Origin of the sequence: Actinomyces sp. SKVG-SVH-4(1), assembly GCF_048514265.1 — a bacterium.
Taxonomy (GTDB): domain Bacteria; phylum Actinomycetota; class Actinomycetes; order Actinomycetales; family Actinomycetaceae; genus Actinomyces; species Actinomyces oris.
Genome location: NZ_JBGEVE010000001.1, coordinates 310763 through 426105, shown reverse-complemented (window position 1 = coordinate 426105; position 115343 = coordinate 310763). Strand labels below are relative to the sequence as shown.

86 protein-coding genes (2 of these 86 running past the window's edge) are annotated in these 115343 nt (G+C 69.6%); 29 read left to right on the top strand and 57 right to left on the bottom strand.

The genetic code is table 11. From position 1 onward, the window contains the following. The 24 genes from dnaE to dinB form a co-directional block, all read right to left on the bottom strand. A protein-coding gene (dnaE, locus tag AB7V09_RS01665; protein ID WP_419142730.1) for a DNA polymerase III subunit alpha crosses the window boundary here: on the bottom strand, window positions 1–2174 show its 5' portion. 1420 nt of this gene lie to the left of the window's left edge; only the first 2174 of its 3594 coding nucleotides appear in the window; the start codon lies at window positions 2172–2174; the stop codon falls past the left edge of the window. A gap of 176 nt (window positions 2175–2350) precedes the next feature. Continuing rightward, window positions 2351–3319 (bottom strand): ketopantoate reductase family protein, encoded by a 969-nt coding sequence (locus AB7V09_RS01660; protein ID WP_419142729.1) that lies wholly within the window; start codon window positions 3317–3319, stop codon window positions 2351–2353. Between the two features lie 66 nt (window positions 3320–3385). Further along, complete coding sequence (locus AB7V09_RS01655; RefSeq protein ID WP_419142779.1) at window positions 3386–3988, bottom strand: GNAT family N-acetyltransferase; 603 nt, start codon at window positions 3986–3988, stop codon at window positions 3386–3388. 57 nt (window positions 3989–4045) lie between these two features. Further along, window positions 4046–4966 (bottom strand): RluA family pseudouridine synthase, encoded by a 921-nt coding sequence (locus tag AB7V09_RS01650; RefSeq protein ID WP_419142728.1) that lies wholly within the window; start codon window positions 4964–4966, stop codon window positions 4046–4048. Then, the gene (gene lspA, locus AB7V09_RS01645) at window positions 4963–5772 is read right to left on the bottom strand and encodes a signal peptidase II (protein ID WP_419142727.1); all 810 of its coding nucleotides are present in this window, start codon (window positions 5770–5772) and stop codon (window positions 4963–4965) included. The genes AB7V09_RS01650 and lspA overlap by 4 nt, the downstream gene beginning before the upstream one ends. A 245-nt stretch (window positions 5773–6017) precedes the next feature. Beyond that, window positions 6018–6626, bottom strand: coding sequence for a DivIVA domain-containing protein (locus tag AB7V09_RS01640; protein ID WP_003786267.1), 609 nt, complete (start codon window positions 6624–6626; stop codon window positions 6018–6020). 165 nt (window positions 6627–6791) lie between these two features. Then, window positions 6792–7088: a YggT family protein gene (locus AB7V09_RS01635; RefSeq protein ID WP_009405529.1), complete on the bottom strand. Its 297-nt coding sequence runs from the start codon at window positions 7086–7088 to the stop codon at window positions 6792–6794. A gap of 12 nt (window positions 7089–7100) precedes the next feature. Continuing rightward, window positions 7101–7565 (bottom strand): cell division protein SepF, encoded by a 465-nt coding sequence (locus AB7V09_RS01630; RefSeq protein WP_003786271.1) that lies wholly within the window; start codon window positions 7563–7565, stop codon window positions 7101–7103. A gap of 151 nt (window positions 7566–7716) precedes the next feature. After that, window positions 7717–8532, bottom strand: a complete 816-nt coding sequence (locus AB7V09_RS01625) for a polyphenol oxidase family protein (protein WP_314158224.1) — start codon at window positions 8530–8532, stop codon at window positions 7717–7719. 29 nt (window positions 8533–8561) lie between these two features. Then, window positions 8562–9935 carry a cell division protein FtsZ gene (ftsZ, locus tag AB7V09_RS01620; protein ID WP_178388634.1) on the bottom strand — a complete coding sequence of 458 codons (1374 nt, stop codon included), beginning with the start codon at window positions 9933–9935 and terminating at the stop codon, window positions 8562–8564. Between the two features lie 267 nt (window positions 9936–10202). Next, window positions 10203–11441: an FtsQ-type POTRA domain-containing protein gene (locus tag AB7V09_RS01615; RefSeq protein ID WP_419142726.1), complete on the bottom strand. Its 1239-nt coding sequence runs from the start codon at window positions 11439–11441 to the stop codon at window positions 10203–10205. Next, a complete protein-coding gene (gene murC / locus AB7V09_RS01610) occupies window positions 11438–13012 on the bottom strand; it encodes a UDP-N-acetylmuramate--L-alanine ligase (RefSeq protein ID WP_419142725.1) in 1575 nt (524 codons plus the stop codon). The genes AB7V09_RS01615 and murC overlap by 4 nt, the downstream gene beginning before the upstream one ends. Further along, complete coding sequence (gene murG / locus AB7V09_RS01605) at window positions 13009–14268, bottom strand: undecaprenyldiphospho-muramoylpentapeptide beta-N-acetylglucosaminyltransferase (RefSeq protein ID WP_419142724.1); 1260 nt, start codon at window positions 14266–14268, stop codon at window positions 13009–13011. Before murG ends, murC begins: the two co-directional genes overlap by 4 nt. Further along, window positions 14252–15781 (bottom strand): FtsW/RodA/SpoVE family cell cycle protein, encoded by a 1530-nt coding sequence (locus tag AB7V09_RS01600; protein ID WP_419142723.1) that lies wholly within the window; start codon window positions 15779–15781, stop codon window positions 14252–14254. Before AB7V09_RS01600 ends, murG begins: the two co-directional genes overlap by 17 nt. Continuing rightward, complete coding sequence (gene murD, locus AB7V09_RS01595; RefSeq protein WP_419142722.1) at window positions 15778–17337, bottom strand: UDP-N-acetylmuramoyl-L-alanine--D-glutamate ligase; 1560 nt, start codon at window positions 17335–17337, stop codon at window positions 15778–15780. The genes AB7V09_RS01600 and murD overlap by 4 nt, the downstream gene beginning before the upstream one ends. Before the next feature lie 102 nt (window positions 17338–17439). Continuing rightward, window positions 17440–18540: a phospho-N-acetylmuramoyl-pentapeptide-transferase gene (gene mraY / locus AB7V09_RS01590; RefSeq protein WP_003786289.1), complete on the bottom strand. Its 1101-nt coding sequence runs from the start codon at window positions 18538–18540 to the stop codon at window positions 17440–17442. Next, window positions 18537–19988, bottom strand: a complete 1452-nt coding sequence (locus AB7V09_RS01585; protein ID WP_419142721.1) for a UDP-N-acetylmuramoyl-tripeptide--D-alanyl-D-alanine ligase — start codon at window positions 19986–19988, stop codon at window positions 18537–18539. The genes mraY and AB7V09_RS01585 overlap by 4 nt, the downstream gene beginning before the upstream one ends. Beyond that, window positions 19973–21559: a UDP-N-acetylmuramoyl-L-alanyl-D-glutamate--2,6-diaminopimelate ligase gene (locus tag AB7V09_RS01580; protein WP_419142720.1), complete on the bottom strand. Its 1587-nt coding sequence runs from the start codon at window positions 21557–21559 to the stop codon at window positions 19973–19975. The genes AB7V09_RS01585 and AB7V09_RS01580 overlap by 16 nt, the downstream gene beginning before the upstream one ends. 106 nt (window positions 21560–21665) lie before the next feature. Then, a complete protein-coding gene (locus AB7V09_RS01575) occupies window positions 21666–23465 on the bottom strand; it encodes a peptidoglycan D,D-transpeptidase FtsI family protein (protein ID WP_419142719.1) in 1800 nt (599 codons plus the stop codon). A gap of 6 nt (window positions 23466–23471) precedes the next feature. Next, window positions 23472–23936: a hypothetical protein gene (locus AB7V09_RS01570; RefSeq protein WP_419142718.1), complete on the bottom strand. Its 465-nt coding sequence runs from the start codon at window positions 23934–23936 to the stop codon at window positions 23472–23474. 117 nt (window positions 23937–24053) lie between these two features. Next, complete coding sequence (rsmH, locus tag AB7V09_RS01565) at window positions 24054–25184, bottom strand: 16S rRNA (cytosine(1402)-N(4))-methyltransferase RsmH (RefSeq protein WP_419142717.1); 1131 nt, start codon at window positions 25182–25184, stop codon at window positions 24054–24056. Window positions 25185–25451: 267 nt separating this feature from the next. Further along, the gene (mraZ, locus tag AB7V09_RS01560) at window positions 25452–25883 is read right to left on the bottom strand and encodes a division/cell wall cluster transcriptional repressor MraZ (RefSeq protein ID WP_003786301.1); all 432 of its coding nucleotides are present in this window, start codon (window positions 25881–25883) and stop codon (window positions 25452–25454) included. Window positions 25884–26505: 622 nt separating this feature from the next. Beyond that, a complete protein-coding gene (locus tag AB7V09_RS01555) occupies window positions 26506–26919 on the bottom strand; it encodes a DUF3040 domain-containing protein (protein ID WP_020991642.1) in 414 nt (137 codons plus the stop codon). Between the two features lie 124 nt (window positions 26920–27043). Continuing rightward, window positions 27044–28315 (bottom strand): DNA polymerase IV, encoded by a 1272-nt coding sequence (gene dinB / locus AB7V09_RS01550; protein WP_419142716.1) that lies wholly within the window; start codon window positions 28313–28315, stop codon window positions 27044–27046. An 87-nt stretch (window positions 28316–28402) separates the two neighbouring features. Here dinB and AB7V09_RS01545 point away from each other — a divergent pair, with 87 nt between their 5' ends. Continuing rightward, window positions 28403–29239: a spermidine synthase gene (locus tag AB7V09_RS01545; protein WP_419142715.1), complete on the top strand. Its 837-nt coding sequence runs from the start codon at window positions 28403–28405 to the stop codon at window positions 29237–29239. 62 nt (window positions 29240–29301) lie between these two features. Here AB7V09_RS01545 and AB7V09_RS01540 read toward each other — a convergent pair whose 3' ends face one another. After that, entirely contained in the window at window positions 29302–30240 is a 939-nt protein-coding gene (locus AB7V09_RS01540) for a PAC2 family protein (protein ID WP_419142714.1), read from the bottom strand. 493 nt (window positions 30241–30733) lie between these two features. On the opposite strand from AB7V09_RS01540, the gene AB7V09_RS01535 reads away from it, so the two are divergent. From AB7V09_RS01535 to AB7V09_RS01525, 3 genes are all read left to right on the top strand, one after another. Continuing rightward, a complete protein-coding gene (locus tag AB7V09_RS01535; RefSeq protein ID WP_419142713.1) occupies window positions 30734–33343 on the top strand; it encodes a HelD family protein in 2610 nt (869 codons plus the stop codon). Window positions 33344–33503: 160 nt separating this feature from the next. After that, window positions 33504–35420: an AMP-binding protein gene (locus AB7V09_RS01530; RefSeq protein ID WP_419142712.1), complete on the top strand. Its 1917-nt coding sequence runs from the start codon at window positions 33504–33506 to the stop codon at window positions 35418–35420. 75 nt (window positions 35421–35495) lie between these two features. Next, window positions 35496–37280 carry an AMP-binding protein gene (locus AB7V09_RS01525; RefSeq protein ID WP_419142711.1) on the top strand — a complete coding sequence of 595 codons (1785 nt, stop codon included), beginning with the start codon at window positions 35496–35498 and terminating at the stop codon, window positions 37278–37280. A 39-nt stretch (window positions 37281–37319) separates the two neighbouring features. Here the strand turns inward: AB7V09_RS01525 and AB7V09_RS01520 are convergent, their stop codons facing one another. Together AB7V09_RS01520 and dapA are read right to left on the bottom strand one after the other, a co-directional pair. Beyond that, the gene (locus AB7V09_RS01520) at window positions 37320–37766 is read right to left on the bottom strand and encodes a pyrimidine dimer DNA glycosylase/endonuclease V (protein ID WP_419142710.1); all 447 of its coding nucleotides are present in this window, start codon (window positions 37764–37766) and stop codon (window positions 37320–37322) included. A 22-nt stretch (window positions 37767–37788) separates the two neighbouring features. Continuing rightward, a complete protein-coding gene (dapA, locus tag AB7V09_RS01515; protein ID WP_419142709.1) occupies window positions 37789–38685 on the bottom strand; it encodes a 4-hydroxy-tetrahydrodipicolinate synthase in 897 nt (298 codons plus the stop codon). 119 nt (window positions 38686–38804) lie between these two features. On the opposite strand from dapA, the gene AB7V09_RS01510 reads away from it, so the two are divergent. After that, window positions 38805–39563 carry an N-acetyltransferase family protein gene (locus AB7V09_RS01510; protein ID WP_419142708.1) on the top strand — a complete coding sequence of 253 codons (759 nt, stop codon included), beginning with the start codon at window positions 38805–38807 and terminating at the stop codon, window positions 39561–39563. 29 nt (window positions 39564–39592) lie between these two features. On the opposite strand, the gene dapB is transcribed toward AB7V09_RS01510, so the two are convergent. Next, the gene (dapB, locus tag AB7V09_RS01505) at window positions 39593–40345 is read right to left on the bottom strand and encodes a 4-hydroxy-tetrahydrodipicolinate reductase (protein WP_419142707.1); all 753 of its coding nucleotides are present in this window, start codon (window positions 40343–40345) and stop codon (window positions 39593–39595) included. A 169-nt stretch (window positions 40346–40514) separates the two neighbouring features. Between dapB and AB7V09_RS01500 the strand changes: the two genes are divergently transcribed. Further along, the gene (locus AB7V09_RS01500) at window positions 40515–41447 is read left to right on the top strand and encodes an oxidoreductase (RefSeq protein WP_075415190.1); all 933 of its coding nucleotides are present in this window, start codon (window positions 40515–40517) and stop codon (window positions 41445–41447) included. A gap of 253 nt (window positions 41448–41700) precedes the next feature. Here AB7V09_RS01500 and AB7V09_RS01495 read toward each other — a convergent pair whose 3' ends face one another. From AB7V09_RS01495 to AB7V09_RS01480, 4 genes are all read right to left on the bottom strand, one after another. Further along, window positions 41701–43107, bottom strand: coding sequence for a M16 family metallopeptidase (locus AB7V09_RS01495; RefSeq protein WP_419142778.1), 1407 nt, complete (start codon window positions 43105–43107; stop codon window positions 41701–41703). A 184-nt stretch (window positions 43108–43291) separates the two neighbouring features. After that, window positions 43292–45649, bottom strand: a complete 2358-nt coding sequence (locus AB7V09_RS01490; RefSeq protein ID WP_060957701.1) for a polyribonucleotide nucleotidyltransferase — start codon at window positions 45647–45649, stop codon at window positions 43292–43294. Window positions 45650–46186: 537 nt separating this feature from the next. Continuing rightward, on the bottom strand, window positions 46187–46456 hold the full coding sequence (gene rpsO / locus AB7V09_RS01485; RefSeq protein ID WP_003786006.1) for a 30S ribosomal protein S15: 270 nt from the start codon (window positions 46454–46456) through the stop codon (window positions 46187–46189). Between the two features lie 220 nt (window positions 46457–46676). After that, on the bottom strand, window positions 46677–47702 hold the full coding sequence (locus tag AB7V09_RS01480) for a bifunctional riboflavin kinase/FAD synthetase (RefSeq protein ID WP_419142777.1): 1026 nt from the start codon (window positions 47700–47702) through the stop codon (window positions 46677–46679). A 302-nt stretch (window positions 47703–48004) separates the two neighbouring features. Here AB7V09_RS01480 and AB7V09_RS01475 point away from each other — a divergent pair, with 302 nt between their 5' ends. Together AB7V09_RS01475 and AB7V09_RS01470 are read left to right on the top strand one after the other, a co-directional pair. After that, window positions 48005–50335: an FtsX-like permease family protein gene (locus tag AB7V09_RS01475; protein ID WP_419142706.1), complete on the top strand. Its 2331-nt coding sequence runs from the start codon at window positions 48005–48007 to the stop codon at window positions 50333–50335. Between the two features lie 11 nt (window positions 50336–50346). Beyond that, window positions 50347–51168, top strand: a complete 822-nt coding sequence (locus tag AB7V09_RS01470; RefSeq protein WP_419142705.1) for an ABC transporter ATP-binding protein — start codon at window positions 50347–50349, stop codon at window positions 51166–51168. Between the two features lie 10 nt (window positions 51169–51178). Here AB7V09_RS01470 and AB7V09_RS01465 read toward each other — a convergent pair whose 3' ends face one another. The 3 genes from AB7V09_RS01465 to rbfA all read right to left on the bottom strand — a co-directional run bounded on the left by AB7V09_RS01465 (window position 51179) and on the right by rbfA (window position 53162). After that, window positions 51179–51481, bottom strand: coding sequence for a hypothetical protein (locus AB7V09_RS01465; RefSeq protein WP_009406136.1), 303 nt, complete (start codon window positions 51479–51481; stop codon window positions 51179–51181). A 71-nt stretch (window positions 51482–51552) separates the two neighbouring features. Further along, entirely contained in the window at window positions 51553–52668 is a 1116-nt protein-coding gene (gene truB, locus AB7V09_RS01460) for a tRNA pseudouridine(55) synthase TruB (protein ID WP_419142704.1), read from the bottom strand. Next, window positions 52665–53162 carry a 30S ribosome-binding factor RbfA gene (gene rbfA / locus AB7V09_RS01455; RefSeq protein WP_419142703.1) on the bottom strand — a complete coding sequence of 166 codons (498 nt, stop codon included), beginning with the start codon at window positions 53160–53162 and terminating at the stop codon, window positions 52665–52667. The genes truB and rbfA overlap by 4 nt, the downstream gene beginning before the upstream one ends. Before the next feature lie 197 nt (window positions 53163–53359). Between rbfA and rarD the strand changes: the two genes are divergently transcribed. Beyond that, window positions 53360–54352, top strand: a complete 993-nt coding sequence (gene rarD / locus AB7V09_RS01450; protein WP_419142702.1) for an EamA family transporter RarD — start codon at window positions 53360–53362, stop codon at window positions 54350–54352. Here the strand turns inward: rarD and AB7V09_RS01445 are convergent. From AB7V09_RS01445 to AB7V09_RS01435, 3 genes are read right to left on the bottom strand one after another with little or no spacing between them, the layout of a single operon-like run. Beyond that, the gene (locus tag AB7V09_RS01445) at window positions 54303–55127 is read right to left on the bottom strand and encodes a slipin family protein (protein ID WP_279015566.1); all 825 of its coding nucleotides are present in this window, start codon (window positions 55125–55127) and stop codon (window positions 54303–54305) included. The two genes, rarD and AB7V09_RS01445, sit on opposite strands and share 50 nt — an antisense overlap. A 50-nt stretch (window positions 55128–55177) precedes the next feature. Then, complete coding sequence (locus AB7V09_RS01440) at window positions 55178–56095, bottom strand: hypothetical protein (protein WP_419142701.1); 918 nt, start codon at window positions 56093–56095, stop codon at window positions 55178–55180. Then, window positions 56095–58437 (bottom strand): nitric-oxide reductase large subunit, encoded by a 2343-nt coding sequence (locus AB7V09_RS01435; protein ID WP_419142700.1) that lies wholly within the window; start codon window positions 58435–58437, stop codon window positions 56095–56097. The genes AB7V09_RS01440 and AB7V09_RS01435 overlap by 1 nt, the downstream gene beginning before the upstream one ends. Window positions 58438–58801: 364 nt before the next feature. Here AB7V09_RS01435 and AB7V09_RS01430 point away from each other — a divergent pair, with 364 nt between their 5' ends. After that, entirely contained in the window at window positions 58802–60373 is a 1572-nt protein-coding gene (locus AB7V09_RS01430; protein WP_419142699.1) for a molybdopterin-dependent oxidoreductase, read from the top strand. 115 nt (window positions 60374–60488) lie between these two features. Here AB7V09_RS01430 and infB read toward each other — a convergent pair whose 3' ends face one another. The 4 genes from infB to rimP all read right to left on the bottom strand — a co-directional run bounded on the left by infB (window position 60489) and on the right by rimP (window position 65729). Further along, on the bottom strand, window positions 60489–63434 hold the full coding sequence (gene infB / locus AB7V09_RS01425; RefSeq protein WP_419142698.1) for a translation initiation factor IF-2: 2946 nt from the start codon (window positions 63432–63434) through the stop codon (window positions 60489–60491). A gap of 91 nt (window positions 63435–63525) precedes the next feature. Next, window positions 63526–63858 (bottom strand): YlxR family protein, encoded by a 333-nt coding sequence (locus AB7V09_RS01420; protein WP_009747762.1) that lies wholly within the window; start codon window positions 63856–63858, stop codon window positions 63526–63528. Window positions 63859–63976: 118 nt separating this feature from the next. Continuing rightward, window positions 63977–65017, bottom strand: coding sequence for a transcription termination factor NusA (gene nusA / locus AB7V09_RS01415; RefSeq protein ID WP_003786363.1), 1041 nt, complete (start codon window positions 65015–65017; stop codon window positions 63977–63979). A gap of 193 nt (window positions 65018–65210) precedes the next feature. Then, the gene (gene rimP / locus AB7V09_RS01410) at window positions 65211–65729 is read right to left on the bottom strand and encodes a ribosome maturation factor RimP (protein ID WP_009747759.1); all 519 of its coding nucleotides are present in this window, start codon (window positions 65727–65729) and stop codon (window positions 65211–65213) included. 124 nt (window positions 65730–65853) lie between these two features. Between rimP and AB7V09_RS01405 the strand changes: the two genes are divergently transcribed. Genes AB7V09_RS01405 through AB7V09_RS01395 form a run of 3 tightly spaced genes read left to right on the top strand, consistent with a single transcriptional unit; the run spans window position 65854 to window position 70171 of the window. Beyond that, complete coding sequence (locus AB7V09_RS01405; RefSeq protein WP_279015093.1) at window positions 65854–66903, top strand: Tat pathway signal protein; 1050 nt, start codon at window positions 65854–65856, stop codon at window positions 66901–66903. Window position 66904: 1 nt separating this feature from the next. Next, window positions 66905–67141 carry a hypothetical protein gene (locus AB7V09_RS01400; RefSeq protein ID WP_279015090.1) on the top strand — a complete coding sequence of 79 codons (237 nt, stop codon included), beginning with the start codon at window positions 66905–66907 and terminating at the stop codon, window positions 67139–67141. 3 nt (window positions 67142–67144) lie between these two features. Further along, a complete protein-coding gene (locus tag AB7V09_RS01395; RefSeq protein WP_419142697.1) occupies window positions 67145–70171 on the top strand; it encodes a DEAD/DEAH box helicase family protein in 3027 nt (1008 codons plus the stop codon). Window positions 70172–70184: 13 nt separating this feature from the next. Here AB7V09_RS01395 and AB7V09_RS01390 read toward each other — a convergent pair whose 3' ends face one another. Further along, the gene (locus tag AB7V09_RS01390) at window positions 70185–72017 is read right to left on the bottom strand and encodes a proline--tRNA ligase (protein WP_419142696.1); all 1833 of its coding nucleotides are present in this window, start codon (window positions 72015–72017) and stop codon (window positions 70185–70187) included. 257 nt (window positions 72018–72274) lie between these two features. Here AB7V09_RS01390 and mvk point away from each other — a divergent pair, with 257 nt between their 5' ends. Genes mvk through fni form a run of 4 tightly spaced genes read left to right on the top strand, consistent with a single transcriptional unit; the run spans window position 72275 to window position 76528 of the window. After that, complete coding sequence (gene mvk, locus AB7V09_RS01385; RefSeq protein WP_419142695.1) at window positions 72275–73237, top strand: mevalonate kinase; 963 nt, start codon at window positions 72275–72277, stop codon at window positions 73235–73237. Next, window positions 73234–74265 (top strand): diphosphomevalonate decarboxylase, encoded by a 1032-nt coding sequence (mvaD, locus tag AB7V09_RS01380; protein WP_279014462.1) that lies wholly within the window; start codon window positions 73234–73236, stop codon window positions 74263–74265. Before mvk ends, mvaD begins: the two co-directional genes overlap by 4 nt. After that, a complete protein-coding gene (locus AB7V09_RS01375) occupies window positions 74256–75443 on the top strand; it encodes a phosphomevalonate kinase (protein ID WP_419142694.1) in 1188 nt (395 codons plus the stop codon). Before mvaD ends, AB7V09_RS01375 begins: the two co-directional genes overlap by 10 nt. Next, window positions 75440–76528 (top strand): type 2 isopentenyl-diphosphate Delta-isomerase, encoded by a 1089-nt coding sequence (fni, locus tag AB7V09_RS01370; protein ID WP_419142693.1) that lies wholly within the window; start codon window positions 75440–75442, stop codon window positions 76526–76528. The genes AB7V09_RS01375 and fni overlap by 4 nt, the downstream gene beginning before the upstream one ends. A gap of 169 nt (window positions 76529–76697) precedes the next feature. Here fni and AB7V09_RS01365 read toward each other — a convergent pair whose 3' ends face one another. The 13 genes from AB7V09_RS01365 to rpsB form a co-directional block, all read right to left on the bottom strand. Continuing rightward, window positions 76698–78074: a tripartite tricarboxylate transporter permease gene (locus AB7V09_RS01365; RefSeq protein WP_419142692.1), complete on the bottom strand. Its 1377-nt coding sequence runs from the start codon at window positions 78072–78074 to the stop codon at window positions 76698–76700. Then, complete coding sequence (locus AB7V09_RS01360) at window positions 78071–78361, bottom strand: hypothetical protein (protein WP_075415160.1); 291 nt, start codon at window positions 78359–78361, stop codon at window positions 78071–78073. Before AB7V09_RS01360 ends, AB7V09_RS01365 begins: the two co-directional genes overlap by 4 nt. A 110-nt stretch (window positions 78362–78471) precedes the next feature. Then, a complete protein-coding gene (locus tag AB7V09_RS01355) occupies window positions 78472–79461 on the bottom strand; it encodes a GNAT family N-acetyltransferase (protein WP_081385359.1) in 990 nt (329 codons plus the stop codon). A gap of 49 nt (window positions 79462–79510) precedes the next feature. Next, entirely contained in the window at window positions 79511–80692 is a 1182-nt protein-coding gene (gene ispG / locus AB7V09_RS01350) for a flavodoxin-dependent (E)-4-hydroxy-3-methylbut-2-enyl-diphosphate synthase (RefSeq protein WP_419142691.1), read from the bottom strand. A gap of 102 nt (window positions 80693–80794) precedes the next feature. Next, window positions 80795–82129, bottom strand: a complete 1335-nt coding sequence (locus AB7V09_RS01345; protein WP_075415158.1) for a M50 family metallopeptidase — start codon at window positions 82127–82129, stop codon at window positions 80795–80797. Continuing rightward, complete coding sequence (dxr, locus tag AB7V09_RS01340) at window positions 82126–83418, bottom strand: 1-deoxy-D-xylulose-5-phosphate reductoisomerase (protein ID WP_419142690.1); 1293 nt, start codon at window positions 83416–83418, stop codon at window positions 82126–82128. The genes AB7V09_RS01345 and dxr overlap by 4 nt, the downstream gene beginning before the upstream one ends. Window positions 83419–83459: 41 nt before the next feature. Then, entirely contained in the window at window positions 83460–84005 is a 546-nt protein-coding gene (locus tag AB7V09_RS01335) for a DivIVA domain-containing protein (protein ID WP_003786395.1), read from the bottom strand. Beyond that, a complete protein-coding gene (rlmN, locus tag AB7V09_RS01330; RefSeq protein WP_075253297.1) occupies window positions 84002–85264 on the bottom strand; it encodes a 23S rRNA (adenine(2503)-C(2))-methyltransferase RlmN in 1263 nt (420 codons plus the stop codon). Before rlmN ends, AB7V09_RS01335 begins: the two co-directional genes overlap by 4 nt. Window positions 85265–85335: 71 nt before the next feature. Then, window positions 85336–86265: a phosphatidate cytidylyltransferase gene (locus AB7V09_RS01325; protein WP_009407305.1), complete on the bottom strand. Its 930-nt coding sequence runs from the start codon at window positions 86263–86265 to the stop codon at window positions 85336–85338. 72 nt (window positions 86266–86337) lie between these two features. Further along, window positions 86338–86895 (bottom strand): ribosome recycling factor, encoded by a 558-nt coding sequence (frr, locus tag AB7V09_RS01320; RefSeq protein WP_003786400.1) that lies wholly within the window; start codon window positions 86893–86895, stop codon window positions 86338–86340. A gap of 155 nt (window positions 86896–87050) precedes the next feature. Further along, on the bottom strand, window positions 87051–87803 hold the full coding sequence (gene pyrH / locus AB7V09_RS01315) for a UMP kinase (protein WP_009407162.1): 753 nt from the start codon (window positions 87801–87803) through the stop codon (window positions 87051–87053). Window positions 87804–88071: 268 nt separating this feature from the next. Then, window positions 88072–88911, bottom strand: a complete 840-nt coding sequence (gene tsf / locus AB7V09_RS01310; protein WP_003786404.1) for a translation elongation factor Ts — start codon at window positions 88909–88911, stop codon at window positions 88072–88074. Between the two features lie 108 nt (window positions 88912–89019). Further along, window positions 89020–89868: a 30S ribosomal protein S2 gene (rpsB, locus tag AB7V09_RS01305; RefSeq protein WP_009747744.1), complete on the bottom strand. Its 849-nt coding sequence runs from the start codon at window positions 89866–89868 to the stop codon at window positions 89020–89022. A 633-nt stretch (window positions 89869–90501) separates the two neighbouring features. Between rpsB and AB7V09_RS01300 the strand changes: the two genes are divergently transcribed. Then, window positions 90502–91155 (top strand): M23 family metallopeptidase, encoded by a 654-nt coding sequence (locus AB7V09_RS01300; protein ID WP_419142689.1) that lies wholly within the window; start codon window positions 90502–90504, stop codon window positions 91153–91155. 25 nt (window positions 91156–91180) lie between these two features. Here AB7V09_RS01300 and AB7V09_RS01295 read toward each other — a convergent pair whose 3' ends face one another. Further along, window positions 91181–92104 carry a tyrosine recombinase XerC gene (locus tag AB7V09_RS01295; RefSeq protein WP_419142688.1) on the bottom strand — a complete coding sequence of 308 codons (924 nt, stop codon included), beginning with the start codon at window positions 92102–92104 and terminating at the stop codon, window positions 91181–91183. Between the two features lie 547 nt (window positions 92105–92651). On the opposite strand from AB7V09_RS01295, the gene AB7V09_RS01290 reads away from it, so the two are divergent. The 11 genes from AB7V09_RS01290 to AB7V09_RS01240 form a co-directional block, all read left to right on the top strand. Beyond that, complete coding sequence (locus tag AB7V09_RS01290) at window positions 92652–98654, top strand: Ig-like domain-containing protein (RefSeq protein WP_419142687.1); 6003 nt, start codon at window positions 92652–92654, stop codon at window positions 98652–98654. A 127-nt stretch (window positions 98655–98781) separates the two neighbouring features. Further along, entirely contained in the window at window positions 98782–99747 is a 966-nt protein-coding gene (locus AB7V09_RS01285) for an AAA family ATPase (RefSeq protein ID WP_009407198.1), read from the top strand. Between the two features lie 315 nt (window positions 99748–100062). Further along, window positions 100063–101256 carry a DUF58 domain-containing protein gene (locus AB7V09_RS01280; protein WP_009407313.1) on the top strand — a complete coding sequence of 398 codons (1194 nt, stop codon included), beginning with the start codon at window positions 100063–100065 and terminating at the stop codon, window positions 101254–101256. After that, on the top strand, window positions 101253–103811 hold the full coding sequence (locus tag AB7V09_RS01275; protein ID WP_419142686.1) for a DUF3488 and transglutaminase-like domain-containing protein: 2559 nt from the start codon (window positions 101253–101255) through the stop codon (window positions 103809–103811). Before AB7V09_RS01280 ends, AB7V09_RS01275 begins: the two co-directional genes overlap by 4 nt. A 2-nt stretch (window positions 103812–103813) precedes the next feature. Next, a complete protein-coding gene (locus AB7V09_RS01270) occupies window positions 103814–105220 on the top strand; it encodes an RDD family protein (protein ID WP_419142685.1) in 1407 nt (468 codons plus the stop codon). A gap of 13 nt (window positions 105221–105233) precedes the next feature. Continuing rightward, complete coding sequence (locus tag AB7V09_RS01265) at window positions 105234–106118, top strand: PP2C family protein-serine/threonine phosphatase (protein WP_419142684.1); 885 nt, start codon at window positions 105234–105236, stop codon at window positions 106116–106118. Next, window positions 106115–107773: an FHA domain-containing protein gene (locus AB7V09_RS01260; RefSeq protein ID WP_419142683.1), complete on the top strand. Its 1659-nt coding sequence runs from the start codon at window positions 106115–106117 to the stop codon at window positions 107771–107773. The genes AB7V09_RS01265 and AB7V09_RS01260 overlap by 4 nt, the downstream gene beginning before the upstream one ends. After that, on the top strand, window positions 107773–109560 hold the full coding sequence (locus AB7V09_RS01255; RefSeq protein WP_419142682.1) for a serine/threonine-protein kinase: 1788 nt from the start codon (window positions 107773–107775) through the stop codon (window positions 109558–109560). The genes AB7V09_RS01260 and AB7V09_RS01255 overlap by 1 nt, the downstream gene beginning before the upstream one ends. Window positions 109561–109657: 97 nt before the next feature. Next, window positions 109658–110443, top strand: coding sequence for a hypothetical protein (locus AB7V09_RS01250; protein WP_279012698.1), 786 nt, complete (start codon window positions 109658–109660; stop codon window positions 110441–110443). Beyond that, a complete protein-coding gene (locus tag AB7V09_RS01245; RefSeq protein ID WP_419142681.1) occupies window positions 110440–114879 on the top strand; it encodes an FtsK/SpoIIIE domain-containing protein in 4440 nt (1479 codons plus the stop codon). The genes AB7V09_RS01250 and AB7V09_RS01245 overlap by 4 nt, the downstream gene beginning before the upstream one ends. A 154-nt stretch (window positions 114880–115033) precedes the next feature. Next, window positions 115034–115343, top strand: the beginning of a protein-coding gene (locus AB7V09_RS01240) for a hypothetical protein (protein WP_009407064.1). Its footprint extends 977 nt past the window's final position; 310 of the gene's 1287 nt are visible here — the first part of the coding sequence; it begins with the start codon at window positions 115034–115036; the stop codon falls past the right edge of the window.

Here is a 115343-nt window from a genome sequence, read left to right as displayed (position 1 = left end):
ATCTTCATGACCTGCTCCTGGTAGACGATGAGACCGTGCGTGGTCCCCAGGATCGGGTCGAGGGCCTCCTTGAGCTCGGGGTGGATCGGGATGACCTCCTGCAGGCCGTTCTTGCGCAGCGCGTAGTTGGTGTGGGACTCCGCCCCCATGGGGCCGGGCCGGTAGAGGGCGCCGACGGCGGAGATGTCCTCGAAGTTGTCCGGCTTCATCAGGCGCAGCAGCGTGCGCATCCCCCCGCCGTCGAGCTGGAAGACGCCCAGGGTCTCACCGCGTGAGAGCAGCTCGTAGGTGGCGCGGTCGTCGAGCTCGACGTGGTCGATGTCCAGGGCGGGCTTGCCGTTGGCGACGATGTTCTCCAGGGCGTCGGAGATGACCGTGAGGTTGCGCAGTCCCAGGAAGTCCATCTTGAGCAGGCCCAGGTGCTCGCAGGTGGGGTAGTCGAACTGGGTGATGACGGCGCCGTCCTGGAGGCGCTGCATCATGGGGATGATGTCGGTCAACGTGGCTGAGGACATGATGACGGCGCAGGCGTGGACGCCCCACTGGCGGGTCATGCCCTCCAGCCCCTTGGCCAGCTCGACGATCTTCTGGGCGTCGGGGTCCTCGGCGTGGAGCTTGCGGAACTCCTCGGCCTCGCCGTAGCGCTCGTCGGCAGGGTTGAAGATGCCCTTGATGGAGATGTCCTTGCCCTGGACGGAGGGGGGCATGGCCTTGGTGAGCCGGTCGCCGACGGCGTAGGGGTAGCCCATGACGCGGCTGGAGTCCTTCAAGGACTGCTTGGCCTTGATGACGCCGTAGGTGACCACCTGGCTGATGCGGTCGGCGCCGTACTTCTCGCGCACGTACTCAATGACCTCGTCGCGCCGACGCTCGTCGAAGTCGACATCGATATCGGGCATGGAGATGCGCTCGGGATTGAGGAAGCGCTCGAAGATGAGCCCGTGGCGCAGCGGGTTGAGCTCGGTGATGCCCATGGCGTAGGCGACCATGGAGCCGGCTCCCGATCCACGCCCCGGCCCGACCCGGATGCCGTGGGCCTTGGCCCAGTTGATGTAGTCGGCCACGACGAGGAAGTAGCCGGGGAATCCCATCTGGGTGATGACGCTGATCTCGTACTCGGCCTGCTTGCGGCAGTCCTCGGGGATGTCGCCGTTGAACCGGCGGTCCATGCCGCGCCAGCACTCCTTGATGAACCAGGACTCGTCGGTCTCCCCCTCGGGGACGGGGAAGGCCGGCATGTAGGAGGCCCCCTCGTCCACGGTGCGGAAGTGCACGTCGCACTGCTCGGCCACGAGCAGGGTGTTGTCGCATGCCTGGGGCATCTCGGAGAAGAGGCGGCGCATCTCGGCGCCGGGGCGCAGGTAGTAGGTGTCACCGTCGAACTTGAAGCGATCAGGATCGGAGAGCACGGAGCCGGAGTTGATGCACAGCATCGCGTCCTGGATGGTGCGGTCCTCGGGGCGCACGTAGTGGGAGTCGTTGGTGGCCAGCAGCGGGGCCCCGATCTCCTTGGCGATGCGCAGCAGATCCTTGGTGACGCGCTGCTCGATCTCCAGGCCGTGGTCCATGAGCTCGACGTAGAAGAACTCCTTGCCGAAGATGTCCTGCAGCTCCCCCGCGACGCGCAGGGCCTCGTCCCACTGGCCCAGGCGCAGGCGGGTCTGGACCTCCGAGGAGGGGCAGCCGGTGGAGCCGATGAGGCCGCTCGCATAGCGCGAGAGCAGCTCGCGGTCGATGCGTGGCGCCTTGCCCCACTGGCCCTCCAGGGAGGCGAAGGAGTCCATGCGCATGAGGTTGTGCAGGCCCTCGTTGTTGCGTGAGAGCAGCGTCATGTGCGTGTAGGAGCCGCGGGCGGAGACGTCGTCGCTCCGCTGGGACTCATCGCCCCAGAACACACGGGTCTTGTCGAAGCGGGAGGTGCCCGGAGTCATGTAGGCCTCGACCCCGATGATCGGCTTGATACCGGCGGCCGTGGCGGCCGCGTAGAACTCGTAGGCTCCGAACATGTAGCCGTGGTCGGTGATTGCCAGGGCGGGCTGGCCCAGCCGCTTGGCCTCGGCCACGTAGTCCTTGATCTTCCCGGCGCCGTCCAGCATGGAGTAGTCGGTGTGGACGTGGAGGTGGACGAAGTCGTCCTTGGGGGCTGCTTCTTCCTGACTGCTCATCTCCGCCATGGCCCCATCCTAGGCCCGCCCGGCGCCCTGTCTCCTGGAGGGGCCCAGCGCGCTCGAGCGCGAAGGCAGGGCCTTGCCCAGCCATGACGGGACACCGCCGAGGTAGTGGCTAAGCCGGGGGAGAAATCCTCTGCTGGGCGGCGTCCTTCCCACCGCCTCCGAGAGGTGCTTCGGGCTCAGCCGCGCGCCCGGGCGGCAGCCTCCCGCGGGGCCAGAACGCTGAGCGCGAGGTCGAGCACAGGAGTGGGCACGCCCACCTCGTCACCGGCGCGGCACAGCGCACCGAGCTGGGCGTCGAGCTCGCTGGGCAGGCCTGAGGCGATGTCCCGCTGCATCGAGGTGGTGGCTCCGGCCGGCTGGGCGTCGGCCATGCGCAGGGCCGCAGCGACCGGGTCGGGGGCGTCGTGGGTGGCCAGGTCGTGGCCCAGTGCCGCGGCGACCGCGACGACCTCGCTCACGGCCCGAGTGAAGGAGTCTCTCAGGTCGCTGCGCAGAACGCCGATGGGAGTGTTCGTGGCAGCGCCGAGGGAACCCTGGACGACGACGAAGGAGACCTTGCGCCACAGCTCGGCCCAGATGGAGTCCGGGGTCCAGGCCCGGATTCCGCCTGCCTCCAGGGCCTGGACGGCGGCGGCGCAGCGAGCGGTGGCGGAGCCGTCCCACTCCCCCAGGGCCAGGGAGCCGGCGTTGCCGATGGTGCGGACGTCTCCGGGCGAGGTGATGGCGGAGTAGACCCGGGCAACCCCGGGCAGGACGTGCTCCTTTCCGACGGCGTCGGCGAGCAGCTCGGGCGCACTGATCCCGTTCTGGGTGGAGACGACGCCGGTGTCGGGGCCGGTCAGAACTCTGAGCGCCGAGGCCAGCTGCGGTAGCGCATCGACCTTCGTGGTGACCAGGACCAGGTCCGGGTCACCGCCCAGGGCGTCGTTGAGAGCCTGCGGATCCTCACTGGCCAGGGGCGTCTCGATGCGGGCGGTCACGGTACCGGGCTCACCCTCGGAGCAGTCACGCAGCGTCAGCCCGCCCAAGCGCAGAGCCGCCAGGGTGCGATCGTGAACCAGGAAGCCGACCTGCTGGCCGCTCGCGGCCAGACGGGCGCCGAGCCATCCTCCGATGCCCCCGGCACCGATGACAACGATCCTCATGAGTCTCTCCTCTTCGTCCTGCTGCCCTCGGCACGTGCGCATGCGCGCGGGCCTCGGTAACCGACCTTAAGCGGTGCTGCCGGAACTTTTCTCGGCGCTCACGCTACTGACGGTGCGGGCCATGTCCTGGTGCCAGATGCCGGCGTCGAGGTAGCGGCGACCGTTCAGAACCCGGTATCCGCAGCGCTCGTAGAAGCCCATGGCCTGCTCCTGAGCGGAGAGAACCACCTCCACGCAGGGCCGGCAGGAGTGGCTCAGTGCGGCCTGCTCGAGGGCAGCGACGATGCGGGCCCCCAGCCCCGTACCGCGCGCGACGCGGCGTACTGCCAGACGGCCCAGATGAACCCGGCCGGGGTGCGCGCGCTCCATCAGGATGCGCCCGGCGCCCAGGGGCGTGCCATCGGCTCCGCGGGCCAGGAGGTGGATCGTGGTGGGTTCCTCGTCGCGGGCGTCGATCTCCTGGATGAAGGGAACCGCCTGCTCACCGACGAAGACCTCGAGGCGCACGTCGGCCACAGCTATGCGAAGCCGGTCGGCCTCGGGGCCCGTCTCATCTCCGCGGGCCGTTGCAAAGCCGACGGGTTCGTGGACGGCGATGGCCGGGCGGATCTCGAGGGTGGGAGTCTCCGAGACCACCTCGTCAGCGCTCGGCCTCGTCGTCGGGGCCATGGTCGAGCGACGCAGGCGATCAGTCACTGTTCTCATTCACCTCCGCGGAGAGCCTGTTCACGGCAGGCGCAAGACATCGAGGGCGTGGACGAGGTCGTCGGGGTAGTCAGAGGTGAAGACCATGTGCTCACCGGTGATGGGGTGGGCGATGCCGAGCTCGCGGGCGTGGAGCCACTGGCGGATCAGACCGGTGCGTGCGCTCATGACCGGGTCGGCGCCGTAGGTGGCGTCTCCGACGCAGGGGTGGCCGACGGCGGCCATGTGGACGCGGATCTGGTGGGTGCGCCCGGTCTCAAGGTGGATCTCGGCCAGGCAGGCCCCGGGCATCGCCTCGATGACGTCGTAGTGGGTGATGGACTCCCGCCCGCCCTCGATGATGGCCATCTTCCACTCTCGGCTGGGGTGACGGCCGATGGGGGCGTCAATGGTGCCGCTGGAGGGATCGAGGTGGCCCTGAACCAGGGCGTGGTACACCTTGTCCACCGTGTGCTCCCGGAAGGCGCGTTTGAGCACCGAGTAGGCCCGCTCCCCCTTGGCCACGATCATGACGCCCGAGGTGCCCACGTCCAGGCGCGAGACGATGCCCTGGCGCTCGGCGGCGCCGGAGGTGGCCACTTGCACGTGCATGGCCTTCAGGGCGCCGAGGACGTCGGGGCCGTCCCACCCCATGGAGGGGTGCGCGGCCACGCCCGCGGGCTTGTCGACGACGACGATGTCCTCGTCCTCGTAGAGCAGCTCCATGCCCTCCACGGGAGTGGCGACCGGTTCGACGGGACGGGGGTCGGGCAGGTCGACCTCGAGGAGCTCGCCCGCGCGCAGACGAGAGGACTTGGCCAGCGTCTCGCCGCCTCGGCGCACCTCTCCGGCCTCACACAGGTCCTCGACCCGGCTGCGGGACAATCCCGTCATCCGGGCCAGCGCGGCATCAACGCGTTCGCCGTCGAAGCCGTCGGGGACGGGCAGCAGGCGCACGCTCATTGCGGCTCCACGGGAGTCGCCTGCGTCGATGCATCCAAGGGCTCCCCCGGCTTGGAGGACGCCTCGCCGCGATCCTTCCCGCGGGCCCGAACTCCTCGGCGGGTTGAGGAGGGCGGTGCGCCGCCGCCTTCCGCTTCCGGGTCGTCTGAGGCGCCGGCACGCGTGCCGTCGATCTCCCAGCCTCCCAGGGACAGGATGATGATGCCCGCGGCTGCCGCCACGATGGCGATGTCGGCGACATTGCCCACGAAGTAGCCGCCGTAGTCGATGAAGTCGATGACGTGGCCGCGCAGGAAGCCTGGCTCGCGCAGAAGGCGGTCGATGAGGTTGCCGACCGCGCCGCCCAGGACCAGGCCGAGGGCCACCGCCCAGGAGCCAGACGCCAGGTTCCGGGAGACACGGATGATGATGGCCACGACGCAGGAGGCGATGAGCGCGAAAATCCACGTCTGCCCGGTGGCGAAGGAGAAGGCGGCGCCCGGGTTGCGCACCAGGACCAGGCCAAGCGCCCGGCCGAACAGCGCTGTGTGCCGACCGTCGGACAGGGCTGAGAGCGCCCACTGCTTGGAGACCTGGTCCACGACGATAACAATGATCGCCACCAGCCACAGCACGATCACGGGGAGGCGTTTGGATCGTCTCGCGTCCGCTGACCCCTCCTGCGACGTCATGGCCTTATCCATGGCGCTGAAGGGATTGTCCGTGGGCAGCGGGACGGCGCTATCGGCGTGGTCGGCGTTACCGCCGTCAGCAGCACTGCCGGCGGCTTCCTGTGCTAAGGATGCGGGATCGACGTGGTCAGGCATGGGGCTTTCTCGCATTGTGCTCAGAGGAGAACGGGTGACGAATGGGCTGTGTACCCAGCGAAGGGCGGCGACCCGTGCGGGTCGCCGCCCTTCGTAGGAGGCCGTGTCACTGGTGACTGGTGGAGCGGAACCATCCTGATCGGATGGGGACCGTCGTGATGAGGCTCCGTTGGCCACTCCCGAAGGTGCTCACGGGGATGGGCCGGGAGGCGATCACGGCCTGGAGGATCACGACCCCTGCAGGATCACAGGCTGGAGATGGAGCTCTCGCCGCCGTCCTCGACGTTGGCCAGCAGGTTCTGCAGGTAGCTCTTGAGGCGAGTGCGGTAGTCGGACTCGAAGCGGCGCAGCTCGTCGATCTTGTGCTCGAGGTTGGCACGCTCCTTCTCCAGCTGGGCGAGGGTGCGGTTGCGCTGGTCCTCGGCCTCGCGCACGATCTGCTCACCGGTGGAGCGGGCCTCGGTGACGATGCGCTCGCCCTCGGCCTTGCCATTGGCGACGTGCTCGTCGTGAAGGCGCTGGGCCAGCTCGAGCATGCCGGAGGCAGCAGCCGGGCCCTGGCCGCCGGTCTCGCCGGCGGAGACGGCCGGCATGGACATGGCAGGCTCCGCCTGAACCGGAGATACGGGGGAAGCGGGTGCGGAGGGGATGGCAGCGCCCTCTCCGAGCTGGGCTACTCGGCGGTTGGCGGCCTCGAGCTTGGCCTTGAGGTCGGCGTTCTCAGCCTCCAGCTGACGCATGGCCTCGACTACCTCGTCGAGGAACTCGTCGACCTCGTCCTGCTCGTAGCCCTCACGGAACTTGGTCGCCTGGAACTTCTTGTTGAGGACGTCGTCTGCTGTCAGCAGCGTCATGGGTCGTCACCTCGGTGTCGTTACGGATAAGGTCACGAGCACCGGGCATCCGGTCACTCATGCGGACAGAGTACCTGAACTCGAGGTTCAGGCCACATCAAGCGCGCTATCTCACGCTGACGTGAGAACAGCACTCTAGCGGTTCGCTCACAACTTCACACCTGTTCAGATGAGAAACCCGAGGAACCACTGGATGATCCAGATCCCGAAGACCAGGACCAGGAAGCTCAGGTCGATACCGACGCCTCCCAGGCGTGCCATGGGAACCCTCCGACGGATCACTCGCAGAGGAGGATCCGTCAGAGCGTAGACAAGGTTGGCCAGCACCAGGACGACCCCCTGGGGACGCCACTGGCGGGCGAATACCTGAATCCAGTCGAGCACAACCCTGACCAGGAGGATGAGGAAGTACAGGCTCAGAATGCTCGACAGGATCCCGGCTACCGCAGAGACGAGGTTCACGTACGAGTCAGCTCAGCTCTGGTTGAAGAAGCGGCCGCGAGCCTCGGCGACCTCGCCGCCGTCGATCTCCACGCTGGCCGGAGTCAGCAGGAACACGCGCGGAGTGACACGCTCGATGGCACCGTGCAGCCCGAAGACCAGACCGGCGGAGAAGTCCACCATGCGACGCGCGTCGGACTCGCTCATGCCGGTGAGGTTGATGATGACGGGGACGCCGTCACGGAAGGACTCGCCGATGATCCTGGCCTCGTTGTAGGTCGAGGGGTGAACCGTGACGATGCGGCGAAGGTCGGGGGCAGCGGCAACGGGATCGGGCGCAGCCGGGGCAGAGAAGTCCTCGTACCCCTCGTCAACGAAGTCCTGCTCGTGCTCCTGCACGGCGTAACCGGCATCGGCAGCCTCGTAGCTGTCCTCGTAGGTCTCTTCCTCCGGCTCCGAGTAGCCGAGGAAACTGGTCATACTGCGCAGCGCGCCCATTTATCGCTCCTTGGTTCGTCCGGTCCCCTGCGTTCCGGATGTGCTGCGACGGTATCCGTCCCCGTGACACCGCACGGGGACCTCACCTCGGCGTGTCCCCCACCTCAGGTTTCAGGAAGGTCACGCCCAGGAGTTACTCAGCAGACGGGCGTTATCGCGGAACTCCAATGCCTGCCAGACGTCCAGTCACTCCGTCACGGCGGTAGGAGAAGAAGCGAGGGTCCTCGTAGGTGCACCACTGACCAGCGCTGATGTGACCAACACCGGCGCGCTCGAGCTGGGCGAGGACCCCTGCCGCAACGTCAAGGCCGGGCGTCCCCCACGATGTGCGCGAGGCGCACGCCGGTTCGCGCTGCGCGGACAGGGCAAGCATCTCCTCGGGGACCTCGTAGCAGGAGCCGCAGATCGACGGCCCCACGGCGGCCCACAGATCCGCCGGTTCCACTCCACTGCGCCGAAGGAAGTCGATGGTGGCGGGGACGACGCCGTCGAGCATGCCTCGCCGACCGGCGTGCACGGCGGCTGTCAGAGCTCCGTCCCGGGACGCGAGCAGGACGGGGACGCAGTCGGCCACGAGAACGCAGCAGCCTGCAGGAGCCCCGCCCGTCCGAGAGTCCAGGACGAGGGCGTCCGCAGTGGGAACGTCACCGGCCTGAGCCGTGGCCACGACTGCGGAGTGAACCTGGTTCATCCAGGCCAGGTGGCGCCCCTGCTCGAGCCCGAGCAGCTCCTCGAGCCGACGACGATGACAATGAACACGTTGCGAGTCGTCCCCGACGTGGAGCGCCAGGTTCCACCCGTCATATGCGGCCCCTTCCTCGCGCTCCGCACCCCGGTCCTGAGCGCCGCCACCCGGAGCCGAGACGGGACGGGCCCGCAGGCCGCGGGTGGTGAAGAACCCACGAGCCCGCGGACCCAGATCCACCTCGATCAGATCCGAGGCCTCAACGGCGGTGGTATCGCACATGTTGCCGCGCCCCCGGACAGCGATGCCGCTCAGCGCAGGAAGTCGGGCAGGTCGATGCCGTCATCGTCGGCGTCGACCCCGATCACCTGAGGAACCTCAAGATCGGAGACCGAGTGCTGCTGCGCCGGCACCGAGCCGTAGGAGCCGTATGACTCATCCACATAGGCCGGCATGCTCCCCGAGGAGAGGGCCTCGGCCGCACTGACCTCCGACAGGTGCGCCGCGGCCGCCGGGGAGGAGGAGGGCGGCGGAGCCAGCGGGACCGGACGAGTCACCGGGTTCTGGGCGGCATGGGCGCCACCACGAGGAGCCGGGGCCGGGGGCAGGTCGTCGACCGGGGAGGAGGGCACCGGCGGCACCGCGGCGGCGCGCGAGAGTCGAGTCATCGGGTCGGCCAGGCCACCAACGACCGGCTCGGAGTCGAAGCCGGCGGCGATGACCGTCACCCGCACCTCGTCTCCCAGGGCGCCGTCGACCACGTTTCCGACGATGATGTTGGCCTCGGGGTGGACGGCCTCGCGCACCAGGTTGGCGGCCTCGTTCATCTCGAACAGACCCAGGTCGGAACCGCCCTGGAAGAAGAGCAGCACGCCGTGGGCGCCGTCGATCGAGGTCTCCAGCAGCGGCGAGGCGATGGCCTCCTCGGTGGCCGTGATCGCGCGCCCCTCACCGGTGGCCGAGCCGATACCCATGAGCGCACTGCCGGCGCCCTGCATGACGGACTTGACGTCGTTGAAGTCGACGTTGATGAGACCGGGGGTCGTGATGAGCTCGGTAATGCCCTGGACACCCTGAAGAAGAACCTGGTCGGCCTGCTTGAAGGCGTCAACGACGGAGATGTTCTTGTCGGCGATCTGCAGGAGGCGGTCATTGGGGATGACGATGAGGGTGTCGACTTCCTCGCGCAGCGCCTGGACGCCGTCCTCGGCCTGGGCCGAGCGGCGGCGTCCCTCGAAGGAGAAGGGACGGGTGACCACACCGATGGTCAGCGCGCCGATACTCTTGGCCAGACGGGCGACGACGGGGGCTGCGCCGGTGCCGGTACCGCCTCCCTCGCCCGCGGTGACGAAGACCATGTCCGAGCCGTCGAGAGCCTCGCGGATCTCGGACTCGTGATCCTCGGCGGCCTTGCGGCCGATCGCCGGGTCAGCCCCCGCTCCCAGCCCTCGAGTCAGGTCCCGCCCGACGTCGAGCTTGACGTCAGCGTCGGACATGAGCAGCGCCTGGGCGTCGGTGTTCACGGCGATGAACTCCACGCCACGCAGATCGGCCTCGATCATGCGGTTGACGGCGTTGACACCGCCGCCGCCAACACCGACGACCTTGATCTCTGCCTGGTAGTGCTGTGAGTCGTCCACAGCCATGCTCTCGACCACTGGCGTCCCCTCCGCGAGTTTCGTCATGAGCCCTCCGACGAGGACTCCCCTCAAACCTCAACCTCAAGTTAAGGTCAATACTTATGTCATTCTCTGAACGACGGGCTTAACGCTATGAGACATCCAGGACGTCGCATCGCATTGAAGCCCGGCGTGTTCGTGTGCAGTTGCCTGCGGATTCCCTGCTATAACACTGCAATTTACCTGCGATGAACCTGAAGGTTTACGGGTGCGTGCTGCTGCGTGCCCCGCTGTTCCTGGAGATGCCGCGCAGCGGCGGAGCGCAAGAGCCGATCAGGACGTCGGCGATGGTGCCACGGGGGTCGCGCCGGCGCTGTCAGCGGATCGTGTGGTGGGGCGATGCGGCGAGGAGACGTCGTAGATGGAGGCGGTGGTGGTCATGAGAGTCGCCAGGACGCGTGCCTTGAGCGCGTTGTCCTGGTTGTTGCCCCAGACCACGCTGGCCCCGCTGGACAGGGTCAGTGTGACCTGCCCCGCCTCAGTGGCGCTGCCGCTGCTCACTTGGGCCAGGGTCTCCGGCGTGAGGGAACCCACCACCTGGGTGACGGCGGCGACCTGCTTTGCGGAGATCCTCTGTGGCCCCGATGCCTGCGCGGCGGGATCGGGCACGATGTTCACCAGGCCCGACGGCGGCTCGGAGACCCGCTCGAGGACCACGGCCTCGTTGTCGAGGACCTGGTAACCGTCCGAGTCCTGCACGGTGGCCACCGGCACGCGCATCGTCAGGTGCACCCGCAGCCCGTGGGGCCAGGCCCTGGTCACCTGCGCCCGGCGCACCCGGACCAGCTTGTCACTGACCTGGGTGGAGAGCCGGCCGGTGTCGAGCCGCAGCAACGAGTCGCCCTCGTAGGCGGCCAGAACCTCGCGGACCTGCTGGTCCGAGACGCTGCCGTCCGAACCCGCCACGGAGATCCTCCGGGCCTGCAGACCCAGGAGGGGTGAGAAGGCCAGGGCCCAGACCACCAGGACGATGGCGACCACTACGACGGCGGCCCTCACCGCCCGTCGCAGCCGCAACCGGCGCACGGCGGCCTGACGCTCCTTGAGCCGATCGGCCAGTCCGGTGGAGACGACCCGGTCGTCTCCACGGGAAAGAGCCACCTGCCTGCGGCCGAAGACGGTCAGCTCGGTGCTCGCCGCCGCGTCGGGGCTGGAGGACTCCTGGCGGGGGCTGGTGCGGCTGGCGCCCTCGCCACCGCGACGCGGAGCCGGCGAGGAGCTGGACGCGCCCCTCGACGTCGACGGACGCCTGGGTCGCGAGGCCGACCCGGCGCCGCCGCTCGGCTCCTTGGGAGTCCTGGGGGCCGAAGCGCTCCGGGGCCGCTTGGCGGGGGCCGCCGGCCCGGCCTGCTCGGTCCCGTGATGCGCCGTCGGGGCGCTCGGCGCGGATGGTCCCTGCGCCGAGCGGGAGGGACGCGGACGCCTGGGGCCGGAGCGGCGCGGCGGGATGCTGGCCGGGGCGTCCTGAGCGCGGTTGGAGCGCTCGGGGCGGGGGGCCGAGGGCTTCCTCATGCCCGCTCGTCCCGGTCCGCGGGCGAGGGGGCTGCACCGCCCTCGCGTGCCGCCAGGTCGCCCAGTACCGTGCCGGCGAGCTCGGTGACGTCTCCGGCACCGACTGTCAGCAGCAGGTCGCCGGGGCGCGCGAGGTCGGCCACCGCGTGGGCGGCATCGAGGCGCTCGGCGACGAACCTGGCGGTGCCACCGGGGACGCGCTGGGCGACCGTGTCCCCGGTGATGTCGGGGAAGTCCGCCTGAGTCTCCCTGGCGGGGTAGACGTCGGTGACGACAACGGCGTCGGCCAGGGCCAGCGCCTGTCCGAAGCGGTCGGCGAAGGCCCGGGTGCGGGAGAACAGGTGCGGCTGGAACAGGACCAGGACCCGGCCGCCGCGCTCCTGGGCCACGCCCCGCGCCGTGCGCAGCAGGGCCTCGATCTCCGTGGGGTGGTGGGCGTAGTCGTCGATGACGCGCACGCCGTCGGCCTCGCCCCGGTCCTCGAAGCGCCGGCCCGTCCCCCCGAAGGCCCCCAGTGCCCGGGCCATCAGGGCCGGTTCGACGCCGAGCTCGATGCCCGCGGCCCAGGCTCCGGCGGCGTCGAGGGCCACGTGTTCCCCGGGTACGGCCAGCACCAGCTCGACCGGGCCGTGATGAGGCTCCTCGCCCGTGCCTCCGGCGGGCTCGCGGCCGGCGACCGTGGTGAGGGTCAGCAGTCCCCGAGTGGATGAGGCCCCCCGTTCCTGGATGTCCAGGTGGACGTGCCCCTCCCCCACGAGCACTCCGCCGGGGAGGGTGTCGGGGCCTGCGAAGGAGTAGGTGACGACGCGCAGGCCCTCGGCGGCAGCGGACTGCGCCAGGCGCAGTGCGCCGGCGTCGGCGGCGCAGGCGACCAGCAGGCCCCCGGGCACCAGCCGGTGAGCGAAGTCGACGAATGCCGTCTCGAAGGCCTCCGCGGTGCCGTAGCTGTCGAGGTGGTCGGGCTCGACGTTGGTGACGATCTCCACGCGCGGGGTGTAGTTGAGGAAGGAGCGGTCGGACTCATCGGCCTCGGCGACCAGGGCGGGGCCGCTGCCCAGGTGTGCCCCGGTGCCCAGGGCGCGCACAACCCCGCCGATGGCGAAGGAGGGGTCGGCTCCGGCCTCCGTGAGGGCCTCGGCGAGCATGCCCGAGGTCGTGGTCTTGCCGTGCGCACCCGCCACGGCGACGAAGTCCAGGCCCCGAGCGGCCAGCGCCAGCGCCTGGGACCGGTGGATGACGTCCTGGCCCCGCCGGCGGGCCTCGGCGAGCTCGGGGTTGGTCTCCTTGATCGCGGTGGAGACCACAACAGTGCTCCGCTCGGGCACATTCGCGGCGGCATGCCCCAGGTGGGTCGTGATGCCCAGATCGGCCAGGTGGTCGAAGGCGGGACCCCCGTGGGCGTCGGAGCCGGAGACCTGGGCGCCGCGGGCCGCAAGCAGCTGAGCGACCACGCTCATCCCCGCTCCCCCGATGCCGATGAGGTGGAAGGCCCGGTCTGCCAGAGTGCAGTGGTCACCGTCGGTCGATCGGTGCGAAGTGCGGGAGGCGTCCTGGGATGTTGTGGCGGTCATGCCGCATTCTCCTCGTCAGTGGGAGTGTCGTGGATGGAGGCGCACTGCCGGATAAGGGCGGCCAGGCGGGCCGCCGCATCCTGGACGCCGGTGGAGGCCGCGGCCCGGGCCATGGCGGCCTGCCGCTCAGGGTCGGAGATGAGCATGGCGAAGTCAAGGATGTCCGAGGGCTTGAGCTCGGCGTCGAGCACCATGCGCCCGCCTCCGGAGGCCAGGACGTCAGCGGCGTTGAGACGCTGCTCGCCGTTGCCGATCGGCAAGGGGACGTAGAGCGCTGGAAGCCCCAGGGCCGTGATCTCTGCGACGGTACCGGCACCGGAGCGGCACAGGACCCCGTCGGCGCAGGCATAGGCCTGTTCCATCGTGGTCAGGTAGTCGAGCACGTGGTACCGCTCAGCGAGGTCCTGCGCAGCGCCCGAGGCCACTGCCGCCTCGAGGGCGGCGCGCACCGGGGCGTCCTTGTCCTTACCGGTCAGGTGCAGCACCTGCAGGCCGGTTGGTAGGGAGTCCAGCGACTCGCTCAGGACCTCGTTGAGGTGCTGGGCCCCCAGGGAACCGCCCGTCACCAGCAGCGTGGGCAGGTCGGGGTCGAGTCCCAGCGCCTGAGCGCCCTCGACGCGGGCCTGCCGGGTCCCCTCGTCCGTGGCACGCTGCGCGACCAGGGTGGCGATGGCCGGGCGCAGCGGCAGTCCTGTGACCTCGGTGCAGCCCTTGGAGGCCTTGAGACGGGTCGAGGCGAAGGTCAGGGCGACGGCCTGGGCCCAGGAGGCGCCCAGCCGGTTGGCCAGCCCCGGGCGGGCGTTCTGCTCATGGATGACGACCGGAACCCCGGCCTTCCTGGCGGCCAGGTAGGCAGGGGTCGACACGTAGCCGCCGAAGCCGACGACGACGTCGGCCTTGACCTTCTCAATGGCCTCAGTAGCCGCGCTGATCGCCTTGCCCAGCCGGTGCGGCAGACGCAGCAGGTCACCGCTGGGACGCCGCGGCAGAGGGACTCTGGGGACCAGGGCCAGCTCCAGGCCGGCCTCGGGCACGAGCCGCTTCTCCAGTCCCTCGGCGGTCCCCAGGACGAGGATCTGCGTGCCGGGGTCACCGCCCAGGGCCGGGTCCCGCAGGGCCGCAGCCGTAGCCAGCAACGGGTTGACGTGGCCGGCGGTGCCCCCGCCGGCCAGCAGCACCCGCAACGGCCGGGGCCGCTCCGAGCCGCTGGGACGCTCCTGCTGGGGCGAGCCTGCGCTCTCACTTGTCTCGGGCACGGTTCCTCCTAGGGACAATGACTGCCAGGGAACGACGCAGCGCCCCGGGACTCGTGGACAGGGCCTCCTGCGCACCGGGTTCGTGGCGCGCGAAGGCCAGAAGCACCCCGATGGCCAGGAGGACCGACACCAGTGCGGTGCCTCCACGGCTGACGAGGGGAAGCGGGACGCCCAGCACCGGCAGCGCACCGGTGACCACCCCCATGTTGATGATCGCCTGCCCCACGATCCACGCACCGATGGCCGAGGTCGTGGCCACGACGTACAGGGAGGTGTGGCGTCTCATGAGCCGCAGGCAGCAGGCGCCGATGACGGCGAACAGGGCGATGACGACGAGGGTGCCCACCAGCCCGAACTCCTCGCCGAGCACGGCGAAGATGTAGTCGGAGTCCGCCTGGGTGAGGTAGCCCCACTTCTGGCGCGACGATCCCGGCCCCACGCCGAGCCAGCCCCCGGTCCCCAGCGCCCACATCCCGTGCTTGGGCTGGTAGCCCACCCCCATGGGGTCTGCGCCCTCGGGATGGATCCAGGCGGTGATCCGGGCGCGGCGGTTGGCACTGAGCATGGAGGCGGCCGCGAACATGACGATGCCGCCGGCCCCCAGGAGGGCGAACCAGCGCTTGCGCATTCCGCCCACCCACAGGGCCCCGGCGACGATGATGACCAGGATGATGACGGTTCCCAGATCCTGTCCGCCCAGGACGCTCGCGATCGCGACTCCGACACCGCCCCAGCCCGCCACCCACGCCCGGTCCCGGGGACGCTTGTTCGCGTACCAGGTCACCAGGGTGCCCAGGACCAGGGCGAGGGCCACCTTGATGAACTCCGAGGGCTGGGCGGTGCCGACCCCCGGGACCTGGATCCAGTTGCGGTTACCGTAGACGTTGACGCCCACGGGTGTGAACACCAGGCACTGCAGGGCGATCGTCAGCACCAGAAGCCCCCAGGCCATCCTGGGGAACCAGGACAGCGGGATGCGGGAGACCCCCACCATGCCCAGCGTCCCCACCGCCGCGAAGATGAGGTACTTGGCGAAGTCGGTGAAGGCGTTGCCACCGTTGGCGGCCACGGTCACCGACTGCACGGAGAAGACCATGATGAGCCCGAAGGTCTCCAGCACCAGGGTGGACACGAGCAGGCAGTAGTAGGTCAGAGTCACCTGCTCGGCGCTCTGGGTGGAGTCGGACCCGCCGGAGGGACGCCGACGACGCTCCTTAGGGGTGCCCTCGGGCTGAGGGCCCCCGCCGTCCCAAGGTCGTGAGAGCCGCTCGCCCCAGCGCGTCACGCGCTTGCGCCAGGCGTCACCCAGGCGACTGCCCGCTGCCGTGGGCCGGGAGCCGGAGGGTTTCCTGGCCTGCTTGGACGCCGTGGCAGCACCCTTCCCGGGGGCGGTCCGCTCCGGCTTGCGGCCGGCACCGGCCCCCCGCGACGAACCTGCGGAGGCTCGCGAGGAGCCTGACGAGGAGGAGGTCGACGAGCGGGCGTTGGTGGCCGAGGTGGACCCGGTCTTCACAGCTGCTCCTGGTCGCCGGAGACATCCGCGTCCCGGGTGCCATCGCCTCGGGTATAGGCCTGGGCGCAGGCGGCGAACAGGTCGCCGCGCTGGGCGTAGGACGTGAACTGGTCCCAGGAGGCGCAGGCCGGGGCCAGCATGACGGTGTCGCCGCCGCGAGCCATGGCGCCGGCGGCTTCCACCGCGGCGGCGCTCACCTGCTCGGCGCTGCCGTCGCTGACGCGGGTGACGGGTAGGCCGGGGGCCTCCCGCTCCAGGGCCGCCAGGATGTCGTTCTGGTCCTTGCCAATGACAACGGCACCGCGCAGGTGGGGGCGCACCGTGCGGACCAGGTCGAAGAACTGGGCGCCCTTGGTGTCGCCACCGCAGATCCACACTCCGGTCCCCTGCGGCAGGGAGGTCAGTGCGGCCTCGGCGGAGTGCGGGTTGGTGGCCTTCGAGTCGTCGACCCAGGTGACGCCCTCCGCCTCGGCGACGGTGACGATCCGGTGGGCTCCGGGGCTGTAGGCGCGCAGTCCGGCGGCGACCGCCTCCGGGTCGGCTCCCGCCGCGCGGGCCAGCGCAGCGGCCGCCAGGGAGTCGGCCAGCAGGTGCGCGGGCAGGTTCTGGGCACGCCGCCCGGGGGCCAGGTGCGCCAGGTCGGCGGTGGTGGCCAGCTCGATGCCGCTTGAGCGCCGCTCGGCGTGAAAGGCGCGGTCGACCAGCAGGTCCTCAACCATGCCGACCTGTCCCAACCCCGGCGCGGCCAGGGTGAAGCCGACGGCTCGGCAGCCCTCGACGACGTCGGCCTGGCGGACCATGTCCTCAGTGGCCGCGTCGGCGAGGTTGTATACGGCGGCGAGCCGGGTGCGGGAGTAGACGCGGGCCTTGTCCTGGGCGTAGGCCTCCAGGCCCCCGTGCCAGTCGAGGTGGTCGGCGGCCAGGTTGAGGCAGGCCGAGGCCAGGGGCGCCAGGGTTCTGGTGGTGTGCAGCTGGAAGCTGGACAGCTCTACGGCCAGGGCGTCGGCACTGCCGGCCAGCACCGCCTCAATGACGGGGGTGCCGATGTTGCCCACGGCCGGAGCCGTGAGCCCCTGGGCCTCAAGGATCGCCGAGAGCATGCTGACCGTGGTGGTCTTGCCGTCCGTTCCGGTCAGAGTCAGCCAAGGCACGTGCGGACGCGCTGAGTCCTGCTGAATCCTCCAGGCCAGCTCGACCTCGCTCCAGGTCTCGATACCCGCCGCCGCAGCACCTCGCAGGACCGGCCCGGTGGCCGGGACCCCGGGTGAGACGACGAGGAGCCTGGCCGGGGACTGCGCCAGGGCGGCCGCGGTCGCCTCGGCGTCGGCGACCGTGGTGGAGGCCACGGGGGTCTGCAGCATCTCGACGGAGGACTCGCGGCTGTCGAAGACGTGGATGCGGGCACCCAGCGTGGCCAGGGCGTCGACGACGGCGCGCCCGGTGCGCCCCAGGCCGACGACGGCCACGTGGGCGCCGTCGAGCTGGTCGCTCAGGGACCCGCCGGGGCCGGTGACGGCGCTGGACGGCTCACCGGGGACTTCAGTCAGGCTGGTCACGGTGCGGGCTCACGCTCCTGGTTCCTCACTTCTCCTGCCGGAGCTTCCGGTAGGAGAAGACTGCTTCAATGGGTCGGGTCGCAGTGGCCCGGGCGTCCCGACTCATCCGAAGATGAGCTGGCGCAGGTACTCGGCGTAGAAGATTCCGAGTCCCGCGATGACGCACAGGCCGGCGATGATCCAGAAGCGGATCACCACGTTGACCTCGGTCCATCCTCCCAGTTCGAAGTGGTGATGCAGTGGAGCCATGCGGAAGACGCGTCGGCCTGTCGACTTGAATGAGACGATCTGGATGATGTCGCTCATGACCTCAGCCAGGAACAGTCCACCCAGGATGACAGCCAGGAACTCGGTTCGAGTCAGGATCGACAGGCCGGCGACCGCCCCTCCCAGGGCCAGGGACCCGGTGTCGCCCATGAAGATCTTGGCCGGTGAGGCGTTCCACCACAGGAAGCCGAAGCAGGCCCCCATGAGGGCGGCGGCGATCATGGCCAGGTCTCGCGGGTCCCTGACCTGGTAGCAGGTGGTGGGGACCATGGTCTCGTGGCCGTAGTTGCAGGACTGGTTGGTCTGCCACACGCCGATGAGCGTGTAGGCACCGAAGACCATGGCCGACGCGCCGGCGGCCAGTCCGTCGAGCCCGTCGGTGAGGTTGACGGCGTTGGACCAGGCGGTGATGAGGAAGTTGGCCCACAGGATGAACAGGATGAGCCCGACGACGCTACCGGCGAAGGCCAGGTTGATCGCCGAGTCCCGGGCGAAGGAGATCCGGGCGGAGGCGGGGGTCAGTCCGTTGCGGTCCGCGAAGTGCAGGGCCGCCACCGAGAATCCGATGCCGATGAGCGCCTGCCCCACGATCTTCTGCCATGCCCTCAGTCCCAGGGAGCGCTGCTTGGAGATCTTCTCGAAGTCGTCCAGGAATCCGATGAGCCCGAGCCCGACGACGAGGAAGAGCAGCAGGACCCCGGAGGCGCGCGGTGTGCGCAGCTGGCTGAGATTGGCCAGGGTGTAGCCCAGGACAGTGGAGATGATGATGACGAGGCCGCCCATGGTCGGCGTGCCGCGCTTGGTGAAGTGTCCCTGGGGCCCGTCCTGGCGGATGAACTGTCCGTACTCCTTGGCGTGGAGGTAGCGGATGAGCAGGGGGGTCCCCAGCAGGGTGCCCACCAGTCCGACCACACCGGAGATGAGGATGGCGGTCATCGGGGACGAACCTCCTTGAGGTGGTCGGCCAGGCGCCAGGCGCCCGAGCCGTTGGAACCCTTGACCAGGACGGCGTCGCCGTCGCAGAGCAGGGCGTCGATCTGGGAGATGGCGGTCGCGGCATCATCGAAACCGACGACCTCGACCCCTCGCGCCCTGGCCGCCTCGAGTGCCTCCTGGGTGGAGCCGATGCCGATGAGCATAGCGGCTCCGGCTCGGGCCGCGAGCTCTCCGGTGCGCGCGTGATCGGCCGCAGAGGACTCCCCCAGCTCAAGCATCTCGGAAATCACGACGACGCGACGTCGGTCCCCGGCCAGAGCCGGCAGCACCGCCAGCGCCGCCGTCATGGAGTCGATGTTGGCGTTGTAGGAGTCGTCGATAAGGAGAAGATCACCACTGAGTTCCGAAATATCCATCCGGTGGGGGCTCTCGATGCTCACTGAGCCGAGTCTGTCGGCGATGAGCTCGGGGTCCAGCCCTGCGGCCAGGGCCAGCCCCGCGGCGGCCAGGGCGTTGGACACGTTGTGCTCTCCCGCCACGGCCAGCTGGACGCGGCGGGGCTCGGCGAGACCGGGCAGGTGGAGGTCGAAGGCCGCTCGGGCAGCCGCGTCCAGGTCCACGTTCTCGGCCCTCAGGTCGGCCTGTCGCCCCCGGGCGGAGAAGGTCAGGACGCGTGCCGGTGCGAGCTCGGCCATGGCGGCGGCGCGGGCGTCGTCGGCGTTGAGGATGGCGATTCCCTCGGGGCGCAGGCCGGCGATGATCTCCGCCTTGGCCGCGGCGACTCCCTCGATGGAGCCGAACCCACCCATGTGGGCGTGGCCGATCATGAGGACCCCGGCCGCGTCCAGAGGGGCGATGTCGGTGAGGTAGGCGATGTGGCCAGGTCCGGAGGCCCCCATCTCCAGGACGAGGTAGCGGGTGGACTCGTCGGCCTCCAGCACGGTCAGCGGCAGCCCGATCTCGTTGTTGAAGCTGGCCCGGGGCGCCACCGTGGGGCCGGAGGCGGCCAGGAGCTGGCGGGTGAGGTCCTTGGTGGTGGTCTTGCCCACCGAGCCGGTCATCGCCACCACGGTGAGACGATCGCCTTGCTCGGCTGCCGCCTGGCGCAGTGCCTCCAGGTGGGTGCGGGCCAGCGCGCCGAGGGCCGCCACAGTTTCCTCCACGAGGACGAGCCCCATGGACGCGTCCTCGGCCTGCCCCTGGGACAGTCCGCTGCGGGCGGCCTCCAGGTCGGAGACGATGGCGCCGACGGCGCCCAGGTCGCGGGCCGATCCCAGGTGGGCGTGGCCGTCGGTGCGCTCGCCGTGCACGGCGACGAACAGTGAGCCCTCGGCGGCCTGGCGGGAGTCGGTGACGACCGGTCCGGTCACCGGCGCGTCAGGGCCGATGAGCCTTCCGCCGATGGCGGCTGCGATCTGACTCAGGCTGAGCCTCATGCCCGTCCCCATTTCTCCTCGACGGCCTCAGCCATCACGGGCGCGTCGTTGTAGCGAATGAACTCCCCGGCCATCTCCAGGAAGGGTTCGTGGCCCTTCCCGGTGACGATGACGGTGTCGTCGGGTCCGCACAGCTCGACACCCCGGCGCACGGCGTCGCCGCGCCAGGTGGTGATCTCCTCGACGTCCGTCAGGTCGGGGCGCACGCCGCGCACCCCCTCGAGGATGGCGTTGCGGATGAGCTGGGGATCCTCGCTGCGGGGGTTCTCGTCGGTGACGACCAGGACATCGGCCAGGCGGGCGCACACCTCGCCCAGCATGGGCCGCTTGCCCTGGTCGCGGTCGCCGTCGGAGCCGAAGACCACGATGAGGCGCCCCGGGGTGATGGGGCGCACGGCCTTGAGGGCCAGCTCCATGGCCTCGGGGGTGTGGGCGAAGTCAACGATGCACAGGCCGCGTCGGCCGTCGCGCTGGCTGATGCGCTGCATGCGGCCGGGGATGTTGTGGGCACCGGCCAGGGCAGCGGCGGCCGTAGCGGCGGGCACCCCGGCGCGGATGGCCATGACCAGGGCCAGGGCGGCGTTCTGCACGTTGACGAGTCCGGGAAGGGGGCAGGAGGCCTCGATCCTCTCGCCGTCGGGCCCGTGGAGGGTGAAGGTGGTGGCGGAGTCGGTCAGGGAGACGGCGGCGTCGCTGACCCACCAGTCGGCGGGAGTCTCACCGGGGTAGGCGCGCACGCGGTCGATCTCGATGGGGGCCTCGGCAGCCAGGGCCGCGCCCCACTGGTCGTCGACGCAGACCACGCCGCGGCGGGCGTGCTCGGGGGTGAACAGCTGCGCCTTGGCCTCCAGGTAGCCCTCCATGGTCTTGTGGAAGTCGAGGTGGTCGCGCTGGAGGTTGGTGAAGCCGGCGACGTCGACGACAATCCCATCGAGCCGGTGCAGGACGATGGCGTGGCTGGAGGCCTCCAGGGAGGCGGCGCCGACCTTGTCCTCCACGGCCAGGGCCATCATCCGCTGCAGGACGGGGGCCTCGACGGTGGTGCGCGGGGACTCCACGGAGCGCTCCCCCACGCGCAGCTCGACGGTTCCGGCCACCATGCAGCCTCCGACGTGAGCGGACAGGATGGCGTCGAGGAAGTATGCGGTGGTCGTCTTGCCGTTGGTTCCCGTGACGGCGGTGGTGACCAGGCCGCGTGCCGGGTGGTGGTAGACCTCGGCGCTCAGGGGGCCGACGAAGGCGCGGGGGTCGCTGTGCACCAGGACGGGGGTACCGGGAGCGGTCTGGTGGACGATCTGGGCGCCGTCGGCATCGGTCAGGACGGCAACGGCACCGGACGCGACGGCATCCGCGGCGAAGCGGGCGCCGTGGACGGTGAAACCGGGCAGTCCCACGAAGAGCTCGCCCGGGGCGGTGTCAGCGGAGTCGACGCTGACCCCCAGGATGCTCAGGTCGTTGAGGGCCGCGGCGTCCTCAGCTGAGGCGGGAGCCAGGGAGAAGCGCTCGCACAAGGTGCTGATGGGGATGGGACCATTGGAGCTCGGCCGTAGGGCGGCGGCCGACTCGTAGGCGTGGTTGCTCATAGTTCCTCAATCTATCGCGACCTTCCACTGTCGATGTTCCACAAGAGCCCCTCCGGCCCACTTCGCCGAGGTGCTGGTGGTCACGCTCATCTACCTATAGGCGTCCTCACTGATTCGCGTCCCTCTCTCCTCCAGCCCCGTTACGAGCCGCCCGGGCCGCCACGACGCTGGGGTCCGGGGCGATGTTGAGCGCCTGCATGGCTGCCAGCGCCACCTCCCGGAAGACGGGGGCGGCAACGGTGCCTCCGTAGATCCCCTCGGGACGGTTGACGATGACCGCAATCGCCAGCACCGGGTCGCGCGCAGGCAGGAAGCCGACGAAGGAGGCCACGGTGGAGTCGTCGGTGAGGATCTCGGTGGTTCCGGTCTTACCGGCCACCAGGTAGCCGTTGATGGAGGCCGACTCCGCGGTACCGCCCTCCTGAGTGACGCCGATGAGCATCTCGGTGAGGGTCTTGGCCGTCGCCTCGGAGACGACCCGCACCCCCTCGGGGCGGTCCTGGGGGGTCTCCTTGCCGTCGGCGTCGATCCAGGCGTCGATGACGCGTGGGGCCACGCGCACACCCTTGTTGGCCACGGTGGCCAGCACCTGGAGGGACTGGAGCGTAGTACCGGCCACGCCCTGCCCGAACATCGTGGTGTAACGGGTGCGGTCGTCCCAGGAGCTGGGCGGGTAGAGGATGCCGTCGGACTCCGCCGGCATCTCGATGCCCGTGGCCTGCCCCCAGCCGAAGCGCTTCATGTAGTCGTAGCGGACGTCGTCGGCGAGCTTCTCGCCGATCTGCACGGTACCGACGTTGGAGGACTCCGCCAGGACTCCGGCGGTGGTCAGGGTCTGGGTCTCGTGCTCGTGGGAGTCCTTGAAGGTCTGCCCGTTGGCCGAGGTCCAGGTGTAGGGGACGGTCCAGGTGTCCTCGGGCTTGACGGCGCCCTCCTCCAGAGCGGTGGCAAAGGTGACGACCTTGCCGACGCTTCCGGGCTCGAAGACGGCCTGCACGCTGCGGGCGGTGCGGTTCTCCTCGGAGGTGGCCGAGGGGTCGGAGGGGTCGACCGAGTTGGAGTCGGCCAGGACCACGACCTTGCCTGTGGCCGGCTCCATGGCCATGACGATGCCCCAGTCCGCGTGCTGGGCGGCCACCGTCTTGTCGATGGTCTCCTGGGCGATGGACTGCAGGTCGGGATTGAGGGTGGTGCGCACCGTGGCACCGGGCCTGGCCGGTTCGTCCGCCTGCTCACCGGTGGGGATGATGACGCCGCTGCGCCCGACCTCCTCGCTGCCCTTGCCGTCGGTTCCCGTCAGGAGCTTGTTCTGGGTGAGCTCCAGCCCGGCCGCCCCGATGAGCTCGCGGTTGTGCTCACCCTCGTGGGTGAAGCCCAGGACGTTGCCGGCCACGGTCCCGGCCGGGTAGGTGCGTCGGGTGCGCTGGTCGGGCTCGACCCCGGGAATGTCCAGGGCCTTGATCTTGCGCCAGGTGTCAGGAGAGACCTCCTGGGCGATGACCTCGTAGCTCCGGTTTCCCACGAGCTTGGCTCCCAGCTCCAGCGGATCGACGTCGAGGATCGGGGCGAGCTGGGCCGCAACCGCCGTCGCCCCGTAGTCGACGACGACCTTCTTGCTGGCGCCGGTGGACTCGTCGAGTCGCATCTCGGTGCGCTCGTACTGGGCGATGGCGGACTGGTTGACGCCGACGTCGTAGCTGACCGCCGAGGAGGCCAGGACAGTGCCGTCGCGCCCGGTGATGTCGCCTCGGGGGGCTCGGTTGACCCAGGTGACCGTGCGCTCGGCCTTCGCCTTCTGGGCCAGCTCCGGCCCCTCAATCGCCTGAACGTAGACCGTGCGCCCGGTCAGTGCGGTGAACACGAGCAGCCCTCCGAGCTGGAGCGCCTGACGACGCGAGGGATTCACAAGCGCCTACTTCCCGCTCTTGGCGGCGTGGGCGGGGGTTCCCTCCGTGAGCTGCCCCTTGTTGACGTCGACGACGCCGGGGGCTGCGGCGGGCACCATCCCGAGCTCCTTGGCGCGGTCGGCCAGCGCATCGGGCGCCGAGGCCTCCTGAACCTGGGTGCGCAGCGTCTCGACGTGGTCCTCGGCGACGTTGAGCTCGATCTGCTTCTCCTTCATCCGGTAGGCGGTGTCGGCCATCTTGGCGTTGAGGAGCATCGAGGTGATGAGGGCGCCGGCCAGCACGAGGATGATGACGGTCAGGAAGGGAAGGGAGGACGAGGCCGCCCGGGAGGCGCCACTGACGACCCGCAGCTGGGGCCGGTTGGCGGCGCCCGCCTCGGCGCGTCCCTGGGTGTTGGTGGAACCACTTGCCTGGGCGGTGCGCCGCGTCGCGATCGGGCGGGTGACTCGAGCAGTAGCAGTGGCGCTCATCAATGTGCCTTCCCTGTGGCGTAGTTGGAGTAGTTGGACTGGTGTGGATGGACGATGGTGCAGTGGAATCGTTGGCCGCCTGGGGCGGTCCGCCGGCGTCTGGAGCGGCTGGGCCGCCTAGCTGCGGTGGCGACGGCGGGCGGTGCGTTGACCGCTGCGGTGCCCGGGGTCCCGTCCTCGACCGCCGGCGGGCGCAGAGGCCTCTGGCGAGGGGGCCTGGTCGGCCGGACGCAGGCGGACGGCTGCCCGTAGTCGCACCGGTGCCGAGCGGGGGTTGTGGTCGAGCTCGCGGGCGTCGGCCTTCTCCGCGCCGTTGGTGAGCAGCTCCAGGTAGGGGCGGTCCGCCTCGGGGACGACCGGCAGGTCCTGGGGCGCCCGAGAGGTGGCTCCGTGGGCCAGCGCCCGCTTGACGATGCGGTCCTCCAGGGACTGGTAGGACTCCACTACCAGGCGCCCTCCCACGCGCAGGCTGTTGAGAGCCCGGGGCACGGCCCGCTCCAGGACGTCGAGCTCGGCGTTGACGGCGATGCGCAGCGCCTGGAAGGTCCGTTTGGCCGGGTGCCCGCCGCTGCGGCGCGCCGGCGCGGGCACGGACTGACGGACGAGCTCGGCCAGGTCCTGGGTACTGGCCACCGGATCCCCGGACTCGCGGCGGCGCACGATGGCGGCGGCGATGCGGGAGGCGAAGCGCTCCTCGCCATAGGTGCGTAGGATGCGGGTGAGCTCGGCGGCGTCGGCATGCTCCAGCAGGTCCTGGGCGGTCATTCCTGAACCCTGGTCCATGCGCATGTCGAGAGGCGCCGGGCGGGCGTAGGAGAAGCCCCGCGAGGCCTCGTCGAGCTGAAGGGAGGAGACCCCCAGGTCCATGAGGACGGCGTCCACGGTCCCCTCCGCACGAACGGAGTGCTCACGAGCCACCCGGCTGACGGCGTCGTAGGTCGCCTGAACCGCGACGAAGCGGTCCCCGAAGCGGGCCAGGCGCGCCGAGGCCAGTGCGATCGCCTCGGGGTCGCGGTCGATGCCCACGACCTTGAGGGTCGCGAAGCGCTCGAGCGCTGCCTCAGTGTGGCCCCCCATGCCCAGGGTGCAGTCGATCATGACCGGCTGGGCCGGGCCGCCGGACGCCGCCGCGCTGCCGGCAGCGCCCTCGATGGCGGGCGCGAGCAGGTCCAGGCAGCGCTCCAGGAGCACCGGCTCGTGCCGGCCGACGGCGTCGGCAGCGGATGCCTGCGCCTGTGAGCTGGTCATGAGGCGTGCTCCTTTCTGGTGCTGGCCCGGCCCCGGTCCCGGGTACCCGGCTGGTTGTCAGTTGCTGAAGAGCCCTCGACATCCGTCCCTCCCCGGCGCACCGTGCAGGGCGGCCATCTCGCCAGGACTCCTCCCGTGGTTCCGGCGCCGGGGAAGAGGCGTCGGACTCGACATCGGGCGGAGACCTCACGAGATGGTTCGCCAGAGCCCAGATGGCATCTGCGTGCGGTCCGTCGGGTTCGTTCAGTTGTCGAAGAGGTCGAGGCGTCAGAAGAAACCGGGGATGATCTCCTCGGCCGTGTCGGCGAAGACCTGTTCCTGGGCGGCCAGGTAGGTGCTCCAGGACTCGGAGTCCCAGATCTCCACCCGGGCACCGGCTCCGATCACCGCCAGGTCCTTCTTCAGGCCCGCGTAGGCCCTCAGTGGGGCCGGCAGAGTGATCCGCCCCTGCTTGTCCGGGATCTGCGAGTCCGCCCCCGAGAGCATGACGCGCACGTAGTCACGCGCCTGCTTCTGGGCGAGGGGGGCCTCACGCAGCTGGGCGTACATGCGCTCGAACTCGGCGGCGGTGAAGGCGTACAGGCAGTGCTCCTGACCTCGAGTCAGAACCACGCCGCCCGCAAGCTCCTCACGGAACTTCGCCGGGAGGATGAGACGGCCCTTCTCGTCCAGCTTGGGTGCATGCGTTCCCAAGAACATGAGCCACCTCCTTCCCCTCGACGACCCCGTGCACCCCACCCTACTCCACTTCCCTCCCTTTTCTCCCACCCCTTCTCCTCGAGAGCGTCACAGCTGCGTATCACCGACGACGGCACCACCACCCCAGACCTCTGACTTTTCATTGGAATCACAGCAGTTCAACACCTGTTCACGCGGAGCGGAGGGAGGTGGAGGGCAGGTGGAGGGAGGCATTCACCACCACCCTCCTCGGCGTGGTGGATATCCAGGAAAAAAGCAGAGTCCACTCGGCCTGCACGCAGGGTTCCGGTGGGCTTCGGGGCTCCGAGCGGAGGTAGGAGCGGAGCGGCACCGCTGCCGAGACAGCTCTTCCGAATCCGAGGAATTCCTTGAGATTCTCAGGATTCTGTCCCGACCTGACGAGGTCCGCAGAGGGCTGATCGGGGTCTGCAGATACTCAGGTCCTGTCTGCAACGGGTGAGCGTTGGAGACAGGACCTGTGGAGCCGTGCCGGCGGGAGGGATATGGAGGTGGAGGGAAGTGGGGATCGGCGTACGCCAGCACCGTTGCAGGAGCGCGGGCGCGGGTGGAGTGGAGCGTCTGGAGAGGAGTGGGGAGGCTCGGGAAGGTGGATGCGGGCCGGTCAGTCCTCTGAGTCGCGACGGCGATCCCAGCGCTCTGACTGGCGGTCCATGAAGGAGGAGCGCTTCTTCCCGCCGTTCCCGCTCTTGGCGGGCCCGCCTCGACCTCCCGCGGGGCGACGCGGGCTCGACGTGCTCTCGACCCGGGTCAGCGCCATTGCGACACCTCCGACGGCCACGAGGAAGCCGGCGACCCCCAGCAGGATGGACAGGAGACTGTGGGGCACCGATACCCCTGCGATGAGGAGCGCCAGACCGACCAGGACCAGGGCCACACCGCCACCGATATGGCGGGGCGAAGGCCGTGAGAGCCGACGCTCCTCACGCTGGAAGGTCTGAGCCAGCTCGGGGTCATCCTCATGGAGCTGCGATTCCAGGTCTCGCAGGACCTGCTGCTCTCGCTCTGACAGTGCCATCATGCTCCTTGCTTCCGGGCGGGGCCGGGGATCTGCGCCGTAGTTGCCAGGATAGGCGCTGTGGGGGCTCAGGAGAAACTCACCGAGGAGGTTGGCCGGGACGCACGCGGCTCCTCCACCCGGGTCACGGACGACGACCTCGCCCTCCTCGCCCCTCCTGGCCGGGCGGCGCCTTGGTGGGGCCGTCTCCCGACAGGAGGCTGGCCGGGGCCACTGCGTGAGCTCCCCACCTGCGGCGCACGGCGTCGACGGCCCGCTCGGAGGCGCCACGCCGCGGGTCCTCATCCAGGAGGAGCTGCACACCGTCGTCGGGGCGCAGCAGTCCCTCGACCCGCACCCCCAGGAGACGGAAGCCACCGGGCGGGGTGGGCAGGGCGGAGTAGAGCGAGGAGACGGTCTCCCAGATGTCCTGGGCGAGGTCGGTGGGGGTGGCCAGGGTGCGTGAGCGGGTGACGGTGGTGAAGTCGGCCCCTCGGGCCTTGAGGACGGCGACCCGGCAGCGCCGGTCCGCCGCGCGCAGGCGGGCGGCGCACTGGTGGGTCTGGTCCAGCAGGACCCGCCGGGCGTGCTCCCGGTCGGTGAGGGTCTCGAAGAAGGTGGTCTCGGTACCCACCGACTTCTCCTCACGCACCGGCTCGACCCGGCGGGGGTCGACGCCGTGGGACAGCTCGTGCAGGTGGCGTCCGGCGGCCCGGCCGAGGATCCTCTCCAGGTGACGTACGTCAGTGCCCGCCAGGGTGCGCACGTCCTGGATCCCCCATCTGGCCAGGACCTCCTGCGTCCGGGTGCCGACGCCCCACAGGGCCCCGACCGGCAGCACGTTGAGGAAGTCCTGCGTGGCGGCGGCCGGCACCAGGAGTAGTCCGTCGGGCTTGGCGTGGGAGGAGGCGAGCTTGGCGATGAACTTGGTGGAGGCGATGCCCACCGAGGCCGGAACGCCCACTCGCCGGCGTATCTCGGCGCGGATCCAGCGGCCGATGGTCACCGGGGAGCCCATGCGGCGCCTGGCCCCGCTCACGTCCAGGAAGGCCTCATCGATGCTCACCTTCTCCAGGGCGGGGGTGACCTCGGCCAGGACGGCCATGACCTGGGCGGAGACCTGGGAGTAGAGGCCGTGGCGCACGGGGAGGACCACGGCCTGGGGGCAGCGGCGGGAGGCCTCGGCCATGGACATCGCCGAGGAGACGCCGAAGGCGCGGGCCTCGTAGGAGGCTGCCGAGACGACGCCCCGGCCGCCGCGGCCGCCGACGATGACGGGACGGCCGGCCAGCTCGGGGTGCTCGAGGAGCTCGACCGAGGCGAAGAAGGCGTCCATGTCGACGTGGATGATGGGGGTGGCGGAGTCATCGTCCCCCCAGGACCGGCGTGCGGCCTGGGAACGGGGTGCTCTGCTCATCTCCACCTCCTCAACGAGTGCGACGGACTCACCGGCTGACGGCCCCCGAGGAGGCCGCCCGCGCTCCTCTCAGGCTACCGTGGGGCTGTGACACGTAGACGCAGGAGCTCCGGGGCCCCGGCGCTGACCGATCTACCCCAGGGCCCGGTGCGCACTTCCCTGGCCACGGCCGAGCTCGTGGCGCGAGACACCGGGATCCTTCTCATGCTCGACGGCGCGGAGTCCTCCTTCCTGGACCTGCGCGACCCCTCCCACCTGGACTTCGAGTACCACCAGCAGATGGACGCGGTGCTCACGGCGCTGCGCGGTGAGGGCGCCCCCGTCAGGGCGCTCCACCTGGGTGGGGCGGGCTGCGCCCTGGCCAGGGCGTGGGACGTGACCCGTCCCGGCTCCCAGCAGGTCGCCGTCGAGATCGATGAGATCCTCGCGAGCCAGGTGCGGACCTGGTTCGACCTGCCCCGGTCCCCCAGGCTGCGGATCCGGGTCGGCGACGCCGCCGAGGTGGTGGCGGGGCTGCGGCCGGGCCAGTGGGACGTCGTGGTGCGCGACGTGTTCGACGGCGGGAGCGTGCCGGGCTCCTGTCGGAGCCAGGATTTCCTCGACTCCTGCCTGAGGGCGCTGGCGCCCGACGGCCTGCTGCTGGTCAACACCGCCTCCATGCCGCGCGCCGTGGCCGGCGCTGAGATCGCCGCGCTCTCCGGCGCCCTGGACGGGGACATCTCCCGCGCGTTCATCGTCGCCGATCCCGCCGCGGCGCGTGGCCGGCGCCGGGGCAACCTGGTGCTGGTGGCCCGCCAGGGCCCCTTCACGGTGGGCGAGCTCGAGGAGGTCGAGCGCGCAGTGCGCCGCCTGCCGCTGCCGGTGCGCACCTGGTCGCTCGATGACGCCGCGCTACCGCGCCCTAAGGGCGGCCGGGCCCACTAGACCCGCACGAGGCGAATGACCGGTCACGCCGACCCGGGCCGCCAGCAGCGCTCGGTACCCGTTCAGCCCTCGCGGCCGGGGTTCCAGCCCTGGGGCCCCAGGTCCCCGGAGTCGTTGGCCTCCAGGAAGGCCTCCAGGCGTGCACCGATCTCCTCGGCGCTGGGCAGGTTGAGGATCGGCGCGGAGGTGTCGACCTCATCGATGGCGATCCTGGGGGCCATGGCGTCGTACTGGGCCTCCAAGGCGGAGACGACGGCGCTGACCTCCGGCTGCTGGGCGGCCTCGGCGTTGATCTCGGCACGGTTGATGCTGGCGGCGGCCTCGAGATCACCCACCGGCAGTGCCAGGCCAGTGGCCTGCACGACGGCGGTCAGCAGCGCCGAGGCTCCCTGCGGGAACTCGTCGCGGGCCACGTAGTGCGGGATCGCGGCCGAGACTCCCCGGGAGTCCAGGCCCAGCTCGCCCAGACGCAGCTCGAGGTAGGCCGACATCGACCCGGGCAGCTCGACGTGCCCGAAGAGCTCGGGTTGGTTGGGCAGCAGGTCGGGCTGGCTGCCGTGATGGTGGACGTAGGTCGGGCGTGTGTGAGGCACGGCCATGGGGATGCCACTCATGCCAACGGCCTGGCTCACTCCCATGGAGACGGCCAGGTGGGCCACGGCTCCGACGAACTCGTCCCAGCGGTAGTCCGGCTCGCTGCCGTGGAGCAGGAGGACGTCCTCGCCGTCGTCGTCGTGGAGGAGATCCAGGACCAGCTCGGGCATGGTGACTGAGGAGTAGTTGTTATGAACGAAGGTCATCGTGGGACGCCTGGCGCGGTAGTCCACGAGCGCGTCGATGTCGAAGGTAGCGACACGCTCGCTGGGAAGCGTCATGAGCAGCTGGTCGACGGCCAGGGCGCCGGCGTTGCCGGCGTCCATGGCGCCCTCGAAGTAGTGGATGAGGACCCTCGGGGAGATCGGCTGATCCGCGGGGTGCTGGATGGTGAACAGTGGTCTCACGAGCCCGTCTCCTCCTCCTGTCTGGTCTGGTTCATCCTCCCTCAGCATCGGCCCGTTGGTGCGCTCGCCACCAGCCCTGAAGGGCGGGCGGGACCGACGGAGCCGGGGAGGGCGTGTCCGTGTCGTGCAATGGTCTCAGCATGGTCTGGGTACCGCGCCCGGCGAGTTCCCGCCTCAGTCGCCTCCGGGTCGAGCGGTGTCGAGCGATCTCGACTCCGCGACATGATTCGGCGTTTTATCAGGATTCATCCGGGTGAGTGCCCGGGAACGGCGGTTAGCGTCCTGGGCACTCCTGCCAACACCTTCTGGATTGTTGATGTTCCCGCCCGCGCCGGGTTCGGGCGCCTTGTTCGCCCTCGGCGTCCCCGTCGGGGCGTCAGCAGGAGAATAATGGGTCAACCGTACTGAAGCCATCACCGACCCCAGTACCCGTCAGCGTCAACCAGAGCCGGCCAGAACGCCCCCACACGCCTGCCGGCCAGAACCAGAACCGATGCGAGGCCTTGTGAGTCAGACGATCCCCTCTCGCCCACCGCACTCCCAGCAGGAAGCGCAGCCGCGGGCGGAGGATGATGCGGGCAGTGTCCGCGAGCGCGAGATGCGCGGTGAGCAGGTCGTCGTCGATCTGGCCTACAACGAGCTGGACCGCCAGCTGGCTCAGGCCCGCCACTCCCTGGCCCGTACCGAAGCCCAGGGCGTCAGCGGCACCCACCAGTCCCGCGGGGAGCGGGACGCCTACGCCGTGCACTACTCGTCGCTGGTCTCCTCCCTGGAGGGGGTCGAGGACCGTCTGGTCTTCGGGCGGATGGATATGAGCACCTCGCCCGACGACACGCCGGACTCGGAGGCCTCAGCGAGAGCCTCATCCTCCGGCTCCGGCAGGGGCGTGGGCGGCTCCTCCCCCGTCACTGACGGGGGCCGGCGCCACTACGTGGGTCGTATCGGCCTGCAGGACGCCCAGCACCGTGAGGTGATCCTGGACTGGCGCGCCCCTCTGGCCCGGGCCTTCTATCAGGCCACGGCCTCCGAGCCCATGGGGCTGGTGCGTCGGCGGCACATCGACACCCGGGCCCGTCAGGTGCTCGGGGTGGAGGACGAGGTCCTGGACCTGGACGCCCTGGAGGCCGGCGAGGGCCTGTCCGACTCATCCGGGACGGCCGTGACCGCCGAGGACCTGCAGGGCGAGGGTGCACTCATCGCCGCGATGTCCAGCGCCCGTGACGGCCGCATGGGTGACATCGTGGCCACGATCCAGGCCGAGCAGGACCGGGTCGTCACCTCCTCGGGCCGGGGTGTGCTCGTGGTCCAGGGCGGCCCGGGCACGGGTAAGACGGCCGTGGCACTGCACCGGGTGGCCTACCTGTTCTACTCCGAGCGCGAGCGCCTGGAGCGTTCCGGCGTGCTCCTGGTGGGGCCGTCGCGCACCTTCCTGCGCTACGTGGAGCAGGTGCTGCCCTCCCTGGGTGAGACGGGGGTGGTCTCCACGACGATTGGCGACCTGGTTCCCGGGGTGCGGGCCACGGCGCAGGAGGATGCCCGCGTCGCCGAGCTCAAAGGTCGCTCCCTGTGGGTCAAAGCCCTGGAGCGGGCGGTGCGGGGCCTGCAGCGCGTCCCGGATGCTCCCCGCGAGATCGAGGTCCAGGGTGTGCGCCTGTCCCTGGAGCCCGACGACGTGCGTGAGGCGGCCTCCCGGGCCCGTCGGGGCGGCAAGCCCCACAACCTAGCCCGCGAGGCCTTCGTGATCTGGCTCCTGGAGCGCCTGACCGACCAGTACGCGGCGGCCACGAACCAGGACGCCTCAGACGCTGACACGCGCGCCTGGATCCGGGAAGACATCCGTACCGCCCGTGACGCCCGCCGGGAGATCAACCTGTGCTGGATGCCGACGACGCCCCAGGGGCTACTGGAGCGGCTGTGGAGCCGGCCCGCCCTCCTGGAGCAGGTGGCGCCATCCTTGAGTGAGCAGGAGCGCGCGCTGCTGCACCGTGAGCCCGGGAGCGCCCTGAGTGCGGCGGACATCCCGCTCATTGACGAGCTGGCCGAGCTGCTGGGCCCCAGCGAGGACGCCCAGGCCCGGCGCGCCCGACTGGAGGCCCGCCGCCGCGAGGACCTGGTGGACTACGCGGCCCAGGCGATCGAGTCCCAGGAGCTGGGCGGCGGAATGGTCAGTGCCGAAATGCTGGCCGACCGGGTCTCCCAGGGCGGCCCCACTCTGACTCTGGCCGAGCGGGCCCGGGCGGATCGGACGTGGACCTACGGGCACGTCGTCGTCGATGAGGCCCAGGAGCTGGGCACCATGGCGTGGCGGGCGCTGGCGCGTCGCTGCCCGGTGCGCTCCTTCACGGTGGTGGGGGACCTGGCCCAGTACTCGGGCCCCCACGCCCCGGGCAGCTGGGGCGAGGTGCTCACCGCCCTGGGGACGGCGTCGGCTGATGATGCTGCGGAGGCCCAGGGCCGGTCCCGGTCGCAGTCGCGTCACCGGGCCCGTTCGCGCTCGCGGCAGGGCCGACAGTCGGGGCGCTCGCGCGGAGGGTCGACCCCGCTGCGCGAGGAGGCCCTCAGCGTCTGCTACCGCACGCCGGCCACGATCATGGAGGCGGCCGAGGAGACGGTGACGCAACTGGGCCACCCGCCGGTCTACCCGGTGCGCTCGGTGCGCGACCTGCCCGACTGCCTGGAGGTCACCGACCTGTCACAGTCCCCTGAGGGTGGGCAGCCCGAGGCCTGGGCGCGCCTCCTGCGCGAGGTCGTCGTCCAGGAGTCGGCCCGCCTGGATGACCAGGTGGGGGCCGGCGTCGGGCGCATCGCGGTCATCTGCCCCTCCCCCGGGCGCACTGAGGCGCTGCTGCGCCAGGACCCGGACCTGGTCGCGGCGATGGAGGCTCCGGGAGGCGACGTGCTGCGCTCGCGGCTGCTGGTGGTCGACCCGGTGCTGTCCAAGGGGCTGGAGTTCGACGTCGTGGTGCTCGTGGATCCCGCTGAGATCGGTGAGCGCAGCGCGGGCGACCTGTATGTGGCGATGACTCGTCCCACGCGCCGCCTGCGGGTGGTCAGCCGCCTACCGCTCCTCCGGGGCCTGGAGCCGCGTTCCTCCGGCCGGTGAGCCGGATCGCACAGGGTTGTCAACGCCACCAACCACGCAGGTTACGCCACCGTAGGTTACGGTTGCTCCTGAGTTCTCATCGTCGCTCGCGGGCGGCACCCGCGGCGGGCGAAACCCTCCCCGTCGGGGAAAGGCTCACGGCAGACAAGGGGGAAGACCCATGAGTGCTTCACGCACGTCGGTAGCCGCGCTCACGCGTGGCGCCGCGTCGGCGGCCGGCTCGGACGCCTCCGGTCATGAGGCCCTTGAGGCCGTCTACCGTCAGGCCGGGGTGCCCTCCACGATCCCTGCGGTGAGCGAGCCCCTGTCCTGCATGCTGCGCGACGCCGCGCGGGACTTCCCGGACCGGGTGGCCCTGGACTTCCTGGGCGCCACAACCACCTACTCCCAGTTGGAGACCCAGGTGGCGCGGGCCGCGGAGGCCCTGCGGGGCCTGGGGGTCGGGCGCGGGGACGTCGTCGGGGTCATTCTTCCCAACTGCCCTCAGCACGTGGTCGTGGCCTACGCGGCCTGGCGCATCGGGGCGATCGTGGCCGAGCACAACCCGCTGGCGCCCGCCGCCCAGCTGCGCGAGCAGTTCCACATTCACCGTGGGCGCGTCATCATCGCCTGGGAGAAGACCCTCGAGCGTCTCGTGGCGGCGGTGGGCTCACTGGAGGCGGCGGGCCTGGGGGGCCTGAGCGTGTACTCGGTGGACCTGTCCCGTCATCTTCCGTTGCGCAGCCGCCTGGCCCTGAGGCTGCCGGTGGCGGCCGCCCGCACCCAGCGCCGCGAGCTGCGCGGCAGGATCCCGGCCGGGGTGCGCTCCTGGGACGACCTGGCCGCCTCCGCCATCCCCTTGGCCACGGGCTTCCCGCTGCCGAGCGTCTCGGAAGCGGCGGCTCTGCTGTACACCGGCGGGACGACGGGCACGCCCAAGGCCGTGTGCCTCACCCACGAGAATCTGCGCTCCAACGCCGAGATGTCCTTGGCCTGGGCGTCCGGCACCACGAGCGCGGGCAAGGAGACCTTCTACGCGGTCCTGCCCTTCTTCCACGCCTTCGGCATGTCCCTGTCGCTGCTGTGCGCGGTGGGGCTGGCCGCCACCCAGGTGGTGCTGCCCAAGTTCGGGGCGGACCTGGTGCTGGCCGCTTGGAAGCGGCGCCCGGCCACCTTCTTCCCGGGGGTGCCGGTCATGTTCGACCGTCTGGTGACCCGGGCGCGGGCCACCGGGGCGAACCTGTCCTCCTGCAAGATCGCCGTGTGCGGGGCGGCCCCCAACCCGCTAGCGGTGGCGCAGGCCTGGGAGGAGGCCACCGGTGGCACCATCATCGAGGGCTACGGGATGACCGAGTCCTCCCCCATCATTCTGGGCAACCCGATCTCACCGGCGCGTCGGCCCGGCACCCTGGGGGTGCCCTACCCCTCCACGCAGGTGCGCCTGGTGGACCCTGAGGACGTCGAGCGCGAGGTGGCTCCCGGGGAGGTCGGCGAGCTGCTGGCTCGCGGCCCCCAGGTGTTCTCCGGCTACTGGGACAACCCCGAGGAGAGCGCCGAGGTGCTGCTGGACGGGGGCTGGCTGCGCACGGGCGACCTGGTGCGCCAGGAGGCGGACGGCTTCTACGTCATCGCCGACCGCCGCAAGGAGCTCATCATCTCCGGGGGCTTCAACATCTACCCCACGGAGGTGGAGGCCGCGGTCCGCTCGATGCCGCAGGTGGAGGAGGTCGCCGTCGTCGGGCTGCCGGCCGAGGCCGGCAATGAGTCCGTGGTCGCCGCGATCCTGCCCAAAGAGGGCCAGACGGTCACCCTGGAGCAGGTGCGCGAGTGGGCGGCCAAGAACCTGTCCAACTATGCCCTGCCGCGCCAGATCGCGATCCTGACCGAGATGCCCCGCTCCCAGATCGGCAAGGTGCTACGGCGCGTGGTGCGCGATGAGCTCCTGGCGGCCCGGGAGGCGGCCTCCGGGGCGGCGACGGCGGCGGCCGTGTCCATCGTTGAGCACTTCCCCGGCCGGGGTGAGCGCAGGGACGGCGGTCAGCAGGAGGACGGCCAGGACGGCAAGGCCGGGCCGCATGACAACGCGGCCTCCCGCTGAGGGCACGCCCTTAGATCGCAGTCGCCCCAGATCACCTGACTGCTCCCACTCACAGCCCGATTCGACTCCACAGACATGACTGACAGCACGATCAACGCCGCCGCCTCGCCGCAGCCGGCCGCCCAGGACCACCGCCACTACCTGCGCCCTCATTACCAGCCCGGCATCCCGGCGGCGATCGAGGTTCCCGACGCGCCGCTCAGCGAGCTGCTGGAGACAGCGGCGCGCTTCTACCCCGATCGGGTCGCCATCGACTTCCTGGGCGCGGAGATGACCTACCGCGAACTGCTGGAGGCCTCGGAGCGGGCGGCACAGGTGCTGCGGACCTCGGGGGTGCACAAGGGCGACCGGGTGGCCCTCATCATGCCGAACTGCCCGCAGCACGCCGTGGCCCTCTACGGGGCGCTGCGCATCGGCGCGGTCGTGGCAGAGCACAACCCGCTGGCGCCCGCCGAGGAGATCCGCTCCCAGCTGGACGCGCACGGAGCCCGAGTCGTCATCGTGTGGGAGAAGGGCATCGGCCTCGCCACCGATCCCCGTCCGGCTTCACGCGCCGACGGCGATGCGCTCCAGGGGCGCACGGTCTTCAGCGTGGACCTCTCAGCCGCAATGCCGGTGCGCCTGCGCGCCGCGCTGCGTCTTCCGGTGGAGCGGGCCCGCCGGCAGCGGGCCGCCTTCCGAGCACAGAGCCTGCCTGCGGGGGTGCGCTCCTGGGACAAGGAGGTGGCCGGCGCCCACCGGATCCCCTCACGCTTCCCCTACCCGGCCGGCTCCGACATCGCGGTCCTGCTGCACACCGGTGGGACGACCGGCACCCCCAAGGCGGCGATGCTCACGCACACCAATCTGCGGGCCAACGCCAACCAGGCCATCGCCTGGGTGCCGATGCTGCACGAGGGCGGGGAGAACTTCCTGTGCCTGCTGCCCTTCTTCCACGCCTTCGGGCTGACCTTCAACCTCTTCTGCGCGGTGCAGAAGGCCGCCACCCAGGTGATGCTGCCCAAGTTCTCGGTGGATCAGGTGCTCGCCGCGCACGAGCGGCGTCCCTTCACCTTCTTCGTCGGCGTGCCGGTCATGTTCGAGCGGATCCTCGACGGCGCCCAGAAGCGGGGCACGAAGCTGGGGACCCTGCGCTACGGGGTGTGCGGGGCGGCCCCGATGCCGCCGGAGGTCGGGGCCCGGTGGGAGAAGGCGACCGGTGGCTTCTTCGTCGAGGGCTACGGCATGACTGAGACGAGCCCGATCGTCGCGGGCACACCCATGGGGCCCTCGCGCCGCCTGGGTGCGCTGGGCCTGCCCTTCCCCTCCACGGACGTGCGCGTCGTGGACCCCGAGGACCCGGACCCCGCTCGGGATGTGCCCGACGGCGAGCCGGGCGAGCTGCTGGTGCGCGGTCCCCAGGTCTTCGCCGGCTACTGGGAGGACGAGGCAGCCACGCAGGCCGCGATCCTGCCGGGAGGCTGGCTGCGCACGGGCGACATCGTGCGCCGGGAGGACTCCTTCCTATGGATGGCCGACCGTAAACGCGAGCTGATCCTCACCGGCGGCTTCAACGTCTACCCCAGTCAGGTGGAAGCCGCGATCCGCTCCATGACCGGCGTGGCCGACGTCGCCGTGGTGGGGCTTCCCGACGGCGCGATGGGCGAGCTCGTGTGTGCCGCCGTGGTCCTGGCCGAGGGGGCCACGCCGGGGTCGGTGACCCTGGAGGCGGTGCGTCAGCACGCCGAGCGGACGGTCCCGCGTTACGCGCTGCCGCACCGCCTGGAGGTCATTGAGGAGATGCCCCGTTCCCAGATCGGCAAGATCCTGCGCCGCGTCGTGCGTGAGAAGGTGCTCGCAAGCATCACGGAAGAGGACTGACCGGCCGCGGTGCCGGTCGCCTCTGCACCCGCCCCGGGCTTACGGGGTCAGTGCCCGCTCCCAGGGCTCGACGTCACCGGGGACGACCCGGAAGATCGGGTGCGGCTCAAGCCGCTCGGGCAGGGGCAGGAGGTCGGGGGCGCGGCCGGCCAGCTTGGCCTCAAGGTGCCTGCGCTCCAGGTCCATCTGCCCCTCGGTGACCGTCAGGCTGACGCCGGTGCACTCCGGCTCAGGCAGGTCGATGCGGGTGGCGTCGAAGCGGTAGCCGCGCCGGACGGCCTCCTCGCGCAGCCCCCACAGGTAGGCGCCCACCGCCACCGCCGGAGTGACCGGATCAGGAACGGCGCGGAAGCGTTCGAGCTGGGGGTGGTTGCGGTAGCCGCGGGTGCGCCCGGCCAGGACCGCCTGGGCCAGGAGTGACTCGCGCCAGCAGGCCACCAGGCCCGCACGGTCCAGGTGGCTCGGGTGCAGCGACCACATGCGCATGACGGCAGTGCCCTTCCGGTTCTCAGAGCAGCCCGGAGGCGGCCAGGACCTCGCGCAGGGTGGCGACCTCGGTCTCCTCGGCTCGCACCAGGGGCAGGCGCAGGGTGGGGCTGGGCAGGCGTCCCTGGAGGTGCAGGGCCTCCTTGGCCATGACGGCTCCCTGCCCGCCGCCCATGATGGCGTGGACCAGGGGGCGCAGGCTGCGGGCGAGGGTGCGGGCGCTGGCCAGGTCGCCGGCGTCGACGGCGTCGATCATCTGGCGCCAGGAGTGGGCGTCGGCGTGGGCGGCCACGGAGATGACGCCGGAGGCGCCGTGGGTGAGCCAGGCGAAGTTCAGGCCGTCGTCGCCGGAGTAGTACTCCAAGCCGGTGGACTCCATGCGGCGGAAGCCCTGCTCGACGTCACCGGTGGCGTCCTTGACGGCCTTGACGCGGGGGTTCTCGGCCAGGCGGGCCAGGGTCTCCTCGGTGATCTTCACGCCGGTGCGTCCGGGGATGTCGTAGACCATGACGGGCAGGTCGGTGGCCTCCACGACGGCGTTGATGTGCCGGTAGACGCCCTCCTGGCTGGGGCGGTTGTAGTAGGGGGCGTTGATGAGCAGGCCCTCGGCGCCGGCCTCCTGGGAGGCAACGCCGATGCGCACCGCGTGGGCGGTGTCGTTGGAGCCGGCGCCGGCCATAATCATGGCGCGTCCGGCCAGGGCGTCCTTGACCTGGCGGATCAGCTCCTGCTTCTCGGGGGTGTGGGTGGTCGGGGACTCACCGGTGGTGCCCGACAGGAGGATCAGGTCGGCGCCGTCGTCGACCAGGCTGACCGCCAGGGCTCGGGCGGCGTCGTAGTCGACCTCCCCACTGGGCGTGAAGGGGGTGACCATGGCGACGCCGACGGAACCGAAGCTGCGGGAGGGGGCTGCGCTCATGGCGCCACCCTAACGTGCCCCCGGCCAGCCGAGGGTCCCTTCTCATGATCTGTCTCATAGGCGCCTGCGTTCCCGCCTGGGCTCGTTGGCCCGTCAGGGCCGTCACTTAGGCTCGGTCCATGACCTCCACAACCCCCTCGCCTGCATCGCCGTCATCGTCCTCCGGGAGCCGGGACGGCTCCGTCCTGGGCGCCGATCCTCTGGCCGGGCTGAACCCGGATGCGAATACGCGCGCCCCGCACCGCCACTCCCCCGACGCCCACAACTGTGCGGAGCATGACCATGGCACCCCCCACGCACCGGGGGGCTTCGTGCGCCCGGCCCGGGCGGAGGACCTGACGGCGATCGGGCAGGTCCAGGCCGCCACCATGCTCGCCTCCCTGGAGGCCGGCCACACCGCCGAGCACAGTGCGCCGCTGCCCCAGGGCGTACGGGCCATGATCGCCGCCCCCGTCATCGCGGCAGGCTGGGAGGCAGCAGTGACCGAGCCGCCCTCGCCCGAGCACCACGTCCTGGTGGCCACCACCGCCCAGGCGGACGCTGTGAGCCGGACGGTGGTGGGCCTGCTGGGTCTGGCCCCCACCCAGTCCATGGACGCCGAGGGGCACGTCGACGAGGCCGGGGTGCAGGCCGTGGAGGTCACGGCGCTCGGCGTGGAGCCGGCCAGTCAGCGCCGCGGGCACGGCTCCCGGCTCCTGGCGGCCGCCGTGGACCTGGCCCGTCAGGACGGCGCCAGGGCGCTCGTGGCCTGGGCGGTGCGCGGGGACGAATCGATCAGCCGGCTACTGTCCTCGGTCGGCATGGCGCCCACCGGGGCCCACCGGGTGCTCGGCGTCGGCGAGGGCATCACCGAGGACTGCTGGGCGGCCTCGCTGTAGCGCCTCACCGGCCCCGACTGGCTCCCGTCTCAGAGGTCAAGCAGGGCGTCCAGGCCGATGGTCAGGCCGGGGCGGCTGGAGACCTGCCGCACGGCGAGGACCACGCCGGGCATGAAGGAGGCCCGGTCGAAGGAGTCGGTGCGAATGGTCAGCTGCTCACCGGGATTGCCGAGCACGACCTCCTCGTGGGCGGTCAGCCCCCGCAGACGCACGGCGTGGACGTGGACGCCGTCGACCACCGCACCGCGGGCGCCGTCGGGGTCAGTCTGAGTGGCGTCCGGCATAGCGCCCAGGCCCGCCTCAGCACGAGCGGCGGCAATGCCCTGGGCGGTGGCGACCGCGGTGCCCGAGGGCGCGTCGACCTTGTTCGGGTGGTGAAGCTCGATGACCTCGGCGGACTCGAAGTAGGGGGCGGCCTTCGCGGCGAAGCTCATGGCCAGCACGGCGGACAGGGCGAAGTTCGGGGCGATGAGGACGCTGCGGCCGGCGGCCTCGGGCCGGGCCAGGTGCTCGCGGACGTGCCTGTAGGACTCCTCGGTCCAGCCGGTGGTGCCCACGACGACGTTCACTCCGGCGTCGAGCAGGGCATGGACATTGGCCTCGGTGACGCTGGGGACGGTGAAGTCGACGGCGACGTCGGCACCCGCCAGGTGCTCGGCGTCGAGGGTGTCCCCCACGTCCAGGCGGGCCACGAGCTCGAGACCCTCGGCGTCCTGGACCGCCTGGCAGACGGTCGATCCCATGCGCCCGGCGGCGCCCACAACAGCTACGCGAATCGTCATGGCCCCACCCTAGCGACTCACCCACCCACCACGAGGTCACGTCCGCCTCCCGACACCGACTCCGGTTGCCCAGCGCCTGGACGTTCGGGATCCGCCTCAGGTGGGAGACTGAATGTGTCCCCCACGGGGGAGCAGCCGGGAGTCGATCCGAACAGAGTCACCAATCATGATGGATGCTGAAGGCACTCCCACATCATCAGAAAGGGAACCGCTCGTGACTACAACCGCGGAGCAAGCACCAGCCGCCGCGCCCCAGGCATTCTCCAAGGCGCCCGGTACCGGGGTCGCCCTCGTCACCGGCGCCTCCTCCGGCATCGGCGAGGACACCGCCCACAAGCTCCGGGCACTGGGCTACATCGTCTACGGCGCAGCCCGTCGTACCGACCGTCTCCAGGCCCTGACCGCCGACGGCATCCGCCCGCTGGCCATGGACGTCACCGACGACGCCTCCATGAGCTCCGGCGTCAACCGCATCCTGGAGGAGACCGGACGCATCGACGTCCTGGTCAACAACGCCGGCTACGGCTCCTACGGCGCCATCGAGGACGTCCCGATCGATGAGGCCCGCCGCCAGTTCGAGGTCAACGTCTTCGGTCTGGCGCGCCTCACCCAACTCATCACCCCGCACATGCGCATCCAGGGCTCGGGCACCATCATCAACATCTCCTCCATCGGTGGGAGGCTGACCACACCATTGGGCGGCTGGTACCACGCCACCAAGTACGCCGTCGAGGCCCTGAGCGACGCGCTACGCATCGAACTGTCTCCTTTCGGGATTGACGTCGTCGTGGTCGAGCCCGGCGGCATCCGCACCGCCTGGTGGTCGATCGCCGCCGAGCACCTGGAGGCAACGGCCGAGGGCAGTGCCTACGCCGACCAGATCCGAGACGTGGCTGGAGGCATGCGCAGCGAGTCGAACCAGCGGCACTACTCCCCGCCGGAGGTCATCGCCCGCACCGTCGGCAGGATCGTCACCGCCCGTCACCCCCGGACCCGCTACGCCGTGGGCTTCATGGCGGGGCCCCTCATCGCCGCGCGCCGAGTCCTGCCGGACCGCGCCTTCGATCAGCTCATCGGTGCCGCCTTCGGCTTCCGTCGCTGAGCGAAGACCCGACCCACGCGGACCAGCAGCACCAGGGGCCGACGACTGGAATCAGCTTGTTGGTGTCCATTTCGGATACAAAGGACCTCCATCTCTTAGAGCGCAGGCTGGAGAACCTTGGAATCATGGGGTTGCGCATCGGCTGGATGAGAGCGATCCGCGCCTTTGTCACCGATTTGGACACTCAGCCCCTCTTCTGGCTCCGGCGGTGTTCGATGAGCGGGCCATCGACCCCATCGGTTGTCGGCAGCTGTCAGCCAACCGGACCCACGAGGATGCGGGCGCGCTTCTGCTCCACCAGCCAGGCGGCCATCTCCCGGACCTCCTCAGGGGTGACGGCCTCCAGGCGGCGCAGGTTCTCCCCCATGGAGCGCAGGCGCCCGGTAACGACCTCGGCCCGCCCCAGGCGACCCATGCGCGCCAGGGAGTCCTCTCCCCCAAGCACCATGGCCCCGCGCAGCTGACCGCGGGCACGCATCATCTCCCGCTCGGTGACGCCGCACTCGGCAAGCTTCTCAAACTCGCCGATCATGACGGCGCACACCTCATCGACGTCACCGGGGGCGCAGCCCGCATAGAGCCCAAAGGCGCCGGCACCGGCGTAGGAGGTGTCGAAGGCGTAGGTGGTGTAGGCCAGGCCCCGCTTCTCGCGCACCTCCTGGAACAGGCGCGAGGACATGCCCCCACCCAGGATGGTGGTGAGCACGCTCATGGCCCAGCGCCGCTCATCGCGTACGGCGATGCCCTGGCAGGTCAGGTACAGGTGGCTCTGCTCGCTCTCGCGCGGGACAGTGATGTCGTGGACGTCCAGGGGCGCGAAGGGCTCGACCTCGAAGCGACGCTCACGCGGGACGGCATCGGGTGAGGCGTCCCAGCCGGCCGCGGCCAGGTCGGCCAGGACCCGCTCGCAGACCTCATTGTGGTCAACAGCGCCGGCGGCGGCCACCACGAGGGTGTCGGAGGCGTAGGTGCGCTTGTAGTGCTCCCACACGGCGTCGCGCGGCACCGCGGTGACGGTCTCGTTGGTGCCGCCGATGGGTCGGCCCAGCGGCGTGTCCTCACCGAAGGCGGCGCGGGCGAAGGCCTCCTGGGCGACGTCGGCGGGGTCGTCGGCGGCGTCAGCCAGCTCGGAGACGATGACACCGCGCTCGGTCTCGACGTCGGTGGGCTCCAGGAGGGAGGAGGTCACCATGTCGGCGAGCACGTCGAGGGCCCGCATACCGTCAGGGGCGAGCACGCGGGCGTAGTAGGAGGTGTGCTCCTTGGAGGTGGCGGCGTTGGACTCCCCGCCGATCATGTCGAAGGCCTCGGCGATGTCGTGGGCATCCCGCGTGGCGGTGCCCTTGAACAGCAGGTGCTCCAGGAAGTGGGTGGAGCCCTCCTGGCCGGGCACCTCGTCGCGGCTGCCGACGCCGAACCACATGCCGATCGAGGCCGAGCGTAGCCCTGGCACGGACTCGGTGATGACGCGCACCCCACCGGGCAGGACCGAGCGGCGGGTGAGAGCCCCGTCGTCGTGCAGGGTCAGCTCGGTGCCGTCACGGCCGGGCCGCCCACGCCCGAGATCCACCTCGGCGTAGTCGGTCGGGCTCGAGGACTCCCCGGTCGCGGGGGTCGAGGAGGACTGAGAGGCCGCCTGCCGGGCTGATCCGGCGCGCATGTCTGGGTTGGTCACCCGCGAAGACTAGCGGGCGAGCGGGCCCGGTGTCGTTCCCGCACCCGGCCGCGTCCTGCCGCGCGCAGCGAACGCCCTGCCCGATGACGACGGTGTCCCCGCCCGACCCAGAGGACCGGACGGGGACACCGGAGAGATGCGTCAGTCGGCTAGGGCCGCTGAACGGGTCTCACTCCTCCTCGGAGGACTCGGCGCTGCGCATGCGGCGACGGCGCGGACGACGCTCGCGGCGCGGCTGCTCGCCGTCCTCGTCCTTGGCCTCGCGGCGCGAGCCGCCCTCACGGGAGGCCTTACGGGAGGCCTCGCCCTCGGCCTCGGCGGCGAGCTGCTCATCGGTGAGGACCGCGTGCAGGCTCAGCTTGCCGCGCTGGTCGATCTCGGCCAGCTCGACCTGGACCTTGTCCCCCACGTTGAGAACGTCCTCGACGTTCTCCACGCGCTTGCCACCGACGAGCCGGCGGATCTGGGAGATGTGGAGCAGGCCGTCCTTGCCGGGGGTCAGCGAGACGAAGGCGCCGAAGGTCGTGGTCTTGACCACGGTGCCCACGAAGCGCTCGCCGATCTCGGGCATCTGCGGGTTGGCGATGGCGTTGACGGCGTCGCGGGCCGCCTCGGCCGAGGGGCCGTCGGAGGCGCCGATGTAGACGGTGCCGTCGTCCTCGACCGTCAGGTCCGCCCCGGTGTCCTCCTGAATCTGGTTAATCATCTTGCCCTTGGGGCCGATGACCTCACCGATCTTGTCCACCGGGATGCGCACGGCCAGGACACGCGGGGCCGTGGGGGCCATCTCGTCGGGGGCGTCGATGGCCTGGGCCAGGACGTCGAGGATGAACAGGCGGGCGTCGCGGGCCTGGCCGAGCGCGCCGGCCAGCACCTCGGAGGGCAGGCCGTCGAGCTTGGTGTCCAGCTGGAGGGCCGTAATGAAGTCACGGGTTCCGGCGACCTTGAAGTCCATGTCCCCGAAGGCGTCCTCGGAGCCGAGGATGTCAGTGAGGGTGGCCCACTTGGTCTCACCGTCGATGACCTCGTGCATGAGGCCCATGGCGATACCGGCCACGGGCGCGCGCAGCGGCACACCGGCGTTGAGCAGCGACAGGGTGGAGGCGCACACCGAGCCCATGGAGGTCGAGCCGTTGGAGCCCAGGGCTTCGGAGACCTGGCGGATCGCGTAGGGGAAGTCCTCGCGGGTGGGCAGGACGGGCACGAGGGCCCGCTCGGCCAGGTTGCCGTGGCCGATCTCGCGGCGCTTGGGGGCGCCCACGCGGCCGGTCTCACCAGTGGAGAAGGGCGGGAAGTTGTAGTTGTGCATGTAGCGCTTGTGGGTGACCGGGGAGAGGTCGTCCACCTGCTGCTCCATGCGCAGCATGTTGAGGGTGGTCACGCCCAGGATCTGGGTCTCGCCGCGCTCGAAGATGGCCGAGCCGTGCACGCGGGGAAGGACCTCGACCTCGGCGGCCAGGGTGCGGATGTCCTTCAGGCCGCGCCCGTCCATGCGCACGCCCTCGGTGAGGGTGCGGTGGCGCACGATCTTCTTGGTCACGGAGCGGAAGGCCGCCTTGAGGGCCTTGGTGTCCTCCTCGGTGGGGAAGGACTCGGCGAGCTCGGCCAGGACCTCGTCACGCACGGCGTCGGTGGCCAGGTCGCGGGCCTGCTTGCCCTCGGTGGCGATGGCGGCGGCCAGGCCGTGGGCCTCGGCGGCCTTCTCCACGGCGTCGTACTGCTCGTCGGAGTAGTCCAGGTAGAGGGGGAACTCGGCGGTGGGCTTCGAGGCGTGCTGGGCGACCTCGAGCTGGGCCTCGCACAGGGCCTTGATGTGGGGCTTGGCGGCCTCCAGGCCCTCGGCGACGACGGCCTCGGTGGGGGCCACGGCCCCGGCGTTGATGAGCTCCCAGGCGTGCTCGGTGGCGCCGGCCTCGACCATCATGATGGCGACATCGCCGGACTCCAGGACGCGGCCGGCCACCACCATCTGGAAGGTGGCGCGCTGCTGCTCGGAGTAACGGGGGAAGGCCACCCAGTGCCCGTCAATGAGGGCCAGGCGGGTACCGGCCACGGGCCCGGAGAAGGGCAGGCCGGCGATCTGGGTGGACATCGAGGCGGCGTTGATGGCCAGGACGTCGTAGTCGTCGTCGGGGTGGATGGCCAGGACGGTCTCAACGACCTGGACCTCGTTGCGCAGGCCCTTGACGAAGGAGGGGCGCAGCGGACGGTCGATGAGGCGGCAGGCCAGGATGGCGGCGGTTCCGGCGCGGCCCTCGCGGCGGAAGAAGGAGCCGGGGATGCGGCCGGCGGCGTACTGGCGCTCCTCGACATCCACGGTCAGGGGGAAGAAGTCGAACTGGTCCTTGGGGTGCTTGCCCACGGTGGTGGCGGACAGGACGGCGGTCTCACCGTCGAGGTAGGCCATGGCGCTTCCAGCGGCCTGCTTGGCCAGGCGGCCCGTCTCGAAGCGCACCACGCGCTTGCCGAAGGAGCCGTTGTCGATCACTGCCTCGGCGGCGGTGACCTCGGGGTCGTCAATGAACATGAAGTCTCTTTCTCGCGATCGTCGTGCCGGGTCCGTGGCCTTCGATCGAGGCCCACGGAGCCGAGTGCTGCCATACGCGGATCTCCTTGATCCGACGGCGCGAGCACGGTTCCGGAGGCCACCACCGAAAACCGACGGGGCCGGCCGCTCCCCGGGTCTCTTCCCGAGGGCGGACTGCGCCACCTGCACACTCCTGGCCGGCTCGCACGCTGGGAGAGCATCGATGAGCCGGCGAGTACACGAGGGCACAGCCGCGCAGATTCTATCGTGCGCGGCCCCGTGATGCCGATCAGCGCCACAGGATGCCACGTGAGATGGGACGCGCGGAACCGGCGACTTCCTGGACCGGTCTTACTCGATCGTGACAAAGTGGTGACCAACGTCAGGACAAAGCGGTCCTGCGCCCCGCGACCCGCGAGGACATCAAGGCGCTCTACACCTCGCTGCTCTGAGCGCGGGCGAGGCGGCCCGGAAACGCCGTGCGGCCCGGCTCCCCTCCAGGGGGCCGGGCCGCACGGCTCAAGGCTGTCAGCCCGCTCAGCGGCGGATGCCGAGGCGGGCGATGAGAGCACGGTAGCGCTCGATGTCCTCCTTCATGAGGTAGTCGAGCAGGCGACGGCGCTTACCAATGAGCAGGTAGAGGCCGCGACGCGAGTGGTGGTCGTGGGTGTGGCCCTTGAAGTGCTCGGTGAGGTTGGAGATGCGCTCGGTGAGGATGGCGACCTGGACCTCCGGGGAGCCCGTGTCACCCTCGTGGGTGGCGTACTCGGCGATGATCTCTTGCTTGCGCTCTGCGGTAACCGACATGCGGACTCCTTCGGGTCTCGTTGCACGGAGCGCCGGGGCAGGTTCTCCCGGGCATGAGGTATCCGTGGCCGATCGACGGCCCGCCAACCTTACCAGCGCCGCTTGCCTCCGATCACGCCAGAGGCTGTGCGAACCGGCACAGTTCCGGGGCGGAAGCGGGATGCGACGGTCAGGCTCCGACGGCGAGCGCCTCCCCGAAGGCTCGACGCACACACCGGAGCTACTGCGCGGTGACGTCCTCGGGACGGATCGGCTCGGGGACCGGGACTCCCAGAATCCGGGCGGTGTCCTCGATATCGGCGCGCATCTGCACCAGGAGAGCGTCGAGCCCATCGAAGGCGAGCATGGGGCGCAGGCGCTCGACGAGCTCGACCCCCACCTCCTCGCCATAGAGATTGAGGTCGGCTCGCCCCAGGACATGAGCCTCGACCGTGCGCTGGGGGACGTCGTCGAAGGTGGGATTGGTGCCGATCGAGATGGCGGCGGGCAGCCGCTGGACATCGCCTTCGTCTGCGCAGCCGCGAATCAGCCAGCCGGCGTAGACCCCGTCGGGCGGCACGACACCGGCGGTGGCGGCCTCCAGGTTGGCGGTGGGGAACCCGAGCTCGCGGCCGCGGCGCAGACCTCGCACGACGACGCCGCGCAGCCGGTGGGGACGGCCCAGGACCCGGCTGACCTGCCCCATGTTCCCGTCCTTGAGGCACTGGCGGATCCACGTCGAGGACCAGCGACGCCCCTCGTCGGAGCGGATGGTGGAGACGATCTCCACCTCGAAGCCGTCCTCGCGACCGATCTGCTCCAAAGTGGCGGCGTCCCCGGAGTTGCGCCGACCGAAGCGGACGTCGTCGCCGACGACGACCGCGCGGGCCCCGAGCAGCTCCTCCAGCCAGGTGCGCACGAAGTCCTGCGGGCTCTGGGCGGCGAAGTCGAGGGTGTAGGTGATGACCAGGACCGCGTCGAGACCGAGATCCTTGAGAGAGGCCAGGCGGTCGGTCAGGGAGGCGATGAGGGGCAGGTCGGCCTCGGGCTGGTGGACGCTACGGGGGTGGGGGTCGAAGGTGACCGCGACGGCCAGGGGCCGCCGGTCGCCATGGGCGAGCTCACGGGAGAGCTCGACGACGCGCCCCAGGACCGCCTGATGCCCGCGGTGGACGCCGTCAAAGACGCCCATCGTGACCACGGCGCCCGGCCCTCCCGGAGCGCTCAGGCTCGCTGGCACCTGCTCGGCGCCGTACCAGACCTCCACTGTCGCTGTTCCTGCTCTCATCGGCCCGTGGGCGCACCGCGCCCCTGTCTTCATCCGCATCCACACGCCCCCGCCCACCCCGCCGGGTCGGGAGAGGTGCGTGCGCGGGACAACCCTGCCACGGGGGCGCGGCCGGATGCGAACCAGCCGCCCTCGACACGCCTTGACGCGTTTCGACCGTCAGTCTATTCTCGATACCGACCGTCAGTCGATTAGCGTCGAGAACCGTTCCCTCACCTGGGAATCCCTCATCCGGGAAAGAGCCCGCAAGACCGAGGACAGACTCCAAGGAGGCTGCTGTCATGCTGATGCGACTTCTCAAGGCGGACCTGGCGCGCGGCGCCGTCGTGGCCGCCACCCTGACCGCCCTCATCGCCCTGGCGGCCACACTGATGTCGGCCGGGACGTCCCTGGTGGTGGACAGCCTGTCGGCCACGCACCGGCTCTCGCAGCGGGCCAAGCTGCCGGACCTGGTGCAGATGCACTCCGGCCGTATTGAAGACCGCGACCGGCAGGCGATCGAGACGTGGGCGCAGGCGCGCAGCGACGTCACCGACCACGAGGTCATCAAGACCCTTCCGGTAGCGCGCCAGGAGCTGTCCATCAACGGCGTCAACCAGTCCGAGTCCTACAACGAGCCCGCCTTCGTCACCTCTCCCAAGCACCTCGACCTCCTGCTCGACGACGACGGCGAACCCGTCAGCCCGGGGCCGGGAGAGGTGGTGCTGCCGATCCACTACCGGGCGATCAACAGCGCCGATGTCGGCGACACCGTGACCGTCAGCAGCGCCGGCAGGACCACGACCCTGACCGTCGTGGGATTCGCACGCGACGCCCAGATGAATGCCGCCATGATCCCCTCCAAGCGCCTGGTGGTCTCGCCCGAGGACTTCTCCACCCTGGAGCAGCAGATCACCGAGCCCGAGTACCTCATTGAGATGAGCCTGACCGACTCCGCCCGTCCCGGCGGCGTCATCGACGCCTACAAGGAGGCGGGTCTGCCCAGTAACGGCATCAACGTCAGCGCCTCGATGATCCAGCTCATGAACTCACTCAACGCCATGCTCATCGTGGCAGTGGCCCTGGTGGTGGCTGTCATTCTGGCGGTTGTCGCCGTCCTCGCCCTGCGCTACACCGTGCTGGCGGCCGTCGAGACGGACCTGGCCCAGATCGCCGTGCTCAAGGCCATCGGGGCGCCACTGAGGCGGATACGCCGCCTCTACGTGGCCAAGTACCTGGCCCTGTCGGCGCTGGGGGCGGCCCTGGGCTACGTAGCCGGCCAGCCCCTGGCCACCGCCCTGGAGGCCCCGACGACCCTCTATCTGGGTCGGCCCGCGACAACCCTGTGGAGCGTGGGGCTGCCGATCCTCACGGTTCTGGTTCTGGCGCTCGGAGTCATCGGCTTCACCTGGTTGGCTCTGCGGCGCATCGGCCGCATCTCGGCCATCGAGGCTCTGCGCAGCGGCACCAGCGCCTCCCTGCGCCCACGCCGGCAGCGCTGGAGACTGACCACCCTTCGCCGCCTTCCGGTTCAGGTGTGGCTCGGGGCGCGCGAGGCACTGCGCCCCTCCAACGCCCTGATGCTCGGTGTCCTGGCGCTGTGCACCTTCACCATGGTGCTGCCGATGAATGTCTCCTCGACTCTGAGCGACCCACGTGTGGCCACCTACCTGGGGGCCGGTCGGGCCGACCTGCGTATCGACGTGCGCACCGGGGTCCAGGACCTGGCCGCCGTGGAGAAGGCCGTCGACTCCGACCCCCGCGTCACCCGGCACACCACGATGCTGCGCCGCAGCTACAAGATGTCCACTGCCGCCGGCGGCTCGGAGACGGCGCTCATTGATATCGGGGATCATGAGGCCTTCCCCATGGAGTACCTCTCCGGGCGCGCCCCCACCACCGACGACGAGATCGCCCTGTCCTTCAGCCAGGCCCAGGACACGGGCGCCAAGGAGGGCGCCACGGTCACCGTCCGGACCGCCGACGGTGACAAGGACCTGACGGTCACGGGTGTCTACCAGGACATCACCAACAACGGGCATACCGCCAAGGCCACCTTCGACGACGGCGCCCCCGCACTGTGGCAGATCGTCTACGCCGACGCCGGCTCCACTCAGCAGGCCAGCGCCCTCGCCAAGCAGCTGAGCGGCGAGTACCCGGGGATCCAGGCGGTCAGCATGAATCAGTATGCCGCCCAGTTCTTCGGGGCCACCGGCTCCCAGGTCCGCGTCGTCACCACGCTGGCCTGCGCCATTGCGCTGGGGCTGTCCTTCCTCATCACGGTGCTGTTCACCGTCCTCATCGTCTCGCGGGAGCGGCCTCAGATCGGCACCCTGATGGCGCTGGGGTGCACCAGGCGGGCCGTTGCGGGGCAGTACCTCATCCGTTTCGGCCTCCTGGCGCTGGTGGGGACCGCCTTAGGGCTCCTGGGGGCCTCCACTCTGGGCAGCCCCGCGATCGGGGCGGTCATGGCCTCACGCGGAGCCCCCGACCTTCAGCTCCTGCCCAACTGGTGGCTGGTGGGACTCGTCCTACCAGGGGCACTGCTGGCCACCGTCGTCGGCGCTGTCGCCCTGGCCCTCAGACGCCTACGCACCATGCCCCTGACCATGACCCTGAGCACCGGCGAGTAAGGAGAGACAGAATGCGTGCCTCCACCCCATCGCGTTCCCCATGGCGCACCGGATCAGCAGCCGCGGGACCGGCCGTCCCCGTGGGAGCCGGGCAACCGGTCCTGCGGGCCCAGCACCTGTCCAAGAGCTACCACTCCCCCGTCCTGCGAGACCTCGACCTGGATGTCGAGCGGGGGCAGTTCGTCGCCATCATGGGGCCCTCTGGGTCCGGGAAATCCACCCTTCTGCACTGCCTGAGCGGTATGGACCAGCCCGACGCCGGCTCGGTACTCCTGGGCGGCCAGGAGATCACGAGCCTGAGTGAGAAGGAGCTGGCGGCGCTGCGACTGACGCGTTTCGGATTCGTCTTCCAACAGGCGCACCTCATGACCACCCTGTGCCTGCTGGACAACATCGTCCTGCCCGGGTTCCTGGCGGGCCTGCGTCCGCGCTCCGAGGTCACGGCGCGTGGAGAGGAGCTCATGGAGCGCATGGGGATCGCCGAGCTGGCCACCAGCGGCGTCACCGAGGTCTCCGGAGGCCAGCTGCAGCGCGCCGGCATCTGCCGGGCCCTCATCAACGACCCCGGGATCGTCTTCGCCGACGAACCCACCGGAGCGCTCAACTCCGCCACCGCGCTGCAGATCCTCGACCTGCTCGGGGAGATTCACGCCTCGGGGACGACTCTGGTCATGGTCACCCACGACTCCCAGGTGGCGGCCCGGGCCGACCGTGTCCTGGTGCTCGTGGACGGGCAGATCACGGAGGACCTGCTCCTGGGACGATACGAGGAGGCTGACGGCCCCGCACGCCTGACGACGGTCACCGAGGCCCTCCAGCGCCACAGCGTGTGACGGGGCGGCGTCAGTGGCCTCCGCAGCCGCAACCGCCACCACCCGAGGCGGAGGCGGAGACATCACGCAGGCCCAGCAGGTTACCGGCCTTGTGCCCGGGGGTGACGCCCTGCGGCGCTCCCGCTCCCAGGGCCGTCGTCACCGCTGAGGCGATGGCGACGGCGTCGACGACCTCCGGGGAGGTCTGCGCGGGCTCGGGCCGGTATCCCTCACCCACCGGCTGGGCGACTGCGGGCGCGGCGGCCCGCTCGTCCTGCTCGTTGCGCTTGCCGTGCCCGCCGCATCCGCAGCGGCATCCTCCGGTCTGGCTCATCATGTCTCCTCACGCAAAGGTGCTCATCGGGTGTGCTTTCGCCGGACGGGCCGGCGGCCCGGGTGCGCGTCTCAGGCCGGGTCCAGGACCAGTACCGGGCGCGCACGTGGGCCCTGGTGCCTCAACAGTGCCACGAGGCGCCCACCGGGGGCGAATCCGGCGACGACGCACTGCTCGGCCGTCTTCGCAGAGGCCTGCAGCCGCCGGCCCTCGGGTGCCTCAGCCCTCTCCAGGACCTCGGCGTCAAGGGGCTGTCCGTAGCGCAGTGCGCGCGCCTCGTCCTCGGTCAGGCTCAGGCGCTCGAAGCAGCGCCGGGCGACCTCCTCCAGCGGGAGCGTGGTGACCCCGTGAGGCTCAGGGATGGAGGCGTCGGTCTCAACCTGGGCGGACAGGTCCGCCAGGGTGTGGGCCTCGTCGATGTCGAAGGGGCCCACTGCGGTGCGCCGCAACGCGGTCAGATGAGCCCCGCAGCCCAGCGCCCGGCCCAGGTCCCGGGCCAGGGCGCGCACGTAGGTGCCCGACGAGCAGGAGACGAGGATGTCGATGTCGACGGCCTCCGCTGCGTCCGGGCCGTCGCTGAGGGCGCCGTCGGCTTCGACGATCGCCTTCCGGGGCTCTGCGGTCAGTCTCAGCTCGTGGATGGTGACGGGCCTGGCCTGCAGCTCGACGTCCTGACCGTCACGGACGCGTTGGTGGGCTCGCACGCCGTCGACCTTGATGGCGGAGACCGCACTGGGCACCTGCTGGATTGGTCCGGTCAGGGCTGTCAGCACCTCCCGGAGGCGGCCCTCGGGCAGGTCCGAGGGCCGGCAGCCGCGGGCTGCGACGATCTGCCCGTCAGCGTCCTCCGTCGTGGTCTCCACCCCGAGGCGAACGGTGGCCTCGTAGGTCTTGTCGGCCCCCACCAGGTAGGTGAGGAAGCGGGTGGCGCGCCCGATGCCCAGCAGCAGCAGCCCGGTGGCCATGGGGTCGAGGGTGCCGGCGTGCCCCACCTTGCGGGTAGCGGCCAGGCGGCGGGTGGCGCCGACGACGTCGTGGCTGGTCAGCCCTTGGGGCTTGTCCACCACGAGGATCCCGTCGGCCGCCGTGACCGCGCCGCGGGGGACATCGGGGCGACGACGTGCGCGGTCGGGGCCACTATGGCGGCCGGTCCGCTCCACGGGCTCGGCCCGCTCAGAGGCCTTCACCGGTCCTCGGCGTCCGTTGCGGGCTCCTGGCCGGCCTCCTCGGCCTGGGGGTCGCCGTCCCCGGCCTCCTCATCCTCCTCATCGTGGCGGTAGGGGTCGGCGTCACCGGCGTAGGTGGCTCCCTCGGCGACCTTGGCGATCTGGGCGTCACGCACCCTGGCCTGGGCCAGGGCGTCCTCGAGGGTCTTGGCGGTGGTGGGGAGGGCATCGAGCTGGAAGGACAGTGAAGGAGTCAGGCGGATGCCGAGGGCCTTACCAACCTCGGAGCGGATGAGTCCCTTGGCTGAGCGCAGCGCCTTGGCCGTCTCCTCCCGCTCCTCATCGCTGCCGTAGACGGTGTAGAACACGGTGGCCTGCTGGAGGTCGCCGGTGACACGGACGTCGGTGACGGTGACGAAGCCCAGGCGCGGGTCCTTGATGCGCCCTTGAAGGAGGCGGGCGACAGTCTCATGAATGCGGTCGGCGACCTTGCGGGCGCGGGCGGCGTCGGCCATGGCGGGGCTCCTTCACGTGCGGGGTCCGGGCCTGTCAGGCCCGGGGCTGAGCGATCGGGACCGATCGGCGCGCCGTCCTCACCCGCGAAAGAGCGGACCCTTCCGAGGCGGTCCAGTGCGCCTCACTATGCTACGCGGAGCGGCGACACGGTCACCGCAGCCATCCCCGAGCGCGAACGGATCAGGAACAGATCACAATGAGCTCCTCCCCCGGTGCATCCTCCTCGAAAGACGGCCCCACCGCTACGCCACCGGCCCTTCCTGAGGCCGCGGCGACCTCGGCGTCAGGGACGCTCGATAGCACTGGGATGGCTCTGGTCATCGGCTGCTACACCCTGTGGGGCGTCTTCCCCCTCTACTTCCACCTCCTCTCGGCCGCCGGCAGTGTGGAGATCATCGGTCACCGGATCCTCTGGACGCTCGTCTCCTGCCTGACGCTCATCGCCCTGCGGCGCCGCTGGGCGCAGCTGGTTCACGTGGTGCGCTCGCCGCGCCTGCTGGGGATGCTGGCCGTCTGCGGGCTGCTGGTCTCAGTCAACTGGCTCGTCTACGTCTACGGCGTCAACAGCGCGCGCACGGCCGACGCCGCCCTGGGCTACTTCATCAACCCGCTGGTGACGGTGGCCCTGGCCTCGCTGGTGCTGCATGAGCGGTTGCGCCCCGCTCACCGGGTCTCAATCGCGCTGGCGGGCGCTGGAGTGGCCCTCCTCGTGGTGCTGCAGGGCTCGCTGCCGTGGATCTCCCTGGCGCTGGCCTTCTCCTTCGCCCTGTACGGGCTGGTCAAGAAGCAGCTCGGGCCCGACGTGGACGCTCTGACCGGGCTGACGGTGGAAAGCGCCGTCGTGACTCCCATCGCGCTCGCCTACCTGGGCCACCTGGCCTGGCAGGGTCAGTCGGCCTGGCAGGCCCCCGATCAAGGGTGGTGGATCCTGGCGCTGCTCGTGGTAGCCGGCCCGGTCACGGCCGTGCCCCTGCTGCTCTTCGCCGCCGGGACCAGGCGCGTGCCGTTGTCCGTGGTCGGGATGGGACAGTACATCGCCCCGACCATCCAGTTCCTGCTGGCCTGGGGCGCCTTCCACGAGCGGATCCCGCCGGCCCGATGGGCGGCCATGGTCCTGGTGTGGGCGGCGGTCGCAGTCTTCATCGGTGACGCGGTGCGCCAGCTCCTTCGCCGCCCTCGCCCTCGTTAGCCTCCGGCAGGCCGCTCTGAGGACCGAAGCGCTCCAGGAGCGGTCCGATGATGTCCATTGGCAGGGGGAAGACGACCGTGGAGTTCTGGTCGGCGCCGAGCTCCAGGAGGGTCTGCAGGTAGCGCAGCTGGAGAGAGGCCGGTGACTTCGAAAGTGTGTCGGCCGCCTGACGCAGCTCCTCGGAGGCCTGGAGCTCACCACGGGCGTTGATGATCTTGGCGCGGCGTTCACGCTCGGCCTCAGCCCCACGAGCCATGGCCCGCTGCATCTGCTCGGGAATCTCAACGTCCTTGATCTCGACGACACTGACCTCCACGCCCCAGGGCTCGGTGAGCTTCTCGATGATGTCTCGCAGGTCGGCGTTCAGGGCGCTGCGGTGGGCGAGCACGGTGTCCAGGTCAACCCGGCCGAGGACGGACCTCAAAGTGGTCTGCGCGATCTGGGAGGTGGCGATCGCGTAGTTCTCCACCGCCATGACGGCCTTGACCGGGTCAGTGACGTTGAACAGGACGACGGCGTTGACGCGCGCCGGCACGTTGTCCTCCGTGATGACCTCCTGGGGCGGGATGGTCAGGGTGACCACGCGGGTGTCGACCCGCACCAGGCGCTCGAGGAAGGGAACGACCAGGTGCAGGCCGGGGTCGTAGACAGGTCGCAGGCGCCCCAACCTGAACACGATGCCCCGCTCGTACTGGGTGATGATCTTGAGCGAGAGGGCCAGGACAAGCAGGACGAGGACGGCCAGGGCCGCAATGGCGGTGGTGGTGGTAGTCATGAAGGGTCCTTCGGGAAGGTAAGTCGACGTGGCTCAGGGCTGGGCCCGAATCATCTGCGTGTGGTGTCGGTGGCCTCGTTCCACGCCGAGGACCATGAGCGCCGGGCCCCGCCGCGGGTTCCATCCGACCCGAGCTCGGCACTGACGGTCGGGACCCGCTTGCGGGTGCGCAGGGCGGTGACGCGACGCAGCTCGGGCTCCGCGGAGGCGACACTCCCTCCCGCCTTCCCGGCGCCGTCGGAGTCGGCGAGGAAGGAGACATGCACGGTGCGCCCCGTGGCGGACGCACGCGCCTGAGCGGCAGCGATCGCCTCGGCCGCCTCACGCACTGAGCGGTATCCCGAGGGGCGTTCGCCGATCGACACGGGAACCGGCCCGGTGCCCGATGAGCGACGGGCCTCCTCCGCCTCCTGGTACTCCTGCGAGCCGACATGGGGCAGGTGGGCCGGCGCATTGTCGGGCGTGCTCCACAGGTGACGGGCCAGCGGCAGGACTCCGGCCACGATGACGACGACGGTCGTCGTGCCCAGGACGATGAGGTCGCCGGCGGCGTGAAAGGCCACCATGAGCAGCACCGGGATGAAGACACCGACGCAGGCGATGACCAGGCCCACGCCGCGGTGGAAGCGTCCGGCGTCGGAGTAGGGCCACGGGTCGACGGGCCGGGTGATCTCCCGTGGGCCGGGGGTGGGCGAGCAGCTGTCCTTGGACGGGCAGCGCCCGCAGATGGCATGGGCACCCTCATAGCGGATGACGCGCTTGTCCGGGTCGAAGGCGGTGGGCCACAGCCACTGGTCCTCGTGGCACCTCCAGCCGTCGACGTCGTCGTGGTACATGAAGTCCGAGTGCCGCCAGGACATGGAGTGCCGGGCGCTGCGCGAGCCGAGGACGTCCACGGCCCACGCAGCAGCCAGCATGATGAGCGCGTAGGCGGCGATGAGCCACACGCTCAGGTCGGGTGAGTCCATCAGTCGTTCAGCTCCGCGCGCTCACCGCGCCAGGCCTTGCGCCCACCCTGGATCTCCTCGTAGAGGGCATCCTCGGCGAAGGAGTCCACCGTCCGCCCTCGACGCCAGTTCCTCAGTCCCAGGAAGGCGATGTAGAGGTAGGGCAGGACTCCGCCGAGGATGAAGATGAGGTCTCCAGGCATCCGCCCCCACTCAATGATCGTGTTGACCGAGTTGGTGACGTACGTGAGCTGGCGGGCCTCGAAGTAGCCCGTGCTCACCGAGTAGCGCAGCTGGAGGATGCCCAGCGGCAGCAGGGTGGCGAAGCACATCCAGGCCAGACCGATGTTGAGGCTCCAGAAGGAGGTCTTGGCGAGCTTCTCGGGCCACTTATCGGCCGGCACCAGGTAGCGCAGGGCGAACATCCCCAGCGCCAGCGCCATGAAGCCGTACACGCCCATCATGGAGGCGTGAGCGTGGTTGGCCGTCAGCGCGGTCCCGATCTCGTAGTAGGACACGATGGGCAGGTTGACCAGGAAGCCGAAGACACCGGCCCCCAGGAAGTTCCAGAAGCCGACAGCCATGAGGAACATAACGGCCCAGCGGTGCGGGAAGGGACCGGCCTCCTTGCCGTGGCGGTTGGCGCCCAGCTGCATGAAGGCCCAGGCCTCCACCGTCAGGAAGGTCAGGGGGATCACCTCGGCGGCTGAGAAGAAGGCGCCCAGGGCCATGTGCTCCACCGGCGTGCCGGAGAAGTAGAGGTGGTGCATGGTGCCGATGACGCCGCCGGCGGAGTACAGGATGATGTCCATGAAGATGATGCCCAGTGCGATCCTCTCGCGGACAACGCCCAGCAGGACGAAGACGTAGGCGACCATGACGGTGGTGAACAGCTCGAGGAAGTCCTCGACCCACAGGTGCACCACCCAGAAGCGCCAGAACTCGGCGACGGTCACGTGGGTTCCGGTGCGCGCCATCATCCCCACGGCGTAGAAGGCGGGGATCGCCAGGGCCGCGAACATGAACAACCAGGGCATGTTGGCCACGTGCTCGTTGCTCAGGCGCGAGCGCATGGCGCGCCAGATGATGAACACCCAGACGAACAGGGCCAGGGTCAACAGCACCTGGAAGACGAAGGGCAGGTCGAGGTACTCCCACTGCTGGGCGAACAGCGGTCCCTTGGCCCAGCTCAGGCCGTGCTGGCTGGCCCCCTCCGCCAGGCAGGACAGGACCACGACGACCGTGGCGGCGATGAACAGGGTCCACACCAGCACGTGCTGCTTCTTCGGCTCGCGCCTGGCGATGAACGGGGTCAGGAACAGGCCGGCCGCGAGCAGCCCGATGGCGGTCCAGAACAAGGAGAGCTGGACGTGCCAGGTGCGGGCCAGGGAGAAGGGCAGGAGCCGGCCCAGGTCGAAGCCGAAGAAGGACAGCACGTCGGCCCGGTAGTGCTCGGCCAGGGCCCCCAGGAGCGTCTGGACGAGGAACAGGGCGGCGATGGTGAAGACGTACCAGGCCACCACCCGCTGCGACTTGGTCAGTCCGACCTCCTCGGGCTGCCGGAAGGACAGGGCCGGCGCTTCCTCGGAGTGCCAGCCGATCTTCTGGCTCCAGCGGCCGTAGATGGCGAACATGACCCCGGTTCCGCCGATGAGGACGATCAGTGACAGGACCGACCAGATCATGAGGTCACCGGTGGGTGCGTTGCCGACCAGGGACTCGGCGGGCCAGTTGTTCGTGTACGAGTAGTCGTGGCCGGGTCGCTGTGCGGACGACCCCCAGGCGGTCCAGCCGAAGAAGGCCGTCACCTGCTTGACCTGGACGGGGTCGGTGATGAGATCCGGCTTGAGGCCGTGGCTGTGGGCGTCGGGCCCGAACATCGTGGTGTAGTGGTCGACGGCCTCGTTGTAGGCCTTGACCTGCTCATCGGTCCACACCAGGGTTCCCGTGGAGGGGTCGTAGCGGTTGGCCCGCATCATCTCCTTGGTGGCGGCCGCCGGGTCGGCGACCCCCTGGGCGGCGAGCTGCTTCTTGACGCTCGTGGCCTCCATGCGAAGGTACTCGGCGGTGAAGTCCGGACCAAGGTAGCCGCCGTGCCCCAGGATGGAGCCGTACTCCATGAGACCCCTGGCCTGGAAGAGCTTCTGCCCCTCGGTGATGTCCTGCGTCGTGAACAGGGTCTCGCCGCTCTCGGTGACCACCTTCTGCGGCTGAGGCATGGAATTGGTGTAGGTGCGGTAGGCCAGCAGGCCCATGACAGTGAATCCGAAGAGCATGACCAGGGCGACGCCCTGGATCCACCCCTTGCCGATGAGGCGAGCGCGTCGGGAGGCCGCCCCCTCAGTCGTGGCAGCGGATGACATGAGATTACCTCCGTGTATCTCAGGAGACGGCGGATGTCTTCCGCGTCGTCACAGCCACCGTACAAGCCTTGCAGAGCTTTGTGGGGGAAGGAACCGGGACTTCTCCGTCGATATAACGACTGATCGGTCCCATTTCCTCAGATTCTCTCCGTCGGTATTCAACGCGTGGAACGACCTGACAACCAGAGCTTCGTCGATTTAAATCAGCCCATTGTTTCTTATTTATGGAAGGCTGACTTAACTCCTTCTCCGCCGCATCGCACCCCGATCGCGACACCTTGTCATCACCCCCTGTATAGAACCGGCAAACAGCAGTACAATGGTTTACACGGAAGATTTGTCACCCCGTTTGTAAGGCACGATGATGTCCTTTCTGCCTCTAGCCGCACAGACCGCCAACGACGTCGCCCAGCAGTGCGTGGACACTGAGACCTTCCCGCTCTGGCTGCGCGTCACCCACTTCATCAACTTCCTCCTCATGGGCGTGCTCCTCCGCTCCGGGATTGAGATCATCGCCTCGCACCCGCGCTTCTACTTCAAGGACCAGTGCGAGCCCGGATCAGAGTGGATCCGGTTCACCAAGGACAAGGTGCCCCTCGAAGAGGGGGCCTTCACCGCCCGGGACGATCAGCGTGACCTCTCTCCCCTGCTGTCCCTGCCCGGCCGGGCCAAGATCGGGCTGGGGCGCGCCTGGCACGGGGTGGCCACCAGCTTCTGGCTGCTCAACGGCGTCATCTACGTCGCCTTCCTCGTGGGCACCGGGGCGTGGCACCGTCTGGTTCCCACCACGTGGCAGATCCTGCCCGACGCCTGGGACTCCCTGCTGACCTACGCGCACCTGCGCACCCCGTCCTTGTGCGACTTCACCCCCTACGACAGCCTCCAGCAGCTGGGGTACTTCTTCATCGTCTTCATCGCCGCTCCGCTGATGATCGTCACGGGACCGGTCATGTCACCCGCCGTCGTGGGACGCTTCCCCTGGTACGCCAAGATGTTCGGTGGCCGCCAGGCCGCCCGATCCCTGCACCTGATCGGCATGTTCATCTACCTGGGCTTCGCCATCGTTCACGTGGGCCTGGTGTTCATCGTGCACGCTCCTCACAACCTCACCCACATCGTCTTCGGCTACTACGACCCGAGTCGGGTGGGTCAGGCCTACGTCACCGTGATCGGGACGATCGTCGTCGTGGTGGCGCTGTGGATCGCCATGTCCTACTGGACGCTGACGGACACCCGTCGCAGCCAGCGGATCCTGTGGGACGCCACGCGGGGGATCCGCCGCCTCACGGTGGACCGCTTCAGTTCTCAGCAGGCCGCTAAGAAGCCCTGGACGGAGAAGGACATCTCCACGTTCCACTGGGTCAACACCCGCACCCCCTCACGGGAGGAGTCTCCGGAGTACCAGGAGCTGGCGGCGAATGACTTCGCCGACTTCCGCCTCGAGGTGGGTGGCATGGTCTCGGCGCCGGCGTCCTTCTCCCTGGCGGAGCTCAAGGCGATCTCCAGCCAGTCCCAGATCACCATGCACACCTGCATGCAGGGCTGGACGGGGATCGCCAAGTGGACGGGGATCCGTGTACGGGACCTGCTCGCGCAGGTCGGTCAGATCGATCCCGAGGCCGGCTGGGTGATGTTCGAGTCCTTCGGCATGGCCCAGCACATGCACGACGGGCGTCCGGTCGAGCCGTACTACACGTGCCTGCCTCTGGACATGGCCCTTGAGGATGACACGATCCTGGCCTGGGGCCGCAATGACGCGCCGCTGTCGGGCATGTTCGGTGCTCCGCTGCGCCTGCGCTGCGAGACGAGCCACGGTTACAAGATGATTAAGTGGGTCCGGTCGGTGACGTTGATTCGTCACTACAGCGAGGTCGGTGACGGCATGGGCGGAACCCGTGAGGACTCCGGGTACCAGGACGTCAACGCGCGCATCTGACACTCATCGCCCCACCCGCCGATTCTCGCGGGCAAGGCGATGCGGGTCCGTCTGATACGGTGGCCGGCCACCCCGCAATGGGGTGGCCGGCCACCGTTGATGAACGTGGTCGTTCTCAGTCGCGAGGCTTCTCGCGCATCTCCCAGGTCTCGATGACGTCGCCCTCGGCGAGGTCCTTGAAGCCCAGGTTGATACCGCACTCGTAGCCCTCGCGGACCTCGGTGACGTCGTCCTTCTCGCGGCGCAGCGTCTCGATGGACAGATCGCCGTTGATGACGACGCCGTCGCGCACCAGGCGGGCCTTGGTGCCCCGCTTGATGATGCCCGAGCGGACGATGGAGCCGGCGATGGATCCGAACTTCGAGGAGCGGAAGATCTGCCGGATCTCGGCGGTTCCGAGCTCGACCTCCTCGTAGACGGGCTTGAGCATGCCCTTCATGGCGGCCTCGACGTCCTCGATCGCGTTGTAGATGACCGAGTAGAACTTCATGTCGACGCCCTCGCGGTCGGCGATCTCCGAGACCCGCTCGGCGGGCCGGACGTTGAAGCCGATGATGACTGCGGAGTCCACCGTGGCCAGGTTGACGTCGTTCTGCGTGATGGCGCCCACGCCGCGGTGGATGACGCGCAGGGCGACCTCCTCGCCGACGTCGATCTTGAGCAGGGAGTCCTCGAGGGCCTCGACCGCACCCGAGCTGTCGCCCTTGAGGATGAGGTTGAGGGTATCGACCTTGCCCTCCTTGAGGACGTCGGTGAGGTTCTCCAGGGAGACCCGCTTGCGGCGCTTGGCCAGCAGGGCGGCGCGCTCGGCGGCCTCACGCTTGTCGGCGATCTGGCGGGCCGTGCGGTCGTCGGGGGCGACGATGAAGGAGTCACCGGCGCTGGGCACGTTCGTCAGTCCCAGGACCAGGGCCGGGCGGGCGGGGCCGGCCTCGGTGAGGTTCTCCCCGTGCTCGTTGAACATGGCGCGCACGCGCCCGTAGGCGCTTCCGGCCACGATCGGGTCACCGACCCGCAGCGTGCCGCGCTCGACCAGGATGGTGCTCACGGCGCCGCGGCCCTTGTCTAGCTTGGCCTCGATGGTGACGCCGCGGGCCTCGGTGTCCGGGTTGGCCCGCAGGTCCAGGGCGGCGTCCGCGGTCAGCAGGACGGCCTCGAGGAGCTCATCGATGTGGAGACGCTGCTTGGCGGAGATGTTCACGAACATCGTGTCGCCGCCGTACTCCTCGGGGACCAGACCGTACTCGGTGAGCTGGCCACGGATCTTGTCCGGGTTGGCGCCCTCCTTGTCGATCTTGTTGACCGCCACGACGATCGGCACGTTGGCCGCCTGGGCATGGTTGAGGGCCTCAACGGTCTGAGGCATGACGCCGTCGTCGGCGGCCACGACGAGGATGGCGATGTCGGTCACCTCGGCACCGCGGGCACGCATGGCCGTGAAGGCCTCGTGACCGGGGGTGTCGATGAAGGTGATCGGGCGCTCCTCGTCGTTCAGGTTGACGCGCACCTGGTAGGCACCGATGGACTGGGTGATGCCCCCGGCCTCACCGGCGACGACGTCGGTGGAGCGGATGGCGTCCAGCAGCTTGGTCTTACCGTGGTCGACGTGACCCATGACCGTGACCACCGGGGGCCGGGGCACGAGGTTGGCGTCGTCCTCGTCGGGCTCGAGGTCGATGTCGAAGGACTCCAGGAGCTCGCGGTCCTCGTCCTCGGGCGAGACGATCTGGACGTTGTAGCCCAGCTCGGCGCCCAGGAGGGCGAAGGTGTCCTCGTCGAGGGACTGGGTGGCCGTGGCCATCTCGCCGAGATGGAACAGGACGGTCACCAGCGCCGCGGGGTTGGCGTTGATCTTCTCGGCCAGGTCCGTGAGCGTGGCCCCCTGGCGCACGCGCACCGGGGTGGAGCCGTCACCGCGCGGGACGATGACACCGCCGATCGACGGCGCGCTCTGCTGCTCGAACTCCTGGCGCTTGGCCCGCTTGGACTTGCGTCCCCGCGGGGCGCCGCCGCCGCGCCCGAAGGCGCCCTGGGTGGAACCGCGACCGCCGCGGCCACCGCGGGGTCCGCCGAAGCCGCCGCCAGGACGACCGCCACCACCGGGACGACCACCGCCACCGGGACGCGAGCCGCGGCCACCGCCGCCGGCGCCGCCCCGCGCCGGAGCGCCGGGACGGCCGATGGAGGACTGGCCGGGCATCATGCCCGGGTTGGGGCGCGGACCGCCCGGACGCGGGGCACCGGAGCGACCGGCCCCCTGAGGCCGTGCACCGCCCTGAGGACGGGGGCCACCGGGGCGCGGGCCGCCCTGGGGACGGGGGCCACCGGAGCCACCCGGTCGGGGCATGCCCTGGGAGGTGGCGAAGGGATTGTTGCCGGGGCGCGGCGCGCCAGAGCGCGACTGGCCTGAGCGCTGGCCTCCTCGGCCTGTCTGACCACCCTGACGGGGCATGCCCTGGGAGGTGGCGAAGGGATTGTTGCCGGGGCGCGGCGCGCTGGGGCGGGGCCCCGGGGTCGGGGCGTTGCGGCGCGCGCCGGGCGTCGGGGCGCCGGAGGCGGCCGCAGGCTTGGGTGCACCGGCTCCGGGCTTGGGGGCCTTGGGCGCCTCAGCGACGGCACTCGGCTGGGGCGCCGGCTTGGCGGCGGCCGCCGGGGCCGGGGTGGGGTCACTCGGCTTGGCCGCCTGAGCCCCTGGCTTACGGGCGCCGGCGCCCGGCTTGGGGGCGGCCGGCTTGGCGGCGGGGCTCGCAGCCTGGTCCTGAGCACCGGCGGCTCCCGGCTTGGCGCCCTGTGCGCCCGGCTTGGGGGCGCTCTTGGAGGGCTTGGGGGCCTGAGAGTCGGTCTTGGCCGGCTTGTCGGCCTGGGTGTCCGCCGGTGCTTCCTGCACCTGGGCGGCGAAGTGCTCGCGAACCCGGCGAGCGACGGGAGGCTCAACGGCTGAGGAGGCCGCCTTGACGAACTCTCCCTGGTCCTTGAGCCAGGCCAGGATCACCTTCGAGGTGACCTTCTTGCCAGTGGGGTCGAGCTCCTTGGCGAGCTCATGAACGCGTGGTTTAGCCACTTTTCTCCTGTCCGGTTTCCCACCCCGGACAGGGGTGGGTGCTTCTAGAGGCAGCTCATCGCTGGGTACTCATCGGGTGCCCATCGGCTTCCTACCCGCCTTCGCTATCGGTGGTCCGCTCACCCGGTCGGGCAGCGGGGACCTCGCCGTCGTTGACCATCCTCCGCTCCAGGAACCCGCGCACCCGGGCCACATCCAGTGGTCCGCCGGTGCGCAGAGCGCGTGGAGCGGCGCGTCGTCGCTCAGCGAGGTCGAGGCACGCCGGATCCGGGTGGATCCAGGCGCCGCGCCCGGGTCTGACGGCCCGGGCATCGACGTCGAGCTCACCGCTCGGCGTCAGGACGAGACGCAGCAGCTGCGTCCGCGGGGCCCTTTGTCGACAGCCGATACAGGTGCGCTCGGGCACGTGGGGGATGGTGACCACCGTCCGTCGGCGTCCTTCCGCTGCTCTGCAACCGCTGACGCGGGTACCGCAACCGGGGAATCCCGGCGCAGGACCCGCAAAGGTCCGCCGGAAAGTCTACATCGCCCCGCAGGGCGGTTCAGTCGCCCAGCTCTGAGGGACCTGTCACGTCGTCGGACTGGGAGCCCTGGCCGGGCGTGATCTCACCGGACTCGGCGTCGGCGTGGATGTCGATCTTCCACCCGGTCAGGCGCGCGGCCAGACGGGCGTTCTGCCCCTCCTTGCCGATGGCCAGGGAGAGCTGGAAGTCGGGGACGATGGCGCGTGCGGTGCGTTCCTCGGCGTCGATGACGCCCACGGCGGCCACACGGGCCGGGGACAGGGCGTTGGCGATGAAGCGCGCCGGGTCCTCCGAGTAGTCCACGATGTCGATCTTCTCTCCACCGAGCTCGGTCATGACCGCGCGCACCCGCTGTCCCATGGGACCGATGCAGGCTCCCTTGGCGTTGACGCCGCGGACCTTGGAGCGCACAGCCATCTTGGTGCGGTGGCCGGCCTCCCGGGCGACGGAGACGATCTCGACGTCACCCGAGGAGAGCTCGGGAACCTCGCGCTCGAAGAGCTTGCGGACGAGACCGGGGTGGGTGCGCGACAGGATGATCTGAGCTCCTCGGGTGCCGCGCGAGACGTCGGTGACGTAGGCGCGCACGCGGTCTCCGTGGCGGTAGCGCTCACCGGGGACCTGCTCATGGGGAGGCATGATGCCCTCGTGCTCCTCATCCAGGCGCACGTAGACGATACGGGGGTCGCGCCCCTGCTCCACAGTGCCGGAGATCAGCTCGCCGGTCTTGTCCTTGAAGGCGCCCAGGACCTCGAAGTCGCGGCGGTCCTGGATGCGCTGGACGATGACGCTGCGGGCCGTTGCCTGGGCGATGCGGCCGAAGTCGTCGGGGGTGTCGTCGAAGTACTCCCCCGTGGGCTGGTCCTCCTCGTCGACCTCCGGGGCGAGGACACTCATGTGCCCGGTGCGACGGTCGATCTCGACGTGGGCGCCACGGATGGCCCCGGGAACCTTGGAGTAGGCCCCCAGGATGGCGTCCTCGATAGCGGGCAGCAGGTTGTCCAGGTCAATACCGAGCTCGTCGGCAGCGCCTCGCAGCTCCGGCATATTGATGTCCATGGGTCCTTGGGTCCTCTCTGCTCCGCTGAGCGGGTGTGCACTGGGTTCCCGTCGACGGTAGCCCGTGACGGGTCGGATGGTCCATCACGTCTGTCCGGGCCGGTCCGTCAACCTATCAGTTATCAGGACACACATTATTCCCGGTCGCTATCCGCGGGGAGCATCTTATGGATTTTCGGCCTGTTGCCCGGCTCTAGAGCCCGGCCACCACCATCCGCGCCTCGGTGATGTCCCCCAGCGCGATGCGGTGCTCGACGCCGTCGACCTCAATCCCGACCATGCCGCCGTTGTGCTCGTCGGCCTCGTCGTCCGCATCGGCCGCGGTGACGACGCCGGTGAGCTCGTCATCGGCCGTGCGCACCCGGGCACTATGACCAACGGCACGTCGGAAGTGACGCAGGGTGGACAGCTCCCGCTCGGCTCCGGGGGTGGAGACCTCGAGGGTGTACTGCCCCTTGACGGGGTCGGCCTCATCGAGGGCCTGGGAGATGGCCGCGGTCACGGGCCCCAGGGCGTCGAGATCGAGGTCTCCGGGGCCGTCGACCAGATCCACGAAGACGCGTACGACCGAGTACTTGCCCGCCCGAGTGGTCTCCACGCTCTCGAGATGGAGCCCGGCGTCGTTGACAATCGGAGCGAGCAGATCGGTGAGACTGCGGGCCAGAGCGTCAGAGCGCTGGCGCGGATCCTTGCGCGGCTCATGGGCTGCCATGGTCGTTCTTCCTCCCGTACTTGCCCGAGCCGAGGGCTCGGACGGACGCGGTCAACATAGTCAACATGGTCGAGGTGGTCGAGGTCGGGATCATGCTACCTGCCGTCTGTGGGAGGATTCCCCGGTGAACACTCGCCGCGCTCCCCTCCCCGCCCAGTCGAACGGCTCTCAGCCGCCCTCCAGTGACCGGGTCGGCGCCAGGCCCCGCAGCAGTGGCGACACCGGTGCGGCGGGCCACGGCTTGACGCGCCGCGCCGTGGTGCTCGCGGTAGGAACGGCTGTGACCGCGGCGCTGAGCGGTTGCGGGCTGCGCCTGGGGAAGGGCTCCCCGGCGTCTCTGCCGTCGGCCTCGGCGGCAGAGACTGCTCGTGATGGACTGGCCAGGCAGGCTGCGCTCATCTCCTCCACCGCCGGCGTGGTCGCGCAGGCCGGCGGAGGGGATGCCACGACGACGGCCCTGGCCGAGGGGGTCAAGCAGACGGCCGATGCCCAGCTCGAGACCCTGGGCGGGGTGTGGCAGCCCTGGCCCTCTCAGGTGCCCTCCGCCTACCCCACGGTGGCTCCCGTGCCGTCAGCCTCGGCGGGCGCCTCCGCACAGGACCTGGCCACGGCCCTGGCCGATGGATCGACGCTGGCCCGCCGCGCGGCGATCGCCGCCGCCTCGGAGCAGGATGCCCGGCTCTTCACCTCGCTGACGGTGGCCTGGAGTCTCCAGCATGATCTCTTCCAGCCGCCGAGCTCGGCGGACAAGCCGCGGGTGGAGGTGGCGCAGGGCGCCAAGATCAGCTCCGGTCTGCTGACCTCCTACGACGCGGCCCGCTACGCCATGGAGGAGCTTGCCGCGCGCAGTGACGACTCCCAGCGCACTCGGGCGATCGCCGACGCCAAGGCCGCCACCTCCGTGGTCAACGCCGCGGTGGCCGCGGGCTCTGAGGACAAGCGGATGAGCGCCTACGCCCCTCCGAGTGAGTCGACCGATCCCAATGTGAGCACCCAGGTGCTCTGGGCCCGTCAGGTGTGGTCCAACGTCGTGTCGTCGGAGGTGCAGGAGGCCGGTTCCGCCAAGGCCTCCAGCCCGGCCCGCGAGGCGGCCGTCACCGGTGCGGTCGACGCCGCCCGGCGCGCCACCGCCTGGGGCACGGACTTCTCCTCCCTGCCCGGCTACGCCGCCTGACATGCGTCTTCTCGTGGCGGCCGTCGCCGTCATCGCCGCCCTGGCGGCCGTTGACCAGCTCTTCTTGTGGATGGAGCGCCGTGGCTGGATCTACTGGCGGCGCCGCAAGCGCGACCCCCGTGGCGCCCTGCTGGGTCCCATCGACAATGTCTTCAACCCGGCCCACGAGCACGTGACCCAGCAGCAGGAGACCCAGGAGCGCCTGGCCGATATCCAGGGCGAGGCAGCCCCGAGGTGAGACATGACGAGCGCAGCCGCCCCCACCACGCAACGCCCGCTGCGCCGGTGGACACGTCGAGTGCCGTTACGCGACTACCAGCAGAGTCTCCTTGACCGGCTCCATCCCGACGACGGATCCACGCTTCACCTGCTCGCACCACCCGGAGCGGGTAAGACCCTCATGGGGCTGGAGCTGGCCGTGCGCAACGGCCGTCGTGCGCTCGTCCTCGTCCCCACCACGGTCATCGGGGCCCAGTGGATCCATCAGGCGCAGAAGCTCTTCATCTCTCCCGCCGTCGGATCCCCGTCGGTCACTGGTTCCGTCGGCACCCACCTGCCGAGCGCACGTCCAGAGCAGGGTGCAGAAGCCGCGGACCTGACGGTGCTGACCTATCAGTCCCTGGCCGTCGTCGACTCCTCCCCTGCCTGGAGCGACGCAGCCCGCTCGCACTGGCTCACTGAGCTCACGGCCGACGGACGAGGCGCCGGGAGCGCCGAGGCGTGGCTGAAGCGCCTGGAGGCCGATAATCCCCGGGCCTACAACCGTGGACTCCGTGCACGCGCTACCACCATCCGCCGTCAGGTCGATGAGCTCGACGACGATGCCATCGACTCGATTCTGGGTCTCGGCGCCCGGGCACGCCTGGACGCACTCGTCACCGCGGGAGTCGCCACCATCGTCCTCGACGAGTGCCATCACCTGAAGGCCCACTGGGCCATCGTCGTCCACTACCTCGTACGGCGTCTGAAACGAGCGGGCCTGTCCCCCACGCTCATCGGTCTGACGGCCACTGAGCCCTCGGGTGAGGACCGGTCGGCCCGACGTTATCGTGCGCTCCTGGACGACGTCGACGCTGAGGTACCGGTTCCGGCCGTCATCCGCGCCGGTCACCTCGCCCCCTGCCGTCAACTGGCCTGGTTCACGCTCCCGTCCCCGGAGGAGACAACGTTCCTGGCCACCACCGGAGAGGAGCTCCATCACCGGGTGGGCGAGCTGCTGCTGAGCCCCGACGGCATCGACTACCTGCTTGAGGTCGTCGCCCCGCCTATGTCGTCCACGGCTCCCGTTGGCGGGAGCGGGTCGGGACCGTTGCCTCGCATCGCTGGAGCGGATGTTGACCATGCCCCTACGACAGCGAGGCCTCACGAGGAGGAGGAGCTGGTGCGTCGGATCGTTGCGGGTTTCGACGCCGACCCGCTGCTGGCCGCGTCCGCGGCAGCGCTGCTGCGCAAAACAGGCAGCTACCGGGGTACGGCTCTGAGTACTCGAGTCGTTCCGCTCCTGCCCGAGCTCGACCTGCTTGATCTTGACGATGAGCTCCGGCTCCTGGGCCGGTACGCTCATGACCGGCTTCTGGCGGCGCCGGAGCGCCGGCGGGACTGGGAGTCCACACGCGAGCTGCTGAGAGGTTTCGGGCTGTACCTGACCGATTCCGGTATCCGGGCGGGACGATCCCCGGTGGATACCATCACTGCCGCGTCCAGGGCCAAGGACACGGCCGTCGTCGACATCCTGCGTCACGAGCTCGACTCCATTGGCGAACGGCTGCGGGCAGTGGTCGTCACCGATGCGGCCGAGCACTCAGCTCCTCACCGAGCGCTCGACGTCCTGGGCCCGGCGTCACGCCCCGGCCCTGCGGGGGGCGCGGTGCGCTGCATGAGTACGCTGCTCAGTGATGCGGATCTGCGCTCCTTGCACCCGGTGCTGCTGACCAGTTCCCGCCTGAGCCTGGCCAGTGGTGACACCTCGCTGCTGGATCGGCTGCGTCGGAGCACCGGTCTCGCACTCCCCGCCACCGATGACGGCTGGATGCTCTCAGTCACCGGGCAGGGAGTTGGCAGTGCCGGGCTCGTCCTGGCCGTCAGTGAGCTGGTCACTGCCGGGGAGGTACGACTCGTCGTGGGCACCCGGGGGCTTCTCGGAGAGGGCTGGGACTGCCCTGCCATCAACACGCTCATCGATCTCACGGCGGCGACAACCTCGGCCTCAACACAGCAGCTGCGCGGTCGCACGATGCGTCTGGACCCTGGCTGGGTCGACAAGGTCGCTCACAACTGGTCCGTCACCTGCCTCCTGCCAAGCCATCCCCGACTGCGCTCCAACCCGGACCTGAACCGGCTGCGTCGCAAGGCCGAGCACCTGTGGTCACTGGTGCGGATCGATGATCCCGCGAGCGCCCCGGTCTCGGCCTCCGGCGAGCCTTGTGGCGCTCCTGTTGTCGAGACGGGGCTCGATGCCATGCTGCCACCGGTCCAGCGCCGCCTTCTCGACAAACTGGGTGACGGCGCCGCCCCAGAGGATATTGATGCCCTCAACTCCGCCACCCTGGCAGGCCTCGATCGTCAGGTCGAGTCGCGGCGATGGCTCGCTCAAGCACCCACGGCAGACCGGGTGTCACGACGCGGCCGTGGCCGCGTGCTGGAGGCGGTCGAGATCACGAGTGCCCCGGCCCTGCTGCGCCGGGGATCGCCCACGGCCTTCTGGAGTGCAGCGGCTCGCGCCGTTCTCGATGTTGCCCTGTCGCGATACGACCTCACTGCGGACGGGGACTCCTCTGACGGGCCCCGCCCCGACCTCGTAGTTCGCGAGAGTCCCACCGATTCGGTCGGCGAATCTGGTCCGCGAGTGCTGATCGGCCTGGACGGGGTGGGGACCCGTCAGAGCGCTCGGTTCGCCGACATCCTCACCGAGCTCCTGAGCTCCCCGGCGCGCCGTCCCCGTTTCATCCTCGAGGCCGCTACCGCAACATTGGCGCAGGGCACGGCCGAGCAGCCTCTGAACGGGCTGCGGCGTCTTCTGGGAAGGCTGCTGGCGCTGGGGGCATGGAACCACGATGACAGTGTTCACCTTGCGGTTCCGACGGCCCTGGCCCGCTCACGAGCCGATATGGAGGCCTTCGTCCGCTCCTGGTCCACACGGGTGGGTCCGTGCCGGCTTCACCTGGTTGCCGATGCCGATGACGCGGCAGCGCTCCTGTCCTGCCTCGGCAGCGGTGGTCCCACCGGACGAGTCGAGCTGCGTCGTACCAGGCGCTGGATGGAGGACTGAGCGGCCGTGCCGTTCAGTGACGGGCGGCCTCCAGGGCGGCGCGGACGGTGGTACTGAGCTCGGCTGCTGCGGCGTCGGCTGGCACGGAGCGGCGCTCGCCGGTGCGGCGGTCGCGGATCTCCACGGTCCCCTCCTTGGCCAGGTCCCGGCCGACAACCAGCGTGTAGGGCAGGCCGAGGAGCTCGGCGTCGGCGAACTTCACGCCGGCGGAGACCTTGCGGCGGTCATCGTAGAGGACCTCGACGCCGTCGGCGTCCAGGGACGAGGCGATCTGCTCGGCGACATCGAAGACGGCCTGGTCCTTGCCGGTGGCCAGGACCTGCACGTGGTAGGGGGCGATCTGGACGGGCCAGGACAGTCCCTTGTCGTCGTGGTTGGCCTCGGCCAGGGCGGCCATGACGCGGCTGACGCCGATGCCGTAGGAGCCCATGGTGACCACGCGGGCCTTGCCGTTCTCGTCCAGAACGGTCAGTCCCAGGGCCTGGGAGTACTTGCGTCCCAGCTCGAAGATGTGGCCGATCTCGATACCGCGGGCCAGGTGGAGGGGACCGGAGCCGTCGGGGGCGGGGTCGCCCTCACGGACCTCGGCGGCCTCGATGGTGCCGTCGGCGATGAAGTCACGCCCCATGACCAGATCCAGGACGTGCTTCTTGTCGGTGTTGGCGCCGGTGACCCAGCTGGTTCCCTCCACGATCCGAGGGTCGACGAGGTAGCGCACGGAGCCGGTGAGGACCTCGGTGCCGTCCTCGCGCTTCTCCACGCGCCGCAGCGGGGAGTTCGGGCCGATGGCGGTGGGACCGATGTAGCCGCGCACGAGCTCGGGGTGGGTCTCGAAGTCGGTGTCGCCGGCCATCTCGACCTCGGCGGGGGCGACGGCGGCCTCCAGGCGCTTCATGTCGACGTCGCGGTCCCCGGGCACGCCGACGACCAGCAGCTCGCGCTCGCCGCCGGGGTGGATGAGGGTGACGACGACGTTCTTGAGGGTGTCGGCGGCCGTCCAGGCCCTCCCGTCGGAGCGCGGGTAGGCCCGGTTGCACAGCTCGACCAGGGAGTCGATGGTGGGGGTGTCGGGGGTGTCCACCACGCGCGCCGGGCCGATCCCGGAGGCGTCCACGGCCTCGGGGACCACGGTGGTGACGGCCTCGGCGTTGGCCGCGTAGCCGCTTGAGGAGCGCACGAAGGTGTCCTCACCGATCTCGCAGGGGTGGAGGAACTCCTCGGAGTGGGATCCGCCCATGGCGCCGGCCATGGCGTTGACGATGACGTAGTCCAGGCCCAGGCGGGTGAAGATCCGCTCGTAGGTGTCGCGGTGGGCCTGGTAGGCGGCGGCCAGGCCGGCGTCGTCGATGTCGAAGGAGTAGGAGTCCTTCATGACGAACTCGCGGCCGCGGATGATGCCGGCGCGGGGGCGGGCCTCGTCGCGGTACTTGGTCTGGATCTGGTAGATGACGGCCGGCAGGTCCTTGTAGGAGGAGTAGAGGTCCTTGACCGCGAGGGTGAACATCTCCTCGTGAGTGGGGGCCAGCAGGTAGTCCCCATCCTTGCGGTCGCGGAGCTTGAACAGGGTGGGGCCGTAGTCGTCCCAGCGGCCGGTGGCCTGGTAGGGCTCGGCCGGCAGGAGAGCCGGGAAGTGGACCTCCTGGCCTCCCATTGCGTCCATCTCCTGGCGCACGATGTCCTCGATCTTGCGCAGTGTCCGCAGCCCCAGCGGCAGCCAGGTGTAGACCCCGGGCGCGGCCCGGCGGACGTAGCAGGCGCGCACGAGCAGTCGGTGGCTGGCGACCTCGGCGTCGGCCGGATCCTCGCGCAGGGTACGGATGAAAGAGGTGGAGAGTCTGTGCAGCACGGGGGCGATCCTACGGGGTCCGGTGCCCTGGCCCCAACGGGGCCCGCCCGACCGTACGAGATCACGCGATTCAGGACCGGCTGACCAACGACGACGCACCGGGCGAACCGGAGGCCTTGACGCTGGTCAGGGACGACTTGCGACCCTCGAGAAGGGCCCGATACGCTCCATCCCATCGGAGGGTTCGTTGACCCTCTTATCCCTGAATTCGGCCCGCGTCACATCCCCCTGCTCGCGGGCCACAGGCAAGGAAGCATATGGACAGGCACTCCTCCATCCGTGAGGGACACGGCCAGACGTGGGCGAAGGCCATTCTTCTGGGTGAGCACTCCGTGGTCTACGGCCACCCCGCCGTCGCCGTACCGCTGCAGGACCTGCGGATGCGAGCCACTGCGAGACCGACCTCGGGCCCCTCCACGCTGAGCAGCCTGGACTACTCGGGCCCCCTGACGCAGGCCGGACCGCGGTTCGCCAGCGTGGCGCGAGCCTTCGAGGTGGCCCGGGAGTTCTCCGGGTGCCTGGACCAGGCCCTTGAGATCACCACCGTCAGCGACTTCCCCCATGAGCGCGGGCTCGGTTCGTCAGCCGCGGCGGCCGGCGCGATCATCCGTGCGGTTCTGGACGCCTGCGGGCGCGAGGCCGCCGCGGACGAGCTGTTCGCCCTGACGCAGATGGCCGAGCAGATCGCTCACGGCAAGCCGTCGGGGCTCGACGCCGCCGCCACCTGCTCCCCGTGCCCCATCCGGTTCCAGGGAGGGCAGATGCGGCCCCTGAGCCAGCGCATTGAGAACGCCTCCCTCATCATCGCCGACTCCGGGATCCACGGCTCCACCCGAGAGGCCGTTGGAGGCCTGCGCCGGCGCTACGAGAACGATCCTGACAACATCGGCCCGCGTATCAACCGACTGGGAGCACTCACCCAGAACGCGATCATGGCCCTGGACCAGGCCGACGCCCCGGCCCTCGGGGTCGCCATGGATGAGGCGCACGCGGTGCTGACCGAGCTCAGCCTGAGCCTGCCGATCCTCGATGACCTCACCGAGGCCGCCCGCAGCGCCGGGGCACTGGGCGCCAAGCTCACCGGCGGAGGACTCGGCGGCTGCGTCATCGCCCTGGTCACCGGCGAGTCCGCCACGCGCCGGGTACGTGCCGCCCTGGAACAGGCCGGCGCACCGGAGACATGGAGCTATCGGATGCGCATCAGCGAGGTGGACGAGTGACCGCCGTACCCCCTGGAGCCGCTGCCGGCTCCTCCCCGTCCGCCATCGCGACCGCGACGGCCAGCGCGAACACCAACATCGCGCTCATCAAGTACTGGGGCAAGGTCGATGAGGCACAGGCGATCCCCGCCACCTCGAGCCTGTCCCTCACCCTCGGCGGCACCCGGACGACGACGACGGTCTCCTTCGACGGCGGGGACGGTGCCGCAGACTCGGTGACGATCAACGGGGTCTCCCCCAGCGCCGTGGAGCTGGGGCGAGTGACCCGGTTCCTCGACCTGGTGCGCGCCCGCACAGGCGTCTCTGCCCCGGCAACCGTCACCTCTCGGGCCTCGGTCCCGCTGGCGGCCGGCCTGGCGAGCTCGGCGGCGGGCTTCGCGGCGCTTGCAGCGGCAGCCTCCCGGGCCGCCGGCATGGATCTCGATAACCGGGAGCTCTCCAGACTGGCCCGACGCGGCTCGGGCTCGGCGACCCGCTCCGTCTTCGGCGGGCTGGTCCTGTGGAACGCGGGCCACGACGACGCCTCCTCCTACGCCGAGCCGGTCGCCTTCGAGATGGACCTGGCAATGGTCGTCGTCGTGCTCTCGCAGCGTTACAAGCCCATCAGCTCGACCCGTGCCATGCGGGCCACCATGTCGTCCTCCCCTCTCTTCCCCGCCTGGGTCGAGGCCAGCGGGAGGGACCTTCAGGTGGCGCTGGAGGCGGTCCGGGCGGGCGACCTGGCGCGGCTCGGAGAGATCGTCGAGGGTAACGCCCTGGGCATGCACGCCACGATGATCGCGGCCCGCCCGGGCATCATCTACTGGCTGCCGCAGACCGTGGCGGCACTGCACGCGATCCGCGCCATGCGCGAGGAGGGGCTGCCCGTCTGGGCAACGATCGATGCCGGCCCCAACGTCAAGGTCCTCACCGAGGGCGCCCGTGCCGAGGAGGTCGCCGCCGCGCTGCGGGACCGTCTGACCGGCACCACCGTCTCGGTGAGGCGTCCCGGCGGCGGGGTGCGTATCGAGGAGGGCCCATGCCCCTGACCTCTCGCGGCGGCGACGTGGTCTCCAGGGCGCCGGGCAAGCTCTACATCGCCGGAGAGTACGCCGTCGTCGAGCCCGGCCACCGAGCGGTCCTGGTCGCCGTCGACCGATTCATCACCGTGCGCATCACGCCCTGCTCCCCCGCCGGCGGGTACGCGGGCACGATCAGCTCGCGGCTCTACGCCACCGGCTCCAGGCCCTGGCGCCACCGACCGCAGGACGGCCAGGCCGAGGCAGTCGGAGGAGAGGACGACTACATCATCTCGGCGATCCGAGTCGTTGAGGCGCTGGTGACCCAGGGCGGCGGCCGGCCCCGCTCCTTCGACCTGAGTGTCTCCAGCGAGCTGGAGGAGGACGACGGGCGCAAGCTGGGGCTGGGCTCATCATCGGCGGTGACGGTGGCGACGGTGCGCGCCGTCGCCGTCTTCTACGGCCTGGCCGCCGACGACCTGACCGTCTACAAGCTGGCGATGCTGGCCAGTGACACGGTCCAGCCGATCGGCTCAGGAGGAGACATCGCCGCGAGCGCCATGACCGGGTGGGTGGCCTACACCTCCCCCGACCGCTCGTGGCTGCGCCGAGCCCGGCAGCGAGCCGGGGCCGGTGGCATGAGCGATCTCGTGGAGGCGGACTGGCCAGGTCTGAGCGTCCGCCGCCTGCCGTCTCCCTCATTGCGGCTTCAGGTGGGCTGGACCGGTGCGCCCGCCTCCACCCCGGCCCTGGTCGCCGACGTCCAGACCCGATCCCACGGGGCCGATGACTACACCGTCTTCCTGCGCGACAGCCAGGACTGCCTGGCTCGTCTCATCACCGCGATCGAGGATGACGACGCCGCCCGGATCATGCGCCAGATCGCACGCAACAGGGCTCTTCTGGCAGGGCTCAGCCGGATCGGCGGCCGGACCATCGAGACCACTGAGCTGGCGAGACTGGTCGAGATCGCGCTCGACCACGGGGCCACGGCCAAGAGCTCGGGCGCCGGGGGCGGGGACTGCGGAATCGCCCTGTGCCCACCGGCCACGGACCTGTTTGCACTGCGAGCCGCGTGGGAAACGGCCGGGATACGCCCTCTGGACCTGTCGGTCTACAGCCAGGACTCATCCGCTGCCTGCGCAGCCGACGCCGCTGAGGCACGTGCTGATTCCTCGACCGCCTCCCCCGTTAAGGTCACCCCATGAGCCACGAGCCCATCACCTCGCAGCGGGCCTCCCGTAAGGACGAGCACCTGGAGCTGGCGATGCGTCTGCACGGTCAGGACCGCGCCGGCGCCTTCGACGACGTCTCCTTCATCCATCACAGCCTGCCGGGTGTCAGCGCCGAGCAGGTCGATATCGGCACCACCGTCCTGGGCTGCCGCTGGGAGGTCCCGTTCTACATCAACGCCATGACCGGCGGAACGCAGGCAACAGCGGCTATCAATGCCGGTCTGGCCGAGGCGGCCGCTGAGGCGGGAGTCGCGATCGCCTGCGGTTCCCAGCACGTGGCCCTGCGTGCCCCCGAGCGGGCGGACGGCTTCCACGTCATCCGACACCGGGCCCCGGGCGCCTTCGTCCTGGCCAATGTCGGACCGACCGTCAGCCCTCAGGAGGCACTGCAGGCAGTGGAGATGCTGGAGGCCGATGCCTTGCAGATCCACCTCAACGCGGCCCAGGAGCTGGTCATGCCCGAGGGCGACCGCGACTTCACCGGCTGGAGCGAGGCGATCGCCGGCATCGTTGCGGCCGTACCCGTCCCGGTGGTGGTCAAGGAGGTGGGCTTCGGGCTCTCACGCCGGACGATCGAGGCCCTGGCGCGCACCGGCGTCGCGGCCGTCGACGTGGCCGGGGCCGGAGGCACGGACTTCATCGCCATTGAGAACGAGCGCCGACCGCAGCGCGACCTGTCCTACCTGGTCGGCTGGGGCCAGTCGACGGCGCTGTGCCTGCTGGAGTCGCTGAGCGGCTCGGAGCCGGTCAGCCTGCCGGTACTGGCCTCCGGCGGCGTGCGCAACCCGCTCGACGTCGTCCGGTCGCTGGCCCTGGGCGCCTGCGCCGTCGGCGCCTCCGGGCACGTCCTGCGCACCCTGGTCAAGGAGGGCCCCGAAGCCCTGTGCCAAGAGCTGCGAACCTGGAGCGAGCACGTGCGCATCCTCATGACCCTGCTGGGAGCGGCCGATGTCTCCCAGCTGCGTCGCACCGATGTTCTCATCACCGGGAGCACCGCCGAGCGGGCCCGTCTGCTCGGCGTCGACCTGACCCGTCTGGCGCACCGCAGCGATACGTAACCGTCACCAGGTGCTTCCGTCAAGGGGGATCGACCCCTCTGCCTTTCACTCCGACTGACTCATACAGTGCTGGTATCAGGACTCAACATCGGAGTCTCGCGTGGCCGATCGCAACAGACGTGCGGCGGAGGCCGGTCCCCAACCTCCGCCGCATCCCGCGAGAAGGAGGTCAGGCCAGAGCGGCCAGGGCCTTGACGATGCCGGGAGCCGCGTAGAGGGACATGAACTGGACGCCGTAGGAGACCCCCAGTCGGTTGAGCGACCCGCACGCGATTCCCACAAGCAGGACCCCGAAGACATTGGCCAGGCCTGCCTTCTGGTCAGCGTCGATGTAGGCCAGCAGGAGGACGAAGGCGACGAACAGCGCCAGCACCGCCTCGTGGGGAATGCGACGCATGACGAAGTAGGTGATCTGCGAGGACCAGCGCACGGCGATGACGTACGTGATCGCAACCGCGGCAAGAGCCCCGATGGTCACGGTGATGATGAATCCGGGCAGGTCCAGCAGGTGATGCAGGTTGTGCTGCTTGGTGTAGACCGAGCCCGCATTGAACAGCGGACCGGCGGGGCCGACGGACACCCCGGAGATCGGGACCCCGAGCGCCACCAGCGGAATGATGACGCCGGCCAGGTAGGTCGAGTGGGTCAGGGCGCTCATGACGGTCACTGCACGCTGCGCGCGGGGCACCCGGTCCTCCTTCTGGCGGGCCACGGAGGCCTCGCCCAGCAGGAAGGTCAGGCCCACCGGGCTGAGAATGAACAGAGGAGTGGAGACGGCGGCCATGGCGGCACTCCACCAGCCCTCGGACCTCGTGATGAGCCGCCCCGGCCACAACGCCTGTCGCTCGAAACCGGATCGCAGCAGCTCGGCCTTGGTGCGATTGCCGTGCGGCAGTGCCTCCCGACGCTTGGTATTAAGCAGCTCCAGGAGGGTCAGGAGCATGGGCCCCACGGTGATCCCGAGGAAGAAGGAGGTATTGACACTGGCCTTCTCAGGGATAATTCCCGTCCCTCGGTAGAGCGCCGGAAGCGCCTGGAACAGGAGTGCCATGGGAAGAATCGATACCAGGGAGAGAATTCGGTTCTTTCCGAGCAGGGCCAGAATCACGGCTCCGGCAGCCAGGACGATATCGGAGTTGGACTTGATCCAGTCGGCCATGGGCAGCAGCAGACCGGCAAGGAGGAAGCTCAGGGGAATGGAGATAAGGGTTCCGATGGTGGACCCAACCGCCATCTTCCGGATCGTGTCTGAGGCCAGGCCCTTGTTGCGCAGCACCATGGCGTGATCCATGAGCGGAGCGGACATGACTCCGCCGGGCAGTCCCACCAACGCCGTCGGGATCCCGTTCATGAGGTTGAGCGTGACCACGGCGGATATGAAAAAGGCGAGCACCACGTGCGGTGGTGCCCCAGCCAGGATGATCGCCAGAGTGACGGGAGCCAGCACCCCGGTCTCATCGGTCCCGGGGATGAAACCGATGAAGGTGTAGAGGACCACGGCAGCCAGGATGGCGGCCACCATCATGAGGAGAAGGCTCACAGTCACTGGTCTCCCCCTTCACTCGCCCCGACGTTCAGCTCATCGACAATAGTGACCTCACGTTTAGGAGTCACAAGGAAGCAGCAGGCGATAAATCCGATAGTGGAGGCCCCCAGCCCCCAAAACAGCGGCTTGCCTCCGAGATAAACGGAGAACAGCACCGCCGCGATGACGCATATCACTGATATCACGAGACAGATGACCAAATCTCTGGGTGATACGAGGTCATTCCAGACCTCGATATTGTTCTGACGCTCCGTGTCCTCGGAGCCGACATCATCAGTACTGCGCACGATTGGTGATCGTAGGCGAGCCGCCCAAGACACTCCATATGTTGTTCACCATGACTTTGCAGGCGCCGTGTAACAAAACAGCATCGTCCTTGCGGTCTCGCTGGGAACGTTCACAGGAGCACCGTGGCGAACAGACCCACCTGCACGAACCCCAGGGACCGGTAGAGCGCCAGGGCGGGGACATTGTAGTCGTTGACGTAGAGGCTCACGACGCCGTCGGCGCCGACATGGTCCCGGCGCACGGCGTCCACCACACCGGCCAGTGCTGCCGCCCCGACTCCCCGCCCACGCAGGTCGGGGCGGGTCCACACGCCGGTGAGCTGGGCGACGCCGCCTGTCGGGGAGTGCCACAGGGCGCCGACGTCGGCCTTGAAGGCCACCGCCCGGGGCGATCCGGGCTGGACAGGACCTCCTGCGCCGTCGTCGAGGACGACGTAGCTGCGCCGCTGCTCGATGAGCCAGCCGACGTGGCGCCGGTATCCGGAACCATCGGTGGTGGGGTCGTAACCGAGCTCACCGACGAACATGTCCACCGAGGCCGGAAGAACCATCTCCGTCTCACTGGGATGCGCCCGGCGGACCGCCTGCCCCACCCAGGACAGGGACGAGTGACGGGACCGGTACCCGACGCTCAGCCCCCCAGTCGGGCGAGGTGCGACCAGGACCGGCTGCTTCCAGCGCTCCTGACGGGAACGCACTCCCTGCTCGCTGAGCGCGCCCCAGATCGCTGTGACGTCCCGGGCCGGCCCGCAGACCGAGCCGTGCCTGGACAGGCGGGGTCGGCAGTGCTCGGCCAGCGCCCGGATCTCGCCGGCATCGGCCGCCCGCAGACCGTGCTCGGGGCGCCCTGCCAGACCGAAGGGCATGAGGGAGCCGACCGACCAGGCCGCGGCGACGGGCTGCGCCAGTCCGCCCAGGGCGACGACGTCTCCGCGCCCCCAGCGGTTCCAGCGCTGCATCTGCTGGACCAGGCTCACGGCGCAGACCGGTTCCAGGGCGCACAGCGACATGACTCCCGACACCTGATCGGAGGGAACCGGTGTCAGGCGGTCGGCGTGACGCTGAGCGCGTCTCGTCTCACGGTGCCGCAGGAAGCTCATGCCCGTCAGGTCTGGGCCGACGCTGGAAGCGCCTGGCCCTCACCGGTCCTCAACCGGCGGCGGAGACCATGGGAGCGGTGCCAGCCAGTGCATCCTCACCGAGCTCCTCGGCCATCTCAGCGGCCATGACCTCGGCGTGCTTGAGGAGGGTCTCAACGACCTGGTCCTCGGGGACGGTCTCAACCACCTGGCCACGCACGAAGATCTGACCCTTGCCGTTGCCCGAGGCGCAGCCCAGGTCTGCCTCACGGGCCTCGCCGGGGCCGTTGACGACACAGCCCATGACGGCCACGCGCAACGGCGCGGTGACCTTCTTGAGTCCCGCCTCCACCTCCTCGGCAAGGGTCCACACATCCACCTGAGCCCGGCCGCAGGAGGGACAGGAGACGATCTCGAGCTGGCGCTCGCGCAGCCCCATGAACTCTAAGAGCTTGGTGCCCACCTTGACCTCCTCGACCGGAGGAGCGGACAGCGAGACTCGGATGGTGTCGCCGATGCCCTCGGCCAGCAGGGTGCCGAAGGCGGCGCAGGACTTGATGGTGCCCTGGAAGGCGGGGCCGGCCTCGGTCACGCCCAGGTGCAGGGGCCACTGGCCGGCCTCCGACAGGAGCCGATAGGCCTGCACCATGGTGACGACGTCGTGGTGCTTGACGGAGATCTTGAAGTCGTGGAAGTCGTTCTCCTCGAAGAGCCCGGCCTCCCAGGTGGCCGACTCCACGAGCGCCTCGGGGGTGGCCTTCCCGTACTTCTTGAGCAGGCGCTTGTCCAAGGAACCGGCGTTAACGCCGATGCGCAGGGAGACGCCGGCGTCGGAGGCGGCTTTGCAGATGTCGGCGACCTGGTCGTCGAACTTGCGGATGTTGCCGGGGTTGACGCGCACCGCGCCGCAGCCCGCCTCAATGGCGGCGAAGACGTACTTGGGGTTGAAGTGGATGTCCGCGATGACGGGGATGCGGGACTGCTTGGCGATGATCGGCAGTGCCTCGGCATCTTTGTCAGTAGGGCAGGCCACGCGGACGATGTCGCAGCCCGCGGCCGTCAGCTCGGCGATCTGCTGCAGAGTGGCACCGATGTCGTGGGTCTTCGTGGTGGTCATCGACTGCACGGTGATGGGGGCGTCTCCACCGACGCTGAGGCTGCCGACCCGGATCTTGCGGGTGGGTCGGCGCGCTGCCAGGACCGGGGCCTGGGCACGCATCGTAGGGATGCCAAGAGCGATCGCTTCAGTCACCCGTCCAGTATGTCACCCGCCCTGCCCGGCCCAGCGCCTCCGGTGTGTGGCATCGCTCCCGCCGGTACCGATTTGCTCACGCCCTGCCAGGCCCTGCGTGCCTCACAGCGGCGCCGCGATATCCACCCACACCAGGACCAGGGCCATGGCGATCAGCAGACCGAAGACGACCTGACCGACGGGCAGCATCCTGGCCGTGTCCACGGGGCCCGGATCGGGCTTGCCCTGCGCCTTGGCGATCGAGCGCCGGATGCCCTCCCAGCAGGCTCCGAGCACGTGCCCGCCGTCCAGTGGCAGCAGGGGCACCAGGTTGAAGGCGAACAGCGCCAGGTTGAGGCTGCCCAGCAGCATGAGCATGGTGCTCACCCGCATCGACAGGGGGACCGCCCCGCCTCCGGCCACACCTCCACTGGTGGCATTTCCGGCCATGCGCCCCATGCCCACCAGGCCCACGACGCCGCTGTCGGCGCTGCGCTGCTCAACGCCCAGCGCCGCCTGAACGGCGTGATAGAGGCCCACCGGAAGGGTGGCGATGGCCTTGACCGTCCCTCCGATGGCCTGCCCGATGATGCCGGGGATCTTGGCGGGACTCAGGGGAATGGTTCCCAGCGACGGGGAGATGCCGACATAGGGGCGGGCCTGGGTGCGCACGGCCCCGGAGGCGTCCTTGACCGGGGCGCCCTGCGCGTCGCGAACGGTGCGCTGGGCCTCGACCGCGGTGACCCTCACGGTGCGCTCGGCTCCGTCGCGCTCGATGACGACCTCGGTGGGGCTGGTGCCTTGGGCGGCGATCCGGGCCTGCAGCTCCTCCCAGGTGGAGACCTTCACCCCGCCCCAGGAGACGATCCTGTCGCCGACCCGTATGCCGGCGGCGCTGGCGGGGCCGACCGGGTCGGAGTCCTGGCAGGGGGCGCCCGCGTCGATGTCGGACGACACGCAGGGCGCCACGGTCGACAGCGTCGTCGTGCGTCCGGGGATGCCGACCACGCCGACGGCCACGGCCAGCAGCACGATCCCCAGGACCAGGTTGGTGAGGATCCCCCCGGCCATGACGACGAGCTTCTTGGGGACGCTGAGGTGGTAGAAGGCCCGGTGCTCCTCGCCGGGCTGGATCTCCTCCAGGGCCTCGGCGCGAGCCTCGCCCACCATGCCCAGGCTTCCGTCCTTGCGTCGGCGGTCCGGTCTGCCGGGCCTGGCCGGAGGCAGCATGCCGACGAGCTTGACGTAGCCGCCCAACCAGATGGCCTTGACGCCGTACTCGGTCTCCCCGCGCTTGAACGACCAGATCTTGGGGCCGAAGCCGATGAAGTACTCGGGTACCTTCACGCCGAACTTCTTGGCGGGGATCATGTGCCCGAGCTCGTGAAGGGCCACTGAGACACCGATCCCGATGACGAGGATGACGATGCCCAGGATGTAGGCCAAGGTGGTGCTCACGAGTGCGTTCCTCCGTTTCGTGCCGCGATGAGCTCGTCGGCGCGGGCGCGTGCCCAGGTCTCCACGGCCAGGACGTCGTCGAGGCCCGGGTCGGTCAGGCCCTCGTGCTCCCCGACGACGGCCGCATCGATCTCGACGATATCGAGCCACTCCAGGCCACCGGCGAGGAAGGCGGCGACGGCCTGCTCGTTGGTCGCGTTGAGCACGGCCGGGTGGGTGTCCGAGGCCGCCACGGCGCTGCGGGCCAGGTCAACGGCGGGGAAGGCGGCGCCGTCCAGCGGCTCGAAGGTCCAGCTGACCGGTTCACGCCAGTCGTTGGGAGCCACCAGGCCCGACAGGTCGGGGCGCTCGGGCCAGGTCATGCCCAGGGCGATGGGCAGGCGCATGTCGGGCGGGGAGGCCTGGGCGATGGTGGCGCCGTCGGTGAACTCCACCATGGAGTGGATGACGGACTGGGGGTGGACGACGACGTCGATCCGCTCGGGTGCCACGTCGAACAGGAGGTGGGCCTCGATAAGCTCGAGCCCCTTGTTGATGAGGGTCGAGGAGTTGATGGTCACCACCGGCCCCATGTCCCAGGTGGGGTGCTTGAGGGCGGCGGCGGCACTGATTCCGGTGAGCTCGGCGCGGCTGCGCCCACGGAAGGGGCCGCCGGAGGCGGTCAGGACCAGCCGCCGCACCTCGCTGCGTCCGCTGAGGACGGGACTGGTCAGTCCCTTCTCGTGGCGCCCGCAGGCCAGGGCCTGGGCGATGGCGGAGTGCTCGGAGTCCACGGGGACGATCTGGCCGGGTCGGATCAGCGCCTGGCGGACCAGGGCGCCCCCGACGACGAGGGACTCCTTATTGGCCAGGGCCAGGCGGGCTCCGCTGGCCAGGGCGGCCAGCGTGGGCAGCAGTCCCACCGAACCGGTGATGCCGTTGACGACCGTGTCGCCTGCCCCGAGCTCGGCGGTCTGGACCGCCGTGGTGGCGGCGTCGGGGCCGGTGAGGATGGTGGTGACCGGGTCGGGGCGGCCGACCTGGGCGGCTGCGGCTCTCAGGGCCTGGCGCAGGCGGCCGGCGAGATCCTCTCCCCCGCCGGTGACGGCCAGGACGGGAACCTCCCAGGTGATGGCCTGGCGGGCCAGGAGCTCCAGGCGCGATCCGCCGGCAGCCAGGGCGGCCACTCGCGGGGCGTGCTTCCCCAGGCGGGAGAGGACCTCGAGCGTCTGGGTGCCGATCGACCCGGTGGATCCCAGGAGGACCAGTCGCTGTGGGTTGTGGGAGGGCGCTGCTGCGTGGCTGGTCATGGAGTGGCGGGTTTCCTCAGGACGGGCTCGACGGGCGTGACTCACTCGACGGATAGGAGGACCTCGACGACGCGCGCCAGGTAACGGTCGACGCTGGGCTCACCGTAGGCCTTGTTCCCCCGGGCGCGGCGGAAGACCGCTCCGCGCACCTCGCTGGAGGTCAGGGTGGTGTCGGAGTCGAAGTAGCCGGCGATACGGTCCATGAGGGCATCGACGTCGGTCTTGTCGTAGCCCTGTCCGGAGGCCGGGGCGAAGCGCTCGCCGGCCGGGCGCAGCAGACGCGGGTAGAGGGTGGTGGCGAGCTGGGTGACCTGGTCCATCCAGGCCTGGCGGCCGTTCTTGGCCACGAAGGCCGCGCGACGGCGCTGGAGGAAGGCGGCCTCGAGCCGGTCGAGGGCGGCGTCCACGGCCTGGGGCTGGTAGCCGCGCAGGACGACGTCGAAGGCGACGGTGCGCACGCCCTCGGAGTCCATCTCGTCGAGCTCACCGGCGTCGTAGATCTCGTGAGCCGTCTCGAAGTAGCGGTCCACCTGCTCGGGGCGGTAGCCCGGTCGCAGGAGCGCTGACTTGGGGAACATGTCGCTCATGTCGTCTTGACCCTCTCCTGGTTGAGTACCTCGGTCGCGAGCTGACCGCAGGCACCGTCGATGTCGCTGCCTCGAGTGTCTCGCACTGTCGTGGTAATTCCGGCACGCCGGAGCGTGTCGACGAACATATCCTGAACCGCAACCTCCGAGCAGGTCCAGATGGAGCCCGGAGTGGGGTTGAGCGGGATGGGGTTGACATGGGCCCATCCGGTGTCCCTGCGGTTGAGCTCGTCAGCGAGCAGCTGGGCGCGCCAGGCGTGGTCGTTCATGTCCTTGATGAGCGCGTACTCGATGGACACGCGCCGGCCGGTGGCCAGGAAGTAGTCGTGGGCGGCGTCGAGCAGCTCGCCGACCTTCCACTTGGAGTTGACGGGGATGAGCTCGTCGCGCAGCTCGTCGTCGGGGGCGTGCAGGGAGACGGCCAGGGTCACCGGCAGCCCCTCGCCGGCGAGTCGGCGGATGAGGGGGACGAGTCCCACGGTGGAGACGGTGATGCCACGCGCCGACAGGCCGAAGCCCTCCGGGGCCGGGTCGATGAGCCGGTGGAGGGCGCCGACGACGTTCTTGTAGTTGACCATCGGCTCGCCCATGCCCATGAAGACCACGTTGGACAGGCGGGCCGGTCCCCCAGTCAGCTCCCCAGCGGCCGAGGCCTGGGCGGCGTGGCGCACCTGCTCCACGATCTCCCCGGTGGACAGGTTGCGGGTCAGGCCCATCTGACCGGTGGCGCAGAAGGGGCAGGCCATGCCGCAGCCGGCCTGGGAGGAGACGCACAGGGTGGTGCGCTCCTTGTAACGCATGAGGACGCTCTCGACGCGCACGCCGTCGTGCAGCTCCCACAGGTGCTTGATGGTGCGCCCGCCGTCGGCGCGCAGGGCTCGTACCGGGGTGATGAGCTCGGGCAGCAGCTCGGCGCACAGCTGCTCGCGCTGGGCGGCGGGCAGGTCGGTCATGTCCGCACTGTCGCGGGTGAAGTGCGTGAAGTAGTGGCGTGAGAGCTGGTCGGCCCGGAAGGAGGGCAGGCCCGAGTCCTTGCAGGCGGCCTTGCGGCCGGCCAGGTCGAGGTCGGCCAGGTGGCGGGGGGCCTTGCCGCGCGCGGCGGGCACCGCGAAGGACAGGCGCGGTTTGGCGTCGGGGCTGGTGGCGCCCTCCGGGGGCTGGTCGGTGGGCATGACCTGGACCCGGCCGTCATGTGGCCGTCCGGTGATGCTGACGGGCTGCGGGCGCCGGGGGCGCTGCTGTGCTCGCGATGGACTCACGCTCGTGCTCCTCGTGTCCCGGGGCTGGGGAGGGCCGGGCTGGTCGATAGGGGTGGGTGCGGCATGCGTCCCTATTTCACCAGGAGGGTGAAGGCGTAGACAAGTGGAGCGGCCACGAGGATCGAGTCGAGTCGGTCCATGATTCCGCCGTGCCCGGGCAGGAGCGTGCCCATGTCCTTGAGTCCCAGGTCCCGCTTGAGCAGGGACTCCCCCAGGTCTCCCAGGGTGGAGACGATCACGGTACAGGCGCCCAGTGCGGCTCCGGTCCACCAGGGGCCGCCGATGGCCCAGACGCAGCCGGCACCGGTGGCGACGGCTGCGATGAGGGAGCCCATGAGCCCCTCCCAGGACTTCTTGGGTGAGACCGAGGGCGCCAGGGGGTGACGGCCGAAGGTGATGCCGGCCATCCACCCGCCGGTGTCGTTGGCGGCCGCCAGGGCGATGAGCATCATGACTTTTCCCACTCCGTGCTCCTGCACCAGGAGCAGGACCGCGAAGCCGGCCAGGAAGGGCAGGTAGGTGGCGGCGAAGACCGACGCGGCCGCGGCGCTGGAGCGCGAGCGGCGGACCTCGTCGTGGGCCTCGGTGCGGGGGATGTCGTGGCCGGCCTGCTCCAGGACGGTGCCGACCTCCGCCTCGGCCTGGTCCATGAAGCTCCACAGGACGCAGGCGCCGACGGTGGCGACGTAGGCCCCGAAGGCCGCCTCCGCTCCCACCTCCCAGGCGCACACGGAGATTCCCAGGGTCCCCAGCCACAGCGGCGCCAGGGGCAGGCGGATGCGCTTGCGGGCGAAGGCCGCCGCCAGCTCCCACAGCGCGCCGCACACGGCCAGGACGACGACGCCCACGAAGATGACCTTGTAGAAGGCCAGGGACCCCAGGACCACGGCGATGAGCACGACCGCCACCCCGATGGCGGCGGGCAGGTTGCGTCCCGCCCGCCCGGTGGCGGGCAGGGGGTCGTGGTTGCGCGTGGGGCGCGGGTTCAGCAGAGGCGACACGGGGCTCACAGGGGTTGACGGGACAGGGCGGGAGGCCGGACGGTGGCGCGGCCGCTCCCGGGACGAGGCGGCTCAGACCTCGAGCAGCTCGGCCTCCTTGGCGCTCAGGGCGGCGTCGATCTGCTCAACGAAGCGCTTGGTGAGGCCGTCGAGCTCGTGCTCGGCGCGCTTGACGTCGTCCTCGCCGGCCTCGCCGTCCTTCTTGATGGCCTCGAGCTCCTTCTTGGCCTTGCCGCGGATACCGCGCACCTGGACGCGGGAGTCCTCGGCGCGGGAACGGGCGAGCTTGACGTAGTCCTTGCGGCGCTCCTCGGTCAGTGCCGGCAGGGTGACGCGGATGACGGTGCCGTCATCGGTGGGGTTGACGCCGAGGTCGGACTCGCGGATGGCGGTGACGATGTCCTTCATGGCGGAGCGGTCGAAGGGGCTGACCAGGACGGTGCGGGCCTCGGGGATCGTCAGGGAGGCGAGCTGCTGGAGCGGGGTGGGGGCGCCGTAGTAGTCCACGACGATCCCGTTGAACATCGAGGGGTTGGCGCGGCCGGTGCGGATGGTGGCCAGCTCGCTCTTGGCGGCCTGGAGGGCCTTGTCCATCTTGTCCTCGGCCTCGAGCATGACGTCGTCGATCATGGTGCTTCCTTTACTGGGCGGTCGTGGGTTCGTCAGGTAGTGATCGGCCATCGCGGGGATGGCTGCGGGTTGGGAGGGTGTGCCGGCCGTCTGCGCCGCACGCGGTCACGGAGCTCGAAGGGGCCCTCGGCGGCCCGTCGGAGCTCGCAGCCGGGTCAGTCGCAGCTGACGAGTGTCCCGATTCTCTCACCCAGCAGGGCTCGGGTGATGTTGCCGGGCTCCCCCATGCCGAAGACGCGCATGGTCAGGCCGTTGTCGCGGCACAGGGCGAAGGCGGAGGCGTCGACCACCTGGAGGCCGTCGGCCAGGGCGCGCTCGTAGGTGAGCCGGTCCAGGCGCCGGGCATCGGGGTTCTTACGGGGGTCGGCGGTGTAGACGCCGTCAACCCCGTTCTTGCCCACGAGCAACTCGTCGCAGTGGGTCTCCAGGGCGCGCTGGGCCGAGACGGTGTCCGTGGAGAAGTAGGGCAGGCCGGCACCGGCGCCGAAGACGACGACGCGGTTCTTCTCCATGTGGCGGATGGCACGCAGGGGGATGTAGGACTCGGCGACCTGTCCCATGGCGATGGCGGTCTGGACACGGGCGGGCACCCCGGCCTTCTCAATGAAGTCCTGCAGGGCCAGGGCGTTCATGACGGTTCCCAGCATGCCCATGTAGTCGGCGCGGGCGCGGTCCATGCCGCGCGAGGAGAGCTCGGCGCCGCGGAAGAAGTTCCCGCCTCCGACGACGACGGAGACCTGGACTCCGGCGCGCACGGCCTCGGCGATCTGGCGGGCGGCGTCGGAGACGACGTCGGGGTCCAGACCTATGGCTCCGCCACCGAAGACCTCACCGGAGAGCTTGAGTAGAACACGTCTGGGGTGCGTGCCGTGGGCGACGCGGTCGTCACGAGCCGGTTCCTGACTCATTGCGCTATGTCTCCTGGGTTCGGTGGGCAGGCTTGGCACAGCCTACCCCGTCCGGGCGGGCACCGGGCCACGATGAGCGTCAACCCCGGCGGTCAGACACACCATGGGGCCGTGCCATGGGACCAGGGCCACGCTGAAGACGTGCTCGAGGAGGGCGCCCCGGGGAACAGACGGTGAGGGATGTCGATGAGTGGGGAGAGAAACGGGGGGGGGGGGGGGGGGGGAGAACCCCTCCCCCCCCCCCCCCCCGCCCCGATCAGTGAGCGGATCAGGCGCCGACGCGGAAGCGCACGAAGCCGGTCAGCTCGCCACCGGTAGCCTCGACAACCTTGCCGACCGTGGTCTTGGGGTCCTTGGCGAAGGCCTGGTCGACCAGGACGTTCTCCTTGAAGAAGCCGTTGAGACGACCCTCGACGATCTTGGGGATGGCCTTCTCGGGCTTGCCCTCGGCGCGGGTGGTCTCCTCGGCGATGGCGCGCTCCTTGTCCACGACCTCGGCCGGGACGTCCTCACGGGTGGCGTAGGCCGGGGAGTAGGCGGCGATGTGCATGGCGACGTCGTGAGCCACCTCGGCGGCCTTGGCGTCGGTGCCCACCAGGACGCCGACCTGCGCGGGCAGGTCGGGGTTGGTGCGGTGCAGGTAGAGCTCGATCTTGTCGGCCTCGAGGCGGCCGACACGGCGCACGACGATCTTCTCGCCGATGACGGCCTGCATGCCGTCGGTGAGCTCCTTGACGGTGGAGCCGTCGACCTCAACCTCGGCCAGGGCCTCGGCGTCGGTGGCGCCGGAGTCCAGGGCGGCGGTGAGGACCTGCTCGGCGTAGTCGAGGAACTTCTGGTTCTTGGCCACGAAGTCGGTCTCGGCGTTGATCTCGACGAGGACGCCGACCTGGCCGTTGCCGGAGTCGACGACCTTGGCGGCGATGAGGCCGGCGGAGGCGGCGCGGCCCTCGCGCTTGGCAATGCCCTTGAGGCCCTTGACGCGAATGATCTCGATGGCCTTCTCGGCGTCGCCGTTGGCCTCGTCGAGGGCCTTCTTGACGTCGAGCATGCCCGCGCCGGTCTTCTCGCGCAGCGCCTTGATGTCAGCGGTGGTGTAGTTCGCCATGAATGTCTCCTGGTCAGTCAGTGACTAATAGACGTGTGAAAAAGGACGAGTGAGAGGTGCTCACAGCGCAGGGACGCCGCGCTGTGAGCGAGGAGCTGAAGGACGGGCTCAGGCCTGCTCGGCGGCGGGGGCCTCGGCGGTCTCAGCAGCCTCAGCGGCCGGGGCGTCGGCCTCGGCTCCGGCGAGGAGCTGGGCCTCCCACTCGGGCAGCGGCTCGGCGTCGGCGGGGGCGACCTCGGCCTCCTCACCAGTGCGGGCACGGCCGCCGGAGCGGGCCAGCAGGCCCTCGGCGGTGGCGTCGGCGACGACACGGGTCAGCAGGGTGACGGCGCGGATGGCGTCGTCGTTGCCGGGGATGCCGTAGGTGGCCTCGTCCGGGTCGCAGTTGGTGTCCAGGATGGCGATGACCGGGATCCCGAGCTTCTGGGCCTCGGAGATGGCCAGGTGCTCCTTCTTGGTGTCCACAACCCACACGGCCGCGGGGAGCTTGCTCATGTCGCGGATACCGCCCAGGGTGCGCTGGAGCTTGTCCTTCTCGCGGCGCATCATGAGCAGCTCCTTCTTGGTGCGGCCGGAGCCGGCCACGTCGTCGAAGTCGATCTGCTCGAGCTCCTTCATGCGGTCCAGGCGGGCGCGCACGGTGGAGAAGTTGGTGAGCATGCCGCCCAGCCAGCGCTGGTTGACGTAGGGCATGCCGACGCGCTGGGCCTGCTCGGCCACGGCGGCCTGGGCCTGCTTCTTGGTTCCGACGAACAGGATGTTGCCGCCGCGAGCGACGATCTCCTTGACGAAGTCGTAGGCGGTGTTGATGCCCTCAATGGACTGCTGGAGGTCGATGATGTAGATGCCGTTGCGCTCGGTGAGGATGAAGCGCTTCATCTTGGGGTTCCAGCGACGAGTCTGGTGCCCGAAGTGGACACCGCTGTCAAGGAGCTGGCGCATGGTAACGACGGCCATGACGGTCCTTCCGTGTGTGCCGAGAGGTTGCTCGACGCACGATCATTCGGGGGACGGCCGAGCTGCGCCCGGACGCGTCCCAGGGTTCTTCATCTGGGTTCTTCCCCGTGGTTCCGCACGCTTGCGAACGCGCACCGGAGCCGGTGACCGGCTGGGAGCCGGCGCGGATGGGGCCTGGTGCCTGCGACGCACGGCCACCCGTTCACCGTGGCGAACCGTGATGACCGGGACCGCGACCGTGTCGCCCGGAGGGACGTCCCGAGATGCTCGGGTGCAGGCACGCGAAGTCAGCATTCCGGGCCCGTTTCCCGCTGACGCCGGAGCGATCCGCAGAATGCTGCGGAGGCGAGGCTACCACAGGACTGGACCAGCAGCCGAGGCCGAATCAGCGGTATTCAGAGTCATTCCGGTCACCACAGGCCGCCTTCCTCACGGGGCTTTCCACAGGGCCGACGACGCCCCCGGCGCCGAGGGCCGCTCGGCGCGCACTCTGAGGGCATGCAGCCACAGCAGCCTCGAAAAAGCCGCCACCTCCGAGATCCTCGCACGCCCCACCGTCTCGCCGCGCTGGCAACGGCCCTGATCGCCTGCGGCGCGCTGGCCGCACTGCCCGGTGCTCCACCGGCTCAGGGCATGAGCACTCTCCCCGGCTCAGCCACTAGCACTGCTGTGACCACGGTTCGGGCTCCGTGGGTCCAGGCACCGTTGCTGCCCGAGCTGACGAGCAGCGCGTCTGGGCCGGCCGAGGCCGCCGACTGGTTGAGCTCGTCGACCTCGCTCGTGACAAGCCTGAGCCCCTCCTCCCCGCTCATCAATGGCGCGGGGACGGCAGGCCTGGCGCCGACGGACCGGTCTGCGGGTCCCCGGCGCCCGCGGGGTCGCTATCAGTGGCCGACCGGCGTGCCGGCCACCGTGGTGGAGGACTTCGACCCGCCCGCCGTCGTGTGGGGACGCGGACACCGGGGAGTGGATCTTGCGGCCGCTGAGGGCACGCAGATCCGCAGCGCCGCCGCGGGGACGGTCGCCTTCGCCGGCATGGTGGCCGGGCGCCCCGTGGTGTCCATCGACCACGCCGACCGGATCCGCACCACCTATGAGCCGGTCGAACCGGCCGTCAGCGCCGGTGACACGGTGGCTGCGGGGCAGGTCATCGGCACCCTGCTGGCGGGGCACCGCTCGGACGGGGTCTGCGCCCTGCACTGGGGGGCGCGTACCGGCCCCAAGACGTACATCAACCCGCTGCGCCTGCTGCAACCTGCCGTCATCCGTCTCAAGCCCCTTCACTGAGAATGCGGCCACACGCGGGCTCCGCTCAGGCGCGGGGGAAGGCCTGCTCGTAGACGCTGCGCAGGCGCTCAGCCGAGACGTGGGTGTAGCGCTGGGTGGTGGCCAGGGAGGAGTGGCCGAGGAGCTCTTGAACGCTGCGCAGGTCCGCTCCCCCGCCCAGGACGTGGGTGGCGGTGCTGTGCCGCAGTCCGTGCGGGCCCAGGTCGGGCACTTGGGCGGCCGCGCACAGGCGGTGGACGACGTCGCGCACCGCCCGGGGATCGATGCGTCGCCCTCGAGCCCCGAGGAAGAGGGCGCCTCCCGCATCGACGGCGCAGATCTCACCGCGCTGATGCAGCCATGCCTCCAGCGCCTTGGCGGCGGGCAGCCCGTAGGGGACGGTCCGTTCCTTACGACCCTTCCCCAGGACTCGCAGGGTCCGTTGGGAGTGGTCGAGGTCGGCGACATCCAGGCCGACGAGCTCGGAGACCCGCACTCCGGTCGCGTAGAGCGTCTCGATGATGGCCAGGTCACGCACGGCCAGGACGTGCCCGTCAGAGGCGAGGTCCGAGGCGGTTTTGAGCAGCTGCGAGGCCTGCTGGGTCGTCAGCACTCCGGGCAGGCGGTTGTCGACGCGGGGCGCGCGCAGACGCGCGGCGACGTCGGAGGTGAGCAGTCCTGTCTCGAAGGCCCAGGAGGAGAAGGTCCTCACCGAGGCCGAGCGGCGGGCCAGGGTGGCGCGCGAGTGACCGCTCGCGGCCATCGCGGCGAGCCAGTCCCGCAGGTCCGCCAGGTCGAGGGTGGCCAGGGCGGCGTCGACTGGCTCCGCGTCACCCTCACCGACACCGAGGAAGCTCAGCAGGTCGTTGATGTCGACGAGATAGGCGCGCACGGTGTGCCCGGACAGGTCCCGTTGCAGGGCCAGGTAGCTGCGGTAGGAGTCGAGCAGATCGGCGCGCGTCCTCGGCATGTGCTCCCTCCTCCCTGCTGGCGACAAGAACACCTGAAGACTACGGCGCCGGGACGGGCCCTCCACGGAATACGCGCCGCAAGCTTCGGCAGCGCAGGGCCCGGTGACGCCGCCCTGAAGCGCCCCGGCTCTGCCCAAGCATGAGAGTCTCGGCGACGCCCTCGCCACTAACCACCTCCGCCTCAGAGCACTATCTCCGCCGGACAGACAATCGCCACCTTGATTCAACGCACAACCTGGGGGATACCCCTCACTCTGGCTCACACAAATGACGAAGCACACCAACATAAGGGTCTGCAATAAATAATTTATACGGCAATCAAGGCCAATGAGTCACAAGTTCATAACACCCACACCCCAGCCGTCACTCTCAGTACCAGATTTAGGCCCTATACCGGGGATATGCCCACACCTTGCCACTCCCTCGAGGAAACGCATCAACCTTGCAGCCTTCCAATACGAAGATTAAAATCTTCCCCGTTCTTACGGGACCTTGACTGACCCCGTCTCCCCTTTTCTCTCGCTGGAGCGCAGCACTGTGAAACGGTTGTCCAGACGCCGTGTCAATGTCGGCGTCATCGCGGTACTGACCGCTGCGGCTCTGGTCGCCATCGTTCTGCACCCGGGCATGGTCACTCATGATGTCGATCTTCATGACGGCGGAGTGTGGGTGACCAACGGGAAGATGAAGATGGTCGCCCACCTCAACTACCCCTCACAGACGCTCGACGGGGGGCTGCGAACCTCCTCGACGAGCTTCGACGTCGACCAGTCCGGCTCCCAGGTCTTCATGTCCGATGCCTCCTCGGACACCTACACGCAGATCGACGTGGCCCGTACCACCCTCATGCCGCCCAACACCTCGGCCGGCTCATCCACCATGGAGCTGGGCGGGGACCGCATCGGGGTGGCCGATCCGGCCACGGGCAAGGTCTGGGTCGCCAGCGCCTCACAGGCCCCCACCTTCAGCCAGTCGGCAACTCCTCCCACCATCTCCGACATGCCCGGCGCCGTTCTGGCCATGGGCACGGATGGCTCGGCCCACGTCGCATCGATCAGAACCGGCACCGTCAAGACGGTCACGCCCCGTGGCTCCATAACCGACATCTCGACCACCTCGCTGCCGAAACTGGCGGACGACGCCGAGCTGCAGGTCAGCGCGGTGGGAGACAAGAGCGTGGTCCTCGACCGCCGCAGCGGCACCCTCGTGCTCCCAGGGGGCCAGACGTCATCCCTGCCCGGAGACGACCTCCAGCTCCAGGTTCCCGGCCCGCAGGCCGACGAGGTACTGGTCTCCTCGACCTCCGGACTCCTTCGCGTGAGCCTGTCCGGGAAGGTCTCCTCGGTCTCCCCCGGCGTCACCGGCGGCAGCCCCTCCCGGCCCGCGCAGCACTCGGGCTGCGCCTACGCGGCCTGGGGGGTCAAGGGCTCCTTCCTGCGGGACTGCGCAGGCACCGACCACGACGTCGACATCCCCGTCCCCACGCTCAACAACGTCTCGAAGGCCGTCTTCCGCACCAACCGCGACGTCATCGTCCTCAACGACATCCCCACCGGCGGCGTGTGGCTGCCGGACAAGAACATGGTCCAGGTCGACAACTGGGAGCAGATTAACTCCCAGACGAAGAGCGAGGAGTACTCCGACGAGGAGTCCACCGAGACCCGGGACGAGGCCACTCAGGAGCGGTCCAAGGAGAACACCCCTCCCCAGGCCCAGGACGACTCCTTCGGCGTGCGGCCCGGACGGACCGCCTACCTGCCGGTCATCGCCAACGACACTGATCCCGACGGCGACGTCCTGGTGGCCACCGCGACCTCGCAGCCGTCCTTCGGACAGGTGGGCCAGGTGCGCTCCGGCGCCGCCCTGCAGGTGAAGGTGGATGACAACGCCATGGGTTCATCGTCCTTCGCCTACGCCCTCGATGACGGCCAGGCGCAGGCCAGCGCCAACGTCACCCTCAACGTCCACCCCTTCTCCGTCAACGCCGGCCCCGAGCAGAAGCGTCTCTCCTCGCTCGACCTCGCCTCCGGAGCGAGCACTACTCTCAACGTCTCCGACGACTGGCTCGACCCCGACGGCGATCCCGTCTACCTCAAGAGCGTCTCATTCCCCTCGGGATTCGACGTCACGTACCGGGCCGACGGCACCATCACGGTCAAGGACATGGGGCAGACGACGGGCAACACGGACCTGACCGTCACCTACTCCGACGGCACCGAGGACACCGAGGGCCGCCTGACGGTCAAGGTGCACGGCAACGAGAACCTTCCCCCGGTGACCAACGCGGACCACGTCGTCGTCCCGGTGGGCCAGTCCGGCCAGGTCTCGCCGCTGGCCAATGACGTCGATGCCAACGGCGACACCCTGCGCCTGGCCTCCGTGGGGGAAGCGCCCGAGGGGCTGAGCGCCACCGCCGACGTCAACACCGGGGTCGTCACGCTCAACCCGTCCAAGGCGGGCACCTTCTACCTGACCTACACCGTCAGTGACGGGCCCTCCGCCACGGAGGGCGTGATCCGGGTCGATGCCATCGAGGTTGACCAGGCCGCGCTGCCCGTGGCGCAGGACGACGTCATCACGCTGCCGGCGGGAGGGCAGGCGCTGTCGGCGGTCCTGGACAACGACTCCGACCCGCAGGGCGGGGTGCTCTCCGTGCAGTCCGTGCGCACCCCCGAGGGCAGTCCCCTGGTGGTGGCGCTCCTGGAGCACCACCTCTTACGCATCACGGCTCCCAACGGGCTGACCGAGACCACCACGGTCACCTACACGCTGGCCAATGCGGCCGGGACGACTGAGGGCACGCTCCAGGTCATCCCGGTACCGGCAGCACCGAGCACCACCCCACCCGAGCTCACCGATGACACGCTCGTGGTGCGAGCCGGGGACGTGGGCGGCATCAGTGTCCTGGACAACGACCGCTCCCCCGCGGGGCTGGATATGAGTGTCCAGTCCGACCTCCAGCACGAGATCGACCCAGCCATGGGCGAGCCCTTCGTCTCCGACGACGTTGTCCGCTTCCGCGCCGGGGAGCAGCCCGGCAGCGGACGGATCATCTACAGCGTGCGCGACTCGGAGGGCAACGTCGCCTCGGCCAGCGTCAACCTGACCGTTGTGGCCCGCGACGACGAGCGCAATACGGCCCCGCACCCCAAGGACGTCACCGGGTGGGCCGTAGCCGGGGAGAAGGTGACCATCCCGATCCCCATGGAGGGACTGGACTCCGAGGGCGACTCGGTCAGCCTCAGCGGGCTGATGTCCTCGCCGCGGCTGGGCGGGGTGGAGCTGGAGAGCTCATCCCTGATCTACACGGCCGCCCCGAATGCCTCAGGCACCGACGTCTTCAGCTACACGGTCCAGGACCGCCTCGGCAAGACGGCCTCGGCCGTGGTCAGGGTCGGTGTAGCGCCCGCGGGGGCGACGAACCAGAAGCCCGTCGCCGTGGCCGATGTCGTCACCGCACGGCAGGGAGTCGACCTGTCCATCCCGGTACTGGTCAACGACGTCGACCCGGACGGGGACACGCTGTCCCTGGAGTCCTCCCTTATTTCCGGCCAGGACTCGGGAGTGTCCCCGTCGGCCGACGGCACACGGGTCAGACTCACGACCCCCAGCACCGAGGGGAGCTACACCATCCAGTACGGCGTTACGGACGGCCGCTCCGAGCCCGTCGTCGGCATGGTGACCCTCGTAGTCTCCGCGGCGGCACCGCTCCAGGCCCCCATCGCCCGCGACGACCACATCAGCAAGGCGCAGGCCCGATCCAACCGGAGCGTCAGGGTCCCGGTTCTGGACAATGACGAGGACCCGGACGGCGATATCAGTGCCGCCACCGTCACCACTCAGGACGAGGGGGCGAGCGTCGGGCAGGACGGGGAGCTGACGATCACGGTGGGCGACGAGCCCCGCTTCGTGCTCTACACGGTCACCGATCCCAGCGGGCTGACCTCCTCCGCCCTGGTCGAGGTCCCCGGATCTGTGGTCACCGAGCCGGAGGTCGACGTGAGCAAGATGCCCTTGACCGTGCGCTCGGGCGAGACCCTGTCCATCGCGTTGCGCGACTACGTGCTGACCCGCGAGGGCCGCAGCGTGCAGCTGACCGACGGCAACAAGGTCACGGCCGCCGCAGGGTGGAACGGCTCCAACCTGGTCAAGGACTCCACCACGGTGACCTTCACCTCGCGTCCCGACTACTCCGGCCCCTCCTCGGTCACCGTGGAGGTGACCGACGGCAAGGACCTCAACGACTCCAGCGGCAAGACCGCTTGGTTGACACTCCCAATCACGGTGACCCCCGGGGACAACCGCCCACCAACCATCGCCCCCACTGCCATCGAGGTGGCCCCCGGTGAGACCGCGACGGTTGACGTGTCGCTGTGGGCCACGGACCCCGACGGGGAGAAACCGGCTGATCTGACCTACTCGGTACGGGACGTCCCCGCTGGCATCAAGGCCTCGATCAGCGGCAAGACCCTATCGGTGGCAGCGCCCTCAGGAGCCTCGAAGGGCTCACTCGGGTCGCTCACCATCGATGTCAAGGACGGCTCCGGGGCCCGGGGATCGGGATCGGCGCCGGTGAGCATCGTCTCCTCCTCCCAGCCCCTCATCATGCTCTCGCCGGCATCGGTGAGTGCGAACGCCGGTCAGTCCACGACCGTGGATATCTCCTCCTACGCCGTCAACCCCTTCCCCGACTCCCCCATCCATCTCGTGGGGACCCCCACGGCCCCCGACGGCATCACGGTCACGGGCTCCGGCTCCACCCTGACGATCACACCTGCAGCCGATGCCCGGGCGGGAGTCATCACCTACCGGGTCGGGGACAAGACCGGTGACGGCGGCCGCGAGGTCGAGGGCACCGTCCAAGTGACGGTGCGCAGCCGGCCGAGCCCACCGACCTCGGTGGCGGCCTCCTCCAGCAGCGCCTCAACGGCCATGGTCTCGTGGACCGCAGGGGCGGCGAACGGCGCGCCGATCAGCGGTTTCACCGTCTACGACGAGACGCAAGGCGACTCCCAGGACTGCGGCACGGTCACCAGCTGCCTCATGGAGGGGCGCACCAATGGCAAGGACCACACCTTCCACGTGGTGGCCCACAACGAGGTCGGCGACTCTGATGCCTCGACATCGGCCACCACCTCGATCGACGTCGTCCCGGACACGGTCCCCCAGCCGGTGGCCACCGCCGGTGACGGCTCGGTGAGCGTGTCCTGGTCCGCTCCGTCCAACCAGGGCTCGCCCATCACCGGGTACGTCGTCGCCCTCAGCCCGGGTGGCCAGCAGCAGACGGTGTCGGGCACGAGCGTCACCTTCTCCGGCCTGAGCAACGGGACGGCCTACACCGCGGTGGTCAAGGCCGTCAACACCAAGGGTGAGAGCCAGCAGTGGTCCTCCGCCTCCCTGGCGGTCTCGCCCTACGGCAGGCCCGGACCGGTCGGCTCGGTACAGGCCGCCTCGGCCAATCTGGGCAGCGGCGGCTCCTCCGATACCGTCACCGTCTCCTGGGGGCCGGTGTCCGACACCAACGGCCGACCGATCGAGTACTACACCGTGACCTCCTCAACCGGGGCCTCCAAGACGGTCTCCGGAGCCGACAACCGCTCAGTCACTCTGGAGGGGGTGAGCACCTCGCAGGAACAGGTGACCTTCACGGTGACGGCCACCAATGACTCCGCCAATGCCTCCACCCATACCTCACCGGGGCAGTCCACCTCGACCTGGGTCGTGGGACGCCCACCGGCCCCCAGAGTCACGGGCGTCAGTGCGACCGGCGCCAGTCGCCAGATCTCACTGTCCGCCAGTGCCTCCGCCGGGAACGGCTGGAGCGCCGGGGAACTGTCCACCCAGTGGAGCACCAACGGCTCCTCCTGGCAGTCCGTCAGCGACCTGAGCGGCAACGGGCTGAGCGATGGCAGCGCCTCAACCGTGTACGTGCGTGTCTGCGGGGCCAAAACCGGAAGCACCTCGTGCTCGGAGGCGGTCAGTGCCGGCAGCGTCACCCCCTTCGGCCCACCTGCCTCACCGAGCATCAGCTGCTCGGCAGGAGGCGTCACCTCCATCTCCTGCTCCTGGTCCGGAGGGGGCGACGGTGGGCGATCCACCCGCTACCAGCTGAGCGGACCGTCCACCAGCGACGACGCCGGAGCCTCCGGCTCCCAGCAGTGGAGCGTCGGAGAGGGAAGCACGACGCGCGTGTGTCTCCAGGCCGTGCAGTCCTCGTCTGAGCTGGGATCACGCACTGGGCAGGAGAGCTGCACTGAGGTGACCACGCGTACCTTCGCCAGGAACTACGCGGGCTCCCTCGAGGGTGAGGGGAAGTGCGATGTAGGTACGTGCAGAGGAGCCGAGGACGCCCATTATCAGGTGGTGACGCTCTCGGACTGGCCCCCGAACTCGGTGGTGACCTGCAGCGGAGTCTGGGACAACCGAGCGGTGAGCACCTCCATCACGGTCGATGGCTCGGGTGGCTACAGGGACCGGCCCATCTGGCGCGGTTACAACAACGTCCTGATGACCTTGCAGGATCAGGGGACCTGGTTCACATGCACGTAGCAGCCGGTACCCGCACTCGCCGAGCCTCGACGCCAAGCGCGTCCCCACATCGATCAGCCGCCGGAGTTCCTCACCGAGCCGGCTCCCTTCACCGCAGTCAACACCCCACGGAGAGCGAGGGCCATCAATGGCAATGACGAATGAGAACGCGACCTGGTTCGCCGACACCTTCGCCCGGATGGTGAACAACGTGGGGCAGGCCCTACTGGGCAAGACCGAGGTCATTCGGCTGGCGCTGACCACCATGCTCGCCGAGGGCCACCTCCTGCTCGAGGACGCCCCCGGCACCGGCAAGACCGCCCTGGCCCGGGCCATCGCGGCAACCGTTCAGGGGACGCACTCGCGCATCCAGTTCACCCCCGATCTGCTGCCCAGCGACATCACGGGCGTGACGATCTTCGATCAGAAGGCCGGCTCCTGGGAGTTCCACGCCGGCCCCGTCTTCTCCTCGATCGTCCTGGCCGACGAGATCAACCGGGCCAGCCCAAAGACCCAGTCGGCCCTCCTGGAGGTCATGGAGGAGTCCCAGGTGACCGTCGACGGGGTCCGGCATGCCACGGGCCGTCCCTTCATGGTCATCGCCACCCAGAACCCCATCGAGCAGGCCGGCACCTACCGCCTGCCCGAGGCCCAGCTCGACCGCTTCCTCATGAAGACCTCCGTCGGGTACCCCGATGAGGAGGCGATGGCGGATGTCCTGGAGGGAAGTGCCAACCCGGACCGCTCGAAGTCGCTCAGTGCCGTCATCGCCTCCAGCGCGGTGGCCTCCATGGCGGACCTGGCCGCGGAGAACCACATGGAGCGCTCGGTGGTGAAGTACATCGCGGCACTGGCGGCCGCCACCCGGGCCTCGGAGAGCACTAGTGTCGGGGTCTCCACACGAGGAGCGCTGGCGATGGCTCGGGTCGTGCGGGTCTGGGCGGCTGCTCAGGGGCGGCCCTATGTCCTCCCGGATGACGTGCGGATGCTCGCCCAGGTCGTGTGGGCCCACCGCCTGGTCATGGACCCCGACGCCGAGTTCGCCGGAGCCACGCCGTCCGCCGTCATCTCCGAGGCCCTGGAGGTCGTCCCCGTCCCCACGGTTCAGAAGTAGGACCTCATGGCTAAGACGACATGGGGGACCGTCCCGGGAGCCCTCCCCCGCTCGCCGGGTCAGAAGTCCCGCGGGACCCCGGAAGGCGGGAGGGCCTCGTCCTCCGCCCCGCTGGGCTCCTCTACGCAGCCGAGGAACGGTCCGAGGCGTTCTCGACGATTGCTGAGCGCGCTGGGACTCGCATCGAGCGCAGCACGCTCCGCACTATCGGCGCTGACCAGGGCGGCCCTACAGGCTCTGGCAGCACTGCGGCGAGCAGGAGGGGCCGTGCACAGGCGGATGGCCACGCCGGCCGCACGGCTACGGTCTCTTCCTGTGGTGGGCCCCGTACTGTCCGCCTGCGGCTCGTGGCTGGGCGGCGCGGTCGCGATGGTCACCACGCTGGGGCGGGTCTGCCTGCTGGTGCTCGTCATCTCCTGGTACCTGGCTGCCAGCCGGCACTGGTTGGAGGCATGGGTCATCACCCTGGCCCTGGCCACCCTGCTGGTGCTGGCGGCGCTTCAGGCGCTGGGACGAGCCACCTACCGGGTGCGGCTCTCCCTGGTATCGACCCGAGTCGTCGTCGGTGATCCAGCACTGGGATCCCTGCACCTGTCGCACCCCTCGGGACGCGCCACCCGACCGGCGACGGTGGAGATGCCGGTGGGCCAAGGCCTGGCTGTCTTCGATATTCCGCGCCTCTCCCCCGGCGCCGAGCACCAAGAGATTTTCACCGTGCCCACCCGGCATCGGGGAGTCATCACGGTGGGGCCGGTGCGAAGCATCCGCGGGGACGTCCTCGGCCTGGTCCGACGCGCACAGAACTGGACCGAGCCGGTCGAGCTGTTCATCCACCCGCGCACCGTCAACCTGGACTCGACGGCGATCGGTTTCATCCGCGACATCGAGGGCGCCGTCACCCAGGATCTGTCCAGCTCGGACGTGTCCTTCCACGCCCTGCGCGAGTACACCCCGGGTGATGATCGCCGCAACGTCCACTGGAAGACCACGGCCCGGACCGGGCGCCTCATGGTGCGGCAGTTCGAGGAGACCCGCAGGGCCCATCTCCTGGTCATCCACGACCTGGATCCCCTCGCCTGGGACGAGGAGGAGGACTTCGAGACCTCAGTGTCCGCGAGCGCCTCATTGCTGCTGGCTGCCGTGCGAGACAACCGGGAGATCAGCCTGGTCACCCAGACCGGCCGCCCCTACCTGCCCACCGGGGCGCGAGTGCTGGACACCTTCACCACGCTAGACCCGGTGGAGAGGGCCGGGGACCTGGTGGACCTGACCCGGCAGGCGGTCAGTGCCGTACCTCAGGCGTCGGTCACCGTCCTGGTCACTGGTGCCAGGACCTCGGCGGCCACCCTCCACCGCGCTCACGCCGAGGTACCGGCCAGCACCCGCTGCCTGGCGCTGAGGATCAACGGCCGTCAGCGCCTGGCCTCGCAGAGAGTCTCAGGACTGCCCGTGGTGACGCTGCCCGACCTGGAGCACCTGGCGCCCGCGATGAGAAAGGCCCGTTCTTGAGCACTCATGGGTCACGAACTCCCACCGATCGTCCTGAGAGCCTGCCCACCGGCGTCGGTGCAGGCACTGGGGCCACCGCCTCGACCGGCAGCGGATCACCGGTCCATCACCTGGACTGGGTGAGTCTGGGCGCGGTCGTCCTGCTACTGGTCGCCGCGGGGGCTACGCACGGGGCCGTCTTCGGCTCCTTCAGCGGCTACGTCGCCGTCGCCGGGGGCATCGTCATCGGCACGCTCGTGGCACTGGCCGGGGCCTGGTGGCGATGGAATCCCCTGGAGGTCCTTCTGGCCGCGGTCATCTCTTACCTACTGGCGGGAGGTCCGCTGGCACTTCCCACGACAACGGGTCGGTGGGGGGTGCCGACCTTGGCGACCCTTCAGGGGCTGGTGATCGGCGCGGTGACCTCGTGGAAGGACCTGTTGACGATCGCTCCTCCTGCGGCGTCCTTCGTCGGCCCGGGGATCGTCCCCTATCTCAGTGGACTGCTGTGCTCGCTGGTGGCGGTGACGATCACGCTGCGAGCCGGCAGGCGTCGGGGCTGGGCCCTGCTGGCTGTGGCAGTGCTGGGACTCATCGGGATCCTGTGGGGCTCGCAGCGGGCGCCACTAGCGCTTCCTGCGGCTGGCGTGGCTCTGGTGGTCGCCATGGTGTGGATGGCTCACCTGCAACAGCGGGGTCGTATCGCGGCGGGGCACGGGATCGTCGGCAGGCCCGGTTCCCGACGTCGTACCCGGCTCCGTCTTGTCGCGGGCGCCACCGGAATGCTGACGCTCGCCATCACCGTCGCCACGGTACTGTCCCCCGTCCTTGAGCCCGGAGGCCGCCGAGATGTGCTGCGCGATCATGTGAGGCCTCCTCTGGATATGTCGGCCTACGCCTCGCCGTTGACCTCCTTCCGCTACTGGGTGGACAACCAGAAGGACTCCACCCTCTTCACGGTGGAGGGCCTCAAGGAGGGGCAGAGGATACGTCTGGCCACGTTGGACGCCTACGACGGCACCGTCATGCGCGTGGGCACCGACGCCTCGGCGGAGGGGTTCCGGCGGGTGGGCTCCACCGTCACCGATGAGCCGTTGCCCGGTGGTGCCAGCACCACGAGCCTGACGGTGACGATCAAGGACTACTCGGGCTACTGGATGCCCGGAGGCGGTCAGATGCAGTCGATTGCCTTCACCAGCGCTCGCGCCAGAAGCCTGCAGGAGTCCCTGTACTACTCCGAGCCCTTGGAGTCGGCCATCACGACACAAGGCCTGACCTCGGGGGACCGCTACACGACGACGATCATCGACACTCCGACCTGGACCGATGCCCAGCTCAGCGACAAGGCGCTTACCACGCTGACAATGCCTGAGACGAGCAACGTGCCGGAGCAGGCCGGGACCCGTCTGAGCGAGTTCATCGGTGAGGCCTCCACCCCGGCCGAGAAGATCCGGACGATGGCGCAGACCTTCTCCAGCCAGGGATTCTTCTCCGATGGCAGTGACAAGCTCTCCCTGCCGAGCCATTCGACCGCACGTCTGACCACCTTCCTGGATCCCAAGAAGCCGATGATCGGCGACGACGAGCAGTACGCCGTCGCGATGGCGCTCATGGCCAGGCAGGCCGGCTACCCGGCGCGCGTGGTCCTGGGGTTCTACCCCGAGACCTACTCCGGGGGCACGCAGGCGATCACCGGGACCAACGCCCACGCCTGGGTGGAGGTGAGCTTCTCCTCCGTGGGCTGGGTGGCCTTCGATCCCACTCCGCCCCGTGACCAGAAGCCCCAGACGGAGGTTCCCAAACCCAAGCCGAATCCTCGCCCCCAGGTGCTTCAGCCACCGGTGCCGCCCCAGGACCCGGCCGATCTGACACCGCAGACCAACGACGACCGCGACGACGACTCAGACCGCCCCAGTCCCTGGTTGGCATGGCTGCTCCTGGCGGCCAAGGTGGTCGGTGTCCTGGTGGTCATCGCCGCGCCCTTCATCGCCATCGTGGCCGCCAAGGCATGGCGTCGTCGACGACGGCGCCGGGCCGCGAGTCGGATGGATCGCATCACCGGCTCATGGAACGAGCTCATTGACTACGCGACGGACCTGCATACCGGGGTTCCACGGGCGACCACCCGCAATGAGCAGGCCCTCTACCTCGATTCCCTCGTCTCCGGCGAGCCGAACCCGGGGCTGACCTTCCGACCGTCCCCGTCCTCAGACAGCGTCGGCGGCCTGGCCCAGCTGGTGGACTCCACGGTGTTCAGCGGCCAGGACATGGCAGACACGGTGGAGGCACGTGCCTGGAACAGCACCGACGCCCTGAGTCGGGCTCTGGCGTCTCGCTCCTCCCGGTACCGCCGCCTGGTGGCGCGGTTCTCGGTGACCTCCTTGAGGCATCGTCCCGGCCGCGTACCAGCTGGTCGGTCCCTGGGCGTCGGACCGTCTCGGCTCAGTAACGCTCCGACGCCATCCCCGGACGGCTCGCGCCGTCTGTGGCCGAGCTGGCTGAGTCCATCGGGCCTGCGCAGACCGCCGCGTCAGCCTGCCACGGATTCACTGCCCTCCTCTGAAGGAGACGAATGATGATGACAGAGCCAGTAGTCAACCGCGGGGCGGATCCTGAGGTCTCCCCGGCCTCACCAGACTCCCATGACTCCCCCGCTCACCTGCGGGACCTCAGACCGGCCAGCACCGGCATGCGTGCCACGGCTCTGGTCGTCGACTCAGTGGTGGTGTCCCTCATCAACGTCATGTGCCTCATTCCCACCGTAATCGCCGTGCAGCTGACCTCCACGGTGACGATCGGAGTGGCGGCAGCAATCGCGTTCCTGGGAGCGGTGGCCGTCATCTGGTTCCAGCTCATTGACCTGTGGAAGCGTGGACAGACCCTCGGGATGCGGGTTGTGGGCATCTCCTGGCTGCGATGGTCCCGCCCGGGAAGGCCCGGTCTGAACGCCCTCGTCAAGATGCTGGTCCTGTCGACCGTCTCCGGCCTCACCCTGGGTATCGGCGCCGTCATCATCTACCTGGTCTCCGAGGACCGCAGCGGTCGTTCCTGGTTCGATCGGATCAGTGACATCGTCGTCGTCACTGCCAAGGACACCGGTGAGGGCGAGGAGCCCCCGGGGTGGGAGCTGCGCGATGGGGATACCAACGGCGGCACCGGCAGCGAGCACGACCATGACCGGTTCCTGCGTCCCGAGGACCTTGAGGACCGCATCGATGCTGATGAGTACCTTCAGTCCACTGTCACTGTCACGGCACGCCGACCCCTCTCCGAGAGCCGCAGCGCAGATGACTCCGTGGCTGCTGTGGGGGCCGAGGGCTTCATCACCGAGGTCCCGTGGCGATCCGGAAAGCCGGAAGGGCCAGTAGCTCCCAGCCGGCGGCCCACTGACTTGGAGTCATCGCCGATGGCGCAGGACGGCGAGCCGGCCGCAGCACCTGTGGGATCAGCGCCCCTTTCGCCACTGTCCGTACCTCGTGGCTCAGACCCTTCCGCTCCAGTCATGGTGCCGCTATCGGCGCGCCAGGAGCAGGCAGACTCCACCGTGGCCTCCGGTGGGGCGCTGGCGGGGTCCCAGAATCATTGGGCGGCCCAGGACTCCTGCGCCGGAGACGACCCCATGGATCGCACCGTTGCCAGGTCCACCCCCCAGTCCGCGCCCTCGCTCCTGCTGGACACCGGGCAACGGGTCGACCTCGGCGCCGCAGGCACGGTCCTGCTGGGACGCGACCCGCAGGCGGTCTCTCCCTGGGAGGGCGCCTGCACCGTTGCCGTGGACGACCCGGGATTCTCCATCTCCAAGACCCACGTGGCTGTCGTTCTGGACGGCACCGGCGTGCTCATTGAGGACCTGGGCTCCACCAACGGCACCACGGTAGAGACGCCTGACGGAGCGTTGACGACGGCCGATGAGGGACAGCGCATCAGAGCCAGCGTCGGCGACATCGTCCATGTCGGTCAACGCCGGTTCACGGTGGGGAACTGAGCGGGACGCCAAGATGAACAGCTCCACCACAGCGCATCCGACGGCTCACACGGACTGGCGCCCTCAGGAGGCCCGCCTCATCGTGCGCCATGGCTCGGCTACCGACGTCGGCCAGGCCCGTACTGACAACGAGGACTCGCTGCTGGCCGACTCTCCAGTCTTCCTCGTTGCGGATGGCATGGGGGGACACCACTTAGGCGGTACCGCCTCGGCCCACGCCGTCGGAGCCTTCGAGGACCTCGTGGGGCGCGCCTTCGTCACGTCCCACGAGTTCAGCAGGCGCCTGACCCGTGCCGCGCGCAGCGTAGCCGCCCTGGGAACCGGGGAACGCGCCCCCGGCTCGACGCTCACGGGTCTGCTGCTCTCCCGGCAGGGGGCGCTTCCGTGCCTGCGAGTGGTCAACATCGGCGACTCACGCACCTACCACCTCTCCGCTCAGTCCTTCTCCCAGATCACCCATGACCACTCCGAGGTCCAAGAGCTCATCGACTCCGGTCACCTGGACCGTTCCCGGGCACTGTCAGCATGCCACCGCAACGTCATCACCCGGGCACTGGGGGCAGGCGGCGGGGACCAGGTGGTCGCCGACCAGTACCTTCTGCCGGCCACCGAGGGCGACCGCTTCATCATCTGCTCGGACGGGTTGAGCGGGCACGTCACCGAATCCCTCATCGAGATGGTAGCCCGGTCCGTGCCCGAGCCGAGCCACGCCGCCCAGACGCTGGTCGACCTGGCCCTGGCCACCGGCGGCCGAGACAACGTCACCGTCGTCATCGTCGACGTCGTGGAGGCCTTCCCTCCCTGGGAGGACACGCAGGTCGACGACACCACGCTGCCCCGGGCCACCGACTCCGACTCCACCGTCCCCACCCCCGCCTCCAGGAGGTCCTGTCCATGAAGATGCTGACACGCTGGGTACCCGGCGGCATCCTGGTCGCCGTCGCGGAAGGCGGCGTCCTCGCCCTCGACGGGAGCGCGCAGGCGATGGAGGCGATGTGGGCTGAACTCACTGAGCACCGCTGCCTCGGCGACCTGCTGCGAAGCCTGAGCCGGCTGCACGACAACGAGGTCTTCACCCTTCCCGACTTCCTCATGATGGCCATCGACGGCCAGGAGCTGCGAGTGGCCGCCCGGGGGCGCTTCTGCCTCCACCTGGACACCGCAGACGGCGAGCGCAGCTTCAACGCCTCCGAGGTCATCGTGTGGGAGGAATCCCGCTATGACCGGGTCAACCAGTGCATCCTCGAGCTCATTCCAGCCACTGGACGTGCAGCCGGCCCCGAACAGTTCGAGGAACTCCTCCCCCTGCGGTCGGGGATCGTCCGCGCCTCACAGCTGCACATCGGGTTCGGATCCCACCAGTTCCCACTGCCCTCACCAGCTCAGAGCAGCGCTCACGGGGGTGAGGAGACACCGCTGCCGTCGGCAGTCCAGGAGATCCTCCAGCAGGCCCAGGCCGAAGGCGTCCCGGAACCGGTCGCCCCACCGGCACCATCGCCCCGACCTGCGACGCAGGGCCAGAAGGGGATCGGTCACCCGGACTCCCCCGATCCAGGACGGACGCTGGGACCGGAGTCCTTGGACCTGTTGGCCGGCGCGGGTTCCCTGCAAGGGACCGGCTCCGAGGACCCGGCCACGGTGCTGGGTCACGACGACGTTCCTGCGGCCGCTGGTACCGCAGACTCACAGATACGTGAGCAGCAAGCCGAGGACGAGTACTTCGGTCATCTCTTCGAGCACACGATGATGAGGGGGGTTGAGGCTGCGGCCATCCGCTCGGTCCACTGCGAGGACGTTGATCCGTTGGCCCAGGTCACCGGCGGGCTTGGAGACCACCGCGCGCAGCCCCACAACGAGGACGCCTCCGGTCATCCTCTCGAGGCGCACTCAGCACAAGCGGATGATCCGCTCCCGGCTCACGGACAGGCACCGCACGGCGGCGGTACGGACGAGGCCTCCCCGAATGGTTCCGCCCCTTCGAGTGAGCACTGGCGGCACGACGGGCACACGGTCTCGGCCGCCGGGCTTCATGCCGCCAGGGACGCGCTGGGCGGGCAGGCCAGGACGGCCGGGATCGATGAGCCCTCCGGCACCGGCCCCAGTGTGCTGGCCGTCTTCTGCGAGACGGGGCACCCCAACCCGGTGCATGCCTCCTCGTGCCGCGATTGCGGCGGCGCCATCTCCTCCAGGACCGGCCAGGTCCAGCGACCGGTCCTGGGCATTCTGCGTGTCTCCTCCGGTGCCACGGCGGTTCTGGACGCTGACGTCATCATCGGCCGAGTGCCCCAAGGCACGAGCACCACCGCCGCTCAGAGTCCTCATCTGCTCGCGGTCCCCAGCCCGGGCAAGGCGATCTCGAAGACGCACTGCGCGGTGCGGGTCGAGGGCTGGGACATGAGTGTGGAGGACCTGGGGTCCACCAACGGCACCTTCCTGCTGCGTGCCGGCGAGGAGCCCCGCCGAGTGCCCGAGCACCAGCAGATCTTCCTACGCCTCGGCGACATCATCGACATCGGTGACGGCACCACCCTGACAGTGGAGCGTGAGGCGTGATGTCCTCCGAGCGAAACGCTCCGCCGCAGGGCCCACCAATCCCCGGAGCCAGACCAAAGCGCTTCCTGGGCGCCGGGGGCTTCGCCGATGTCTTCCTGTACGAACAGCAGGTTCCGCACCGCGACGTAGCGGTCAAGATCCTGCGGCAAGGAGGCAGCCAGCGCGACCACCACCGGTTCACCACTGAGGCGGACCTCATGGCCCGGCTGTCGTCGCACCCCTCCATCGTGTCGGTCTACGGGGCAGGGACAGTGGAGGAGGAACGCAGCTACCTCATCATGGAGTACTGTCCACCGCCGCACCTGGGCAAACTGGCCGCATCCCAGCCTTTGACGCTCACACGCACCCTGGAGATCGGAATCCAGGTGGCGGGCGCCGTGGAGACCATTCACCGGGTCGGTTACCTCCACCGCGATATCAAGCCGGCCAACATCCTCCTCACCTCCTTCGGACGTCCGGTGCTCGGCGACTTCGGGATCGCCGCTCCTATCGGTCTGAGCATCGAACAGGATGAGTTCGGTGGGGCCTCCCCACCGTGGGCCTCACCCGAGCAGCAGCTCGACCAGGAGAGTCTGACGCCAGCCTCGGACGTCTATGCCCTGGCGGCAACCATCTACACGCTGCTGGCGGGACGCTCGCCCCACGTTGACGTCTCCGGCGCCGACCGCAACGACCAGCTCTCGATGCTGGACCGAGTGCTCCACCGACCGATCCCCCCAATCGGACGACGCGACGTGCCCGAGCAGCTCGAACGGGTCCTGGTCACGGCGATGGCCAAGTCGCCCAGCGGCCGGTACACCAGCGCCGTCGCCCTGGCTCGCGCGCTGCAACAAGTGCAGACCGACCTGCAGCTGGCCACCACCCAGCTCGATGTCATGGAGGAGACACCCGGAGGGCAGCCGGATGGGGCCGGGGACCAGGACTCCACGATGCTGCGACCGGTCCTCACCGTGGACCCCGATGGGCCGACCGGCACCGTACCCATTACCCATAAGCACGACGACGCCGCCACAACCTTCGCGCCCCGTCGTGTCGAGGCCCAGTCCACAAACGGCACCCTGCTGCGCAATCGCTCCCGCCTCCGGTTCTCAGCGCCTCATGCGCCCGCAGGACCACTCATGCCCGAGATGCCCGGCACCCACCCTGGGCGCAGGGACGACGACGCCGACGCAGCCCTGGAGGCGACGGTCCTGCCGGGACAGCGGGCACGTGCCTCATCGGCCACGACCTCATCATCTCCGCGGTGCGGGACTGCTACCCATTCCGTTGACGATGCGGCCGATGGCACCGCCAACACTGCGGGTTCGGACGAGGCCGAGGTGCACCGGAGGCGCCAGCGGGAGCATCTGTCGGGGCGAGCCGTGGCCGTCACTGTTCTGGGCGCCGCCGTCGTCGTCTGCCTGAGCGTGATCGGAGTGTGGTCTGTGCTGCGAGAAGAGGGTGGGACACAGCAGGCCACCCCCCATCCAGCCACCACCGCACCGCCCGGGGCCGTTCCCGGAGCCGGGCTACTGCCCGCCGTCACGGACCTCAAGGTCTCCCAGGCGGAGGGGCGCGTCGCAGCCACCTGGTCTTATGACTCCAGCGGCGGCGACGTGGTCTTCCTGTACCGCATCTCCGACCCGGGCCAGCTGCTCCCGGTCCAGGAGACCAGGCAGACCAGTGCCACCGTCACCCCGATCAGTGCACGCACCTGCATTGAGGTCATCGCCCGGGACTCCAGCGGGGCATCGTCGGAGGCCTCCGTCGCCTGCATCGACACACCCGGGGCGGGCAGCTCGGGGTGAGCCGGCGCTCCTGCCCGAGGTCCTGCAGGCAACCTCACGAACACCGCCGTTCAAGGAATAACCACCCATTGAGGAATCAAAGGAAGAAGGAGGGATCATGACGAATTCTCCTGCCGAGCCCCTGCTCGTGGACTTCGTCGGCGAGCTGTACAGCGTCGAGCCCGGTACGCGCTTCAGCATCGGGCGCGAAGGGGATCTCGTGCTTGACGACGACAACCTGTTCCTGCACCGCACATTCCTCATCCTGGAGCATGACACGGGCCTGTGGTGGGTTGCCAACGTCGGCTCTCATATCGGGGCGACTCTGACCGAGAAGTCCGGTACCTCCCGTTCCTGGATCGCGCCCGGGGCCCGGGTACCTTTGGTCTTTCCGGAGATGGCCATCGTGTTCACCGCAGGGTCGACCACCTACGAGATCCTGCTGACCGTGCCCCTTCCCGGCTATGAGACCGCCCAGCCTCGCCCCATGAGCCCCCAGACCGGTGAGTCGACCGTGGGTATGGTGACCCTGACGCCAAGTCAGCACCTGGCGATCCTGGCACTGGCCGAGCCCTGGCTCAGGCGCACCGGCAGCGGCCCGGTGGACCTGCCGCGCAACGCCGACGCGGCCGCCCGGTTGGGTTGGACCCTGACCCGTTTCAGCCGCAAGCTGGACAACGTCTGCGACAAGCTCGACCGCATCGGTGTCAAGGGCATGCGCGGAGGACCTCGCGCCCACGCCTCCTATCGGCGCACCGCCCTGGTCGACTACGCCCTGACCGCACGGATCGTCACTGTCGAGGATCTCCCCCTGCTGGACAGCACGACGCAGCCGGCGGGCACCGAACATCCAGCGCCTGTCCTTCCACTCCGGGCGCGACACGGAGCTGAGGCGCAGCGATGAAGATCCAGCTCTCCGTGGTCGGGCGCAGCGGCCACCCCACGAACCTGCGCATCACCGCTGACGCCACCGCCACCGTGGGAGACGTCGCTGCGGCACTGGCCAGCGCCAGTCCCGTCAAGGCCACAGGCGCCGTCGATCCCGCCGCGGTGACACTGCGGGTGCTCGACCCGGCGGGCGTCACCGCCCCGATGACCCTGACCAGCCACACGCCACTGGACGAGTCGGGGCTGCGCTCAGGCGACCTGGTCAACGTGAGCGCAGTCGTCTCCGAGCACTCGCCGTCCCAGCAGGTGGCCATCGCCCAGGTCGTGTCCGGGCCCGATAAGGGGCGGAGCTTCCCCCTGCCTCCCGGCTCGACCGAGCTGGGACGCTCCGGCCGCTGCGACATCGTGCTCAGCGACCCGCTCGTGTCCAAGCGGCACATGCGGATTACGGTGGGGCACGGCATCGAGGTGCATGACCTCAACTCGGCCAACGGCGTCATCGTGGCTGACCAACGCGTTCAACGCCTGTCGCTAGGACCGGATGACCTGGTCACCGTCGGGGACACGACGCTGCGCCTGTCCATGCTGACGACCGTCTCGTCGATCCCCGGTATCCGTCAGGGAGGCGACAACGGCGACATCGCCTTCACCCGCTCTCCACGGGTGGTCCCGCGCACGCCCGCGGTCAAGATCAAGCTTCCCGAGGTGCCGCGCTCCCGCAACGCCGCCCGGTTCCCGCTGCTGGCGATGGTCATGCCGCTGCTCATGGGGGCGACCATGCTCCTGATGACCCGCAACATGCTCAGTCTCATCTTCATCCTCCTCAGCCCGCTCATCATGATCGGCAACTGGGCGGATCAGCGCATCCGGCGCAAGCGTGAGCTCAAGCACGACATCAAGGTGTTCATCCAGGGAGTGGAGGACGCAGACCGGCGCCTGACCCGCACGCACGCCGCGGAGCGCCGGGCGCGCAAGGCCCAGTACCCGGCTGTCAACGAGGTGGTCGACCAGGCTCTCGCACTGGGGCCGATGCTCTGGTCACGGCGCCCGGAACATCCTGAGTTCCTCCAGCTGCGTCTGGGGCTGGGGACGGATCTGCCACGCACCGAGATCGAGGCGAACACGCACCGAGACGGCCTGGCGGTCCATCACCAGTCCCTGGACAAGCTACGGGAGCGCTACGCCACGATCAGCGACGTCCCCATCATCGTCAACCTGCGTGAGGACGGGGCACTAGGCGTGTGCGGAACCGGCCCGGACCTGGAGGCGGTGGGGCGGGCCATCGTGGCCCAGCTCATCTGCCTGCACTCCCCCGCGGAGGTCACGGTGGTCTGCCTGACCGACCCGACCGGCCGAGAGCGGTGGGACTGGTTGGAGTGGGCGCCTCACACCTCCTCCCCCCACTCCCCACTGGGTGACCTGCAGCTGGCCTGCGACGGCGCTACCGGCACTATTCTCCTGGCCCGTCTGGAGGAGCTCATCGTCCAGCGCGGCGCCACCACCCCGGCGCGTCGTGGACCGTCGGAGGATGTCAGTGACGACGAGGGGGATGAGGCCATCGTCCCCGACGTCGTCGTCATCGTCGACAACCCTGGGGTCAACCGCTCCCGGCTCATCCGGGTCGTCGAGCAGGGTCCGGACGTCGGGGTCCACGTCCTGTGGTTCGCCAGCGACGTCGCCGACCTTCCCGCCGCCTGCCGCACCTTCCTTCATCTGGGCGAGGAGAAGACGGTCGTCGGCTACGTGCGACGCTCGCGCAATGCGACCGACGTCGTCCCCGAGTCGCTCAGCCACTCCCAGGCCCAGGCGCTGGGTCGCCACCTGGCTCCAGTGATCGATGCCGGTGTGCCCGTCGACGACGAGTCCGACCTGCCTGCGGCCATCTCCTTCGTCGGCCTGACCGGCGAGGAGCTGGCGGACTCCGTGGAGGCCCAGATCTCCAGGTGGAGTGCCAACCACTCGATCATCGACCGAGGAGGTGCGGCCGTCCCCCTCAAGCAGCCCTTGAGCCTGAGCGCCCTGGTGGGGCAGGGAGCGGAGGCACCCCTGGCACTGGACCTGCGCGCCCACGGGCCTCACGCCCTGGTCGGGGGGACAACGGGTGCCGGAAAGTCGGAGTTCCTCCAGTCCTGGGTGCTGGGGATGGCCCAGTCCCTGTCCCCGGATCGCATCACCTTCCTCTTCGTGGACTACAAAGGGGGCTCGGCCTTCGCCCGCTGCACCGAGCTGCCGCACTGCGTCGGTCTGGTGACGGACCTATCCCCCTACCTGGTGAGGCGGGCGCTGACCAGTCTGAGAGCCGAGCTGCGCCACCGAGAGCACCTGCTCAATGAGAAAGGCGCCAAGGACCTGGTCACGCTGGAGAAGACCGGGGATCCCGATTGCCCGCCCAGCCTCGTCATCGTCGTCGACGAGTTCGCCGCCCTGGTCGGTGAGGTTCCAGAGTTCGTCGACGGCGTCGTCGACGTCGCTCAGAGAGGCCGGTCCCTGGGGCTGCACCTGGTCCTGGCCACCCAGCGGCCCGCCGGCGTCATCAAGGACAATCTGCGGGCCAACACCAACCTGCGCGTGGCACTGCGCATGGCAGACGAGTCCGACTCCCAGGATGTCCTGGGAGAGAAGACCGCCGCCCATTTCCCTCCGGAGTTCCCGGGGCGCGCCGCCGCCAAGACCGGGCCGGGCCGGGTGACCCGCTTCCAGTCCGCCTACCCCGGGGCCCGCACCTCCGCCAAGCTGCAGGTGGCCCGTGTCTCGGTCGACGAGATGACCTTCGGGGTCCCCCGCCCCTGGCAGGTGGCCCATATCGAGACCGCGTCCGATGACGTCCCCCAGGACATCGAGAGGGTCGTGGACACGGTCAAGCGGGCCGCCCAGGAGGCGGGTATCACCGCTCCGCGCAAGCCGTGGCTGGAGGAGCTCGCAACCACGTACGACCTGAACTACCTGCCCCAGCGCCGGGACACCGAGCTGATCCTGGGCGTCGTCGACGACCCGGACAGCCAGGACCAGTACGCGGAGTACTTCCGTCCAGACGATGACGGCAACATCTGCTTCTACGGTTCGTCGGGCTCAGGGAAGTCGACAGCGCTGCGGACCCTGGCGATCGCCGCCGGGATCACGCCCCGATCGGGGCCAGTGGACGTCTACGCCCTGGACTTCGCGGGTGGCGGACTGCGGATGCTGGAGTCACTGCCGCACGTGGGCGCCGTCGTCGACGGTGACGACGAAGAACGCGTCAGCCGGTTACTGAGCCACGTGGTGAGCATCATCGACGAGCGCTCCGAGCGCTACTCACAGAGCCGTGCGGGCACCATCACCGACTACCGGCGCATCGCCCACCGCAATGAGGAGCCCAGACTGCTGCTCCTGCTCGACGGCGTGGGCTCCATGCGCGCCGAACTGGAGAAGACCTCCGACGGCGTGGCACTGCTGGACCTGCTCCAGCGGATCCTCGTCGACGGCCGCGGAGTGGGGGTTCACGTGGCCGCGACCGCCGAGCGCCCCAATGCTGTGCCCACCTCGATGAGCAACTCCTTCCAACGCAAGATCGTCCTACGGCAGACCGATGAGGACGGGTACATGTACTTCAGCCTGCCCAAGGACGTGCTCACCCCCTCCAGTCCTCCGGGAAGGGCCATGCAGGTCGGACGCAAGGACGAGGAGCTCCAGCTGGCGATCCTGGGGGATAACGTCAACATCCTGTCCCAGTCACGTCTGGTGGACTCCCTGGGGCACTACCTCACCCGTCAGGGCCGGCAGCGGCCGGCCGCCATCGGAAAGCTGCCCTTAGAGCTGCCCGCGGCGGGGCTGCCACGAACAGTCGCGGGCGCCCCGGCGCTGGGCATGTCCTCGGACACGCTGGCCATGATGGGCTTTGAGCCTGTCGGCGCGATCCTGCTGGGCGGCCAGCCCCAGTCGGGCACCTCCAACGCGATCCGCTGGATGAGTACAGCGCTGTGCGAGTGGGAGCCGCAGATCGTCCGGGTGCATCTGGCCTCGCGGCGCTCACCGCTGGCAGCCATGGAGGGACTGTGGGATCTGTCCGTCTCCGGTGAGGAGAGGATCCGCGAGGCACTCGAACGGCTCTCACCGACCCTGGATGTGGAGGCCGACCCAGGCCATCCCCACGTCGCCCTGTTCATCGAGGGCTATCCCGAGTTCCTCCAGGCCCCACTGGAGATGGCCCTCATCGACGCGGTCAAGAAGGCCAAACGCAACGGGCACCTCGTTGTGGCTGAGGGCGACACCTCCCAGTGGAACTCATCCTGGCCCCTGCTCCAGGAGGTGCGCTCCGCCCGCACCGGTCTCATCCTCCAACCCGACTCCATGGATGGCGAGCTCATCCTGCGCACCCCGACACCGAAGGTGCGCCGCGGTGAGATGCCGGTGGGGCGGGGCTACTGGGTCAGTGCCGGTCGTGCCGTCAAAGTCCAGGTCCCGCTCATGGAGTGAGAGGAGTCGACGCTCGACCGTCACCGGAACAGAGCCTGTCCTGTGAGGCCTACGTCGACAGCGCTCCACGGTGGGGGTTGACCCCCATCGCCTCCCGAGTTCTTCACCCGTACCGTCTTTATCAGCAATCATCCCGTCTCCGGAAGGACAACCCGTGAGCTGCCACGACATCAAGATCGTCGACAAGGACTTCTCGGAGGCATTGCTCTCCCTGGGAAAGATCGAGCACGCCTTCACCTCAATGAGTGATCGCAGTAATCAGTACGCCACGATCGTCGGACACGACCAACTCGCCTCAAGCCTCGAAAAATTCGAGAACTCATGGAAGAAGAAACGCGCTGATCTGACCAGCTCCATCCAAAGCTACCGCAAAGACCTGGAGGGTGTCCGCGACGCATTCACCGCCTGGGACAACGGCGTGGGCAAGGGCCTCAGTAACGAGCAGCAACCGTCACAGAAGGCCG

Bases quoted from the DNA above. Each gene is read 5' to 3' on its own strand.
- AB7V09_RS01615 (WP_419142726.1), bottom strand. From the start codon at position 11,441: ATGAGGAAGCCCTCGGCCCCCCGCCCCGAGCGCTCCAACCGCGCTCAG.
- mraZ (WP_003786301.1), bottom strand. From the start codon at position 25,883: ATGTTCTTGGGAACGCATGCACCCAAGCTGGACGAGAAGGGCCGTCTC.
- AB7V09_RS01500 (WP_075415190.1), top strand. From the start codon at position 40,515: ATGGATGCTGAAGGCACTCCCACATCATCAGAAAGGGAACCGCTCGTG.
- murC (WP_419142725.1), bottom strand. From the start codon at position 13,012: ATGACCGCCACAACATCCCAGGACGCCTCCCGCACTTCGCACCGATCG.
- dinB (WP_419142716.1), bottom strand. From the start codon at position 28,315: ATGAGCAGAGCACCCCGTTCCCAGGCCGCACGCCGGTCCTGGGGGGAC.
- tsf (WP_003786404.1), bottom strand. From the start codon at position 88,911: ATGGCGAACTACACCACCGCTGACATCAAGGCGCTGCGCGAGAAGACC.
- AB7V09_RS01570 (WP_419142718.1), bottom strand. From the start codon at position 23,936: ATGAGCGCCACTGCTACTGCTCGAGTCACCCGCCCGATCGCGACGCGG.
- mvk (WP_419142695.1), top strand. From the start codon at position 72,275: ATGGACAGGCACTCCTCCATCCGTGAGGGACACGGCCAGACGTGGGCG.
- AB7V09_RS01260 (WP_419142683.1), top strand. From the start codon at position 106,115: ATGAAGATGCTGACACGCTGGGTACCCGGCGGCATCCTGGTCGCCGTC.
- AB7V09_RS01400 (WP_279015090.1), top strand. From the start codon at position 66,905: ATGCGTCTTCTCGTGGCGGCCGTCGCCGTCATCGCCGCCCTGGCGGCC.
- AB7V09_RS01520 (WP_419142710.1), bottom strand. From the start codon at position 37,766: ATGCGCATGTGGTCGCTGCACCCGAGCCACCTGGACCGTGCGGGCCTG.
- mraY (WP_003786289.1), bottom strand. From the start codon at position 18,540: ATGACCGCCATCCTCATCTCCGGTGTGGTCGGACTGGTGGGCACCCTG.
- rpsB (WP_009747744.1), bottom strand. From the start codon at position 89,868: ATGGCCGTCGTTACCATGCGCCAGCTCCTTGACAGCGGTGTCCACTTC.
- AB7V09_RS01265 (WP_419142684.1), top strand. From the start codon at position 105,234: ATGAACAGCTCCACCACAGCGCATCCGACGGCTCACACGGACTGGCGC.
- AB7V09_RS01660 (WP_419142729.1), bottom strand. From the start codon at position 3,319: ATGAGGATCGTTGTCATCGGTGCCGGGGGCATCGGAGGATGGCTCGGC.
- AB7V09_RS01355 (WP_081385359.1), bottom strand. From the start codon at position 79,461: ATGAGCTTCCTGCGGCACCGTGAGACGAGACGCGCTCAGCGTCACGCC.
- AB7V09_RS01625 (WP_314158224.1), bottom strand. From the start codon at position 8,532: ATGTGCGATACCACCGCCGTTGAGGCCTCGGATCTGATCGAGGTGGAT.
- lspA (WP_419142727.1), bottom strand. From the start codon at position 5,772: ATGCCTGACCACGTCGATCCCGCATCCTTAGCACAGGAAGCCGCCGGC.
- AB7V09_RS01445 (WP_279015566.1), bottom strand. From the start codon at position 55,127: ATGACTACCACCACCACCGCCATTGCGGCCCTGGCCGTCCTCGTCCTG.
- AB7V09_RS01555 (WP_020991642.1), bottom strand. From the start codon at position 26,919: ATGGCACTGTCAGAGCGAGAGCAGCAGGTCCTGCGAGACCTGGAATCG.
- dxr (WP_419142690.1), bottom strand. From the start codon at position 83,418: ATGACCAGCCACGCAGCAGCGCCCTCCCACAACCCACAGCGACTGGTC.
- rbfA (WP_419142703.1), bottom strand. From the start codon at position 53,162: ATGGCCGACGCCGCCCGCGCCCGCAAGGTCGCCGACCGCATTCATGAG.
- AB7V09_RS01535 (WP_419142713.1), top strand. From the start codon at position 30,734: ATGCGAGGCCTTGTGAGTCAGACGATCCCCTCTCGCCCACCGCACTCC.
- AB7V09_RS01435 (WP_419142700.1), bottom strand. From the start codon at position 58,437: ATGTCATCCGCTGCCACGACTGAGGGGGCGGCCTCCCGACGCGCTCGC.
- rarD (WP_419142702.1), top strand. From the start codon at position 53,360: ATGAGCTCCTCCCCCGGTGCATCCTCCTCGAAAGACGGCCCCACCGCT.
- AB7V09_RS01440 (WP_419142701.1), bottom strand. From the start codon at position 56,095: ATGGACTCACCCGACCTGAGCGTGTGGCTCATCGCCGCCTACGCGCTC.
- AB7V09_RS01530 (WP_419142712.1), top strand. From the start codon at position 33,504: ATGAGTGCTTCACGCACGTCGGTAGCCGCGCTCACGCGTGGCGCCGCG.
- ftsZ (WP_178388634.1), bottom strand. From the start codon at position 9,935: ATGACGAAACTCGCGGAGGGGACGCCAGTGGTCGAGAGCATGGCTGTG.
- dapB (WP_419142707.1), bottom strand. From the start codon at position 40,345: ATGACGATTCGCGTAGCTGTTGTGGGCGCCGCCGGGCGCATGGGATCG.
- AB7V09_RS01510 (WP_419142708.1), top strand. From the start codon at position 38,805: ATGACCTCCACAACCCCCTCGCCTGCATCGCCGTCATCGTCCTCCGGG.
- AB7V09_RS01465 (WP_009406136.1), bottom strand. From the start codon at position 51,481: ATGAGCCAGACCGGAGGATGCCGCTGCGGATGCGGCGGGCACGGCAAG.
- pyrH (WP_009407162.1), bottom strand. From the start codon at position 87,803: ATGAGTCAGGAACCGGCTCGTGACGACCGCGTCGCCCACGGCACGCAC.
- AB7V09_RS01430 (WP_419142699.1), top strand. From the start codon at position 58,802: ATGTCCTTTCTGCCTCTAGCCGCACAGACCGCCAACGACGTCGCCCAG.
- AB7V09_RS01335 (WP_003786395.1), bottom strand. From the start codon at position 84,005: ATGAGCGACATGTTCCCCAAGTCAGCGCTCCTGCGACCGGGCTACCGC.
- AB7V09_RS01490 (WP_060957701.1), bottom strand. From the start codon at position 45,649: ATGTTCATTGACGACCCCGAGGTCACCGCCGCCGAGGCAGTGATCGAC.
- frr (WP_003786400.1), bottom strand. From the start codon at position 86,895: ATGATCGACGACGTCATGCTCGAGGCCGAGGACAAGATGGACAAGGCC.
- AB7V09_RS01475 (WP_419142706.1), top strand. From the start codon at position 48,005: ATGCTGATGCGACTTCTCAAGGCGGACCTGGCGCGCGGCGCCGTCGTG.
- rsmH (WP_419142717.1), bottom strand. From the start codon at position 25,184: ATGACCAGCTCACAGGCGCAGGCATCCGCTGCCGACGCCGTCGGCCGG.
- fni (WP_419142693.1), top strand. From the start codon at position 75,440: ATGAGCCACGAGCCCATCACCTCGCAGCGGGCCTCCCGTAAGGACGAG.
- AB7V09_RS01495 (WP_419142778.1), bottom strand. From the start codon at position 43,107: ATGCGCGCCGGATCAGCCCGGCAGGCGGCCTCTCAGTCCTCCTCGACC.
- AB7V09_RS01630 (WP_003786271.1), bottom strand. From the start codon at position 7,565: ATGGGCGCGCTGCGCAGTATGACCAGTTTCCTCGGCTACTCGGAGCCG.
- AB7V09_RS01375 (WP_419142694.1), top strand. From the start codon at position 74,256: ATGCCCCTGACCTCTCGCGGCGGCGACGTGGTCTCCAGGGCGCCGGGC.
- AB7V09_RS01640 (WP_003786267.1), bottom strand. From the start codon at position 6,626: ATGACGCTGCTGACAGCAGACGACGTCCTCAACAAGAAGTTCCAGGCG.
- nusA (WP_003786363.1), bottom strand. From the start codon at position 65,017: ATGGACATCAATATGCCGGAGCTGCGAGGCGCTGCCGACGAGCTCGGT.
- AB7V09_RS01655 (WP_419142779.1), bottom strand. From the start codon at position 3,988: ATGGCCCCGACGACGAGGCCGAGCGCTGACGAGGTGGTCTCGGAGACT.
- AB7V09_RS01470 (WP_419142705.1), top strand. From the start codon at position 50,347: ATGCGTGCCTCCACCCCATCGCGTTCCCCATGGCGCACCGGATCAGCA.
- AB7V09_RS01300 (WP_419142689.1), top strand. From the start codon at position 90,502: ATGAGCACTCTCCCCGGCTCAGCCACTAGCACTGCTGTGACCACGGTT.
- AB7V09_RS01250 (WP_279012698.1), top strand. From the start codon at position 109,658: ATGACGAATTCTCCTGCCGAGCCCCTGCTCGTGGACTTCGTCGGCGAG.
- AB7V09_RS01255 (WP_419142682.1), top strand. From the start codon at position 107,773: ATGTCCTCCGAGCGAAACGCTCCGCCGCAGGGCCCACCAATCCCCGGA.
- rpsO (WP_003786006.1), bottom strand. From the start codon at position 46,456: ATGTCGGTTACCGCAGAGCGCAAGCAAGAGATCATCGCCGAGTACGCC.
- AB7V09_RS01285 (WP_009407198.1), top strand. From the start codon at position 98,782: ATGGCAATGACGAATGAGAACGCGACCTGGTTCGCCGACACCTTCGCC.
- AB7V09_RS01295 (WP_419142688.1), bottom strand. From the start codon at position 92,104: ATGCCGAGGACGCGCGCCGATCTGCTCGACTCCTACCGCAGCTACCTG.
- AB7V09_RS01270 (WP_419142685.1), top strand. From the start codon at position 103,814: ATGACAGAGCCAGTAGTCAACCGCGGGGCGGATCCTGAGGTCTCCCCG.
- AB7V09_RS01245 (WP_419142681.1), top strand. From the start codon at position 110,440: ATGAAGATCCAGCTCTCCGTGGTCGGGCGCAGCGGCCACCCCACGAAC.
- AB7V09_RS01395 (WP_419142697.1), top strand. From the start codon at position 67,145: ATGACGAGCGCAGCCGCCCCCACCACGCAACGCCCGCTGCGCCGGTGG.
- AB7V09_RS01585 (WP_419142721.1), bottom strand. From the start codon at position 19,988: ATGGGGACGGGCATGAGGCTCAGCCTGAGTCAGATCGCAGCCGCCATC.
- dapA (WP_419142709.1), bottom strand. From the start codon at position 38,685: ATGAGCGCAGCCCCCTCCCGCAGCTTCGGTTCCGTCGGCGTCGCCATG.
- AB7V09_RS01650 (WP_419142728.1), bottom strand. From the start codon at position 4,966: ATGAGCGTGCGCCTGCTGCCCGTCCCCGACGGCTTCGACGGCGAACGC.
- AB7V09_RS01580 (WP_419142720.1), bottom strand. From the start codon at position 21,559: ATGAGCAACCACGCCTACGAGTCGGCCGCCGCCCTACGGCCGAGCTCC.
- AB7V09_RS01525 (WP_419142711.1), top strand. From the start codon at position 35,496: ATGACTGACAGCACGATCAACGCCGCCGCCTCGCCGCAGCCGGCCGCC.
- rimP (WP_009747759.1), bottom strand. From the start codon at position 65,729: ATGGCAGCCCATGAGCCGCGCAAGGATCCGCGCCAGCGCTCTGACGCT.